The organism is Butyricimonas faecihominis (assembly GCF_033096445.1).
GTDB classification, from domain to species: domain Bacteria; phylum Bacteroidota; class Bacteroidia; order Bacteroidales; family Marinifilaceae; genus Butyricimonas; species Butyricimonas faecihominis.
The window spans coordinates 4,347,180-4,462,522 of the sequence record NZ_AP028155.1 but is presented as its reverse complement, the minus strand read 5'-3'; the positions used below and the strand labels follow the sequence as shown (position 1 = coordinate 4,462,522).

Annotated in this window: 90 protein-coding genes and 2 tRNA genes (2 of these 92 cut by a window edge); 38 read left to right on the top strand and 54 right to left on the bottom strand. The window is 42.7% G+C overall.

The annotated features are described in order from the left end of the window. From R8806_RS18505 to R8806_RS18485, 5 genes are all read right to left on the bottom strand, one after another. A protein-coding gene (locus R8806_RS18505; protein ID WP_164719570.1) for a PKD-like family lipoprotein crosses the window boundary here: on the bottom strand, positions 1 to 1,428 show its 5' portion. 282 nt of this gene lie to the left of the window's left edge; only the first 1,428 of its 1,710 coding nucleotides appear in the window; the start codon lies at positions 1,426 to 1,428; its stop codon lies beyond the left edge, outside the window. Positions 1,429 to 1,439: 11 nt separating this feature from the next. After that, entirely contained in the window at positions 1,440 to 2,126 is a 687-nt protein-coding gene (locus R8806_RS18500; protein ID WP_124316063.1) for a DUF4843 domain-containing protein, read from the bottom strand. Positions 2,127 to 2,137: 11 nt separating this feature from the next. After that, on the bottom strand, positions 2,138 to 3,640 hold the full coding sequence (locus R8806_RS18495) for a RagB/SusD family nutrient uptake outer membrane protein (RefSeq protein WP_124316062.1): 1,503 nt from the start codon (positions 3,638 to 3,640) through the stop codon (positions 2,138 to 2,140). 15 nt (positions 3,641 to 3,655) lie between these two features. Further along, positions 3,656 to 6,985, bottom strand: coding sequence for a SusC/RagA family TonB-linked outer membrane protein (locus R8806_RS18490; protein WP_229782963.1), 3,330 nt, complete (start codon positions 6,983 to 6,985; stop codon positions 3,656 to 3,658). Between the two features lie 170 nt (positions 6,986 to 7,155). Beyond that, positions 7,156 to 8,298, bottom strand: coding sequence for a FecR family protein (locus tag R8806_RS18485; protein ID WP_164719569.1), 1,143 nt, complete (start codon positions 8,296 to 8,298; stop codon positions 7,156 to 7,158). Between the two features lie 125 nt (positions 8,299 to 8,423). Here R8806_RS18485 and R8806_RS18480 point away from each other — a divergent pair, with 125 nt between their 5' ends. Continuing rightward, positions 8,424 to 9,020, top strand: coding sequence for an RNA polymerase sigma-70 factor (locus R8806_RS18480; protein ID WP_164719568.1), 597 nt, complete (start codon positions 8,424 to 8,426; stop codon positions 9,018 to 9,020). An 869-nt stretch (positions 9,021 to 9,889) separates the two neighbouring features. Here the strand turns inward: R8806_RS18480 and R8806_RS18475 are convergent. From R8806_RS18475 to R8806_RS18450, 6 genes are all read right to left on the bottom strand, one after another. After that, positions 9,890 to 11,497, bottom strand: coding sequence for a PKD-like family lipoprotein (locus R8806_RS18475; protein ID WP_164719721.1), 1,608 nt, complete (start codon positions 11,495 to 11,497; stop codon positions 9,890 to 9,892). Positions 11,498 to 11,523: 26 nt separating this feature from the next. Then, a complete protein-coding gene (locus R8806_RS18470) occupies positions 11,524 to 12,360 on the bottom strand; it encodes a DUF4843 domain-containing protein (protein ID WP_164719722.1) in 837 nt (278 codons plus the stop codon). Positions 12,361 to 12,373: 13 nt separating this feature from the next. Then, the gene (locus R8806_RS18465) at positions 12,374 to 13,864 is read right to left on the bottom strand and encodes a RagB/SusD family nutrient uptake outer membrane protein (protein ID WP_151411524.1); all 1,491 of its coding nucleotides are present in this window, start codon (positions 13,862 to 13,864) and stop codon (positions 12,374 to 12,376) included. Between the two features lie 12 nt (positions 13,865 to 13,876). Beyond that, positions 13,877 to 17,161, bottom strand: coding sequence for a SusC/RagA family TonB-linked outer membrane protein (locus R8806_RS18460; protein ID WP_124317419.1), 3,285 nt, complete (start codon positions 17,159 to 17,161; stop codon positions 13,877 to 13,879). 163 nt (positions 17,162 to 17,324) lie between these two features. Continuing rightward, positions 17,325 to 18,473 carry a FecR family protein gene (locus tag R8806_RS18455; RefSeq protein WP_164719726.1) on the bottom strand — a complete coding sequence of 383 codons (1,149 nt, stop codon included), beginning with the start codon at positions 18,471 to 18,473 and terminating at the stop codon, positions 17,325 to 17,327. A gap of 97 nt (positions 18,474 to 18,570) precedes the next feature. Beyond that, positions 18,571 to 19,134, bottom strand: coding sequence for an RNA polymerase sigma-70 factor (locus tag R8806_RS18450; RefSeq protein WP_151411525.1), 564 nt, complete (start codon positions 19,132 to 19,134; stop codon positions 18,571 to 18,573). Between the two features lie 211 nt (positions 19,135 to 19,345). Between R8806_RS18450 and R8806_RS18445 the strand changes: the two genes are divergently transcribed. The 4 genes from R8806_RS18445 (at position 19,346) to R8806_RS18430 (ending at position 22,828) form a co-directional block, all read left to right on the top strand. Further along, positions 19,346 to 19,945 carry a copper resistance protein NlpE N-terminal domain-containing protein gene (locus tag R8806_RS18445; RefSeq protein ID WP_241241718.1) on the top strand — a complete coding sequence of 200 codons (600 nt, stop codon included), beginning with the start codon at positions 19,346 to 19,348 and terminating at the stop codon, positions 19,943 to 19,945. An 11-nt stretch (positions 19,946 to 19,956) separates the two neighbouring features. Further along, the gene (locus R8806_RS18440) at positions 19,957 to 20,337 is read left to right on the top strand and encodes an MmcQ/YjbR family DNA-binding protein (RefSeq protein ID WP_124317885.1); all 381 of its coding nucleotides are present in this window, start codon (positions 19,957 to 19,959) and stop codon (positions 20,335 to 20,337) included. Between the two features lie 166 nt (positions 20,338 to 20,503). Continuing rightward, on the top strand, positions 20,504 to 21,043 hold the full coding sequence (locus tag R8806_RS18435) for a flavodoxin family protein (RefSeq protein WP_087421989.1): 540 nt from the start codon (positions 20,504 to 20,506) through the stop codon (positions 21,041 to 21,043). Positions 21,044 to 21,055: 12 nt separating this feature from the next. Continuing rightward, complete coding sequence (locus R8806_RS18430) at positions 21,056 to 22,828, top strand: 1-deoxy-D-xylulose-5-phosphate synthase (protein ID WP_124317884.1); 1,773 nt, start codon at positions 21,056 to 21,058, stop codon at positions 22,826 to 22,828. Positions 22,829 to 22,935: 107 nt separating this feature from the next. On the opposite strand, the gene R8806_RS18425 is transcribed toward R8806_RS18430, so the two are convergent. The 6 genes from R8806_RS18425 to R8806_RS18400 form a co-directional block, all read right to left on the bottom strand. Further along, complete coding sequence (locus tag R8806_RS18425; protein WP_124317883.1) at positions 22,936 to 23,709, bottom strand: Cof-type HAD-IIB family hydrolase; 774 nt, start codon at positions 23,707 to 23,709, stop codon at positions 22,936 to 22,938. A 301-nt stretch (positions 23,710 to 24,010) separates the two neighbouring features. Then, complete coding sequence (locus R8806_RS18420; RefSeq protein WP_124316700.1) at positions 24,011 to 24,427, bottom strand: DUF2721 domain-containing protein; 417 nt, start codon at positions 24,425 to 24,427, stop codon at positions 24,011 to 24,013. Between the two features lie 10 nt (positions 24,428 to 24,437). After that, entirely contained in the window at positions 24,438 to 25,274 is an 837-nt protein-coding gene (locus R8806_RS18415) for a patatin-like phospholipase family protein (protein WP_124316699.1), read from the bottom strand. Further along, a complete protein-coding gene (gene zwf, locus R8806_RS18410; RefSeq protein ID WP_124316698.1) occupies positions 25,271 to 26,773 on the bottom strand; it encodes a glucose-6-phosphate dehydrogenase in 1,503 nt (500 codons plus the stop codon). The genes R8806_RS18415 and zwf overlap by 4 nt, the downstream gene beginning before the upstream one ends. Before the next feature lie 2 nt (positions 26,774 to 26,775). Beyond that, a complete protein-coding gene (gene gnd, locus R8806_RS18405; RefSeq protein ID WP_124316703.1) occupies positions 26,776 to 28,251 on the bottom strand; it encodes a decarboxylating NADP(+)-dependent phosphogluconate dehydrogenase in 1,476 nt (491 codons plus the stop codon). A gap of 141 nt (positions 28,252 to 28,392) precedes the next feature. Then, entirely contained in the window at positions 28,393 to 29,301 is a 909-nt protein-coding gene (locus R8806_RS18400) for a PLP-dependent cysteine synthase family protein (protein WP_124316702.1), read from the bottom strand. Between the two features lie 372 nt (positions 29,302 to 29,673). On the opposite strand from R8806_RS18400, the gene R8806_RS18395 reads away from it, so the two are divergent. From R8806_RS18395 to R8806_RS18370, 6 genes are all read left to right on the top strand, one after another. Continuing rightward, positions 29,674 to 31,311, top strand: a complete 1,638-nt coding sequence (locus R8806_RS18395; protein WP_124316697.1) for an ABC-F family ATP-binding cassette domain-containing protein — start codon at positions 29,674 to 29,676, stop codon at positions 31,309 to 31,311. A gap of 100 nt (positions 31,312 to 31,411) precedes the next feature. Beyond that, a complete protein-coding gene (locus R8806_RS18390; protein ID WP_124316696.1) occupies positions 31,412 to 31,735 on the top strand; it encodes an ArsR/SmtB family transcription factor in 324 nt (107 codons plus the stop codon). A gap of 93 nt (positions 31,736 to 31,828) precedes the next feature. Beyond that, positions 31,829 to 32,260: a nitrophenyl compound nitroreductase subunit ArsF family protein gene (locus tag R8806_RS18385; RefSeq protein ID WP_221230327.1), complete on the top strand. Its 432-nt coding sequence runs from the start codon at positions 31,829 to 31,831 to the stop codon at positions 32,258 to 32,260. A gap of 6 nt (positions 32,261 to 32,266) precedes the next feature. Then, positions 32,267 to 32,974, top strand: a complete 708-nt coding sequence (locus tag R8806_RS18380) for an aromatic aminobenezylarsenical efflux permease ArsG family transporter (protein WP_124316695.1) — start codon at positions 32,267 to 32,269, stop codon at positions 32,972 to 32,974. A gap of 51 nt (positions 32,975 to 33,025) precedes the next feature. Beyond that, the gene (locus R8806_RS18375; protein ID WP_027202052.1) at positions 33,026 to 33,259 is read left to right on the top strand and encodes a thioredoxin family protein; all 234 of its coding nucleotides are present in this window, start codon (positions 33,026 to 33,028) and stop codon (positions 33,257 to 33,259) included. Positions 33,260 to 33,272: 13 nt separating this feature from the next. Then, positions 33,273 to 34,613 (top strand): permease, encoded by a 1,341-nt coding sequence (locus R8806_RS18370; RefSeq protein WP_124316694.1) that lies wholly within the window; start codon positions 33,273 to 33,275, stop codon positions 34,611 to 34,613. A gap of 91 nt (positions 34,614 to 34,704) precedes the next feature. Here the strand turns inward: R8806_RS18370 and nagB are convergent, their stop codons facing one another. Together nagB and R8806_RS18360 are read right to left on the bottom strand one after the other, a co-directional pair. Next, positions 34,705 to 36,627 carry a glucosamine-6-phosphate deaminase gene (gene nagB, locus R8806_RS18365; RefSeq protein ID WP_164719625.1) on the bottom strand — a complete coding sequence of 641 codons (1,923 nt, stop codon included), beginning with the start codon at positions 36,625 to 36,627 and terminating at the stop codon, positions 34,705 to 34,707. 28 nt (positions 36,628 to 36,655) lie between these two features. Then, the gene (locus R8806_RS18360; RefSeq protein WP_124316692.1) at positions 36,656 to 37,840 is read right to left on the bottom strand and encodes an ROK family transcriptional regulator; all 1,185 of its coding nucleotides are present in this window, start codon (positions 37,838 to 37,840) and stop codon (positions 36,656 to 36,658) included. Between the two features lie 204 nt (positions 37,841 to 38,044). On the opposite strand from R8806_RS18360, the gene R8806_RS18355 reads away from it, so the two are divergent. After that, the gene (locus tag R8806_RS18355) at positions 38,045 to 38,992 is read left to right on the top strand and encodes an NUDIX domain-containing protein (protein ID WP_124318182.1); all 948 of its coding nucleotides are present in this window, start codon (positions 38,045 to 38,047) and stop codon (positions 38,990 to 38,992) included. Here the strand turns inward: R8806_RS18355 and R8806_RS18350 are convergent. Continuing rightward, on the bottom strand, positions 38,971 to 39,876 hold the full coding sequence (locus R8806_RS18350; RefSeq protein WP_124318183.1) for a cation diffusion facilitator family transporter: 906 nt from the start codon (positions 39,874 to 39,876) through the stop codon (positions 38,971 to 38,973). The genes R8806_RS18355 and R8806_RS18350 overlap by 22 nt on opposite strands. Before the next feature lie 308 nt (positions 39,877 to 40,184). Here R8806_RS18350 and metK point away from each other — a divergent pair, with 308 nt between their 5' ends. Next, complete coding sequence (gene metK / locus R8806_RS18345) at positions 40,185 to 41,471, top strand: methionine adenosyltransferase (RefSeq protein WP_124318181.1); 1,287 nt, start codon at positions 40,185 to 40,187, stop codon at positions 41,469 to 41,471. A 116-nt stretch (positions 41,472 to 41,587) separates the two neighbouring features. Here the strand turns inward: metK and R8806_RS18340 are convergent, their stop codons facing one another. Both R8806_RS18340 and R8806_RS18335 read right to left on the bottom strand, forming a co-directional pair. Then, positions 41,588 to 42,568, bottom strand: a complete 981-nt coding sequence (locus R8806_RS18340; protein WP_221230326.1) for an Rpn family recombination-promoting nuclease/putative transposase — start codon at positions 42,566 to 42,568, stop codon at positions 41,588 to 41,590. Between the two features lie 479 nt (positions 42,569 to 43,047). Continuing rightward, the gene (locus R8806_RS18335) at positions 43,048 to 43,737 is read right to left on the bottom strand and encodes a zinc metallopeptidase (protein WP_087422001.1); all 690 of its coding nucleotides are present in this window, start codon (positions 43,735 to 43,737) and stop codon (positions 43,048 to 43,050) included. Positions 43,738 to 43,954: 217 nt separating this feature from the next. On the opposite strand from R8806_RS18335, the gene R8806_RS18330 reads away from it, so the two are divergent. Next, the gene (locus R8806_RS18330; protein ID WP_124317591.1) at positions 43,955 to 46,114 is read left to right on the top strand and encodes an elongation factor G; all 2,160 of its coding nucleotides are present in this window, start codon (positions 43,955 to 43,957) and stop codon (positions 46,112 to 46,114) included. Between the two features lie 113 nt (positions 46,115 to 46,227). Here the strand turns inward: R8806_RS18330 and R8806_RS18325 are convergent, their stop codons facing one another. From R8806_RS18325 to R8806_RS18315, 3 genes are read right to left on the bottom strand one after another with little or no spacing between them, the layout of a single operon-like run. Next, positions 46,228 to 47,355 (bottom strand): FimB/Mfa2 family fimbrial subunit, encoded by a 1,128-nt coding sequence (locus R8806_RS18325; protein ID WP_124317592.1) that lies wholly within the window; start codon positions 47,353 to 47,355, stop codon positions 46,228 to 46,230. A 37-nt stretch (positions 47,356 to 47,392) separates the two neighbouring features. Continuing rightward, positions 47,393 to 50,329: a FimB/Mfa2 family fimbrial subunit gene (locus R8806_RS18320; protein ID WP_124317593.1), complete on the bottom strand. Its 2,937-nt coding sequence runs from the start codon at positions 50,327 to 50,329 to the stop codon at positions 47,393 to 47,395. A 17-nt stretch (positions 50,330 to 50,346) separates the two neighbouring features. Then, entirely contained in the window at positions 50,347 to 51,156 is an 810-nt protein-coding gene (locus R8806_RS18315) for a hypothetical protein (protein ID WP_124317594.1), read from the bottom strand. Between the two features lie 322 nt (positions 51,157 to 51,478). Here R8806_RS18315 and R8806_RS18310 point away from each other — a divergent pair, with 322 nt between their 5' ends. The 4 genes from R8806_RS18310 to folK all read left to right on the top strand — a co-directional run bounded on the left by R8806_RS18310 (position 51,479) and on the right by folK (position 55,909). After that, positions 51,479 to 52,189, top strand: a complete 711-nt coding sequence (locus R8806_RS18310) for a 16S rRNA (uracil(1498)-N(3))-methyltransferase (protein WP_124318234.1) — start codon at positions 51,479 to 51,481, stop codon at positions 52,187 to 52,189. A 114-nt stretch (positions 52,190 to 52,303) separates the two neighbouring features. Continuing rightward, positions 52,304 to 54,574 carry an ATP-dependent helicase gene (locus tag R8806_RS18305; RefSeq protein ID WP_206513615.1) on the top strand — a complete coding sequence of 757 codons (2,271 nt, stop codon included), beginning with the start codon at positions 52,304 to 52,306 and terminating at the stop codon, positions 54,572 to 54,574. 143 nt (positions 54,575 to 54,717) lie between these two features. Continuing rightward, entirely contained in the window at positions 54,718 to 55,347 is a 630-nt protein-coding gene (locus R8806_RS18300; protein WP_087422611.1) for a DUF4290 domain-containing protein, read from the top strand. A gap of 82 nt (positions 55,348 to 55,429) precedes the next feature. Continuing rightward, positions 55,430 to 55,909, top strand: a complete 480-nt coding sequence (folK, locus tag R8806_RS18295; protein WP_151411526.1) for a 2-amino-4-hydroxy-6-hydroxymethyldihydropteridine diphosphokinase — start codon at positions 55,430 to 55,432, stop codon at positions 55,907 to 55,909. Positions 55,910 to 56,147: 238 nt separating this feature from the next. Here folK and murA read toward each other — a convergent pair whose 3' ends face one another. Continuing rightward, positions 56,148 to 57,455 (bottom strand): UDP-N-acetylglucosamine 1-carboxyvinyltransferase, encoded by a 1,308-nt coding sequence (murA, locus tag R8806_RS18290; protein ID WP_124317582.1) that lies wholly within the window; start codon positions 57,453 to 57,455, stop codon positions 56,148 to 56,150. Positions 57,456 to 57,747: 292 nt separating this feature from the next. Between murA and sppA the strand changes: the two genes are divergently transcribed. From sppA to R8806_RS18275, 3 genes are read left to right on the top strand one after another with little or no spacing between them, the layout of a single operon-like run. Further along, positions 57,748 to 59,541 carry a signal peptide peptidase SppA gene (gene sppA / locus R8806_RS18285; RefSeq protein ID WP_151411527.1) on the top strand — a complete coding sequence of 598 codons (1,794 nt, stop codon included), beginning with the start codon at positions 57,748 to 57,750 and terminating at the stop codon, positions 59,539 to 59,541. An 8-nt stretch (positions 59,542 to 59,549) separates the two neighbouring features. Further along, positions 59,550 to 60,602: a tetraacyldisaccharide 4'-kinase gene (gene lpxK, locus R8806_RS18280; protein WP_124317584.1), complete on the top strand. Its 1,053-nt coding sequence runs from the start codon at positions 59,550 to 59,552 to the stop codon at positions 60,600 to 60,602. Continuing rightward, on the top strand, positions 60,577 to 61,389 hold the full coding sequence (locus R8806_RS18275) for a purine-nucleoside phosphorylase (RefSeq protein ID WP_124317585.1): 813 nt from the start codon (positions 60,577 to 60,579) through the stop codon (positions 61,387 to 61,389). The genes lpxK and R8806_RS18275 overlap by 26 nt, the downstream gene beginning before the upstream one ends. A gap of 241 nt (positions 61,390 to 61,630) precedes the next feature. Here the strand turns inward: R8806_RS18275 and R8806_RS18270 are convergent, their stop codons facing one another. Genes R8806_RS18270 through pgeF form a run of 4 tightly spaced genes read right to left on the bottom strand, consistent with a single transcriptional unit; the run spans position 61,631 to position 64,026 of the window. Then, on the bottom strand, positions 61,631 to 62,137 hold the full coding sequence (locus tag R8806_RS18270) for a 3'-5' exonuclease (RefSeq protein WP_118305425.1): 507 nt from the start codon (positions 62,135 to 62,137) through the stop codon (positions 61,631 to 61,633). A 1-nt stretch (position 62,138) separates the two neighbouring features. Further along, positions 62,139 to 62,837: an LrgB family protein gene (locus tag R8806_RS18265; RefSeq protein ID WP_124317586.1), complete on the bottom strand. Its 699-nt coding sequence runs from the start codon at positions 62,835 to 62,837 to the stop codon at positions 62,139 to 62,141. A gap of 11 nt (positions 62,838 to 62,848) precedes the next feature. After that, positions 62,849 to 63,205 (bottom strand): CidA/LrgA family protein, encoded by a 357-nt coding sequence (locus tag R8806_RS18260; RefSeq protein WP_151411528.1) that lies wholly within the window; start codon positions 63,203 to 63,205, stop codon positions 62,849 to 62,851. Positions 63,206 to 63,210: 5 nt separating this feature from the next. Further along, positions 63,211 to 64,026 (bottom strand): peptidoglycan editing factor PgeF, encoded by an 816-nt coding sequence (gene pgeF / locus R8806_RS18255; protein WP_124317772.1) that lies wholly within the window; start codon positions 64,024 to 64,026, stop codon positions 63,211 to 63,213. 137 nt (positions 64,027 to 64,163) lie between these two features. Here pgeF and R8806_RS18250 point away from each other — a divergent pair, with 137 nt between their 5' ends. Together R8806_RS18250 and R8806_RS18245 are read left to right on the top strand one after the other, a co-directional pair. Continuing rightward, positions 64,164 to 64,919, top strand: a complete 756-nt coding sequence (locus R8806_RS18250) for a Fic family protein (protein ID WP_124317773.1) — start codon at positions 64,164 to 64,166, stop codon at positions 64,917 to 64,919. Positions 64,920 to 65,148: 229 nt separating this feature from the next. Next, on the top strand, positions 65,149 to 65,412 hold the full coding sequence (locus R8806_RS18245; RefSeq protein WP_027201758.1) for a type B 50S ribosomal protein L31: 264 nt from the start codon (positions 65,149 to 65,151) through the stop codon (positions 65,410 to 65,412). A 135-nt stretch (positions 65,413 to 65,547) separates the two neighbouring features. Here the strand turns inward: R8806_RS18245 and R8806_RS18240 are convergent, their stop codons facing one another. After that, positions 65,548 to 66,723, bottom strand: coding sequence for a GlmU family protein (locus tag R8806_RS18240; RefSeq protein ID WP_124317774.1), 1,176 nt, complete (start codon positions 66,721 to 66,723; stop codon positions 65,548 to 65,550). Between the two features lie 209 nt (positions 66,724 to 66,932). Here R8806_RS18240 and lon point away from each other — a divergent pair, with 209 nt between their 5' ends. The 4 genes from lon to ahpF all read left to right on the top strand — a co-directional run bounded on the left by lon (position 66,933) and on the right by ahpF (position 73,080). Beyond that, a complete protein-coding gene (lon, locus tag R8806_RS18235) occupies positions 66,933 to 69,347 on the top strand; it encodes an endopeptidase La (protein ID WP_124317775.1) in 2,415 nt (804 codons plus the stop codon). 178 nt (positions 69,348 to 69,525) lie between these two features. Further along, positions 69,526 to 70,662, top strand: coding sequence for an AAA family ATPase (locus tag R8806_RS18230; RefSeq protein ID WP_124318359.1), 1,137 nt, complete (start codon positions 69,526 to 69,528; stop codon positions 70,660 to 70,662). Positions 70,663 to 70,875: 213 nt separating this feature from the next. Further along, positions 70,876 to 71,442 (top strand): alkyl hydroperoxide reductase subunit C, encoded by a 567-nt coding sequence (ahpC, locus tag R8806_RS18225; RefSeq protein WP_124318360.1) that lies wholly within the window; start codon positions 70,876 to 70,878, stop codon positions 71,440 to 71,442. Positions 71,443 to 71,529: 87 nt separating this feature from the next. Further along, positions 71,530 to 73,080 (top strand): alkyl hydroperoxide reductase subunit F, encoded by a 1,551-nt coding sequence (gene ahpF / locus R8806_RS18220; RefSeq protein ID WP_124317408.1) that lies wholly within the window; start codon positions 71,530 to 71,532, stop codon positions 73,078 to 73,080. A 41-nt stretch (positions 73,081 to 73,121) separates the two neighbouring features. Here the strand turns inward: ahpF and R8806_RS18215 are convergent, their stop codons facing one another. Continuing rightward, on the bottom strand, positions 73,122 to 74,243 hold the full coding sequence (locus R8806_RS18215) for an AI-2E family transporter (RefSeq protein WP_124317407.1): 1,122 nt from the start codon (positions 74,241 to 74,243) through the stop codon (positions 73,122 to 73,124). A 206-nt stretch (positions 74,244 to 74,449) separates the two neighbouring features. On the opposite strand from R8806_RS18215, the gene R8806_RS18210 reads away from it, so the two are divergent. The 3 genes from R8806_RS18210 to cydB are packed head-to-tail and all read left to right on the top strand — an operon-like array spanning position 74,450 to position 77,362. Beyond that, the gene (locus R8806_RS18210) at positions 74,450 to 74,659 is read left to right on the top strand and encodes a DUF4492 domain-containing protein (RefSeq protein ID WP_027201765.1); all 210 of its coding nucleotides are present in this window, start codon (positions 74,450 to 74,452) and stop codon (positions 74,657 to 74,659) included. Between the two features lie 4 nt (positions 74,660 to 74,663). After that, entirely contained in the window at positions 74,664 to 76,214 is a 1,551-nt protein-coding gene (locus R8806_RS18205; RefSeq protein ID WP_124317406.1) for a cytochrome ubiquinol oxidase subunit I, read from the top strand. Positions 76,215 to 76,243: 29 nt separating this feature from the next. Continuing rightward, the gene (gene cydB / locus R8806_RS18200) at positions 76,244 to 77,362 is read left to right on the top strand and encodes a cytochrome d ubiquinol oxidase subunit II (RefSeq protein WP_124317405.1); all 1,119 of its coding nucleotides are present in this window, start codon (positions 76,244 to 76,246) and stop codon (positions 77,360 to 77,362) included. Positions 77,363 to 77,419: 57 nt separating this feature from the next. On the opposite strand, the gene R8806_RS18195 is transcribed toward cydB, so the two are convergent. From R8806_RS18195 to trxA, 3 genes are all read right to left on the bottom strand, one after another. After that, positions 77,420 to 78,835, bottom strand: a complete 1,416-nt coding sequence (locus R8806_RS18195) for an amidophosphoribosyltransferase (protein ID WP_124317404.1) — start codon at positions 78,833 to 78,835, stop codon at positions 77,420 to 77,422. Between the two features lie 20 nt (positions 78,836 to 78,855). Beyond that, positions 78,856 to 80,511, bottom strand: a complete 1,656-nt coding sequence (locus R8806_RS18190) for a SulP family inorganic anion transporter (RefSeq protein WP_124317403.1) — start codon at positions 80,509 to 80,511, stop codon at positions 78,856 to 78,858. A 132-nt stretch (positions 80,512 to 80,643) separates the two neighbouring features. Next, positions 80,644 to 81,003, bottom strand: a complete 360-nt coding sequence (trxA, locus tag R8806_RS18185) for a thioredoxin (RefSeq protein WP_229782956.1) — start codon at positions 81,001 to 81,003, stop codon at positions 80,644 to 80,646. Positions 81,004 to 81,136: 133 nt separating this feature from the next. Between trxA and R8806_RS18180 the strand changes: the two genes are divergently transcribed. Continuing rightward, the gene (locus R8806_RS18180; RefSeq protein ID WP_124318415.1) at positions 81,137 to 81,505 is read left to right on the top strand and encodes a YccF domain-containing protein; all 369 of its coding nucleotides are present in this window, start codon (positions 81,137 to 81,139) and stop codon (positions 81,503 to 81,505) included. A 172-nt stretch (positions 81,506 to 81,677) separates the two neighbouring features. Here R8806_RS18180 and R8806_RS18175 read toward each other — a convergent pair whose 3' ends face one another. The 4 genes from R8806_RS18175 to R8806_RS18160 all read right to left on the bottom strand — a co-directional run bounded on the left by R8806_RS18175 (position 81,678) and on the right by R8806_RS18160 (position 87,162). Continuing rightward, positions 81,678 to 82,181: a TlpA family protein disulfide reductase gene (locus R8806_RS18175; RefSeq protein WP_151411529.1), complete on the bottom strand. Its 504-nt coding sequence runs from the start codon at positions 82,179 to 82,181 to the stop codon at positions 81,678 to 81,680. Positions 82,182 to 82,282: 101 nt separating this feature from the next. Next, on the bottom strand, positions 82,283 to 84,400 hold the full coding sequence (locus R8806_RS18170; protein ID WP_124318084.1) for a type IA DNA topoisomerase: 2,118 nt from the start codon (positions 84,398 to 84,400) through the stop codon (positions 82,283 to 82,285). A gap of 194 nt (positions 84,401 to 84,594) precedes the next feature. Further along, positions 84,595 to 85,731, bottom strand: a complete 1,137-nt coding sequence (locus tag R8806_RS18165; protein WP_124318085.1) for an OprO/OprP family phosphate-selective porin — start codon at positions 85,729 to 85,731, stop codon at positions 84,595 to 84,597. A 123-nt stretch (positions 85,732 to 85,854) separates the two neighbouring features. Continuing rightward, positions 85,855 to 87,162 carry an ATP-binding protein gene (locus R8806_RS18160; protein ID WP_151411530.1) on the bottom strand — a complete coding sequence of 436 codons (1,308 nt, stop codon included), beginning with the start codon at positions 87,160 to 87,162 and terminating at the stop codon, positions 85,855 to 85,857. A gap of 206 nt (positions 87,163 to 87,368) precedes the next feature. Here R8806_RS18160 and R8806_RS18155 point away from each other — a divergent pair, with 206 nt between their 5' ends. Beyond that, complete coding sequence (locus R8806_RS18155; protein WP_124317285.1) at positions 87,369 to 88,004, top strand: lactate utilization protein; 636 nt, start codon at positions 87,369 to 87,371, stop codon at positions 88,002 to 88,004. A 147-nt stretch (positions 88,005 to 88,151) separates the two neighbouring features. Then, complete coding sequence (locus tag R8806_RS18150; RefSeq protein ID WP_124317284.1) at positions 88,152 to 88,568, top strand: acyl-CoA thioesterase; 417 nt, start codon at positions 88,152 to 88,154, stop codon at positions 88,566 to 88,568. 904 nt (positions 88,569 to 89,472) lie between these two features. On the opposite strand, the gene R8806_RS18145 is transcribed toward R8806_RS18150, so the two are convergent. The 5 genes from R8806_RS18145 to R8806_RS18125 all read right to left on the bottom strand — a co-directional run bounded on the left by R8806_RS18145 (position 89,473) and on the right by R8806_RS18125 (position 97,882). Next, positions 89,473 to 90,996 (bottom strand): PKD-like family lipoprotein, encoded by a 1,524-nt coding sequence (locus R8806_RS18145; protein ID WP_151411531.1) that lies wholly within the window; start codon positions 90,994 to 90,996, stop codon positions 89,473 to 89,475. Between the two features lie 21 nt (positions 90,997 to 91,017). Next, positions 91,018 to 91,830, bottom strand: coding sequence for a DUF4843 domain-containing protein (locus tag R8806_RS18140; protein WP_124317282.1), 813 nt, complete (start codon positions 91,828 to 91,830; stop codon positions 91,018 to 91,020). A gap of 20 nt (positions 91,831 to 91,850) precedes the next feature. Then, complete coding sequence (locus R8806_RS18135) at positions 91,851 to 93,353, bottom strand: RagB/SusD family nutrient uptake outer membrane protein (protein ID WP_124317281.1); 1,503 nt, start codon at positions 93,351 to 93,353, stop codon at positions 91,851 to 91,853. A gap of 11 nt (positions 93,354 to 93,364) precedes the next feature. Then, positions 93,365 to 96,694 carry a SusC/RagA family TonB-linked outer membrane protein gene (locus tag R8806_RS18130; RefSeq protein ID WP_229782955.1) on the bottom strand — a complete coding sequence of 1,110 codons (3,330 nt, stop codon included), beginning with the start codon at positions 96,692 to 96,694 and terminating at the stop codon, positions 93,365 to 93,367. A 690-nt stretch (positions 96,695 to 97,384) separates the two neighbouring features. After that, complete coding sequence (locus R8806_RS18125; RefSeq protein WP_124316418.1) at positions 97,385 to 97,882, bottom strand: hypothetical protein; 498 nt, start codon at positions 97,880 to 97,882, stop codon at positions 97,385 to 97,387. A 556-nt stretch (positions 97,883 to 98,438) separates the two neighbouring features. Between R8806_RS18125 and R8806_RS18120 the strand changes: the two genes are divergently transcribed. Then, positions 98,439 to 98,513 (top strand) — tRNA-Val (locus tag R8806_RS18120). 172 nt (positions 98,514 to 98,685) lie between these two features. Here the strand turns inward: R8806_RS18120 and R8806_RS18115 are convergent. The 7 genes from R8806_RS18115 to R8806_RS18085 form a co-directional block, all read right to left on the bottom strand. Continuing rightward, positions 98,686 to 99,585 (bottom strand): hypothetical protein, encoded by a 900-nt coding sequence (locus tag R8806_RS18115; RefSeq protein WP_124316419.1) that lies wholly within the window; start codon positions 99,583 to 99,585, stop codon positions 98,686 to 98,688. Positions 99,586 to 99,607: 22 nt separating this feature from the next. Next, positions 99,608 to 101,038: a RagB/SusD family nutrient uptake outer membrane protein gene (locus R8806_RS18110; protein ID WP_124316420.1), complete on the bottom strand. Its 1,431-nt coding sequence runs from the start codon at positions 101,036 to 101,038 to the stop codon at positions 99,608 to 99,610. Positions 101,039 to 101,049: 11 nt separating this feature from the next. Further along, positions 101,050 to 104,637, bottom strand: a complete 3,588-nt coding sequence (locus tag R8806_RS18105) for a TonB-dependent receptor (protein WP_124316421.1) — start codon at positions 104,635 to 104,637, stop codon at positions 101,050 to 101,052. Between the two features lie 77 nt (positions 104,638 to 104,714). Then, positions 104,715 to 105,869, bottom strand: a complete 1,155-nt coding sequence (locus R8806_RS18100; RefSeq protein ID WP_124316422.1) for a FecR family protein — start codon at positions 105,867 to 105,869, stop codon at positions 104,715 to 104,717. A gap of 76 nt (positions 105,870 to 105,945) precedes the next feature. Further along, complete coding sequence (locus tag R8806_RS18095; protein ID WP_124316423.1) at positions 105,946 to 106,497, bottom strand: RNA polymerase sigma-70 factor; 552 nt, start codon at positions 106,495 to 106,497, stop codon at positions 105,946 to 105,948. A 589-nt stretch (positions 106,498 to 107,086) separates the two neighbouring features. Then, complete coding sequence (locus R8806_RS18090; RefSeq protein WP_124316424.1) at positions 107,087 to 107,473, bottom strand: pyridoxamine 5'-phosphate oxidase family protein; 387 nt, start codon at positions 107,471 to 107,473, stop codon at positions 107,087 to 107,089. Between the two features lie 143 nt (positions 107,474 to 107,616). Continuing rightward, complete coding sequence (locus tag R8806_RS18085) at positions 107,617 to 107,841, bottom strand: hypothetical protein (RefSeq protein WP_087422657.1); 225 nt, start codon at positions 107,839 to 107,841, stop codon at positions 107,617 to 107,619. Positions 107,842 to 107,980: 139 nt separating this feature from the next. Here R8806_RS18085 and R8806_RS18080 point away from each other — a divergent pair, with 139 nt between their 5' ends. Then, complete coding sequence (locus R8806_RS18080) at positions 107,981 to 108,556, top strand: DUF4251 domain-containing protein (protein ID WP_124316425.1); 576 nt, start codon at positions 107,981 to 107,983, stop codon at positions 108,554 to 108,556. Positions 108,557 to 108,712: 156 nt separating this feature from the next. On the opposite strand, the gene R8806_RS18075 is transcribed toward R8806_RS18080, so the two are convergent. Together R8806_RS18075 and R8806_RS18070 are read right to left on the bottom strand one after the other, a co-directional pair. Then, positions 108,713 to 109,399, bottom strand: a complete 687-nt coding sequence (locus R8806_RS18075; protein ID WP_124316426.1) for a hypothetical protein — start codon at positions 109,397 to 109,399, stop codon at positions 108,713 to 108,715. 137 nt (positions 109,400 to 109,536) lie between these two features. After that, entirely contained in the window at positions 109,537 to 111,726 is a 2,190-nt protein-coding gene (locus R8806_RS18070) for a M18 family aminopeptidase (protein ID WP_124316427.1), read from the bottom strand. 424 nt (positions 111,727 to 112,150) lie between these two features. Here R8806_RS18070 and folB point away from each other — a divergent pair, with 424 nt between their 5' ends. Both folB and R8806_RS18060 read left to right on the top strand, forming a co-directional pair. Next, the gene (gene folB, locus R8806_RS18065; protein ID WP_124316428.1) at positions 112,151 to 112,504 is read left to right on the top strand and encodes a dihydroneopterin aldolase; all 354 of its coding nucleotides are present in this window, start codon (positions 112,151 to 112,153) and stop codon (positions 112,502 to 112,504) included. A 64-nt stretch (positions 112,505 to 112,568) separates the two neighbouring features. After that, a tRNA-Cys gene (locus R8806_RS18060) sits at positions 112,569 to 112,639 on the top strand. Positions 112,640 to 113,201: 562 nt separating this feature from the next. On the opposite strand, the gene R8806_RS18055 is transcribed toward R8806_RS18060, so the two are convergent. Continuing rightward, the gene (locus R8806_RS18055; protein ID WP_124318027.1) at positions 113,202 to 114,143 is read right to left on the bottom strand and encodes an ADP-ribosylglycohydrolase family protein; all 942 of its coding nucleotides are present in this window, start codon (positions 114,141 to 114,143) and stop codon (positions 113,202 to 113,204) included. A gap of 525 nt (positions 114,144 to 114,668) precedes the next feature. Between R8806_RS18055 and R8806_RS18050 the strand changes: the two genes are divergently transcribed. Next, positions 114,669 to 115,343, top strand: partial view of a hypothetical protein gene (locus R8806_RS18050; protein WP_124318028.1) — the 5' portion only. Its footprint extends 309 nt past the window's final position; 675 of the gene's 984 nt are visible here — the first part of the coding sequence; the start codon lies at positions 114,669 to 114,671; its stop codon lies beyond the right edge, outside the window.

Below are 115,343 nucleotides of genomic sequence, written 5' to 3'. Positions count from 1 at the left end.
TAACGAAATCTTCGGTATTGTACGGTTAAAATCTACTTTATAAATTTTATTGCCTCCGGCAAAGAACACGGTTTTCCCGTAAAGATAACAAGCTGTCACGCTCACCTCGTCCACACTCATCCCGCCGGGAAGATCAAATGTATGCTTAGCGGCACATATCGCCTCTTTAGCTTCTTCACCAAAACCGGCTGCATTCAAATCATACACGTGGATCTTCCGGTCGGAAGTGGAAAAACAAGTTGCCAATACCCCGTATTTTCCATCAGCATAATACATATTCATATTAATCATCTTCTTGTCATCCCCGATATTATCCGGATCGAACACATTTTCAACCCGGGGATTTTCTCCGATCTTTGCGAGTTTTTTCACCGTCTTATTCGGGTAAAAATAATCTTCCATTCCATATTTTCTATAGTACTGATTATAATAATACCCTTCCATAAAATCATCATAAATTCCGGTTTTTAAAAATCGGTGATTTTGCTCATCATAAAGAATAAAACCTATACCTTGTAGGGGGGCGACCTTCGTAATTTTGAATTCAGAGGCATCGGCATCATTTTCCCATACAAGCGGATAATACACAGAATAACCGTCAGCATTCGCCATGTACAACTTCCCGTTATCAGATAATATCTCCCCTAATACCGTGCTATAAGTTTGGGTTGCCAACCACTCCGGTACAAAATTTTCATCATGCAGAACCTCTTTGATATGCAACATATCACGATATTTCCATACCTGTTTAAACGAAACAGCATTCATCAAATACACATCCTGATCCGTTCCGACAAATATCACCGGTTGTTGCGCATTAATAATGGAACCCTGTGGGGATCCGTACATCCAATCCGTCAACAAATATTTCGGCGTACCGCCAATAGGCAAATCCTTCCCCATATCCAACTTGTAGGCATCGGGAATAACCACTCCGCCACTTCCTTCACCATCCACGGCACCCAACACACATTTACCCTCGTTATACTGAAGTACAAACCAACTACGGCTATAGGGAACGATCGGTTGCACGGTCAGTTGCTTATACCATTCACTCCCGTCTTCCCGGTGATCCTGCACCCGTAAACGGATAGCCAAAGGGTTCACATCTTCCGGATTAAACGACAATTCACATACTTTTTCCTCCCCGCAAGGAGTCCATTCGTTCAACCCCAGACTATTTTTCTTCTCTCTCTCCCACAGATATGTCAATTGAGCCTCACCCTCCTCCAGCGTCTGAGACAACTTGGGTTCAATCTTTACAGAGACAGCCTCTTTTTTATCCAACCGCACGCTCACGGTCGTGGGCAAATCAATAACCACCTCATTAACATCATGATAGTCATACGAACCTTTGTCATCATAACAACCGGACAATAAAAGTCCGCCTGTCAGGAAAAAAACTGCTATATTTATAAATCGTTTCATGGCAATCATTTTTAGTCTACTTTTTTAAATACGATCTCCTTTCCCTTGTCGTCCAACAAAGGCGGATTATTCTTTTTATATTCCTCATAAGCATCATATATCTCTTTTTGAGTATCCTCATTCTCCGGGATATCATCTATCGTGGCCTTAAAATGATCCATCATAAAAAAGTATTTCGCATCGGAATACTCACCCCATTGATAGTCATTCCAATTCGTTCTCTTGATCACGTAATGAACCTCTAACGGTAAAACCTCCTTGTCTTCCCGCCCCGGATCAAACTGATGCAAAGGATTGTCCAGATCAAAACAGATGTCTGCCTGGTAAGCTTTCGTTGTTGTCAAATTTTCCGGCCGAGCGACCTTTATCGTAAAGATCTGGTGTATAGAATCTTTTGGAAACATGTACTGCTCGGCAAAAGAGACATCCGCTTTCAACGTATAGGCGTCATTCGGCCTTACTTTCATACAAAAACTTTTATCCTCCGTGAGACGATACCCCTGCAAATCCACTCTCAACAACCACTCTTTCTCCGTATTTCCTTTCACGTAATCGGAATCCCTGAAATGAACGGCTAAATTTCTATAATACAGATTCAGACGAGGCGTCTCATCGTACACGTCAATATCATTCTCCTCGCATCCCATGTAAATGAAACCCAATACAAATAGCAATAAAAGAAATCTATATTTTTTCATCTTTGTCGAATTTAATTGTTATTGCCAAAAATTATTTCGTTGTCCGGTAACGGCCATTGGTAGAAACCTGCCATATTTTCCTTGACACAATAAGGAAATGTCCTATAATTATGACGTTTATAGAAGTAGAATAACTGTCCTTCAGAAAAGAATTCTTTCCGGTATTCCTTCATAAGTTCATTAACTCGTTTCGTGTGGGCCTGATCGTAATCGGGTCTCGTATCCAACCGATCGTATGCGTCATCCGCGACCACCCCATCCTCATAGGAAATTCCCCTTGCCCACATTACCGTATTCAACGCCTCCGCGCTCTTTTCCTTATCCGTCTCGCATTCCGCTATGATATAATACATTTCAGGCAGGCGGATCAAGGGCAACACATTTTTCCCACTATACTGAGAAGAATTGGAAGTATACTTAGACTGATCATATTTCAAACAAAGTTTATACCTTTTATCTCCATCCCCGGACACATTCTTAAAAGCGGCTGTATTTGCCCGAATATCGAAGGATCCCCTGCTTCCGGTTTCATATTGTTCATCAAAATTCTCTTTTGTCCGCAAGATATAATACGCCTCGGATAGTTGCCCCTCGGGGATTTGCGTCTTATATTTACCATCCTCTTCCAACAACTTGTCCAACTCGTAAACATTCAAGCCGAAAATATGCTCACCAAACAATACCGGATTGGAATTATCTTCATGCAAACCGAAATAATCGCTTTCCACCACCTCGCGGGCGTAAGTCAACGCCTTAGCCTTGCTGTCTGCATCCCCTTTATACAGATATACCCGTGCCAACATGGCCCTCACGGCATAGACATTCATCCGTAACTGGCGTGAACTCTCGAAAGCATTGTAATCCTTATCATACGTGTTGGGAATCTTAAAACTCTTGCTATCTGAAACTTCCAGCAAAGAATCAGCCTCGTGCAAATCCTTCAACACATACGTTATAACCTGATCGGCCGGTAACACAGGAGTTGCTTTCAGATCAAACGATACCCTGTAAGGGATAGCCTTCCCCGTCGGATTCTCGCTATACACGGGACCGAAGAGTCTCAATAAATCAAAATGCAAAAAAGCTCGCAATCCCAAGGCTTCTCCTTTCATCAACTCGTAATATTTCCCCGTTTTAATCACAGAACGATTCTTGTCGATATACTTCAAAAAATTATTAATATTAGCAATTATATTATACATCGACCCGTAAATATTATCCTTCTCGGATAACCATGTATTATCATAATCGTATATATCCTTCAATACCACATCGGGATAATAATCATAATTCCCCGACATCACTTCCAGATAACCGTAAGTTAAATTTTCGGCATACAAACTTGTTTGTCCCATTTTCAGATAAAAACCGGTCAATACATCCTTGAACCCCGCCTCACTCTCGAACAGGTCATCACCCGGGATAGATGTTTTGGGTTGTACATCCAGCCAATCGGAACAAGCCGTCAAGCCGGTCACAATTCCTAATAACAATATATATATTTTCTTTTTCATATCTCAAAATTTTAATTAGAATGCAACATTTAGAGAAAACGAAAACCGCCGGGCAAAGGGGTAATCAGTTCCCCGTTCCTGCTTCACGGAAGAAAGGTAAAACAGATCCTCCATGTTAAAAGCGAATTTCACGGAACTCAATCCCCAGCGTTCCAAGAATTTCGTGTTCGTCCGGTCCATACGATAACTTAAAGCAATAGAAGTCATCTGGAAAGTATTCTCATCCATGACGAAACGCGAAGTCGCTTTAGTCCCGGCTCCATTAATTCCCGTATTCATTCCTTTAAACTTCGCCGTATCACCCACTTTCATCCAACGCAAATCCAACACCCGTTTATCGGCATTACGCATTAAATCCGCATTCTCCACCTTATCTACCAAAGTTTGATTATAAACCTGTCCTCCGAATTTATACGCCATACTCACGTCGACTCCGAATCCCTTGTAAGCAAAAGAGGAATTGATATTTCCCTGCCATTTCGGCTCTGTCGTACCACAAGGAACCAAATCCACCACATCGTATTCCCCGGTCATCTTGCCATTTCTCTTCAACAATATCTCTTCACCTGTCATCGGATCAATACCTAACGATCTAACAGCCCAGATACGGTTGATAGACTCTCCCTCTTCGTAATGCGGAAGCGGACTATCCTCCTGTTTGTTGTAATTTTCCTCGTTCATATGGCGCAACGCCTCGGAAATTTTCTTCAACTTGTCCGTGTTATGAGAACCGTTGAGAGAAATTGTCCAATACGCCGATTTTGCCGTATTTTGATAAGGAATAAAAGCAAAATTCAACTCGACACCTTTATTTTCCAAGGTACCCATATTCTCCGGATAAGAATTAAAACCCAGTGAAGGAGCCAACGTTATCTGAGTCAGCGAATTTTTGGTCAATTTCTGGAAATACTCCGCACGGGCAGTAATCCGTCCGTTTAAAAGCCCCAATTCCAAACCGATATTCCAAGTATCAGTCTGTTGCCATTTCAATTTTTCATTCGGCATCGCAACAAGTTCCACCCCGGTTCCGTCAGAAGCGAGATAAGGATGAAGCAAAGCTCCATAACTATACAACTCCCTTGACTGGTAAGGCGCAAACCCCTGTGTACCGGTAACCCCGTAAGAAGCTCTCAATACAAATTCCGAAATAAAATCCACCCTCGACATGAAGTTCTCCTTTTTCACATCCCAACGAACCCCCGCAGCCCAGAAAGGTGCAAAACGATTATCTTTACCGAATTGGGAAGAACCATCCAAACGGATACTGAAATCAGCCGAGTACTTGTAAGCATAAGAATACCCGAAACTTCCGGCCCAACCAATCAAACGCGACGTGTTCTCGGAACCGGTCATCTTTTCATCATATTCCTTACCGAACAAAATTCCATCCATATTTTCATTCGGGAAACCCGTTACATGAGCCCCATAACTTTCATCTTTACTCTCCTGTACAGACATACGGGCATTGGCGGTAACATAATGTACTTCACCCAACAACTTATTATAACTCGCCGTCAAGTCTAGAGAGTACTGAAAATTCTCCTGTTGGGTACGCCGGAAATCTCCCCGTTTTGTAGGATCCGCAATTCCCTCGAAAGCAGTATGCTGGGCGGGTCTGAAAACGTCCGTTTTACCATTCCCCTTGGAAAGAGAAAAAGAACCGATCAAACGCAAATCACTGTTAGGATTGTATTCCACGCTAAACAAATTTCTCACGGAAAAACTTGTTGTTCTATTCTTTGTATTCAAAGTAGCATTATACATCGGGTTGGCATAATCCGTTGTACGGCCGGCCGCGTTGGCAAATATCACGAAATTATCCAAACGTTTTAAAATTTCCCCGTTTTCCCCGTAAGGCCGTAAATAAGGATTCAACTTGGTATATTCACTAAAACTTCCCCAAGGAGACTCGTCTCCCACGGTATTGTCAATCGTGATGCTATTCTTCAACAACACTTTATTAAAACGGTATTGTAAATCCAAAGATCCGGTCATCACATCCCTTTTGCTCCCTTTCATCACACCCGGTGTATGGTTATACCCAACATACAAACGATAACGCAATGCCCGGTCACCGCCCTCCAAAGTCACGGTATGACGTTGTTGAACGGAGGTACGCAACGGCTTATCCAACCAATAGGTATCCACGCCTCGCTTCACCTCTCTCAATTTGTCTTGATAATTTTGCAAGACCTCAATACTACCGTTACCCTCGTACATACCGGCCAAAACTTCCGCTCTCAATTTCTCTTCCGCATTCATCAAGTTGTAGTCTGACAGATCTGGGATTTCCACGCGAAGATTTCCCCCGTAAGTTACCCACAAACGCCCTTCCTTCGGAACTTTAGATTCAATGACTATCACCCCGTTTGCGGCACGAGAACCATAAATAGCCGTGGCGGCAGCATCCTTCAACAAGGTTATTGATTCCACCCGATCGGGATCCATATCGACCATCGTCTGCAAATCTATTTCAAAGCCGTCCATGATCAGCAACGGCTTATTAGGATAAGTGTCATATTCTCCTTGCAAAGTCACCATTTCGGCCGAAGTCCCGGCATTACTGCCACCGGGCAACGTGGCTTGTCCTCGCATACGCAAATCAGGCAAGCGATTGGGATTCGACCCGTTCAACACATCCTCCATAATCCTAAAAGAAGGATCTATCGCGGCCAAAGCCTTCGCAATATTCGTCGTGCTGATTTTCTTTAAATCCTCCCCTTTCACGGAAACAGCCGATCCTGTAAAACCTTCTTTTCTCCGGTTAAACATACCGGTTACCACGACTTCAGACAACTCCTCTTCAGCTTCTTCCATCACCACGGTCAACGGTTTCATCTCTTTCTCCAATTTTTTTATCGCGATCTCTTTATCTTTCATACCAACGAAAGAAAAAACCAACACGACACTATCCATTTGAGGCACTTCAAGGGAGAATTTTCCATCTTTATCCGTTGCCACCCCGATAGTCGTTCCCTTCAGTAAAACCGTAACACCGGGTAAAGCCTCTTTCTTTTTATCCTGTACCAAACCGGTTATTTTAAACGATTCCTTCTCCGCATCCCGTATAATCTGTTCCGCCCGTGTCTGTATCACCACGACATCACCTTGAATGTAATATCCCAAAGCCGTGTTCTTCAAACATTCGTCGAGTACTTGTTTCACATCACTCGTTGTAATGTCCAAAGTCACTTTTCCCACTTGATTTACATCATGTTCATTATAAACAAACGTATACCCCATCTTCTGTTTGACCTCCTTAAAAACAGACTTCAATGTCACATTCGTAACTTTTATTGTGGCCCGTTGTCCTAAAGTTGCCGCAGAAACGGATAAAAACGACATCAACAAAAAAACAGTTGTCAATTTCATAATCAATAAAATTTTAGGTCGGACCTGTCGAAACAGTCCCTCTTCATTGTTTTTTTTCATACCTTTGTTTCAATTTTAAATTATACCAATGTGCTGCCAGGCACTTTAACATGTCGAACGTTGCCAGACGTTCGACATATTTATTATTTCACAAAAACATTATTTCCTTCAATTTCAATTTGTATCGATCTCGTTTGTTCTATCAAACGAAGAACCTCTTCAAAACTTTCATGCCGAGGCATATCCACGGAGAAACGCTCCTCCCGTACAGACGAATTTTCAAAAAATATATTCACATCATACCAACGGGCCAACTCGTTCAAAATATCTTCCAAACGTTCATCCTCAAAAAGGAAATATCCCTGTTTCCAGGCAATATAAGGAGCGACATCCACCTCTCGTACCACCACTTCACCATGCTTCCCTTTTACAGCTTGTTCGCCTGGTTTCAATACGACTTTTGTCCCTTTATCCCGAATCAAAACACGCCCGTCCACCAATGTCGTTGCCGAAGGTAAATCAGAATAAGCCCGGACATTAAATTCCGTCCCAAGCACTTCAACCTCGTACAATCCCTCAACCTCAATCCGGAAAGGTGAAAGAGAATCCTTGGCAACTTGAAAATAAAGCTCGCCACTGGCAAACACTCTACGTTCTTTTCCAGAAAAAGTCAACGGGAAACGTAACTTCGAATCAGCATTCAACCAAACGATCGAATTATCCGGCAACACCACTTGATACTCCCCGCCCCTTGGTGTTCTGATCTCGCTATAGCCCACCTTTTGCAACTGGACCGAATCTTGTGTTAAAAATAACACGCCATTCTCATTCCTCAATACCTTACCACTCTCTCCCAAAAACAGATTGTTGCTATCCTTATTCAATTCTACAATTTTTCCATCGGGAAGAACTAACTCTGCAAATACCCCTCCCGGTTCAACACCTCGCATAACAACCACGGGAGATTTTTTTTCATTTTTTTCCATAAACACCCAAGTTCCAAGCAACACGATCCCTAACAATGACGCAACCATACCCCAATATTTCCACGAGAACTTTTTCCTTTCATGCAGCTTTTTTTCCATTACTTTCCAACTTTTTTCCCAATCATACTCATCCAAACGTTCCATCTTCACCAATATCCTCTGCTTATTCACTAACCTAGAAAAAAGTTTTTTATTCCTATCGTCCTTCAACCATTCATCCAATTGCCTTTTCTCCTCCTCTGCCAATTTTCCTTGAAGGTATTTCAATATCAGTGTTTCTATATCAATTTGATCAAACATATCATTATATTTTTGCATATAGAACGACTATATAGCCTCCAAGTGTGATTTAAAAATATTTAAAATATGACTTTTTTCTATAAAACAATCGTATTTTTGGGTTTTAACTCAACAAAATCATATTTTTGTTTTTTGTTAAGCGCACGGTTATTGAACACACACATTATTTTAATTTGTCAAATAATAATTTCATAATAAAGTTACACTCCGGTGATGAAAGGGTATTCAAGGAGATATTCAAAAAATATTATCTTCCTGTCAGATCATTTGCGTGGCGCTTTGTAAAGGACAACGATATTGCTGAAGATATCGTGCAGGATTGTTTTTTAAACGTATGGGAAAAAAGGCTTACATTCAATGTCATTACCGAGATAAGAAATTACCTGTACACGAGTACCCGCAACGCTTGTCTGGACCATCTAAAACATGAACAAATAAAACAAAAGCACGCTATCCAACTATTGACAACCGCATCACAAGAGGAAGAACAGGAATATATTCTGGAAGAAGAAGTCGATGCATTAATCCACCAAGCCATCGGGACACTTCCCAGACAAGCACAAAAGATGGTTATTATGACATTAAACGGAGACTCGAACCTCGAAATTGCTCAAAAATTAAATATTACCGTAAATACAGTCAAATCCACAAAATTAAAGGCGTATCAAATTTTACGCAAACGTCTTCGTAACGTACAATGGTTTCTCGCATTACTCACTTAAACGCAATATAAGAGGATGTAAATTAAACTGTGTCAGCAAAGAATAAAATATGGAACTTATATACGAGTTTACAGTAAACTCGTATATAAATTCCTAAACAAAAATTAGCAACAACAATAACGAACCACCGACTCATAATCAGGGGGTCCTTGGTTTAAGCCCAAGCGAAACCACTGAAAAAAAAGAGCGTTACAAAGTGACTCTCTTTTCTTTTTGTCTGTTTTGAGGGTGTTTGGACCAAATGTTTAAACCATGTTTAAACCAGAATTGATAGTGTCCCCCAAAAGTGTGTAAATAAAATAAATATTTAACGCAGGATTTATACACAAATATATTCCAAATAAAGAACAGATAAATTCCAAATAATACCCGTTACTTTATGCTCATTCGAAACTCAAACGTTGTTCATCCATAACGGGATGTTTAAGCTCTGAATGATCCACGAGAAAAAGGTAGTTTTTCCACTATATCTCCACCTTTCTTCTTCGAGTTCTCACTAGAAACGATCAGTAATGTAATAATTATTGTAACTGATTAACAAATAGATTCAACTTTCTCGTGAATATTAGAAATTCATTCACTTTATTCATTCATAACGTATTAACATTCATTTTATACACACTGGATACTCATTTCCATTATAATCTCTCCCAAGTTGAGTCTATATATCCAAATGTCGCAAAAAGGGATCATCGAGTTACAGTGGAGCCACACCGTACCTCCCGGTCGCTAAAAGATCTGTATTCGAGTATCCACGGTAATCGTGATATTAACAATTGAGCGGAAGGAACGAAATTCCTTCCGCTCTCAAAAATCGCCACAAACTAATACATCTAATTTGTACTTCCCACAAGTATAATTAAACTTATTTAACGTCTTTCCCTGTACCGGACGTCTTTTATCCGAGCGAAACCGGAATATTCCACTCGTTTTGTTATCGAATTATTAGCTCCATCCACTTTATAAAACCCTAACTTTCCACCATCCACACCGCTAACACGATTATCATAAGTACCCACCATCAACTCATACTGACGAGCCATAAATTCTTCAGTGGGTTCAGGCCACCAATAGTTATTATGATACAAATTAAACTTCAACATGGTCACTTCCTCATTGGCACTCAATCCGATATTTGTCATTTCATAAGTTATATTAGTACCCAAATTATGCAAGTACACCTTGTTTTCCACACCATAGAACATATAAGGGAACTGTGAATGGAATGCAAACACTGTCGCTTTATCAAAATCGGGAGCGTTCAAATTTTCGTATATACTCTCTTGCACGAAACCCGCTCCGCTCATGTTAATCCCATATATAACCCGTTTCCCGGAAGCGTTTTGCAATATGGCATATACCAAACCATTCGAGTAGCTAGTCCCCTCCATATAAACTAAATCCATTCCGGTTTTAAAATCAAACAATTTTCCGACTTCCGGATTAGGAACAGGTGTCAATATCTGGTTTATGTCATTGGTTGTAGGACTCTTGAAACTCCAACCCACAAAACGTTTATTATCTATATCATAGAACAGGGCCGCAGTACTGTTCCCCGGGTAGCGAACCATACTTATACCAACGTACGGGGCTACACGATATTCCGGGGACTTTCCACGAACAGAAGTATTAATTGGCATCTCAAAAGCCGCCCCCGCAGCCGTTACCAAAGCATAGACATTCCCTTTATTTGAAACGGCAAAAATAGCACGTGCCGTAGGAGGGCCCATGTTTGCCAAGGGCATGTATTCTATAATATTTTCATCCGGATCACTTGGTGCCACGATAAAATCTGTCGTGTAAATGTTATACATATCACTTGTCTCGAAAGTATTTTGGTCAAGTTTGTAAGTGCCTTCTTCCGACATTAGATAAATAACATCTCCCGTTTGAACAGGGGCCGGATAGAATCCAATCTTTGTGGCTTTCTTCAAATCGGGAAGTCCCAACAAAGACAACAAATCATAAGCGGGCTCAATCCGATCTGCCGAAATCACGGAAATCATATCCATCCGCACACGCTTTTCTTCACCCTCGTTACACAATACTAACCAACCTTCATACGTAGAGGAAGTCACTTTCACATCAAAAGTTGTAGAATACTCGATAGAAGAACGCTTATCTTTTACCGCAAACCACACGACATAATTTCCCGACGGGATTGAAATTAACGTATCCAATTTCAACGATTTAGATGGATTCAAATCTACCCATGCCTCATCATACAATTGACTTCCCCCCTTTTTCTCCAACTTATAAGAAAACTCAAAATTAGGATTTCCATCCTTAATCTCTCCTTCCAATGAAGAAGTCACCTTCGGTTGGGCAACAATATGCTCTATACCACCAAGAATTTCAAGTGTCTCAGGCAAATTCTCAATTTTAATCTCTGCCATCTCGCGATAATCATAATTCCCCTTGTCGTCATAACATGACATCAAAAAGAAAATGAACGAGAGTAATATTATATTTTTCATTTTCATATTGACAATTTTTTAAACAATTATTGATAATCAGAATAATCCACCTCATAATTCGGAGCCAATTGCATATACTTTTCATCCGAATCTTTTACAGGATTTCCCGCATCAGCCTGCTCCTGCAAATAAATTCGCACGGTTCGAGCGAAGAAGGGAAGTCGTGCTGACTGTACTTTATACCCGTACATGTTAGCATTTTGCCAATCCCTTGGGGTTAATCCACACACTTGATTCACCACCTGATACTTTTTGGGTGTCCATTCTCCAAAATAATCTTGTTCCGCATAATTTTTCCAAAAATTGGGCTGCGTGTACATTTCATTAAACGTGAAAACATAACGAATACCACTGATTTGTTCTCCCTTTGCCGTGTAAAGATTCGTGTTTTTATAGGTTTTCAGATAACATTTAAAATGTTCATTCTCTTGCAAACGAAGCACTATTTTCAACGATTTCTCCAGTAGAGTCTCCGTGCGTAGGAGACGAACCGGGACTACCGCATTACTGGTTCCAGCCTTGATAACCAGCGAGTCTAATTCTATCTCGAAATCTATCCCTTCAATAGCTGTCGATTCTTCCATATCAACGACAACCTTAAACGGCCGATCATAATCTACCACTTTCCCCATGGTCAAAACAGGAGCATTTAGTACATGGCTCGTGTAATAAGCATACATCCCGGCAAAAGAAAAATCGGTTGAATCACTATAATATTCCGTCGTACTGCCATAAACGGTACTCGTCAATCTCTGAAAATAAATTCCCGCATCATTACTCGCAAATACTGGAATCTCTTCTTTATCACAACTCCACAAAAAGGGAAATGACATTACCGCAAATAATAAAATTTTCAATTTCATAACTCTTTCTCTTTTAACGATTTTCAATCTCTCCCGTTGGTAACGGAATTGTATATTCAAGATAGTTTGCTCCATTATAATTATATCCCGCCTCATCAATCCACAAATAATCCGTGTTTAACCTCTTGTGCAAAAAGAAGGTTTGTCCTTCTCCCCAGAATTCACGAGCATACTCGTTATTCAATTTCATTCTCAAATCTCTTTCACTATTCACAGTCAAAGAAGGTAAACCGCGTTTAGCTCGTATTTGGCTTAACCATTCATATCCATCTGCCAATTCCGGCTCACATTCCGCCGCAATGTAGTACACCTCACTCAAACGAATCAATGGCATCAACACGGCGTGAAAATATTCTAAATTCTCGTCCGGTTTATCAGGATTTTTCTCATCCTTAGGCTTATCAATCTTTTTATACTTTATAAAGATATCTCCTTGTACACCCACACTAGTCGCTGCCCTCCAATGTGTTTGATAACGATAATCCTGACTCTCGTTTCCAAAAAGACTACTCAATACGAAATTGGCTTTAGGTTGCAAGAAATTGTTTCCGGCAGTTTCGTCATCAAAATAATACGTGTAAATATCAGCTCTAGCTTTATCATAGAATCCCATCAACACTTCAGTAGAGAAAACCCGATCCGGAGTTCTCTGGTTAGCCAACAATTTATTCGGATCTACCGCAGGAAAATGTTTCGCCACATTCTCATCTGTCAACAACTGGTGCGCAGCCTTTAATGCATTCACTTTATCCCCAGCGTATAAATACGCCCTAGCTTTTAACGCCAAAACAGCATAATAATTAAAACGCAATTGACGATAACGCAAATATACCTCTTGATCATCTTCTAAAGAAGCCATAGCTCCTTGTTCTATCACGGGATCATTTCCTTCAAGTAATTGTTCCGCAGCATGAATATCCCGCAACACACGTCCCATGACCGTATCGGCTGATAATATTGGCAACGCCGAAACTTTATCCGATTCATTATATGGAATTGCTTCTGCAGATGGTTCTTTCACATACACAGGTCCAAACAAACGTAACATATCCAAATGCAAGAAAGCACGCAAGGCCAAAGCCTCTCCTGTTAGTACTTTCTTCTCCTGCTCGTTTAACACACCGGTGCTAACCTCCAAGTTTTTAAGCAACACATTACAATTTAAGATTGTGGAATAAGCTGACGACCAAATATTCGATAAATTAGCCTCAACAGTCTCATCCGTGTACTCCGGCTTCACTAAGGCTGTATAATATTTATTCACGGATAACGGCGTATAACGAAAAGCGAGAATATCTATCATCTCGTAAGTAAGATTCTTGCCATACAGTGATGAAGAGGCTAATTTATTATAAATCCCGTTCACGGCAGTGTAGAAACCGCCACGTGTGGCAAAAAGTTGCTCCTCTGATTGTTTATCCTTAGGCTGCACGTCCAAAAAGTCAGAACACCCGCTCCCCAGAAACAACAATAGACTCAAATATATGATAACATGTAATTTCATACCACTTGTTTTTTAAAAATTAAACGATAATCCGGCTTCTAAACTCCGAGCAAAAGGATAGGAAATACCTCTCTCCGACTTAATAGAAGATGCTCTAAATACATCACGCATAGAAACCTGCACTTTCAGATTACTCAAACCTAACTTCTGAATCCAACCATCATAAAACTCGTAACCAAGATAGACAGACTCCAACGTCAACACGTTCTCCTCTTGCACAAATCGAGAAGACATGGGAGTGGATGCCGCATTAGCAATATCCTTAAAACGTACAAGATCACCCGGTTCTTTCCAACGCTCGTAAAGCGCTCGTTTATCTTGATTTTTAGTCAACCCTCCGGTAGAGATATTCTCTACTTTATTGAATAAAGCTTCATTAAACACATCCGCACCCAATTGATAACGAAAATTCAAACTAAATGACAATCCTTTCCAATTCAAAGAAGTCCCAAAAACCCCTTCTATTTTCGGACGAGTATTACCACAAATCACTTCATTATCATACGAAAAATCATACGTGTAATTCCCATTTTTATCGTAGTATAACTCTTTACCGTTAGCCGGATCTATTCCCTCGGATTTTACAGCCCAAATATCATCCGGATCTGCCCCGTCATAATATCGAACCGTGTTAGCTCCCTTGCCACTCGCGTTCAACAACGACAATTTGTCCCCAATCTTGTCAATTCGATTTTTCTGCGTACGTAAGTTAGCACGTACCATCCATGAAAAACGTTTATCGAAATTCTGAATGATATAATAAGAAGCTGTAGCCGTCACACCTTGAGAGGTCTGTTCTCCGGCATTCGTCATATAGGTTGGTGTTCCTGAAGATAGTGGCATCCCTATTCGTATCAGAAGCGGGTCCGTCACTTTATGAAAATAATCAACCGTAATATTTAAACGCTTATTCAACAAAGTAATGTCAATACCCATATTTTTATCTAACGTCGTTTGCCATTTCAAATCAGAATTACCAACTTGATCCAAAACAGCTCCTAAACCGAAATAATTCATTGAACCATATTGAAAAGCATAAGTCAACAACGTTTGAGCTGAATCGTAATTTTGATTTCCAGGATTACCAATAGAAACTCTCAATTTCAACAAATTAATCCAACTAAAGTTATTCTGGATAAATTTCTCTTTGTGCAAATTCCATCCTAAACCGACAGACCAAGTTGTGTTGTATTTTTTAGATGACCCAAACACGGAAGATCCACTACTACGCAAACTAAAATCCATCAAATAACGATCATTAAATGAATACCCCATGTTAAAATAACCATTCAAAGAGCGAGAGACACTCTCGTAAAACGTGGGAATTCCGTTTTCCGGATACCCGTTCGAAAAAGAAGGATAAGTAAAATCTCCATTAGGAAAACCTTGTGCCGAATATCCTTGCACCAAGGACTTACTCATATTGAAATTTCCCCCGGCAACCAAATTGATCCGATGTACTCCTAACATTTTAGCCCATGTTACACTAAGTTCCCCTTCTGTTTGGTTCAACCGGGTATTAGTTGAAGTATATTCACCCTTCTTCAATGCTTCCGTATCTTCGAAACGCGTATCCTCTGGGGAATAAAATACCTCCGCATCATTATTCCCGTAGGTTATACCCAAACGGGCACGTATACGCCATTCTACCGAGGGGAAATATTCTGCCACGAAATAATTGCTTAATGAAACGTTCTTCCCTTCATTGCGACTATTCAGATTAGCATTCCATAACGGATTAAATGCTTCGAAATAATCATTTTTCTCCAACCATTTTTCGACAATCCCGTCTTTATTCCGTTTCTTGAAATAAGGATTTGCTTCCGCATAAACTTGAAAAGGTACAACAGGATTCTCTATATCTGTCACGTTAATCGAAAACTTGTTAGAAAATTGAAACTTTTCCATCCGATAGATTAAATCGATATTGCCACTGATGATTTCACGCAAAGACTCTTTCATCACCCCTGAGATTCCGTTATACCCCACACCCAAGCCAAAAAGAAAACGCCCTTCACCACCTTGCACGTATAAAGAGTGTTTTTGATTTACTCCCGTACGTAATGGTTCTGCCAACCAATAAGTGTTTACCCCACTCTCCACAGCTTCTAATTTCCCGTTATACAATTCATTCAATTCAATCTCTTTTTCTGCACTCCAATTCGCCGGAGAATATCCTCCCGCCAATCTCTCGAATTCCAATTTTTCTCTCGCATTCATCAAATTATAACTACTCAAATCCGGCATTGAAAGATTGAGATTCCCGTTATAACTCACCTGAAGTTCTCCCGATTTAGGTTTCACGGTTTCTACCACCACAACCCCGTTAGCAGCTTTCGATCCATAGATAGCGGTTGAAGCCGCATCCTTTAATATCGTAATAGACTCTATACGATTAATATCCAAATCATTAATTACAGCTAATGACGATTCGAACCCGTCTAAAATAAACAAGGGTTGATTAGGGTCGGCATCCAACTCGTCACGCAGTCCTAACACGCTTGACTTCCCTCGAATCTCCATGTTCGGCAAGCGATTAGGATCCGAACCGAATTGATTATCTTCCAAGATCGCAAAAGCCGGATCAAGCGTTTTCAAACTCTGTAAAATATTTTGGGAACCCATCGTTTTCAACTCTGCAGCAGTATAAGTAGAAGCCGATCCCGTAAAACTTTCCTTTTTACGAGTAAAGATACCAGTGACCACAACATCTTCTAACGCCACTTTCTCTTCTTGCATCGTAATTTTTAACTCTTGATGATATTCACCAACTTTAAACTTAGGAATTGCTACATGTTGAGTTTCCATTCCGATAAAAGAAAATACTAAAACCACCGAATCCTTGGGAAGTACTAACGAAAACTCACCATTAGCATCCGTGGCCACTCCTATCGTCGTTCCCTTAATCAAGATAGCAACCCCCGGTAAAACTTCCCCACTTTGGTCTATCACTTTCCCCGTAATTTTAAATTCCTGCTTTTTATCCGGAGATTTACTTTGCACTTTTATCAAAATGATTCCTCCTTCAAGCAAATCCCATGAAAATCCTCTATCCAAAAGCAACTTATCCAACACCTTATCTACAGGTTCATCCTTCACGTTCACGCTCATTTTTCCCAGATCCCTACATTGTTCTTCATTATACACGAAATCATATTTCGTTTGACGTTTGATCTCCCGAAACACTTGTTCTGCAGATACATCCTTCAGGTTCAAGGATACCTTTTCCTGTGCCGCTACCCCAATGGCAGCCACTTGTAACACACTGACAAGAATCAATACGATATTCCATCTCATAACCCTCAAAATTTTTCTATTCCGATATTTCGGAAAAAGAAGTAAATACCACTTTTTTTTCATAACTTTGAATTACTTTAATTTATAAATTCTCTTCTATTGGCAATTCCCGTTGCATATGAAGAGTGTAAAAGCGGAAGGTGTTCCCGCACCTTCCGTTTATTTATTTCATATATAATATCAATTCTCGACCATTCAGCTTGTAATTTACATTTACAGACGAAGTTAACGCTTTCAATATAATAGAAAAATTCGCATGTCGTTTGATATCTCCAGTAAAATGAAGATTTCTTATAGACTCATCTTGAAATTCAACACTTACATCATACCAACGAGCCATGACATCCATTATTTTCTCCAAACTTTGATTTTTGAATAAGAAATGTCCCTCTTTCCAAGTCACGTAAGGCAAAATATCCACTTCTCTCACTTCTATCGTTTTATTTTTTCGATCATAACGAGCCAATTCATTCGGCTTAACTTCCCACTCTTGAGTATCACCCGCCATCTGGAGCCCAACACGCCCTTTCACAAGAACTGTTTCTATATAATCTTTGTCATAAGTACTTACATTAAAAGAAGTTCCCAGCACCCTTACTCGTACTTGTTCTGCATTCACAACAAACGGTCTTTGCGGATCTGTTATCACTTCAAAAAAAGCCTCTCCCCTTAACTCTACTTCTCGAGAAGTTGCACTGAAACTTACCGGATAACGAAGTTCACTATCAGAATTCAAATATACTACAGTTCCGTCTGAAAGTTTCAAACAATATTCTCCCCCTCTCGGAATCTTTAATACATGATAATATCCCGATGCTAATTCCTTTATCGAATCACCATACTTCAATTGATTATTTGAAACAATAATTCCCTGCTCAATAGACATTCGAACAGAATCTGAAAGTTCTATCTCCTTCCCATTTTCCATAAGTAGTGTTGCCTTATGACTTCCCGGTAATATTGTTTGAATCGCAATCGGAACAACTTCCTGTTCACCTTTCTTAATAAATAAAGAAACACAAATTACCAATAACAAAACAGCTGCCGCCCCCCAATGGAAAAATCTTATAAATCTTTTCTTCTTCCGAAGAATGCTGTTTTCACGAATGCGTCCCCATAAAACAGAATTTTTCTCTTCACCTTTAATAAAGACACCCAACTCTTCATCTATATATTCATCATTCTGTAGACGCATAAAAAGAGTTTCATGCATTGGAGAATCGGCTCGCCATTGATTTAGTTCTTGACGCTCAAAATCAGATAACTCACCTCGTATACTCTTGTACAAAAGTTCTGCAATATGATGTTCCAAATGAAAGTTCATACCTTATTTTTACAACTAAAACACTTGAATCATCATTTGGTGTATAATCAAATTCAAAAAAAAATATTACTTTTTCGAAATAATCTTATAAATAATTGTTATTCAGAAATAAAAGGAAAAGATTAAAATCTTTAATCCGGTTACGCATGTAATGATTAGCGTTATTCTTGTATTTTTTCACCGTATTAATAGATATATGAAGTTGTTTAGCTATTTCTTCGTGTTTTTTTCCCTCCAAACTGAGCTGGTACACTTCTTTACAAGCAGGAGGTAATTCATCGAAAATACGATGTAACATTTCGAACAGCTCTGCTTCAATTACATTTTCAAGAAAACTTTCCGAAGGTTCTTCCACAAACCCTTCTACATATTTCTGCTTAATTTTCTCATGACGAAGATTGTTCAAACAACGATTTTTAACACCTGTATATAGAAAGCTTTTTATCGCAAGTTCATTATTAAACTTTTTCCTATTTTCCCAAAGAGACACGAAAGTATCTTGAAGAATATCCTCGATCACCCGCTCTTCAGGTAAGAATTTATTTCCAAAATAACGCAAAGTAGAAACATACTTTTCATAGATTTCTTTAAAGGCAGACTCTTTCCCATCAATAAAATCCTGGATTATATTTTCTTTTGCTTGAAACATTATTCTTTGGTACTTTTCAACGTTTTAAATATAGATATAAAATTTTATAACCATCAAAAAAGAGAACAATTTTGTTTTTCATATTCTTCTATACTCCTATTTTTAAAAGTATTCTTATGATCCATATATCACCATGTGGTATAAAATTTGCTCGATTGAATCAAAAACAACATACATGAAAAATACATCCATCATTCTGGCAGCCCTGACAATGATCTGTTGCTCTCCTGCCTCAAAAGAACACCAGACAAAAGGCATCGTGTGTGATGCCACAATGAACACGATTTCCATCGTAACAGCAAACAAGGACACCTTATCTTTCAGCACACTAGATGCCGATAAGAGTCACGTCACCGGGTTGCTGTTAAACGACACCGCCGAGATTTTTTATAAAGGGAAATACACAGCAGGGATGTCCGCAACAAAGCTCATCGTGTACAAAAATCAAGCATTGGGAGCATTACAAACAAGAACTTACGAGGGGACCTTACCCGCAGCTTCTTGTTCTGGCATTCGTTATTCCTTAACGATACAAAATCAAGAACATAGTGGCAACGGGACATTCACGTTAACGATGACTTATATCGAAGCGGAAAACGGAAAAGATGCCATTTTTAATTACAAGGGAAAAAGATTCACACAACGCGGAGATGCTACCAATAATGATGCTATTGTATGGCAATTGGTTGCGGATAACGGAAAAGACATTTTCAACTTCTTGCGTGAAGACGAAAAGACCCTTACTCTATTAAATGACAAATTCGAAAAGAGTGAGACGGGATTGAATTATAGCTTGAAACTTGTAGAATAATCTTGTCAAATATGAATATCGAAGAATTCAGAGAATATTGCTTATCCTTAAAAGGGGTACACGAGAAGATGCCCTTCCCGAATGTTCCCGATAAATACAGCCAAGACGTCCTATGTTTTTACGTGGCAAGCAAATGGTTCTGCTTTGTAAATATCGAAGTATTTGATTTTTGCTGTATTAAATGCGCCCCGGACAAAAGAGAAGAGTTACAAGCCACATACTCGGGCATAAAACCCGGATGGCACATGAATAAAAAACACTGGATCAGCGTTTATTTTAACCAAGACGTGCCGGACAAGGAAATCAAAGAGCTGGTCAAAAAATCCTACGACATTGTAGCTAAAAGCCTGACAAAGAAAGAACAGGAGGCATTAGCAAATTCTGAGGAATAAAATCTTTCTATTCCTCCCCTCCTTCTCTACCGCAAATAACAAAATCTGTAATTTTGGTACGTATCCCCGTAATTTATATACAAACGGGATAGGGAATGCGATGTAATTTTGTAGCATAAAATTACGAGTACAACATACTAGAATAATCATTATAAAAAATCATATTATGGCAAAAAGAATTTTAATCCTTTCTTCCAGTCCTCGAAAAGGCGGAAACTCCGACACCTTGTGCGACGAATTTCTGCGGGGAGCTAAAGAAGCGGGAAATGACGTTGAAAAGATTTTCTTACGAGATAAAAAGATTAATTACTGCACGGGATGCAGCACGTGTAGCCTGCATCATAAACCTTGCCCGCAAAAGGATGATGCCGCGGAGATCATTGACAAGATGGTGGCTGCAGATGTTATTGTCATGGCGACACCCGTCTATTTCTACACGATGAGTGCCCAGATGAAAACCTTGATTGACCGATGCTGTGGTCTCTACACGGAAATGAACGACAAAGAGTTCTATTTTATCGTCACGGCGGCAGAAGATGATAAAGAAAAAATGATGCGCACCGTGGACACGTTCCAAGGATTTCTTGATTGTCTGGAGAATCCTACCATCAAAGGGGTGGTCTTCGGACTAGGCGTATGGCACGTCGGAGAAATCAAAGGGAACCCGGCCATGCAGGAGGCATACGAAACAGGAAAACGAGTATAAATTTATAAAACTATGTATCTAGAAAACATTAACTCCCCGGAAGACGTGAAACGTCTTTCCATCGAAAATTTAAATATACTGGCGAATGAAATTCGCCACGCTTTACTAACCAAACTAAGCGCTCATGGCGGACATATCAGTCCTAACCTAGGAATGGTGGAGGCCACGATAGCCCTACACTACGTGTTCAACTCGCCAGTGGACAAAATCGTGTATGACGTGTCGCACCAAAGTTACGCTCACAAGATGTTAACCGGACGTAAGGATGCCTTTCTTCACGCAGAAGAGTACGACGAGGTAACCGGTTATACCAACCCACGGGAAAGCAAGCACGATTTCTTCACGATCGGTCACACGTCAACTTCCGTGAGCCTTGCCTGCGGGTTAGCCAAAGCCAGAGACCTGAAGGGAGATCGTGAAAATATTATCGCCGTGATCGGTGACGGTTCTCTAAGTGGTGGAGAGGCCTATGAAGGATTAAGTAATGCGGGAGAAACAGGTACCAATTTGATCGTGGTAGTCAACGACAATGAAATGTCTATTGCCGAAAATCATGGTGGTTTGTACCAAAACTTGAAAGCCTTGAGAGACTCTGACGGGCAAGCGCCTTGCAATTTTTTCAAGTCTCTCGGGCTTGATTACATCTACGTGAAAGACGGTAACGACATTACCGCTTTGATACACGCCTTCACACGGGTAAAAGACGTTTCTCATCCCGTGGTCGTGCATATCCACACGCTAAAAGGGAAGGGATACACTCCTGCGGAAACCTACAAAGAAAGATACCACTGGGGTATGCCGTTCAACCTAGAGACCGGACAACCGTTATCTGACGGGGGAAACACGGAAGATTATTGCAATCTGACAGGAAAATTCCTGCTGGAACAAATGCAAAAAGACCCTACCGTGGTGGCTATTTCCTCGGGAACACCCGCGGTAATCGGTTTTAATCCCGAACGCAGACAACAAGCCGGAAAACAATTTGTAGATGTGGGGATCGCCGAGGAACATGCCATGGCTCTTGCATCCGGAATCGCAGCTAATGGCGGGAGACCCGTGTACGGTGTTTACAGCACGTTTATCCAGCGGTGCTATGACCAATTGTCACAAGATCTGTGTATCAACCGGAACTCGGCAGTCATTTCGGTATTTCTTGGAGGTTCTGCCGGAATGAATGATGAAACTCATCTCGGATTCTTTGATATTCCACTTATCAGCAATATACCGAATATCGTGTACTTGGCCCCGACTTGCAAAGAGGAATATTTCGCCATGCTGGAATGGGGCATCAAACAAACAACGCACCCTGTTGCCGTTCGTGTTCCGGGGCCGGTTGTCATCGAAAGAGGTGAGACCTTTGACACGGATTACAGCGAACTAAACCGTTATAAAATTACCTGTCAAGGAGAACGGGTGGCCATCATCGCACTTGGAAATTTCTACCCGCTGGGAGAGTCCGTGTGTCGAAAGTTACAAGAGGCAACCGGAGTCCAAGCCACACTGATCAATCCTCGTTATATCACGGGACTTGACAAACAGATGCTGGAAGATTTAAAGGCTAATCACCAGCTGGTGATCACGCTGGAAGACGGTGTGCTGGATGGCGGTTTCGGGGAAAAGATTGCCCGCTATTACGGGGATTCCGAGATGAAGGTCAAGAACTACGGTCTGAAGAAAGAATTTGCCGATCGCTTTGTTCTGGAAGAACTGTTAAAAGAAAATCATTTGACAGACACGCAGATCACGAATGAAATTCGGGAAATCATAGATAAAAAACAAGACTAAATCTATACTACCCCCTCCAACTCCCCCTTGCACAGGGGAAGAGCCGATTACCAAGCGATTTCTCCCCCTGTGCAAGGGGGAGTTAGTGGGGGTAGTTATTTAAACAACTAAATCACCCCAAAATGCCGTAAAGCCTTTTCAATTCCACCCTCATCCACGGAATCGGTAACATAATCCGCTGCCAGCTTTACTTCATCTTCCGCATTTCCCATAGCCACCCCGATCCCGACATGTTTCAACATGAGAACATCATTCCCTCCATCTCCGAAAGCCATTGATTCCTCCAACGATATTCCAAAATAATCCAACATTTTATCTACCCCCACTTGCTTACTACTTCCTTTCGGAATAACATCCGAAAACAATGGATTCCACCGGGTTGCCTCACAATGAGGCATGGCAGCCATAATCGCTTTCTCCTGTTCTTTCGTGAAAAATGCCACCAACTGGAAAACCTCTCCTTCGGCAGCCTCTCGTAAGGGCAGGACAGGCGGTTGCGGGAAGTTCAGTAAACGAAAAATCTCGTTCGTCCGTTCGTTCGTGTAATTGATATAAAATGCATTTTCATGAACAAAGATACAGGGAAAACTCTCTTGCTCTTCCATATATCGCACCAAAGAAACCATATCTTCCGATGGCATACTATGTTTATAAATCACTTGCTCCCCCACAATACAATACCCTCCGTTTAAAGTAACATAACCGTCAAATTGCAGGTCTTCTAAATTATTAATAGCCAACAATTGCCTCCCACTCGCGATTAATACCCGAATACCTTTGGCACGTAAAATAGCAATCGCTCTCTTCGTAGAATCCGGAACCCGATGGGTCTTAAAGCTAACCAACGTCCCGTCAATATCAAAAAATACAGCTTTTATCATATCATCCTAATTTCGATTCAAAAATACAGATTTACACAACAACCCCATTGACCTAAATCAAAATTTATAGAAAGAAGAAAACAGTCGGGAATGATATGGTATTAGAGAAGGCAGTGTTTCTATTTTGGTGTGATGATCTGCCGGACCGACTGTTTTCTGTATGTAGAATTCAAGTTCTTTCAGAATGCAAATATACAAATAATTTACAATATTGCATTATTTTAATCCAAAATTACAAGTCAAATACTACAACATCTCTTATCGATCCTACATCTGTTATCTATTCCTCCATCCCCGCAAACTACTTTTGTTTCTCGCTCTCCTTTTCCGCCTCCACGTTATCCAGCCTAAATTCCAACGCCTTCACCGAGATCAATATCTCTTTCACGGAAATTCCCAATGAAATCACTAACAGCAACAAAGCTACTCCGAACGTGTAAATCGCCAAAGTTTGTAACCCAATATAAATAAAGAAAGTACAAACCACGCAAAGCAACAAACTGATCACCCCGTAAATTTGCATCGACCGAGCCATATAAAGCCGCTTTCGTAAATTATCCAGTTGCAATTTGGTCATCGCACTCGGCCGATTCTCATGTTCACCCTTCAAATTCCGGATCACTTGGGCATACGCCAAAAAACGATTCGTATAAGCCAGCATGATCAACGATATCGCCGAGAATAAAATAGAAGGTGTTGTCAATGTAAGCTCTTCCATAACCGCAATATTAAATACTAAATACTTTACGGGCACATTCGTACCCTTGATTATACAAGTCCGTTAATTTCGTCACGTCTTGTTCGATCCGATCCACCTCCAACGGTTTCTCCGGACGAATCAAAATTACTTTTTTCTCCCGTTCCAACTGTTCCAAAAAATCAAGAGTCTCGTTATAACGTTTATTCTTTATCCTCAAGCTCTCCCGTAATGCCGGATATTTACGATACATGAACCAAGGCAATGATTTCTCTTTTTCATCTTTCCGGTAACCTTTATTACGAGTTAGGATCACCACGTTACGATCGAACCCGTCGGCTATTGCTTTCCGGATCGGAATGGCATCACAGATTCCCCCGTCCAGCATGGGTTCCCCGTCCACGTAAGAGACCGGACAAACAAAAGGCAGACTGCAAGAGGCCCGACAAATATTCAGCAAACGTACCGGATCATGCTTTTCCTCGAAATAATTCGCCTCTCCCGTCCTGCAATTACTCGTCACCATCACGAAACGCTCTGGGGAGGCAAAGTAAGTATCATAATCGTACGGGATAATCCGGGTCGGGAATTCATCAAAAATAAGGTCAAAATCCATGATACTCCGTTTCGTGAAAAAATAACGGAAACCGATATAATGGTACTTATCCAACAAATCAATATTACACGTCTTTGCCCGTCCCCGCTGACGGGAGGCATAGGAAAGCCCGTTACACGCCCCGGCAGAAACTCCGATCGTGTAAGGGAAATAAACCTTTTTATCCATCAAGAAATCTAACGCCCCGGCAGTAAATACGCCTCTCATTCCACCACCTTCAAGTACTAATCCCGCATGTGCATCTAATATCATAACCAACAAACATTTTTATCTTCTTTCGAAACAGGTGGAGCCACGTCCCACACATCACTCAAATCCGGCCCCTCACTTCCGGCGGTATACGTTCGCAAATGCTCTCCCGGATGTTCCCGCCAATAGTTCACGATCGGATCGATAAACTTCCAACTAGCTTCCAAGGCATCATCCCGCGTGTAAAGCATCGAATCTCCCTGCATGGCATCCAGCAACAAACGCTCGTAGGCTCCCGGCAGATAATTGTTACAAAGCGAGGCATACAGGAAATCCATCCCCACCTGTTTCACCGTAAAGCCGCCCCCCGGCATTTTCAACCCAAACTTCAACATCACCCCTTCATCTGGTGTCATACGAATAATCAACTGGTTACAAGACGAACCCTCGCATTGTCCCTGAAATAACTTGTGCGGCGTGGACTTGAAATGAATCACCACCCCGGAACGCTTGTCTTTCAAACGTTTACCCGTATATATATAAAACGGCACATGACTCCACCGCCAGTTGTCAATAAAAACTTTCAACGCCACGTAAGTCTCCATATCGGAATTCGGGGCAACATCTTTTTCCTGCAAATATCCAACCACAGGCTGCCCTTTCGATTCTCCGGCCACGTATTGCGCCCGGACAACATTGCGGGGAATATCCTCCCCTTTCCATTGGCGAAGTGAACGTAACACCTTTACTGTCTCGTCCCGAATCACCTCCGGTTCCATCGTCGCCGGGGATTCCATAGCCACGAAAGCCAACAACTGCATCAGATGGTTCTGCACCATATCCCGCAAAGCTCCCGTTGTCTCGTAATATTTCCCCCGGTTCTCGATTCCGAGCGATTCCAAAGCGTATATCTCCACGTAATCCACGTAGTTCCGGTTCCACAAGGACTCGAATATCTCGTTCGCAAAACGCAAAACCAATATATTCTGTACCGTCTCCTTCCCCAAAAAGTGGTCTATTCGATAAATCTCCTGTTCACAGAATACCTGCAACAAGGATTGATCCAATTCTTTCGCAGTCTCTAAACTCGTCCCAAAAGGTTTCTCCACCACAATCCTGTGCCACCCGCCCCGTTCCTTAACACCAAACAAGCAACTTCTCCCGATATATTTCGTGATTGCCTGTTGGGAATTCGGAGGGGTTGCCAGATAATATACCACCCGCATCGGGATGGCATTTTCCTCCATCAAAAACATCACCCGCTCTCCCAACTCGTCAGCACCTTCCACGGGATCAAAAGGTTGGTAGTACACTTTCTGCAAGAAACGATCCACCTCTTCCCCGTTCAATCCCTTCTCCCCTTTCAACTCCTGCAACATCAAACGGATAGACAAACGGAACTCGTCATCGCTCATGGATTTCCTCGAAGTTCCCAAAATAACAAAACGTTCCGGCAACATCTGCCGCACGTGTAACTCGTATAAAGAAGGCATCAACATTCGTTTGGTTAAATCACCCGATGCCCCGAATATGACTAATACCTGATCCTCCGGTCTATTCATAATTACACATTATAAGTTCCTGAAACCGTCTTTCCACCTTTTCCCGTCCAGTCGGTATGGAAAAACTTACCCCTCTCGGCATCCGTACGTTCGTAAGTATGCGCCCCGAAATAATCCCGTTGCGCCTGTATCAGATTCGCCGCGGAAGTAAAATTACGTAACCCGTCAAAATAACTCAATGCCGAGAAGAAACAAGGTGCCGCGATACCATTAAACACGCAGTCCACGACCATCCCCCGTAAAGCCGGCAAGGCATTTTCCATTCTCTCGTGGAAAAAAGCATCGAATAACAGATTCTGCAATCCCGGGCTCTTCGTGAATGCTTGAGTAATCCTCTCCAAGAATACAGAGCGAATGATACATCCCTTTCTCCATATTTTAGCGATAGTCCCGTAATCCAGATTCCAACCATTTCGCTCGGAGGCCCTGCGCATCAAGGAAAATCCCTGCGCGTAAGAGATCAGTTTCGCCGCGTACAAGGCATCCCTCACCGCCTCGATTCCGGAAGTGTTCAAGGTAATGCAAGCCTCCATATCCCCCACTTTACCCGAGGGGTACTGCACGGACGCTCTCTCTCTTTCGTTCACCAAAGACGACATGAAACGGGCAAACACTGCCTCCGACACCAGCGTCAACGGGTCCCCCTCATCCAAGGCCGCCATCACACTCCATTTTCCCGTTCCCTTCTGCCCGGCCACATCCAGTATGTGATCCAGCAAATAGTCACCGTTCTCTTCCTTGTAATGCAGAATATGTGAAGTAATCTCGATCAAAAAGCTATTCAGTTCTCCCCGGTTCCACAACTCAAAAATATCTCCCAACCCGTCGTTATCCAACCCGGTTCTTTTCTTCAACATGGAATACGCCTCCGCGATCAGTTCCATATCCCCATACTCGATCCCGTTATGTACCATCTTCACGTAATGCCCTGCCCCGCCGGGACCGATCCATTCGCAACAAGGAGAACCGTCTTCCAGTTTTGCCGCAATCGACTGTAATATATCTTTCACCAGTGGCCAAGCCGTCACGGAACCACCCGGCATGATAGAAGGCCCGTTCAACGCACCCTCCTCTCCTCCGGAAATTCCGGCTCCAATAAAATAGAGGCCTTTCTCTTCCAGCATTTTCACCCGACGTTCCGTATCATGGTAATCCGAATTTCCCCCGTCAATAATAACGTCCCCGGGAGAAAGCCACGGGAGTAATTGCCCGATCAACTCGTCAACCGGGTCCCCGGCCTTCACCATTAACATGATCTTCCGCGGCAGGCGTATGGACTCCACGAACTCTTCAATCGTGTAGGTCCCGTGGAAACGCTTTCCCTTTCCTCGCCCTTCCACGAAACGGGTTACCACGCTCTCCCGATCCGGGTGAACCCGGTTGTAAACAGAAACCGTGTACCCTTTACTTTCCAAGTTCAGAGCCAAATTCTCACCCATTACCGCCAATCCGATCAATCCTATATCTGATATTTCCATCATAACAATAATTTATTCGTAACTCTATTGTACGACTATTCCTTTTAATTTGTTCTTAAATATTATAACAAAATTTACACTCGCAGAACATCCTACAAAAAGAGAGCCAAAATTGATCGGTAAACAGAAAATCCCTGACGCTTAATAATCTACCAAATTCCCGAACATCGAGGTACTCAGATACTTTTCTGCCCTATCGGGGAAAATAACCACAATGTTACCCGTATCTATCTGTTCCGCAGTTTTCAGCGCAGCCACCATGGCAGCCCCGCTACTCATCCCGGCAAAAATACCTTCCCGGACAATAATCTCACGAGCCATGGCAATAGCCTCCTCGCTCTCCACCATTACCTGTATATCTATCCGGGAGGGATCGTAAATAGCCGGAACAATCGCCTCTTCCATATTCTTTAGACCTTGAATGTAATGCCCTTTCACGGGATGCGCGGACACGACTTTTATATCCGGCTTACATCTTTTCAAGAAACGGGATATTCCCATGATTGTCCCCGACGTTCCCAAGGCACTCACCAAGTAATCAACCTCCCCCTCCATCTGTTGCCAGATCTCGATGGCCGTGTTCTCGTAATGTGCCTGATAATTCCCGGCATTACTGAACTGGTCGGGCATAAAATATTTTCCGGGGTTTTCTTCCACAAGTTGATGCGCCTTCCGGATAGCCCCATCCGTCCCCTCCGCCGCTGGAGTCAGAATGACCTTGCCCCCGTACGAACGGATAATCTTTCTCCGCTCCACGGACACCGCCTCACTCATCACGATCTCCACGGGATAACCTTTCACGATACCGATAATAGCCAAACCAATCCCCGTGTTCCCGGAAGTCGGTTCGATAATGGTTTTACCGGGCATCAAACGCCCCTCCCGTTCTGCCTGTTCGATCATCTGCAAGGCGATACGATCTTTAATACTACCCGTGGGATTAAATCCCTCCAACTTGGCGTAAATATTCACGTTCGGATTCTGGCCCAAACGATTAATACGTACCATAGGTGTATGCCCTATGGTTTCAAGAATGTTCTTCTTTACCAACATGATTATTTTTGATTTATGATTCACGATTTTAAATTACACTCTCCACCCGCCAGTTTGAATACACCAAACCTACCGGAGAGACAATCACTGCCTATCGAAAAACGTTTATAGAAATATAAATGGCAGGATTAAAGACAACAACAGCAACAACAAGCACGGCCCATTCCTTTGAAAGATTCAAAGTTCGTTCCCCTCACTTGAAATTGACGATTAGAAATAAATGTTGTCTTCATAAACTTCAGATTTATAATTTATCAAACGACTTGTAATCGTTCATATCGCAAATATAAACAAATTATCTTATCTTCGCACCGCTATTTGAAAATGTAAATTCATTTTCAATTTTCAACTTTCAATTTTCAATTAAATATGATTTCAGTAGACGGATTAACAGTAGAATTTGGAGACAGAGCGCTTTTTAAAGATATTTCATTTGTTATTAACGACAAGGACCGGATTGCCCTCATGGGAAAGAACGGGGCAGGTAAATCCACGTTATTAAAAATTCTGGCGGGAGAACGCCAAGCCTCCCGGGGAAATATCTCTTACCCGAAGGAAACTGTTATTGCTTACCTACCGCAGCATTTAATGACCCATAACGAAAGAACCGTTTTCGATGAAACGGCACAGGCATTCGCCCACCTTTTCGAGATGGAGAAAGAGATTGAACGGTTGAATCAACAACTCACCGAAAGAACGGACTACGATTCTCCAGAGTATTACAAACTCATTGAAGACGTATCCGCCCTCAGCGAGAAATTTTATAGCATCGACTCCACGCATTACGAGGCGGATGTTGAAAAGGTATTGTTGGGTCTCGGATTCCAACGGGAAGATTTCAACCGCCCGACAGCCGATTTCAGTGGAGGTTGGCGCATGCGTATCGAGTTGGCTAAAATGTTGCTTAAAAACCCGGACGTGTTGCTACTTGACGAGCCTACCAACCACCTTGACATTGATTCGATTCAATGGCTGGAGGATTTTCTCGTGAATAACGGAAAAGCTGTCGTCGTGATCTCCCACGACCGGACATTTGTTGACAACATCACCACCCGAACGATCGAGGTCACCATGGGCCGTATTTACGACTACAAGGTAAATTACTCCCAATACCTCGTACTACGCCAAGAACGACGCGTACAGCAACAAAAGGCCTACGACGAACAGCAAAAGATGATCGCCGAGACGAAAGAATTTATCGAGCGTTTTAAGGGAACCTATTCCAAGACCTTACAGGTACAATCCCGCGTGAAAATGTTGGAGAAACTGGAAATATTGGAAGTTGACGAGGAAGACACTTCCGCACTGAGACTGAAATTCCCGCCCGCCCCGAACTCAGGTAAATACCCGGTGATCGCGGAAGAGCTTACGAAAGACTATGACGGACACATCGTGTTCCAAGATGCCCACTTCACGATTGAGAAGGGAGAGAAAGTCGCTTTCGTCGGTCGTAACGGGGAAGGAAAGTCCACGCTAGTAAAATGTATCATGGGTGAAATTCCCTATAACGGAAAACTGACATTAGGCTATAACGTGAAGATTGGCTATTTCGCCCAAAACCAAGCCTCTCTCATGGACGAAAGCCTTACCGTTTTCCAGACCATCGACGACGTAACTCCCATGGAGCTGAAACACAAAATCAAGGATATGCTGGGAGCTTTCATGTTCAGCGGTGACGACATCGACAAAAAGGTGAAAGTCCTGTCCGGTGGAGAGCGTACCCGATTGGCCATGATCAAGTTGTTGCTCTCTCCCGTGAACCTGTTGATTCTCGACGAGCCGACCAACCATCTCGACCTCCGTACCAAGGACATCCTGAAAAATGCCTTGAAAGAGTTCGATGGCACCTTGATCGTCGTGTCTCATGACCGTGATTTCCTCACCGGACTCGTCCACAAGGTCTACGAATTCGGTAACAAGAAAGTAAAAGAACACTTAGAAGACATCCAAGGTTTCTTGCGGAAAAAGAAAATGGAAAACCTCCGGGAGATCGAACGTAAAAGCTGATTAGCAAGTCCATTTATTGTAATAATAAAAAAATATTATCCATTCGTTTTGCTTGAATTAATATTATTCGTAATTTTACGAACAATAAATAAAGCTAAGAATGGAAACGAAAGAATACACCATAGATCAAGAGCAACTCGCCCGTTTCGCAAAAGCGATGGGGCATCCGGCACGAATCGCCATACTCAACTTTCTGGCCCAACAGAATTGTTGTTTTTTCGGTGACATCCATGAGGTCTTACCCATATCGAAGGCCACCGTTTCCCAGCATTTGAAAGAGTTAAAAGATTCTGGACTAATTCAAGGTTCCATCGAGCCTCCCAAAGTTCGATACTGCATTAATCGAGAGAACTGGGCCATCGCCAAGAATTTATTCGTACGCTTGTTTGATCATGACAACACGGAAAAAAGTAGTTGTTGTTAGTAACAACTATTTTATTAGCTATATTGTTCGTAGTTTGACGAAATACAAACACAATAAATTAATATCAATAACAATCAATTAAATTAAAACGTTATGAAAGTAATTCTACTGTTAACAATGTGTCTAAGCCTTTTCGCATGTGGCAACAAAAACACAAAAGGCAGCAAAGCCCAAGAACAACAACCACCAAAAGATCATGTGGAAGTTCTCTATTTCCATGGCAAGCAACGCTGTATAACCTGTGCGGCAATCGAAAAAAATACCAAAGAAACGGTGGAAACCCTATTTGCCGACGAACTGAAAGACGGCAGCCTAGTATTCAAATCCATTGACATCTCTCAATCTGAAAATGAAGAGATCATCAACAAATACGAGGTCACGTGGTCTTCACTCTTTATCACGAAATGGAAAAATGGCAAGGATTCCACCGAGAACCTAACCGAATATGCTTTTGCAAAGGCTCTTTCCGCTCCAGATACATTCAAGGCAAACGTGACCCAAAAGATTCGGCAACTACTAAAATAAACATCTATGGAATGGTTACAATCTTTATTGGATAGTAGCACCACCCCGGCTTTGACCGCCTTCTTGCTAGGACTACTGACGGCCATTTCCCCTTGTCCTCTGGCGACCAATATTGCCGCCATCGGCTTTATTGGAAAAGACATCGAGAACCGCCACAGGATATTTCGAAACGGCTTGCTCTACACGCTGGGACGTGTCATGGCCTACACGCTCCTAGGCATTATCCTCATCTTAATTTTGGAAGAAGGTTCAAGCCTGTTTGGTATCCAAAAATTTATCGGCAAATACGGAGAAATGCTACTCGGACCCGCACTATTATTCATCGGGTTATTCATGCTGTTCGGTCACAAATTCAACCTGCCGTCATTCGGTTTCAAAGGTAATGGAGAGGGATTAGCCCGTCGGGGCGGATGGGGAGCCTTGCTACTCGGGATATTATTCGCCATGGCGTTCTGCCCCACGAGCGGCGTTTTCTATTTCGGCATGTTGATCCCGATGTCCGCGACATCGGCAGGTGGTTACTTACTTCCCGTTCTCTTTGCCATAGCAACCGCATTACCCGTATTGGCCACAGCTTGGATTCTGGCTTTCAGCGTACAGCATATCGGCAATTTTTACGGTAAGATAAAAACCATACAAAAATGGTTGAATTGGATCGTAGGCGGGTTATTCACCGCCATCGGGTTATACTACTGTCTGGTTATAAATCTCTAAGTTTTTCACACGAACAACGTTCGTAACATAACGAATTAAATAAATTAAATCATGGAAATAAAAGTTTTGGGATCCGGTTGCGCCAAATGCAAGACAACCTATGAAATGATCGAAAAGATCGTGAAAGAGAATCAACTCGATGCAACACTTTCAAAAGTGGAAGACATTGTTGAATTACTGAATTATGGCATCATGACAACCCCTGCCATCGTCGTCGACGGAGAAGTCAAACTCAAAGGTCACGTTCCCACGGAGAGCGAAATCAAAAAGATTCTCGGTATTTAATAACCTTTTCGTCATGAACAACAAGAAAGAATTGACCATCCTGTTTTGGATGATTGCTATTTTCGCAATGGTCTTCTTCATGCCGCTCGGCAATGAGCGGTTCATGACCGCCATTGATGCCACGCTCGACCTTGCCAAATGGTACGCGCAAGAACACGTGGTGCTATGCCTGCTCCCCGCATTCCTCATCGCGGGAGTCATTGCCGTATTCGTCAGTCAGGGAGCGGTACTCAAATACTTCGGGGCAAACGCCAAGAAATGGTTATCCTACACGATAGCCGCCATCTCCGGTGGAATTCTGGCTGTTTGCTCTTGTACAATCCTACCGTTATTTACAAGCATATACAAACGCGGAGCCGGACTAGGCCCGGCCATTGCTTTCCTCTATTCCGGCCCGGCGATCAGTATTTTATCAATTATCCTAACGGCTCGCATCTTGGGCGTGGAGATGGGTATTGCCCGTATCGTCGGAGCCATCACATTTTCCATTATCATCGGTCTTCTCATGTCATTCATTTTCCGCAAGGAAGAAAAAGCCAAAAAAGAGGAACAAATGAACATCACCCCACCACCGGAGAAACGCCCGATGTGGCAAACTTCATTTCACTTTTTCACGATGGTACTCATCCTTGTCTTCGCCAATTGGGGAGCCCCTGCCGCATCTGACAAAGGATTATGGTTTTATGTATTTACCTATAAGTGGTACATCACGGGAATCCTCGCCTTATTCTTTTGCTGGTCACTCATCCGAATTCTAAAGTTACCTATCACATGGGTATTACTTAGTGCGATCGCAACGGCACTTTCCGCCTTTCTCGCCAACACGTTTATCACTGATGCCAAGCTGGTTCCTTTGCTCCCAATGATTATAGGAATCACGTCATTATCCGTGATACTACTTTTTGACAAACGGGATGATGAAAACCGGGAATGGGCCTTTTCCTCATGGGGATTTGCAAAACAAATCCTACCACTATTGGCAATTGGAGTTGTTTTCGCTGGATTCCTATTAGGTTCAACACATGATGACACGGCTATCGCCGGGATCATTCCCAATCATTGGATCGAGTGGGCTGTAGGCGGAAATTCACTGCTTTCGAACTTTTTCGCCAGTTTCACGGGTGCATTCATGTATTTCGCCACCCTGACCGAGGTGCCGATTATCCAAGGTCTGCTTGCCTCTGGCATGGGTAAAGGTCCCGCTCTAGCATTATTACTGGCCGGGCCATCCTTATCCTTACCGAATATGCTGGTTATTCGTGGCGTCATGGGAACCCAAAAGACAATCGTGTATGTTGCTCTCGTTATCATCATGGCAACCGTATCAGGTTACATCTTTGGCTCGTTCTTTTAAAACTTGAAACCCGCAACTCGCCATAGGCGAAAAAAGAAACGGGGTCTAAAAACAGACCCCGCTCCAGCAAAAAAAATATAAAACACAACATTTATTTCCTATGCTTATAGCGCACGAAGACCTCCATCGCCTCGTACTCCGCCATTCCCAACTTGTTATACAAGTCGGCCGTGTTACGGTTACGGTCTTCGGCTCGCTGCCAGAACTCGCGAGGATCATCTCCCGGGTATGCCGGTCCGTTATTCTGTGAACCGTGTCGGTAAATCGCTTGTCGTTTGATGGATAACTCCGACGGGCTTACCGGCACCGCCATATCCACCTTCTCGATCTCCCACTCCAACCAAGCCCCGCGGTACAACCACACGTAACAATCCTTGAACCAGTCATCCTCACATACGACGTCAAAAGCCTGCATGATCGCATCCAGACAAACACTATGCGTTCCGTGCGGATCGGCCAAGTCTCCGGCAGCATAAATCTGGTGAGGTTTCACCTCCCTCAACAGATTCACGATAATATCAATATCTTCTTTTCCCAACGGGTTCTTTTTCACGGAACCCGTTTCATAGAAAGGCAAATTCAAAAAATGTACTCTCTCCGAGGGGATACCCATAAACCGACAAGCGGCCAAAGCCTCTGCCGCCCGCAAGGCCGTCTTGAACTTCAACACCTCTTTAGGTTCACTTCCCTCCGGTTTCAGATTCCGAATTGTCTCTTTCACCTGCTTGTATCCCTCGCCGGACACTCCCATATTTTGGGCAAACAAATCGGCAATATCCATCATCTCGTACAGGTAATCATCAAACACGGCGATATTCCCGGACGTTTGGTAAACCGCATGCACCTCATGTCCCTGTTCCACCAAACGGGCCTCCGTACCTCCCATCGAGATCACGTCATCATCCGGATGCGGGCTGAAAATCAACACCCGTTTCGGGTAAGGATTCGCTCTCTCCGGACGGGTTGAATCATCCGCGTTAGGTTTCCCTCCCGGCCACCCGGAAATGGTGTGCTGCATATCATTAAACACGGCAATATTCACCTTGTTTGCAGAACCGAACTTCTCGATCAGATCGCTCAAACCGTTATCTTGATAATCTTTATCTTCGACTTTTAAAATGGGCTTTTTCAACTTCTGGCACAACCGGATCACCGCTTTACGAATCAGCTTATCATCCCAATCCACCTTGCTCACCAACCACGGGTAATCCGCCCGTGTCAATTCGCTAGCCGCACTCTCATCAATAATAAATTGCACGTTAGAATGCATCTGCAAGAAAGTTGCCGGAACCGAATCTGACACCCGTCCTTCCACGGTAGCCTTGATAATCGGAGCCTTTTTCTCTCCCCACGCCATCAGAATCACTCTCCGGGCCTGCATAATCGTCCCGACTCCCATCGTGATTGCTTTCGTGGGTACCAGATTCCTACTTCCGAAATCCTTTATCGCGTCTTTTATCGTCAAGTCATTCAAGAACACCTTCCGGGTCTGGGACGTGATAAAAGACCCCGGCTCGTTAAAACCGATATGTCCCGTACGTCCGATACCCAATATCTGGAGGTCAATTCCCCCGGCAGCATCGATCGCCTTCTCGTAATCCCGACAGAATTTATCTATCTCATCCCCTTCCAGCGTTCCGTCCGGGATATGAATATTCTTCGGGTCAATATCTATATGATCAAACAAATGGTGGTGCATGAAATAATGGTAGCTCTGCTCCGACTCTTTCGGCATCGGCAGATACTCGTCCAAATTGAACGTAACCACGTTACGGAAAGAAACGCCTTCTTCCCGGTGCAGCCTCACCAGCTCTTGATACAACTTGATCGGGGAAACCCCGGTCGCCAAACCTAAAACGCACTTTTCACTGCTAGCCGCTTTCGTTTGTACCAAATCCACAATCTCACGGGCAACGGCCTTCACAGCCTCGTCCGCTGTTTCATAAATCTGAACAGGAATCTTCTCGAACCTGTTGGCACCCTCACCCTTAGCGATGTAGTTTTTAGTAATCATCATATTTTTATCTTTAATTTTTTCCTTGTTAATAAAGCGAGTACCCGCATTCCGTGTCATCATACAAATGTTCCATGACCATCATCAACGTACCCAATATCGCCGAATAAACGCCCAGATTACTCATCTTCAACTCGCAATGTCCTCGCATACGAGCCAAAGCGTACTTATTTATTGCCTGTTGAACCGGGACCAGCATCAAATCGCCCGCTTGCACGATCTCCCCACCGATGACTACCATGTCCGGGTTAAACAAATGTACCATCGTGGCTATTCCCTCTCCCAGCTTCTCTCCCGCACGATGCAAGAGGTCGATAGCCGAAATATCATCTTTCCGAGCCGCCTCGATAATATCCTGTAACGGCTTGCCTGCCACCTTCTCGATAGCCCGTCCCGAAGACACGGTTTCCAAGCAACCGATCTTTCCGCAATGACATGGAGCCTCCAGCCCTGAAATACGGATATGCCCGAACTCTCCCGCCATACCAATTCCCCCGCGATATAATTTCGAATTCAGGATCATCCCCAAACCAATACACTCGTTCACGCTAATACACAAAACGTTATTCACGTCTTTGGCTACCCCAAACGTGTGTTCCGCCATGGCCATCACGTTAGAATCGTTATCAATAAATACCGGGATTTGCAGCATTTCCTCCAAAATACTCTTTATACCCGGTTGTTCATACGTCAAATAAGTATACGAAGTTCCCTCCCGATCGATCAATCCCGGAAGAGCGAAACCCGCCATCTTGATCTTTGCCCGATCTATATTCAAATGCCCGATCGTCTCGTCAATCTTCTCCCGCACGTAACGGAGAGTCGCCTCATCATCCTGCTCTTCCAAAATCGAGGGATATTCCAGAATACCCTCAATCGGCTCATTCTTCAAATTGAAGATAGCCACCCGCAGGTACTCCCTACCAATATCCACTCCTAATATATACGCGGCATCCGGATTTAATGAAAACACGTGAGGACGTTTACCCCCGATCGAATTTCCGCATCCCCGGTCAATCACCCATCCCTCTTCGATCAACTCTTCAATCATGCGACTAACCGTCGGCGTGGTCACGTTTGTCAGGCGACAAATCTCAGGCTTGGACAACTCTCCCATCCGGTAAAGAAACCCGATAATTGCTTTCTTCTGCAAGTACCGTTTCTCCTTCAATCCCGGTAGTGAACCTTTATTTATGGTATTCGAGTCATTCATAGCTCTCCGTTTTTCAAAAAGAATCGTGTTTATTTCATCACAAATATACGAATACTTTCTAAAATATTTACGTAAGTCATACTAAAAATGAAAAATATTTTCATTACAAACTCTATTTTATAAAATTACATTCCCCAAACGAGTACTTGAAAATAAAAAAAGTGTATTTTTACAAATCAACCATAAAAAGGGGATTTAGCGACTATGGTAACGAAATTAGAAATACAAAAACACTTGAAATACCTGAAAAACGGGGCAAGTAAAAAGTTCATCGAACTATTCAACAACTTCGACGAAGAAGATTTGTGTGACCGTAAAAATTTCACCGGACACATCACGGCAAGCGGAACGATCATCCACATTCCCACCCGTGAAGTCCTGTTACTACATCACAAGACCCTTGATAAATGGCATATTCCCGGTGGCCACGTAGACCTCGACGATGATTCTCTCTTCGAAGCTTCATTACGGGAAGTGGAAGAAGAAACCGGACTGACAGCCGAACAACTGATTCCCATCAACCTCATTAAAAATAAGCCCTATTGTGTCGAGATCAATTCCCACCCGATTCCACGTAACGAGAAGAAAAACGAAGATCAGCACTATCATCACGATTTTCGTTTCGTGTTCGCGTATACCGGGAATAAACGTATACACATAGACTTGAACGAAAGCCTAGATTACAAATGGCTTTCTATTGACGATCCCTACCTGCAAGAGATCATGACAACTCCCGAAACACTCGATTCTATTTTACTGGAAGGACTGGAAAGTTACGAACAATCCGTTAAACTGGTTCGCCATAACGATTACCTCGTAACACCCCTAGCCAGCTACTTGTTTCGATTAGGTCAACACCATTATGACCGGGGCAACTGGGAATCCGCGGAACAGATGTTCAGTCGCTCTGTTTCCGCTTACGAGGACACGTACGACGACGAGTACGAAACGCCGCCATCCATTCTGGCCGCTTGCTGGAACTTGGCTACCGTCTACGAAAAAACAAATCGTCATTCTCAGAAATTACAAGCACTTGAAAAAGGCCTAAACTTTGCCAAGGAATTCGCCCGTCTCGACGAGAACTTCCTTCCCGAAATCTCCGAGTTCACGGAACGGATTGATGCCTCCCGTCATTCCACGGGACAACTATAACATCCCTCCCCTTCGAACTCGATTTCCACGGTCAGGTGATCTATGCCCGCCTCCTTCAACCGATCCACGGCATCATGTTTCACCCGGATGGCATCCGTCCGGGAAATATCATCTGCCACAATCAGGTGAGCCGAAGCGATATTCCTTTCCCCGTCCAGCGTCCACACGTGCAGGTCATGCACGTTCTTCACGTTCGGCACCTCCAGTAAAATGGCCTTTATCTTATCCTCCGGCATATGCTCTGGTGTAGCTTGCAAAAGGATTCTGAAAATTGTGTACAAATTCCGACACACGTTCGTCAGAATAAACACCCCGATACAAACCGAAAGTAGCGGATCTATAAAATACCATCCCGTGTAACGAATAATCACGCTACCGATCAACACGGCCACCCATCCCAGCACGTCCTCCAGCAAATGCAACATCACGGCCCGCTGGCTGATCGAATTTCCTTTCATCAACCGCAAGGCAGCGAACCCGTTCACGACAAGTCCCGCCACCGCCAACCACATCATCCCGGAGTAATTCACCTCTGCGGGATGAAATAAACGGGGAATCGTCTCCATGAACACGAAGATCGACCCTACCAGCAACACGATCGAATTGATTAACGCCCCCAGCGTCGAAAATCGTTTATACCCGTAAGTAAATGTCACGGTCCTCTTCTTTCTCGAATAACGTTCCAGAAAATAAGAAACCCCGATAGAAAAAGCATCCCCGAAATCATGTACCGCATCGGAAATAATAGCCACCGAATTGGTCCATATTCCCCCGACAATCTCGATAACGGCAAATCCCAGATTCAGGAAAAAAGCGATACCCAAATTCTTTGTACTCTCTTCATGAGCGTGTTGATGCCCGGTATGTGAATGGTCGTGTCCCATAATTACATTCTTTAATAACAAAAATACTCATTTTACGAAAGAAAGTTTCATTCCTATCTAATAAAAATCTATCTTTGCCCCTCGAAAAAGTGGAAAGATTTGGCTGATTGCAACCACGGAAAAAAAGCGCTAAAATGCATATTTAATTCTGAATTCAACCATCCATGTACTTTCCTATAGTTTAATTTACGATAAAGAGATTGAGAGATTAAATGATTTTCGATTAAGTGATTCGTTTGTTACAACATCATTAAATCATCAAATCATTAAATCACCAAATCACTGAATCACTAAATCTAAAATGAATTATGGGATATTTATTTACATCTGAATCTGTATCGGAAGGTCACCCCGACAAAGTGGCTGACCAGATTTCCGATGCTGTACTTGACAAAATCATCGCCTTTGACCCGGATGCCAAAGTGGCTTGCGAGACATTGGTAACTACCGGGCAAACCATTGTTGCTGGGGAAATCAAAACTGAAGCGTATGTAGACGTACAACGTATCGCACGGGAAGTGATCAACCGTATCGGTTACACGAAAAGCGAATACATGTTCGACGGGAATAGCTGTGGCGTCCTGAGTGCCATTCACGAACAATCCCCCGACATCAACCGCGGCGTTGTTCGGGAAGACCCCATGGAACAAGGAGCCGGAGATCAAGGTATGATGTTCGGTTACGCTTGTAACGAAACGGACAATTACATGCCGTTATCTCTCGAGCTATCACATTTATTATTGTACGAACTGGCACAAATCCGCAAAGAAGGTCAGGAAATGACTTATTTGCGTCCGGACTCCAAATCACAGGTAACCATCGAATATGGGGACGACAATAAACCTGCCCGGATTCATACCATCGTGATCTCCACCCAACATGACGAGTTTGTCAAAGCCACGGCCTCCACTCCGGAAGCACAATTGGAAGCTGACGCTCAAATGGTGGATCAAATACGCTGGGACATCATTAATATTTTGTTACCGAGAGTGAAACGCCAATTGCCGGAACGGGTACAGGCCCTTTTCGATGAAGATTTGATTCTTCACGTGAACCCTACCGGAAAATTCGTGATCGGTGGTCCTCACGGGGACACGGGATTAACCGGAAGAAAAATTATCGTTGACACCTACGGGGGCAAGGGAGCCCACGGGGGAGGCGCTTTTTCCGGAAAAGATCCGTCTAAAGTGGACCGTTCTGCCGCTTACGCCGCACGCCATATCGCTAAAAACATGGTCGCAGCCGGGATTGCTGACGAAATATTGATACAGATTTCATACGCCATCGGAATTGCCCGCCCCGTTGGAGTTTTCGTGAACACTTACGGAACGGCCAAGGTGAACTTGAGTGATGCCGCCATTGCCGAAAAAATCACTTCAATCTTTGACCTACGCCCGAAAGCCATCGAGGAACGCCTGAAACTCCGTAACCCGATTTATCAGGAAACGGCAAGTTACGGCCACATGGGACGTACTCCTAGAATCGTGAAAAAAGTATTCTCCTCGAATTACTGGCCAACCATCGAAAAAGAAGTAGAACTCTTCACGTGGGAAAAGCTGGACTATATCGAGAAAATCAAAGAGGCGTTTAAATAAACCTCAATGTTATAGAAACATAAAAAGAGGAAAGGCTTACTCGCAAAACAAACCATCTGCAGGTAAACCTTTCCTCTTTAAATATTATAGAATAAAATCTATTCCAGTATCTTTTGCTATTCCAGATATTCAATATCATCAATAGACAATCCGGTGGCAACAGCAATACTCTCAACAGATAATCCCATCTGTTTCAAAGAACGGGCAACCTCTAATTTACCTTTCCTCTCCCCTTCCTTCATACCTTCTATTTTTCCTTCTTTTATCCCCTCTGCCTTCCCCTCTTTTATTCCCTCGGCTATTCCCTCAGCCCGTCCTTCGGCCTTCCCCTCTTTTATCCCTTCGGCTTTTCCTTCAGCTTTTCCCTCAATCCATCCTGTTTGAATAACACTACGCTGATAACGTAATGCTTCCATGTGGCGCTCGTATTCTTTCTGTTCCGCATCACTCAACTTATCTACCCGCAAACGTTCCCTTGCCTCCCGCAAACCACTGGCGGTAACATTCTCCGCAATCTCTCCTGTCTTCAAAAACAAAATCCATTCATCCAAAGGAGTTTTGGCTAACTTATCAAACTCGTCCACGCGTAACACGTAATACTCCGGGAATAAATCTCCGGCATCATGACAAACAAACTGTTCTTGTTGTTGAACGGATAATCGCAATACATCTTTTGTATGAATTCCCCGGAACTCCGTGTACCCGTGATACACGTAATCATCTCCCTGCCCCAAATCAAAATAAACAATATTAACAGAATACACCTTCTTCACCTTAGCATAGGGATCCCCTTGATTTATATATTCCGTGATCGCCTTGGAAGTCCCGTACAACATCCGGTGGAAATAATCCAGTTCCCGGTTATTTTGGACCTCTATAATAACCAACTCGCCTTTCGAATTTTCAGCAAGCATGTCAACCCGGTTAAATTTATCATCAAACTTCTGTTGGTTGCCTTCACTCTCCAATATCCGTTCAATGTGAATCTCATCCTCTAAAAGCACGGACAAAAACCCCTCTAATACCACGAAATTAGACTTGTTACGCAATAAACGTTTTGCAGCCCAATCAAAACGAACTAAATTAGATTTTCCCATGATGCAACTTATTGTTATACATCTACAAATGTACACAAAAACTTCGACTTACACGTCCTAACAATAAAATATATTCAAAGCGATCACCTCGATCCGACAAATATCCCTAAAGTCCCCCATCCAACCGGGTTGAACTAGAGGTAAGAATCTTGATTACCTCCCTGTTACTTCATGATTGCTTTACCAAACCGGAATCCGGTGTATGTTATTTTTCCTTATATCCTGTTAAAATGGCGGCAATGATCGGGCGATAATCGGGCGACAATCGGGCGATGGCGCCTAACAGTCACCCAATAATCACTCAACAGCCAAACCATTCCCATGCCCAACCCTTGATATACCCCTTTAAAGCCCAAGTAAAACCCTCTCCCCCTCCCAACAAAACGCAACATCATCCCGCACACAACGAAAAAAGGAGTGTTCCCACCCCTTTCCAATGAATTATTCCTAAAAATCTTCTTCTAAAACACGTCGGAAACTTAATCTCTTCTTCCCAAATAAATCATGATATAGTATAATAAGGTAGCCAAAGAAGAAAGAGCGGCAATCACGTAAGTATAAGCAGCCCATTTCAAAGCATCCTTAGCACTCTCCTGCGATTCGTAAGTCGTGATACCGGAGTTACGCAACCAAGCCAAAGCCCGGTGACTGGCATCAATCTCCACGGGCAGAGTGACAATACTGAACAAAGTCATCAAAGCAAACAAACAAATCCCAATCAGCATCAATTGTGGAAATTGCTGTAATAACAGGATCCCTGCCAACAAAATCCATTGCACCCAATGTGACGCGAAACTCACCACCGGAACCAGAGCCGAACGTAATTGCAACATACTATACGCTTGAGCATGCTGTAAAGCGTGTCCACATTCATGGGCAGCGACAGCGGCGGCTGCCACGTTGGCACCATAATATACTTCGTGACTTAAATTAATAGTCTTGTTCGTGGGGTTGTAGTGATCCGTTAATTGTCCTTCCACGCTACCGATTTTCACGCCCTGCACCCCGTTATCCCGCAACATTTTTTCCACCACGTCACGCCCCGTCATCCCGTTAGCGGTAGGTATCTTAGAGTATTTCTTAAAACGACTTTGTAATTGATGGCTCACCAGCCAGCTCAACAAAGTAAACCCGATAAATATAATCCAAATTAAAGGTAATCCTGCCATAAAATATTATAATTAAAATTCTTCTCAAAGATATACAAAAAGTACGCCATCGCCCTAGGGCTCGATATATAAAAAATACTAACACGGGCTTTCTGCATTTATTTTCGTCAAGAATGACATTCTCTATTGTTTTTTTAGAAAATCTTCACTAATTTGTAACCCTCGAATTATTCGAAGAGTTATATACGTTTACAATATTAATCTAAACCGTATTATAATGAAAACCTATAAACCTAACGAAATTAAAAACATCGCGCTCGTGGGTAGTGCCGGGTCCGGCAAAACCACGTTAGCGGAAGCTATGATGTATGAGGGCGGGGTCATCCCGCGCAGGGGTAGCATTAGTGCAAAAAACACTTCATCCGACTACCGTCCGGTAGAACAGGAATACGGATCATCAGTATTCCCGGCTGTATTGTATACAGAATGGAAGGAGCATAAGCTCAATTTCATTGACACGCCGGGAGCAGACGATTTCGTCGGAGGAGTTATCTCTGCGCTGAACGTTGTTGATACCGGAGTAATGGTTATTAACGCCGTCAGAGGTATTGAAGTCGGTACCGAAATCATCAGCCGCCATGCCAAAAGACTAAACAAACCGCTCATTTTCGTTATAAATCAGGTTGATCACGAGAAAGCAAACTTTGATCACGCGGTGGAACAGGCCAAGGCAGCTTTCGGCTCGAAAGTCGTGCTAGTTCAATACCCGGTGAACCCGGGAATCGGCTTTAACCGCGTCATAGACGTCTTGAAAATGGAGATGTATCAATGGAAACCGGAAGGTGGTAAACCCGACGTACTCCCCATTCCCAAGGAAGAAGAAGAAAAAGCTAACGAATTACATAACGCACTGATCGAGGCGGCCGCCGAAAACGACGAGGGATTGATGGAATTGTTCTTTGACAAAGGTAGTCTCACGGAAGATGAAATGCGTGCCGGAATCCGCAAAGGACTTATCGCACGGGATATGTTCCCCGTTTTCTGCGTGTCGGCAGAAAAAGATATGTGCGTGCGCCGTTTCATGGAGTTCGTGATCAACGTGGCTCCCAGTGCCAGCTCCATGCCACCTTCCATCACGGAAGACGGGGATGAAGTTCCGTATGACGAGAAAGGCCCGACTTCCTTATACATATTCAACACGACAGTTGAACCTCACTTGGGTGAAGTGATCTACTTCAAAGTGGCATCCGGGACTGTCCACGAGGGGGACGACTTGTACAATGCCACCAATGACGCAAAAGAGCGTATCTCGACACTATATGCCGTGGCCGGGAAGAACCGGACAAAAGTGACCGAAATGATGGCCGGAGACATCGGGGCTACCGTGAAATTGAAAAACACGAATAACGGCGATACCTTGAACGAGAAAGACATTCATTACAAGTTCGGCAAGATTCAATACCCGAATCCTCGTTTCAGAACAGCTGTCAAGGCCGTGAACACTAGCGACGAGGAAAAACTGGCGGAAGTCCTGCAACGGATTCACCAAGAAGACCCGACCTTCCTTGTGGAATATTCCAAGGAGTTGAAACAAATGATCATTTCCGGCCAAGGAGAATTCCACTTGAACACTATGAAATGGCGTATAGAGCATAACGATAAACTGGAAATCGAATTTTACCCGCCACGTATCCCGTACCGTGAAACCATCACGAAATACGCTTACGCGGACTATCGCCACAAGAAACAATCGGGTGGTGCCGGACAATTCGGTGAGGTTCATCTCGTGATCGAACCCTACACGGAAGGAATGCCCGCCCCAACCATGTACAAGATCAATGGTGTGGATAGTAAGATTTCCGTGAAAGACACCGAAGTCGTTGAACTTCCGTGGGGAGGGAAACTGGTATTCTACAACTGTATCGTGGGAGGTGTGATCGACGCCCGTTTCATGCCCGCTATCCTGAAAGGGATCATGGAAAAGATGGAAGAAGGACCGCTTACCGGGTCATACGCACGGGATATACGTGTCAGCGTATACGACGGAAAAATGCACCCCGTGGATTCAAACGAAATTTCGTTCAAACTTGCCGGACGTCACGCTTTCAGTACGGCGTTCAAACAAGCATCCCCGAAGATTTTGGAGCCGATCTATGACGTGGAAGTTCTCGTTCCGGATGAATACATGGGTGACGTCATGGGTGACCTGCAAACCCGTAGAGCAATCATCATGGGTATGGAAGCAGATTCCGGATTCCAGAAATTGATGGCTAAAGTACCGTTGAAAGAGATGCAACGCTACTCCACGGCATTGAGTTCCATCACGGGAGGACGAGCCTCTTTCACCATGAATTTCTCCGGATATGAAAAAGTACCGGCCGAAGTTCAAGACGAGTTGTTGAAAGCTTACCAAGAGGAGAAGGAAGAGGATGAATAAATAAAATGAGGGTTCACTTCATTTTGGGACAACCTCATTGTTCGTCATAAAAAAGCACCATTTTTACCTGAATCAGAGGTAAAAAATGGTGCTTTTATTCATGACCTCACTTTTTAATCTTTTACCACGACGTCTTCTACGTTACCTTTTTCCCAATCTTTTTCTGTCCCTTCCGGCTGAACCACACTCTCCGGTTTTCCAACCTCCACATCTTCCGTGTTTCCAATTTGCCAGTCTCCCGGCAACACATTCACATTCACGTCGTTTTTCTTAATATCAATTTTATCATCCGGTAAAACTTCCGTGTTTCCGGTTTCATCCGTCGTCTCCACTTTATTCACGGCAGATTCCAATTGTCCATCGCCCGCATCACTCTCGTTCACCTCCATATTCGTAACCACCTGCATATCCGGTTTCGTTTTCACGTCCAGAGTCAAGGCTTGAGTCAAAACAATCTCCCGAGTATCATCCCTTGCAATAATATTACACTCAATATTATTGCTCGCTCCAGTACTCGTACCTTCGTCAAGCACAACAATATTCATCGTGGCAGAATAATGGTTTTCTTCTTCCGCACGCGAGAATCCTCGTATATTTCCACCTTTAGTCATCGCCACGAATACAGTTCCTGGATTCTTCCATTCAGTCTCCCCGAAGGCAAGTGTCGTCCCCACGTTAGGCACGAGTATTCCCACTTCCGCAATCTTTCCCGAATAATCAGTCACTTGCATCTTTGTCGTCGCCAACGTTCGCTTCGCTGTCAGTTCCACGCTAGTATCATCATCTCCTACAGCTAGCGAACTTTTCGCAAAAAGCACATCCCCTAATGGCGTGAAATTTGCTGCACCTTCCTTCTTCGTCAACTGGATTTTCATATCAGAAAGAGCGGTTCCAACCACATCACCCGCAATATTGGCATCCTCCAACACGTTACCAACAAACACAATCGTGTAGTTTCCTTTGTTCAATTCCAATTTTTCAATTCCATCCACAGAGTTATATTTAAAACTCTCCTGAAGTTTTCCTGCCTGATCAAACACGTATAATCGCACGTGAGAAATGATCCCTTTCAACCCGGTATCGTCCAAACTGCTAACACCACTTTTCAATACGCATTCGACTTTAACAACTTTCTCTCCCGGAATAGGTTCCGGTTCATCCTCTCCGCCACCAGAACCTCCACAACCCCAAAATCCTACAATCAAGGAGAATGTCATCAATGTATAGATAATTCTTTTCATTTATTCCATTTTTAATGGTTATTATTTGTACATTCGGTTAATTTATTCTTGTCGAATCTCGCGGGATCTCTCCGGAATCCGGTTCCACGTTTACCGTGACTTCCGCTGATTTAAACTGGTTGTAATCAGTAATAATGATCTTATATACACTTGACTGATTAGCATGTACCGTACATTCCAGCCGTTGATTTCCTTCTCCATAGCACATGTTCATATCCATCCACCCGTCACCTGAAATTGTCATCACATCTACATTCCATCCCATATTGGAGGTTACGTCAAACACGATCGTATCTCCCGAACGGACAGTAAATACGCTCTGGGAAACATCGAGCACGGGATCCAGCATTTCCTTCTGCACCACGTTAATATATGCCACATGCCGCCCCGAATGAATCGTAATATCTCCATTTCTTTCTGGCCAATAATTATTCGGGTTATTCGGGTCCACGGTTACCCGCAATCTGGCATTTCCTCGCCCAGTCAACACGCCATTTCCCCCGACAATCGAATCTGTTACATTCTCGTTCCCATCAAGTAAAGCGACATGAACATACTCCGCCCATAAGACTTCACAAGTCCATTCTGCATTTGACCGGACTTCTACAAAATATATTCCACCTTCCGCAGGCGCCATTATTAAATTATTATCCACGCTCAACATGATCCCATCCGGACTAAAATTAGGAGAATCGGAAGCACTAACATACAAATTACCCGAATTATACACCTCCAGCAAACCTGCAGGTAATATACCTGTCAATTCCGGATTCCTCGGCAAATATAAATCCTCCAAATTATTTAAATTATTGAAAGATTCCGGGATTGAAGTAATTCCACAACTATCCAGTGTAATACTCTTCAACGAGTTCATTTGTCCCATCCAATCCGGCAATCCATTTTTCCCGAAAACAGGAGAATACAACCTTAAACGAGTCACTTGAAAACTCTTTATTCTCTCAATATCCGCTGGTAACATATTTTCATTAGCCACGGAAAATTCCCGAATAGACGAGAAATCAGCAGAAGAAGGAATTTGTAAATTACGAAATCCGGCAATTGCAAATTCAATCACGTTTCTCGTCACATTCCAAACCGAAGCAGGCAATTCGCAGGAAGGCGTCGCAACAAGATACAAATATTTCAAGTTCGTTAATCCTGAAAAATCCAAATCCGCAGAAGTAATTCGAGACTTCGAAAGCATCGGAAAATAATCACCGATTTCCTCATCATCATTCTCGTAAGGAACGCTGAATACCAAACCTTCCAATTTTGTCAAATTACCGATATGTGTCGGTATCGCAGTTAAAGTCAAGCTACTAACGTTCAAATAAATCAAATTAGCGGGTAATTCCGGAAGAGAAGTTGCATCCGTGTTCACACTCAATTCTTCCAGCGCGGTCATTTCTTTCATATAAGAGGGAATTTCCGCCAAACTACCATATGACTCTCCCATATTGAACCACTTCAAAGCAGTTAAATTTTTAAATGACTCCGGTAAACTCCAAACAGGATACTCCTCGCTACTTCGGGTCAATATATTCGCTTTCATGGATGCCTTCTTTGTCATGTCAACCTGGTCATAATCTTCCAAGAAGTCTTCCCATTCTTGATAGCCAATACCGATCACACGTCCATTTTCATCCAAATGGACATTATGCCACAAATTCAAATTATCTGATTCCCAATTATCTACCATACTGACGTTTGCCGCTCTCAAAGCTTCCCGAATTTCCAACATCGCCTGCAAGTCACCCGCTGCAATATCTTTCATTTTAGGTAGCACAATCACCACACTTCCGGTTGAATCAATAATTACATTTTCGACTTCAGACTGTAATACATACATATTCATTCCGGATGAATCCCTTAATGAAATTGCAACTAGGGAATAATTCCCTTGAAGCACCTGATTACAATGCGTCACGACAAGCGTATCTTCACTCCAAACCATTAAAGTTTCCGAATTCCAACTATCAACATTGATTGAAAATTCATGGGCTTCACCATCATTTTTCAAAAAATGCATATTCAAGGCTCTCACCTGTCGCAAATCCTCGGGAGAACCAGTCTCCATCAATAATTTAACGGTCAATGTATCCACGAATTTCCTTTGATCCACGGAAAGATCTTCCGACACCGTTTCTCCCCAAGGTTCCACATCCATCTCGATCGTTACGTTCACGAGTCCCCCTGAAACGTTTATTTTCGCATTAATCGTGTGAATTTTATTCGCCTCCACCCGATTCTTTAATCCAACCACGTAATTCTGCATTTCTCCGTTTACCTCTATCTGAAATTCTAAACGGGCAAGAGTATCCTGACACGTAGGGAAAGCTATCGCCTCACCCTCTAGTTGTTGCCCTTGTTCTTTCATCGGGACTTTCAACCGCACGGGATCACCCACGGCACTACCATCAAAACGAATTTTTTCCGGTGATCCCAATAAAGTTACACTTTTAACTTCCACACCACTTTTCATACCCTCTACGTTTATATCTAATTTCCCGACCAAACGACTCAACTCAGCATTACTTGTCTTGTCCTCCCCAACCACGACCTCGCTCTTACCGGCAAAGATGCTACCGGGCAACACATTCTCTCCATCAGTATCTTTTTCCAATGAAAGGGTCACATCCTCCAGCGTTTTTCCTTCCTCAATTCCACTAATTTGAGCCTCATCAATATTAGATAAATAAGCAAAAGTATATTTTCCTAAAACTAATTTAACCGGTTTAACATCCTTCAAACCAGCATATTGTTTATGTTGACTTAAAGTCCCATCCTCGTTAAAAATCAACAAATGCAAAGCATTCACCTCCTGGGATAAAGCTTCTAAAGACAAATTGGATGACCGACCGCTAAAAGTCAAGGGAATCTCCTGCCCCGGGATCTCCCCGTCAAGCTGGTCTTTCTGACAACCTGTAAACCAAACGGTTGACAATATAATAAATGTATATAGTATTCTTTTCATCTCACTATCTTATTAAATTATAATTCCGTTACTTTTTCCACACAAGTCACCGCTCCATTGACAACATTTGCGGAACGACCAAGAGAAGAAGCCTTGTTCAATGTTAAATTCAATTCTAATCTCTTATTTCGTTGAATACGATTCTTAGCGACAAAATCAAAATAATATATTCCGCTCTCATCCAAAGCGATAATAGTCCCTCTCAATGGTCCCTCCGTGGGAAAAAACGAAATATCTTTATCCACCATTAGATTTCCAAAACCGTAATCCGTGCGAATTCGAAGAACGTAATCCTCGATTTGAATCGTATCACTATATGTATCACACTGTAACGCCAATTCGACAGTCTGAAATTCAGATGAATTTGTCACATGAACGTTTACCTTACCAATCAGACGTTTCATTTCGATCGTCTTTGTCTCTTCTGAGCCATCCACATAGGCAATCCCCCCAAAAAGTTCAGGAATTGAATCCCACATCCAACGTAAATTCACATCTTTCATTTCCCGTCCCGTGAGATAGAGAGACGCCATCTCCTTAACCGGCACATTTCCTAAAACAAAAAACGTGTATTTCCCCGGTAATAAATCTTGATACGAAATTTTTTCTTCAGCCGTAAAATAGTCCGGCTCACAAACTTGATTCGAGGATAATCCATTAAAATTATACACGTTCACCGGCATCGTCACTAGTGTCATACCAGCAGAACCGGAGCGTACGGACAATTCCAAATAATTTTCAGAATTCCCCGTTTGATCTCTTCCATCTTTCTGGGTACAAGCTCCCAAAAAGATTAAACACAGAATTGCAACTAGGATTTTTTTCATAATTTTACAATTAAAATTTATTTTCACTCCACACTCTTATCAATTACTTATTATACAATTGAATAAAACAAATACACACCTAAAAATATCATGTCAAAAAACGATCGTTTAAAGACATTGATAATGTAAGAATAAAGTTTCGTTTTTTGACACTAGCTAACTATCTGTTTACGAGAAATGACAATAAATGACTAAATTTTTTACGATTACCGAATTTATTTATATATTGCAATGTTTTTAAACGATCATTAAATGATTCTCAAACCTATACTCAAATCCATTGTATTTTCTTACTTTTGTATCGAAATCAAAATACTTATTTATGCACCTGTTTTACACGCCTGACATCACAACAAACGAGTACACGCTACCCGAGGAAGAATCAAAACATTGTGTCAAAGTTCTTCGTCTCGAAATAGGCAACGAGATTTTCCTTGTTGACGGGAAAGGTGGCTTTTACCGTTGCGAGATTATTCAAGCGCACCCTAAACGCTGTGAAGTCAGATGCGTTGAAAAAACAGAAAATTACGGAAAACGGGATTACCATATTCACATTGCCATTGCCCCGACAAAAAATATTGAACGCATCGAATGGTTCTTGGAAAAATGCACGGAAATCGGGATTGACGAAATTACACCTCTACTTTGCGATCACTCGGAACGCAAAGTAATCAAAGAAGAACGGCTGGAAAAAGTGATTATTTCTGCCATGAAACAATCCTTGAAAGCCTACCTGCCACGACTCAATCCCATGATCGAATTTTCTCGTTTTGTAAAAAACAATCAAAACTCATTGAAGTGTATCGCCCATTGCGATGAAGGAAATAAAAAGTCACTCCAAGAGATTTATACCCCCGGTCAAAACGCCACGATTCTTATCGGCCCAGAGGGAGATTTCTCGGGAAACGAAATCACGTTAGCTTTAGCAAACAATTTCATTCCCGTCACCCTGGGCGAAAGTCGCCTGCGAACAGAGACCGCAGGAATCGTCGCTTGTCATAGTATCAATTTTATCAACGAGATAAATCACTAAAACATAAAACATTCATACCTGAGGTTATAAAACATAAACCTAAAATGTCACGATTCTGCCATATTATTTGTATTTTTGCGGTGAAAGGTTAAATGTTTTTCTGAATTATTTATCGTGGATTTTATTAACGAATTGAACGAGAACCAACGAGAGGCCGTCGTGAACACGGATGGGCCCACGCTTGTGATTGCCGGAGCAGGATCGGGTAAAACAAGGGTATTGACATATCGTATCGCGAACCTGTTGAGCAAGGGTGTACCCGCTTACCGTATTCTCGCACTGACGTTTACCAACAAAGCCGCACGGGAGATGCAGAAACGTATTGCCACCCTCGTGGGACAAGGTAACGCTGCCAACTTATGGATGGGAACCTTCCACTCCATTTTCTCCAAAATTCTACGGGTTGAGGCCGAGCATCTCGGGTACACGTCCAATTTCACGATATATGATTCACAGGATTCGAAAAACCTGATCAAGTCTATTGTCAAGGACCTGAAACTGGACGACAAGGTGTACAAACCCAACGACGTGCTGGGACGCATCTCCATGGCCAAGAACAACCTCGTCGTGGCACAGGCATACGCCCAATCGGCAAAGATCACTTCTGCCGACCAAGCGGCCAAGAAACCCATGATCTCGGAAATATACAAGTATTATCAAGCCCGTTGCAAGCAAAGCGACGTCATGGATTTCGACGACCTCCTATTGCAAACGAATATTCTCTTCCGGGATTTTCCGGAGATACTGGAAAAATACCAGAAGAAGTTCGACTACATACTCGTGGACGAGTATCAGGACACGAACTATTCGCAGTATCTTATCATCAAGAAACTGGCAGAACAGCATAAAAACATCTGCGTGGTAGGTGATGACGCGCAAAGTATTTATTCATTCCGGGGAGCCCGCATCGAAAATATCTTGAATTTCCGAAATGATTACCCGGGCTACAAGTTGTGCAAGTTGGAACAAAATTACCGTTCCACGACCACCATCGTTGACGCGGCCAATAGCATCATCAGCCGGAACAAGGAACAAATTCCGAAAAAAACATTCTCCCAGAACGAGGAAGGAGATAAAATCCGGGTAATGAAAGCCTTATCCGACAAGGAAGAAGGTTTCCAAGTGGCACAGGAGATATTCCGTATCTCTCAGAACGAACAAGCGGAGTTCAATAATTTCGCTATTCTGTACCGGACGAACGCCCAGTCCCGTATCATGGAAGAGGCCTTACGAAAAAGGAATATACCTTATAAAATATACGGTGGACTTTCATTCTACCAACGCAAGGAGATCAAAGACTTGATAGCTTACCTGCGACTGACGATCAACCAGAATGACGAGGAAGCCTTAAAACGAATCATCAACTATCCGCGGCGAGGCATCGGGGACACCACGATCGACAAGCTGAAAGAAGTGGCACAAAAATACAACGTGAGTATCTGGACACTACTTTGCAACTTGAACAAAGTTCCGGGTATGGTTTCTGCCATGACTGCAGCCAAACTAACTCATTTTAGGCAACTAATCGATGGATTCACCGAGATTGCCAAAGAAGAGAATGCATACGAAACAACTTATCGAGTGGCCAAAGCATCCGGTATCATAGAAGACCTTTCTTCCGATGACACGCCGGAAGGGGTGTCCCGCCGAGAAAACATACAGGAGTTACTGAATGCAGTCAAAGATTTCTGTGAAACCGCTTACAAGGAAGGGCGGGATGACAAACTCCCCGCATTTTTGGAAGGTGTTGCCCTGTTAACCGATCAGGATAGTGAGAAACCGGAAGACAATAATAAGGTGACCCTAATGACCATCCACTCCGCAAAGGGACTGGAGTTTGAAAACGTCTTTATCGTGGGCATGGAAGAAGAACTTTTCCCTGCCCAGCAAAGTGCCTATTCCCCTTCCGCTTTGGAAGAAGAGAGAAGGTTGTTTTACGTGGCACTGACCCGTGCAGAGAAAAGAGTGATCATGACCTATTCCTCTTCCCGGTACAAAAATGGTAACGTGGTCTATCCGCAACCCTCCCGGTTTATCGCAGAAATCGATCCGCACTACTTGGATGGATTTTTCACCCCGGCCCGTCCCTCCATGGGACGCTCGTTACACGGTCCCGGAATACAGGAAAAAGTGGCACGTCCTAAGATTACCCTTCAACCCAAGGTTGAAGTGCCGGACATTGACACCTCGAAATTGGTACCCATCAACGGGGAACAGATTATTCCCGACATGGTGATCTTTCACCCCAATTTTGGCCCGGGAAAGGTAATTTCCATAGATGGTTTGGGAGTAAATAAAAAGGCAAAAGTGATGTTCCCAAAGCACGGTCAAAAGGTTTTATTGTTAAAGTTTGCAAAACTTTACGTGCAAGGGCATACAAATTAATGACTTATAAACAAAAAATATTATATTTGCAGCATATTCTAATTTCTAATAGATGCGAGGGATAGATTATTCCGGTATTTTAATGTGATTTTCCGGCGTTTTCCCATAAAATAAAAAATTTTTAAGACCAAAATTATCCTGTAATGGACTATAATAGCCAAAGAAAAAAACTTATTCTTCCCGAATATGGAAGGAATATTCAAATGATGGTTGACCACCTAGCAACAATAACAGACAGAGACGAGCGTACCCGTGCTGCCAAAACAGTAATCAGCGTGATGGGAAATCTTTACCCGCACCTTCGGGACGTTCCGGATTTCCGTCATAAATTGTGGGATCACCTGATGATCATGTCAAATTTCACGCTGGACATTGATTCTCCCTACCCACTCCCGGAAAAAGATATTCTGGAAGAAAAACCGGAAAAGTTACCGTATAACAATCACCGGATCAAATACAAACACTATGGTCTTCTCACCGAGAAATTAATCGAGAAAATCAAAGAAACAGAAGACCCCGAAATCAAAAGAGTACTCACGGTGTTAACCGCCAACCACATGAAAAAATCATTCCTTACGTGGAATAAAGACTCCGTGGAAGACGATCAAATCTACAACGACATCAATACATTATACGGTGGCAATATCGAAATGCCGGAAGGAATGATCCTTTCTCACTCGAAAGACTTGTTGCAGAAGAAAAATACCAAACCCACGAATAACAACAAGCAACAGAAAAACAATAAGAAACAATTTTACAAAAAACACAACTAATAGTAGATTTTAGATTGCAAATTTTAAATTGAATGTTCTTTCAATCTAAAATCTAAAATCATCAAATCTAAAATTACTTGGGATGTTGGTAACTTTAATCTTCGGGGGAAATCAAGGGGACCGGAAAGCCTTGATCGGTGAGGCCATAACGGAAATGTCAAGCATAGGGAAGATCGAACGCTGTTCTTCCCTTTACGAAACCGCCCCGTGGGGATTCGAATCATCTGATTCTTTTTATAATCAAATTGTTACTTACGAAACAAATCTACACCCGGAAGAAGTTTTGGATAAATGTCAGGCCACAGAACAAAAACTCGGACGAGTTCGCTCCGGTACTCAGTTCTGTTCCCGAACCATGGATATAGACATTCTTTTCTGTGATTCCCAAATCATCAACACGCCTCGCCTGACAGTTCCTCATCCCAGACTAGCACAACGTAATTTCGTACTTGCCCCCCTGAACGAAATCATGCCGGCCTTCATTCATCCGGTCAGTCACAAAACCATTGCCACTCTTCTCTCAGAATGCACGGACACGCTTAAAGCGGAGAAGAAATTTTAGAGTAATGTAGAATTTAAAATTTAGAATGAAAGAAAGCTACTCCCACTGGCCCCCTTTCCACTGGGAGGGGAGAGACGGATGCGAGAATACGCTTCAATGTAACAGTGCAGCGTGTTCTCCCCCTGTGTAAGGGGGAGTTAGAGGGGGTAGTTGGAAAGGTAAAAGATAAAAGTAGGAAATCAAGAAACGTTGGCCCCGTGCGGTTGGAATCTAAAATCTAAAATTATTACGTTCTTCCTCAGTCAACCCGTCTGATCTCCGCACCAATCGCATTCAACTTTTCATCAATATGCTCGTAACCGCGGTCAATCTGGTCGATGTTATCAATGACACTTGTCCCTTGCGCAGACAACGCCGCGATCAACAAGGCGATTCCCGCACGTATATCCGGCGACGTCATCTTGGTGGCCCGTAGCTGAGATTCATGATTTTGCCCGATAACCGTGGCCCGATGCGGATCACAAAGAATAATCTTCGCCCCCATGTCGATTAATTTGTCCACGAAGAACAAACGGCTCTCGAACATCTTCTGATGAATCAGCACACTCCCTTTTGCCTGAGTAGCAACAACAAGGAATACACTCAATAAGTCGGGCGTCAACCCCGGCCAAGGAGCATCGGCAATTGTCAAAATTGAACCATCAATAAAATCTTCTATCATGTAATGTTCCTGACGAGGAATATATAAATCATCCCCACGTTCCTCTACCCGGATTCCCAACTTACGGAACGCATCCGGAATAATACCTAACTGGGGAATAGCGACATTCTTAATCGTGATCTCCGAGCGGGTCAATGCTGCAAGTCCTATGTAACTACCCACCTCGATCATGTCGGGTAAACAACGATGCTGACACCCCCCAAGACTTTCAACCCCTTCAATCGTCAACAAATTGGAAGCAATCCCCGAAATCCGGGCTCCCATGGCATTTAACATCCTGCATAACTGTTGCACGTAAGGCTCGCAAGCAGCGTTATAGATCGTGGTCACCCCTTCCGCCAACACGGCAGCCATGATAATATTCGCCGTTCCGGTCACCGATGCCTCATCAAGTAACATATAAGTCCCCCGTAATTTCTGGGCAGAGGCCTTGTAACATCCCGAAATCGCATCATATTCGAACGTGGCTCCCAATTTCTCGAAACCAAGAAAATGGGTATCTAACCGACGACGCCCGATTTTATCCCCTCCCGGCTTGGGAACCAAACCGCAACCATGCATGGCCAACAACGGTCCCAGAATCATGATCGACCCGCGCAAACTAGCCGCTTTACTGTAAAAATCTTCTGTTTCCAAGTAATCGAAATTTATGTCGTTCGCCCGGAAAGAAAACTCACCTTTTTGAAGTCTCTCCACCTTCACTCCCATACCCCGAAGTAGATCAATCAATTTTATCACATCCAATATCTCCGGGATATTACTGATAACCACTTCTTCCCTAGTCAACAAACAAGCACAGATCACCTGTAATGCCTCATTCTTTGCTCCCTGGGGAACCAACTCGCCTTTCAATCGTCTCCCACCAATAACTTCAAATTTGCTCATGTCGTATAATTAAAGAGTTACAGTTTTCGCTACAAACATTTTAGCCACGCATCGTAAGGGTAATATCTATCTCCCGAAACGCAACCGAATTCTGCACGTAAAACTATCAAAAAAACAAATGTCAACAAAATAAGTTTACAAAGTTTGTAAAATAGTGAATCGACAAAATCAATTAAAATTTTGTATGACCGGAATTATATCCATACATTTGTAAACAAGATTTACAATATAAGCCATATTTTGTATCTCTAAATTTTACCCGAGATTATTAATAATTTTAAAACAACACATAATGAAAAGCTTTCTGAAATACTTGTTAGCGACTATTGTCGGTATTATTATCGTACATGTTATCCTGTTTTTCGTGTTTATCGGGCTCGTCGGGGCCATAGCCAGTTTCTCCAGTCCCACGATCGAGATCAAGGACAACACGATACTAAAACTATCACTGAAGACAGCGATCCCGGACAGGGCATCGGAGAACCCATTTCAGAACTTTAACTTGATGACCATGAACCCAGAGAAACAAATCGGGCTAAATAAAATACTTGAATACATTGACAACGCCAGCAAGGATTCCCGCATCAAGGGGATTTACCTGGATCTGACCGAGATCAACTCTAACTTCGGGGCTCTCGCCACGATCGACGAGATCCGGAATGCCCTGTTGAGATTCAAGAAAAGTGGCAAATTCATTTACAGCTACACCAATCTGGGGTACTCCCAAAAGAGCTACTACTTAGCGACAGTTGCCGATAGTGTTTTCGTTAATCCCGAAACTCCGCTACTATTAACCGGAATGAGCGCAAACATATCGTTCTACAAAGACCTTTTGAAAAAAATCGGGGTACAACCGGAAGTCATTCGTGTCGGTAAATTCAAATCAGCCGTGGAACCCTACATCGAAACACACATGAGTGATGCCAACCGGGAACAGGTACAGACCTATTTAAGTTCTCTTTGGGGTAACATCGTGAAAGGAATTTCCGCCAGCAGAAATATCCCGGTAGAAAAGATCAATCAAATCACCGATGATTTCAAAATCTACCCGACAGAAGAATTCGTGAAAGAAGGATTTTTTGATGGAACCCTTTACGAAAACGCCATGCTCGACAAACTGCGAGAAGCATGTGGATTAACAGATGATGAAAAACTATCCCTGACAAGTTTCGAAGATTACACGAAAGCCACTTTCCCAAGCGTGAACTTTGCCGCCGACAAAATCGCGGTGATCTATGCGCAAGGGAATATCGAATTCCAACAGGGACCGGAAAGTATAGGACCGGAACTGGCCACGACCATCCGGGAAGCACGTGAAGATAAAAACATCAAAGCTATCGTGTTACGTGTAAACTCCCCGGGAGGTAGCGCACTGACTTCCGATATTATCTGGAAAGAGGTACAACTGGCCGCCCAGACTAAACCGTTCATCGCCTCCATGGGTAACGTGGCCGCATCCGGAGGGTACTACATATCCTGTGCGGCAGACACTATCGTGGCAGACCCGACAACCCTCACAGGTTCCATCGGTATATTCGGTTTACTATTCAGCGGGGAGAAACTGATCAAAGATAAACTAGGAATCTCTTCCGACGTGGTGAAGACCAACGAACACAGTGATTTCGGTGGCGGCTACCCGTTACCCATCCCTATCAGTGATCGTCCCTTAACAGACTACGAGCGCAACGTGATGCAGACCTACATCAACCGGGGATATGACACCTTCCTCGATCGGGTAAGCCAAGGACGCCACATGACCAAAGAGGCGGTAAACGAAATCGCACAAGGACGGGTGTGGACAGGAGAGGATGCGCTGAAACTCGGATTAGTTGACGTGTTAGGCGGACTCGAAGATGCCATTGCCATCGCCGCCAACAAAGCAGGTCTGAACAATTACCAGATCACCGAACTACCGGTTGAACGCAGTCCTTTCGAAGATATTCTGATAAATTTCTCGCAAAGCATCAGAACCAGCATATTAAAATCAGAACTGGGCGATTTCTATGATACTTACCGGGAACAGAAAGAATTATTAAAAATAAAAGGCATGGTAGCCAGAATTCCTTACGATCTCACGTTTAATTAAAGCGAAATATTGTGTTGAAAAATCTCATTTTATGGCCTTTAAGCGTACTGTACGGCATCGGGGTCAGTATTCGTAACCGTTTGTTCAACTTGGGCATACTAAAGATACGGGAGTTTGACGTTCCCATTATTTGCGTGGGAAATATCACCGTGGGCGGAACGGGAAAAACCCCTCACACGGAATCCCTGATCAACGAGTTGAAAAATGATTACCGTGTAGCCTGTCTCAGCCGGGGGTATAAACGAAAGACATCTGGTTTCGTGCTGGCAACGGAAAACTCCACGGCAAACGACATCGGGGACGAACCCATGCAAATAAAGAACAAATTCCCGGAAATCACGGTAGCCGTGGATGCGGATCGAGTGCGTGGCATCAAGAAACTCATGCAACTCCCGGAAAAACCGGAAGTAATCATCTTGGATGACGGTTTTCAACACCGCTACGTGAAAGCGGACATAAACATCATGCTGATCGACTATAATCGTCCTATCTACGAGGACCATTTACTTCCCCTTGGACGTCTCCGGGAAAGTATTCACGCCAAAGACAGGGCCAATTATGTCATCGTGACCAAATGTCCTGCGAACATCTCTCCCATAGAGAAACGGATCATCCTGAAACACTTGAATTTAAAAGCCTACCAACAGCTTTTGTTCACTTCCATGAGATACGGGGAGCCTCGTTCGCTGGACGGGAACAGTCATCACGCGGTAACGCCGAAAACGGCCATACTCTGTGTCACCGGGATTGCCCAACCGGCTCCCTACGTGGAACATTTAAAACAGATGACAGACCAGATCGATCACATCACATTCCCGGACCATCACAATTACAGTGACACGGACATAAAACATATTCTCCAAGAGTACGATAAAATCAGCTCCACGGACAAATGCATCTTCACCACGGAAAAAGATGCCGTCCGCCTCACGTTATGCGATATACCGGAAGAGATCAAGCGACAGATTTTCTATATCCCGATCGAACCGGAATTCCTGACTCCAAGAGATCAACTCATAAAAAATATATACGACTATGTTAGACAAGATACGAGAAAGTAGCAAATACTTGGCCCCCTTCGTGAAAGGAGAACACACAATTGGTATTATTCTGGGAACAGGGTTGGGAGAACTGGGAAAATCAATCGAGATCGAACACGCAATCCCGTACATGGCGATTCCTAATTTCCCCGTTTCCACAGTACAAGGACATCGGGGAGAATTGCTTATCGGGTCCTTCGGGGGTAAAAAAGTCATTGCTATGCAGGGACGTTTTCACTATTACGAGGGTTATTCAATGAAAGAAGTGACCTTCCCCGTGAGAGTGATGCACGCTCTCGGGGTAAAAACTCTTTTCGTTTCCAACGCGGCCGGGGGCGTGAACACGAATTACTTGGTTGGTGACCTGATGATCATTCGGGATCATATCAACCTATTCCCGGAACACCCGCTACGGGGTAAAAATATCGACGAACTCGGTCCCCGTTTTCCCGGAATGGCCGAGGCATATAGCAAACGCTTAATTCAACTGGCAGAAGAGGCCGGGAATAAATTAAACATTCCATTGCAAAAAGGCGTGTACGCCGGACTGCAAGGGCCATCCTTCGAAACTCCGGCAGAGTATAACTGGATTCGGGTTATCGGAGGAGACGCCGTGGGAATGTCCACCGTGCCGGAAGTCATCGTTGCCCGTCACATGAACATGGAATGTTTCGGGATGTCGGTTATCACGAACAGCACGGCCAGCGAGGAACTCATAAAAACGAACCATGCAGAAGTACAGGACGTGGGCAACCACGCTCAACCTCGAATGGGAGCTATATTCAAAGAGATTATCAGTAAACTATAAATTTTCCCCCTCACGTACAGTGAGGGGGACTCGTATATATCCCTCTATACACTCTTAGGAGTCTCGTTAATATGTAAATTCTACTTCAAGATTTTATCCACCACAAAAGAACCACTTTCCCCCATTGACTTCCCGTTGACTTTCCGTTAACTTCCCGTTGACTTACTAACGAGACACCAGTGAGACACCAATGCAATACACTTGAGATACCCTTCTTTAGCCTAGAAAACACAAGACACATTTAAAAAAGACTCAACTTCGACAATTCAATCATGATTTTCGCCGCACCCCGGGCATCACTTAACGCCTCGTGGTGATTTAATGCGATCCCGAAATGATCACACAAAGTATTCAATTTATAATTCGGCAAGCCTTTCACCAACTTCCGGGACAACCGGCAAGTACAAAAAGATTCAGGTAAACGGGCATACAGATCCGCCCGTTCCAAACAAGCTTTCAACACGCTCATATCAAACCCCGCATTGTGGGCAACCAAAGCCTCCGTATCAAAGTAACGCCCGATCACGCCCCACAAATCATAAAACGAAGGTGCATCCTTCACCATCACGGGAGTAATCCCATGTATCTCGATAAACTTCTTGTTAAAATAGTAAGGTTCCGGCTTAATCAAGTGCGAAAACTCTTCCGTGATCTCCCCGTCCTGCACGACAACAATCCCGATAGAGCAAGCACTCGTCGGGTAACGGTTAGCCGTCTCGAAATCTATGGCCGTGAAATCCCGTAACATACTAAAATAATGACATTACCCACTCGACGACAGGCACCAGTATCGCCGTTGTCACTCCCATCAAACCAATTGCCAAACCACTAATAGCTCCTTCCAACGCGCCCAACTCCATTGCCCTAGCAGTACCCAACCCGTGAGCCGCGGCACCAAGAGATAATCCCCGGGCAATCTTACTATCAATGTTCAACTTGTTCAACACGAAAGGCCCCACGATTCCCCCGAATATCCCCACCACGATAACAATTACCGCCGCGATGGCAGGAATGCCACCCGCTTTCTCGGCCACCCCCATTGCTATCGGGGTCGTCACGGACTTCGGCTCCAATGTCGCTATCAACACGTGGTCCGCCCCCATCCAACGAGCAATACAAATCACACTCACGATTCCCACCAAACTCCCGACAAAGATAGAAGTCATGATCGACACCGCATTACTCTTCATGTATTCCACCTGTTCCCACAACACGTAGCCCAAGGCCACGACAGAAGGTCCCAGCAGGAAATTAATCATCCGGCTCCCTTGCTGGAAAGATTCATACGGCATCCCGATCACACTCATCACCGCCACTAACGCCGGAATAGAAACTAACAAAGGATGTAACAGCGCCAACTTCGTTTTCCGGTATAGCCAAAGCGCAGCCAAGTATACCCCGGCTGCCAACGTTATTACAAATATCTCTGACGAAATAATAGACTGCATTTTCCTACAAATTAATTCGTTTTACCATGTGCCCGATGATCCTCTTGCCATTGCTGCAAAACCGCCACCACGATCAAAACCAACAAAGTCGTCACCGTCCCCACCACCAACACGATGTCCCAGTAACGGGACAATACATCCATGGACGTGATAATCCCCACTCCCGCCGGGAGAAAGAAAAACGCCATATTATCACAAAGAAAACGAGCCACCGGACGCACTCTCTCCGGTCGGACCCAACGCATGGATAATGCCAAAAACAAAAACATCATCCCCAACACGCTCCCCGGCACAAAACCGTTCACCAACCAAGCGCAACATTCACCCAGTAAATAAAAAGCCATAATAATAAAAATTCCTCCTAACATTCCATCTATATATTTAACATGATTCCCGCCCCGAATCGTCCCGTGTTTCCCCGGTCCCCTCGATAAGAAAAAAAACGATCATGATGACAGACGGTACAAATTCCCGCCACTTCAATACGAATATCCTCCACCCCCACTTGCCGTAATTGACGACGATTAGCCTCCCACAAATTCAACAGATACTTCCCGGCCTGTTTCCCCGGTTCGATCAATCCCGTCAGGTCTCCCAACCCCTCACGTGCCGCCTCCACGACTTCTTCCCCGACCTCAAAACAACAGGGTCCGATAGAAGGTCCTATCCCGACAATCACATCCCGGGGTTCACATCCAAACTCCTCCCGCATCCGCTCTACGGTCTTCGCTGTAATTCCTCCCACCGTACCTCGCCATCCCGCATGAACAGCAGTAATAACCTGTACCCGGGGATCGTACATCAAAACAGGAACACAATCGGCAGCAAGCACCATCAGACAAACACCCGTTTCTCTCGTAATCAAAGCATCTGTCGAAGATAAGCGAGTCGCTTTCTCCCGTCCTCCCCGACCACGTTGCGACCGGGTCACGACTTCTACGTGAGTGGTATGTTTTTGTTCTCCCAAAATAAAATCATCCACACCACAACCAACAGCCTCCGCCAGCAACATCCGGTTAGTCAACACCCGTTCATCCCGGTCCTCATCCATGAATCCCAAGTTCAACGCGGCTTGCCCGCCGACACTAACGCCACCTTCCCTTCCCGACACGAAATGAATTAATCCCGGAAAATCCCGTAATCCCAAGAACTGGTAGAACGTAACTTTATCTCTCTCAACCCTAATCATATTTATTCGTTCTTTTGAGCGCACAAAGATACAACATTCCAAACAAAATTGTCAACATAAATCGTCTTGTCACAAATAACCATAAAAAAATAAACCCCCGTTTTGTTTACACGTATCATCGATAAAAAAGAACGATTATGTGGCAAGAACTATGTAAAACCCGCGAAGAATACCTCGAAAGAGCGAAACTGGACACGAAAGGCTATTCGCCCCGACGGTCGGAAACGTTACTCTACGAGATTGCCCGCCTAGACGGCATGGACATTAAAAAACAGGACTTTTTCAATATCCTGAACGATATTGAGATCTCACCCAAAGTAACACGAGAAGACACGCACCGGATAAAAGACCTGAGCAACGCATTCCTTTACCTTGTTAAATGTGCGCAACAACGCAAAAGGTTCTCACTCGACTTCATTCGGGATGTCAGCGCAAAAGTGATGCAACACACGGGCAAAGAGGTGTACACGACGATCGGCGGTTACGATACCTCGCTGGGCGATTTCCGGCTGGGAGAAGAGTACTATGAAGAGGGTATCCTCGCTAATTATGCCCAGATCCCGGATATGCTGGAACAACTGTGTAAAGAGACAAATGAAAAGTTGGGGAACGTTCACGACATACTGACCGTGAAACTTGCCGCAGACTTTCACTATCGTTTCATGCACATAAAACCTTTCGGAGCCGGGAATATTACCGTCGGCCTCCTGATGATGAACTATATCCAGATGATGTTCAGGGAACCGCTCATCCTCATCCCGGGAGAAGACAAGGCAAAATATCTCGCTGCCATAAAAATGCAGAAGGACACCCCAACGCCCGAAACATTCGAACGTTTCGTGGGTGAGGAATTACTTTCCCAGCTTCGCAAAGAAGTCACCCCGCGGAAATAATATTATCCATTTCCCAATGCCGGAAGTATGTTCTGACAAGCATAAACTCCGGCATCACTTTTTAATCCAGAAACCTCCCTCCCTACTATAACTCGTGAATTTCAATCCTTTTCGCCAGACTTTTCTCGCTCTCAATTAAAAAAGTCTCTGAAATTCTTTGTGATTTATAATGAATCAACTATCTTTGCTGCCCGTTAAACTAAGGAACAATTTTAAAATTATATACGAAATGAAAAAGGGCATACATCCTGAAAATTACAGATTAGTAGCGTTTAAAGATATGTCTAATGGAACGACTACAATCACCAAGTCTACTGCTGCAACGAAGGAGACTATCGAGATCGACGGAGTTGAATATCCATTAGTAAAGATGGAAATCTCCAACTCTTCACACCCGTTCTATACCGGTAAAATTAAACTGATCGACACTGCAGGACGTGTTGACAAGTTCATGAACCGTTACAAGAACCACATGGAAAACAGAAAGAAATAATTTTTCTGATATAATACAAAAAGAGGAGATTCTAAGAATCTCCTCTTTTTGTATGGTCACAAGTTGCAGGTTGAACCTTCGGTTATGCAAGTTACAGGTTAAAAATGTAATCCTTAACCTATAACTTACCTATTTTTATCGTTCGGGATCAGCAAAAACATGCTCTATAATCCGGCGATCAACATCATGAAACGTCTTGTTCCGGCGTTTCATGACAGCCTCAGCCGTGGAAACGAACTGATTCATTTTATGCTCCGTAAACCCACTGGCTCCACCCCATGAGAAAGAAGGAACAAAATTCCGAGGAAAATCCGAACCGAAAATATTGGTCCCCACACCGATCACTGTTCCGGTGTTAATCATGGTGGAAATACCCAGTTTTGCATGGTCACCCATGATCAGACCGCAGAATTGAAGTCCGGTCCGACGGAAATGCTTGGTCTCGTAATCCCATAACTTCACCTCCACGTAAGTGTTCTTCAGATTAGAATTATTCGTTCCGGCACCAATGTTACACCATTCGCCCAGCACGGAATTCCCGAGAAAACCGTCATGCGCCTTATTCGAATAGCCAATCATCACGACGTTATTGACCTCTCCCCCACATTTGCAATACGGCCCGAGAGTCGTTGCCCCGTACACCTTGGCCCCCATCGTCAGTACCGAATGCTCACACATGGCCAATGGGCCCCGCACCAAAACACCTTCCATAATCTCGGCATCTTTACCGATATACACCGGACCACCCTCCGTGTTAATTACCGCACAACGTACAACAGCCCCCTCTTCGACGAAAACGGGATGTTCTCCATACACCTGCACGCAACTATTCAACGGGACACTCTCACGTCCTTCCGTGATCAACCGGAAATCAACCTCCAGTTCTCGGGCATTCAGAGAAAACAAATGATAAGGATAAACAACACGGGTAAACACTCCCATGTATTCTTTACGTGTAAAATCGGGTATCGTCACTGGATCAAAGGTTGCAACGTCCTGTTTACCCATTCGCACGGCGATCAGACAATCACCCTGTAATAACATCTCTCCAGCCTGCAAAGACTTGATTTCCTGAATCAATTCATCATTCGGGCATACCGAACTATTGATAAGCAAATTATCGTCTTCCACAGACAACGGGAACTTTTCCTGAAGGTAATCTTTGGTCAGATATGCAACCTTATCCCCAAACCGCTTTTCCCACTTTTCCCGGATCGTGAGAATTCCAACCCTCAATTCAGAAATCGGACGAGTAAAAGTCAAGGGCCTTAAAGTACCCCAACTTTTATCATCAAACAAAATTATTTTCATTGTGTGTTTTATATTTGCACACAAAAGTAACAAATGCATCATATTTCACAAAAAAAATCTTTGGCATAGGAATTGTCCTATTATGTAGTGGTTTATTTTTCAGCGCCTTTTTGTCAAAATGTCAGTTTTTGGAACAAGGCTAACCACGGGAAAACCGGAAATAAACCAAATGTGGAAAAGTTTAAAACAATAGAGATAAGGAGATCATAATGAATAAAATAGATTTAAAAGATATTTTACAAGAAAACTTGGCGGACGATAATCAAGATTATTTATCCATCCTTGGAGACGAGAAGGAGATGCTCAACGACCACACGGATATTCCTGACACTCTGCCAATTTTACCGCTACGGAACACAGTTCTGTTCCCCGGTGTCATAATTCCTATAAATATTGGTAGGGAAAAGTCACTGAAACTCATCCGGTACGTGTATAAAAGCAGCGTACCCTTCGGTGTTATTGCCCAGAGAGACACCAACACGGAAAATCCCAAACTGGAAGACCTATACACGATAGGTACAGTTGCCACCGTCTTGAAGATATTGGAAATGCCGGATGGAACAACGACGGCTATCATACAAGGCAAAAAGAGATTCGAACTTGATGATATCCTGTACGATGAACCCTATCACGTGGGAAAAATCATTGTTAAACAAGAGGACACGATCACGGAAGAAGATCAAGAGTACAATGCTATCGGAGAGGCTTTAAAAGACATGGCCTTGAAGATTGTAAAATATTCCAGCAACATCCCGAACGAGGCAGGATTCGCTTTGAAAAACATCGAGAGCATGTTATTCCTGATCAATTTCATTTCTTCGAACACGGATATTGACTACCGGAATAAACAGGAATTACTGGAAATTGACATCCTGAAAGAACGGGCAACTAAATTACTGGAACTTTTGGGCAAACAGGTCAAAATACTGGAACTCAAAGAGGACATCCAGAAAAAAGTGAAAGTCGATCTGGATAAACAGCAACGGGAATACCTACTCCACCAGCAGATGAAGACTATTCAGAACGAACTGGGAACTAACCCGGTGGATGAAGATCTTCAAGAACTGGAAGAGGCAGCCAAAAAGAAGAAGTGGGGAAAGAACGTACAGGAAATTTTTGAAAAGGAACTTCAAAAACTAAAACGCCAAAATCCCTCCACCCCGGACTATTCCGTGCAATTCAATTACGTGAAAGAATTGACAGAGTTACCTTGGGAACATTATTCCGAAGACAATTTCGACTTGAAGAAAGCCTCCGAGATTCTGGATGCCGATCATTACGGACTGGATAAAGTGAAAGAGCGAATTCTCGAATACCTCGCCGTACTGAAACTGAAAGGAGATATGAAATCTCCAATTCTATGCCTGTACGGCCCTCCGGGAGTCGGTAAAACCTCTTTGGGAAAATCTGTCGCACGGGCCCTTAACCGAGAGTTCGTACGTATGTCATTGGGAGGCTTACACGATGAATCCGAAATCCGGGGACACCGTCGTACCTATATTGGAGCCATGCCCGGACGAATCATCCAAAGTATCAAGAAAGCCGGCACGTCAAACCCCGTGTTCATACTGGACGAGATTGACAAAGTAGGTCAGGATTTCCGGGGTGACCCGCAGTCCGCCCTGTTGGAGGTTCTTGATCCGGAACAGAACACGACCTTCCATGATAACTACCTTGATATTGACTATGATTTATCGAAAGTCATGTTTATCGCTACGGCAAACGATATTTCAACGATTGCCCCCCCACTAAGGGATCGCATGGAAATGATCGAAGTAAGCGGTTATCTCATGGAAGAAAAAATAGAGATTGCCAAACGGCATTTGATACCCAGACAATTGGTGAATCACGGGTTAAAAACAGAACAAATCGAGTTCACGGATGATATATTAAATTTCATCATCGACAAATACACCCGAGAATCGGGAGTACGGGGATTGGATAAGACTTTGGCAAAGATCATGCGTCAAGTGGCAAAGCACGTGGCTCTGGACTCGTCTTTCACGATTAAACCGACAAAAACAACCGTGGAAGAATACCTAGGTACCCCTATCTTTACCCGGGAAGAATACCAAGGTAACGAATTACCCGGAGTGGTTACCGGCTTGGCATGGACAGCCGTGGGCGGTGAAATTCTTTACGTGGAATCGAGTATCAGCAAGGGCAAAGGCGCCCTAACCATGACAGGGAGCCTCGGTGATGTGATGAAAGAATCTGCCACCTTGGCATTAGAATACATTAAATCGCACGCCGAAGAACTAGGCATCCAGCCCTCAGCCGTGGAAGAACACAATATCCACATTCACGTGCCGGCAGGTGCCGTACCGAAGGATGGTCCCTCGGCGGGTATCACCATGGTCACCTCGTTAGCCTCATCGCTAACCGGAAGAAAGGTAAAGAAAGCCCTCGCCATGACCGGAGAAATCACGTTGAGAGGTAAAGTTCTCCCCGTGGGAGGCATCCGGGAGAAGATCCTAGCTGCCAAACGTGCCGGAATCAAAGAAATCATCCTTTGCAGGGAAAACAAAAAAGACATTGACGAGATTAAAAAAGAATATGTCAAAGGCATTAAATTCCACTTCGTTGACCACATTCGGGAAGTATTGGACATTGCCTTGATCTAAAAGGAATCTACCCATTTTGAAGTGCATCTTAAAAAACAAGTTTCATTTTTAAGATGCACTTCGTTTTTTACCCCCCTCTCACATGATAATACTATCTATTTTAGACTATCTAAAACAGATAGTCTAAAATAGATAGTATTAGAATTAATTCGTATCTTTGTAGGAAATAATAGAAGTCATGGAAAAAATTATAAATCCCTTTTTAATAAAAGGATATGCAGGCAAAGAGCTGTTTTGCGACCGGGAACAAGAACTTGACATTTTATACAAAAACGTATGTAATGGAGTTGATACAACACTTATATCCCCTCGAAGAATAGGTAAAACCGGCTTGATTCTACGTTTTTTCGATTATTTGAAGGAGAAAGCATGGGGAGAATGCGTGTACGTGGATATTTATGCATCCCGCAACCTAGAAGATCTTGTCCGCTTATTGGCAGAAGCCATATTGCTAAAATTTCCGGAGAAAACAAACATCGGAAAACGTTTCATGACTTTTTTGAAAGGATTACGCCCACTGATCGGCTACGACGCATTGACAGGGGAACCACAAGTACAAATCGTGTATCAAATGGCACAGGAAAAAGAGAACACGTTAAAAGGTGTTCTTGATTTCTTAGACAGCCAAAATGTGAATATCGTGTTGGCAATTGACGAGTTCCAACAGATAACGGAATACCCCGAACAAAACATGGAAGCTTTATTGCGAACATATATACAACAACTTAAAAATATACGATTCATTTTTAGCGGAAGCCAGCGGGCAATGATGTTGGAAATATTCTCGAATGCCAACCGACCTTTCTTTGCCAGTACACAATACCTCGCTATAGAAAAAATCCAGCAGGACGTGTATGCTACGTTCATTACTGATTTATTTGAACGTTACGGAAAACAAATAGACCCGAATTGTGTTGCAGAAATTCTCAACTGGAGCAGAAGGCATACATTTTACACGCAAAGTTTATGTAACCGAATTTTTGCCATGGGTACATCCCACGTGACAACAGAACAAGTAAAATGGGCTTGCTCTGATCTATTGGAACGTAATGAACCTGTTTTCTTGCAATATCGTCAACTATTGACTCCAATTCAGTGGAATTTTTTAATTGCCATTGCCAAAGAACACGAAGTCAAACAAATCTCAGCACAACATTTTATCAGTAAATATGGAATCGGTTCACCCGCCAATGCAAGACGATTGGCAAAAGCAATGATCGAAAAAGAGTTAGTTCTCGAAACCGTGGATAAAACTGGGGTGACGTACCAAGTCTATGATGTATTTTTTTCAAGATGGTTAGAACGTGAATATTAATTGTTGTGACCGAACAGCCCTAGTGAATTATAAATAAAATAGTAGTGAGCAAAAGATAATGCATACTAATAATCAAGTAATTACTTTTGCTTATTAGTTTTACCTATCCATATATAGAATAATTCAATTAAATTTTTTGTTTCAATAAAAATAAATGATATATTTTTGTATCGAGAAAATAAAAACAAGAATCAATTATAAAAATAAAAAACAATGGAACCAATTATCAATTCACAACTTCCTGAGTTCAAAGTTCAGGCATTTCACAACGGAGAGTTCAAAACAGTAAGTAACGAAGACGTAAAAGGCAAGTGGGCAATTTTCTTTTTCTATCCTGCAGACTTTACCTTCGTTTGCCCGACCGAATTGGTTGACGTGGCAGAGAAATACGAACAATTCAAAGCCATGGGAGTAGAAGTTTACTCTGTAAGCACGGATTCTCATTTTGTACACAAAGCATGGCATGATGCCTCTGAAAGCATTCGCAAAATCAAATACCCGATGTTGGCTGACCCGACCGGAGTATTGAGCCGTGCCTTCGGGGTGATGATCGAGGAAGACGGGATGGCTTATCGCGGAACATTCGTGGTAAACCCGGAAGGAAAGATTAAAATTGCAGAAATCCACGACAACAACATCGGACGTAACGCTGACGAATTACTTCGAAAAGTTGAGGCCGCTCAATTCGTGGCAGAACATCCGAACGAAGTTTGCCCAGCAAAATGGAAAAAAGGTGCAAACACACTGAAACCGAGCATTGATTTGGTTGGTAAAATTTAAATAGTTCAAAGTTTAGAGTTTAGAATTTAAAGTGAAAAACATTCTAAACTCTAATTTTTTACCCTTTAACCTCTAAACTTCATTTATATGCTAGATACCTCTTTAAAAGACCAACTTAAAAATATTTTCGCCGTTTTAGAGGCTCAATACACGTTGGACATCGCCGTGGCTCCTCAACACGAAAGTCGTCAGGAATTAACGGAAATGTTGGCTGACGTGGCAGAATGTTCAGATAAAATATCTTGCCGGATTAAAGAGGGAAAAGAACTGGAATTCTCTTTACTGAAAAACGGAGAACCCACAGGCATCAAATTCCGGGGAGTCCCCAACGGACACGAGTTCACCTCCCTCCTACTTGCCATCATGAATGCAGACGGGAAAGGGAAGAATTTTCCGGATGAGACCATCTGCAACCGGGTGAAAGCATTGAAAGGTCCCATACACCTGACAACTTACGTATCTTTAACTTGTACCAACTGTCCGGATGTCGTACAAGCGCTGAATGCCATGGCTACTTTAAACCCGCAAATCCATCACGAAATGGTCGATGGGGCAATCTACCAAGATGAAGTAGAAAAATTAAAGATACAAGGAGTACCTTCCGTGTTCGCGGATGGAAAACTCATCCATGTCGGAAGAGGGGAATTCGGTGAATTATTAAACAAACTTGAGGCTCAATACGGAATAGAAGAAAACACGTTAGAGGTAAAAGAAAAAAGTTATGATGTCATCGTTCTAGGAGGAGGACCGGCAGGATCGGCAGCCGCCATTTACTCCGCACGCAAGGGTTTGAACGTGGCCGTCATAGCGGAACGTATCGGGGGACAAGTCAAAGAAACCGTGGGGATTGAAAACCTGATTTCCGTACCGGAAACAACAGGTAATCAATTGGCAGACAATTTACGGACACATTTACAATGTTACCCGATTGACCTGCTGGAACATCGGCAGATTGAAAAAATAGCATTAGAGGATAAACAAAAAATACTTTCCACGGCTACCGGGGAGAAATTCTCCGCACCGGCTGTTATCGTAGCTACCGGAGCCAGTTGGAGAAAACTGAACGTATCAGGTGAGGCCGAGTATATCGGTAGAGGCGTCGCGTTCTGCCCGCATTGTGACGGGCCATTCTACAAAGGCAAACACGTTGCAGTTGTAGGAGGGGGCAATTCAGGGATAGAAGCTGCCATTGATTTGGCAGGAATATGTTCAAAAGTTACCGTATTGGAATTTTTGGACAATTTAAAGGCCGATCAAGTGTTACAGGAAAAACTAAAAAGCTTACCCAACGTGGAAGTCTTTGTCAATTCGCAAACACTTGAAGTTATCGGCAACGGGGATAAGGTAACAGGCATCCGGGTAAAAGACCAGACCACCGAAGAGGTTCGTACCATTGAATTGGACGGAATTTTCGTTCAGATCGGTTTAATGCCTAATAGCGGCGTTTTCCGGGAAGTCGTCGACACGAATCGAATGGGAGAAATCGCCATCGACACGTATTGCCGCACAAATATTCCGGGAATCTATGCCGCGGGAGATGTCTCCACCGTTCCCTACAAACAAATCATCATCGCCATGGGAGAAGGAGCAAAAGCCGCACTTTCTGCTTTTGAGGATCGGATGCGAGGGGTGATTTGAACTAAAAGATAAAAGTTAAAAACTAGAAGTTAACCACACTTCTAGTTTTTTTTATTTTCATCTTCCAAGCCTTTGGTCAATGACTTGACCAGTTTATACTTATTAAAGAATTCCCTCAATATTACCCGCAAAACCGTATACCCCGGTATCGCCAAGATCATTCCCGGTATACCTGCCAGATTTCCCGCAATCAGTATCACCAAAAAGATCTCCATCGGGTGAGCGTGAACACTATTCCCGTAAATTAAAGGCTGTAACACCACGTTATCAATCAACTGGGTAATAATGAAAACGATACTCATGTATATCAACAAGGGAAATACCACCGTGTAGAAATCGACATCCACATTCGTCGCAATCCCGACAGACAATCCGAAAGCCGCCCCGATCAGAGGCCCGATATAAGGAATTACATTCGTAATTCCCGTGATCAAACCAATCAGCACCGCATTATTAAACGGTAGCCCCACGATCGTCAATCCCAGTATATTCAAACCCATCACGATCAGCACCTCGAAGGTAATCCCGATAAAATAACGCATCAGTAATTTTTGAATCGAATCCAGCGCATTCCCCACGCCTTCCCCGTAACGTGTCGGCACGATGGTCAACAACATCCGGTAAAATAACTTGCTATCCTTCAGGAAAAAGAATGCCATAAACGTCACGGAAAACAAGGCTATAAAAATACTACTGATCGTACCTGCCAAAGAACCGAATATATTTTGAATCTGCGTGACATCCACCACCGACTTCAAGTTCGTCACGATATATTCCTTCACGTCCTGATTCGATTCAAGAATGCCAAACCGCTTCAACCCCTGCTCCAAATCGGCCAAAGGATCTTCCAGCTTGTTCACGATATTCGTGATACTAATATCACTCAACGACTGAAATTCTTGGCTCACTAACGGGATCACCGTATAAAAGAAAAGGATAAATACTACCCAAATACAAATCAGAGCTATCGCGGCTCGCAAACCTCCCGGTATATGATACCCCTTAATTTCCAAGCGCTCCAAACAATTCATCACCGGTCGCCCTAAAAAAGAGATGATCACGGCAATCAAGATATAAGCTATTATAGAAGAAAAATACCAACACAAAAATCCCACGACCGCCAAAGCGAACCCTCCCAGACAATATTTTCCTATATTATTCATAATTCAATCTTTACAAAGTAACAAACAACTCTCCGTTTACGACAAAAGCAACTTGACGTTACACATTTCTTACTTCAAAAATAGATAAATAAATTTATTCTATTAACACATAGGTATTATTTATGCAAAAAAAACATGGAAATCAAGAAAACATTTTTATCTTTGATTACGTTCTTTAATGGATAAATAACAAAATAAAGTCGTGTATGCTAAGAAAAGCTTGGGATCTATATTACGACGGATTCAGGAATATGCCCCGGTGGGGAAGAACTCTTTGGCTTATTATCATTATTAAGCTATGTATCATGTTTTTAGTCTTTAAACTTTGGTTAATGCCCAATTACTTGAACTCCCACTACGACAGTGCCGAGGAGAAAAGTAATCATGTTTTTGAAGAATTAACAACAAAACCTTAATATTATGCTTCTTGATCTGACAACAACCACTCTGGTGGAGTGGTCACGATGGCAATTCGCCATGACAGCAATCTACCATTACATGTTTGTACCCCTGACCTTGGGATTGGCCCTGATGCTCGCCATCATGGAAACCATGTGGGTAAAAACGGGTGATCAAAGTTGGCTGAATGCCACTAAATTCTGGATGAAACTGTTCGGTATTAATTTTGCCATCGGCGTGGCTACCGGATTAATTCTGGAATTCCAGTTCGGTACAAACTGGTCAAACTACTCTTGGTTCGTGGGGGATATTTTCGGCGCCCCGCTGGCCATTGAAGGAATTATAGCGTTCTTCTTAGAATCCACCTTCGTGGCTGTCATGTTCTTTGGCTGGAATAAAGTAAGCAAACGCTTCCATCTGGTTTCAACTTGGATGGTATTTGTCGGGGCAAACATTTCAGCTCTATGGATTCTGGTTGCCAACGCTTGGATGCAAAATCCTGTCGGCATGGAATTTAACCCACTGACGGCCAGAAATGAAATGGATGATTTTTGGGCAATTCTCTTCTCTCCCACAGCGATCAGTAAATTTACCCACACGGTAACTTCGGCCTACACGCTGTCGGCCTGTTTCGTGGTAGGAGTGAGTTCATGGTTCATCCTGAAGAAAAGGAATCTTGAATTCGCTCGTAAGAGTATCATGCTTGCCTCCGTGTTCGGGTTAATCAGTATTCTGCTCACCATGTACACGGGAGACTCCAGCGCACAGGATGTAACCAAGACGCAACCCATGAAATTCGCCGCCATGGAAGGCCTGAACGAGGGGGGTAACGGAGTAGAATTCACCGTAATCGGTATTCCGACAAACGATCCGTCATTACCGACACCCAAGATGAAAAAAATGGAATACGCGATCCATGTTCCTAAAATGCTTTCCTTCTTGGGGTATCATGATTTCAACGCCTATATTCCCGGTATTCAAAATATTTTAGATGGTTACACCTCACAAGAAGGTATTACCTATCCCTCTTTGGAACAACGTATGGCTAACGGCCGCACCGCCATCGATGCCTTGAAAACATATAAGCAAGCCGTCAAGGACGAAAACCATCCCCTTGCCGACAGCACGTTACAAGTCTTTAAAGCCAACTATTCCGACTTCGGGTACGGCTACTTGTCATCCCCGTATGACGTCATACCTCACGTGCCACTCGTATTCTTCAGTTTCCGAATCATGGTCGGCTTGGGTATGTTATTCACACTTCTATTCATTCTTTCCCTGTGGTATGCAAAGAAGAGAAAATTCGAGAAATTCAAACTCATTCCTTACTTGGCTCTTGTCTGCGTTCCCTTGGCTTACGTCGCTTCCCAATGCGGTTGGATCGTGGCAGAAGTTGGTCGCCAACCTTGGGTCGTACAGGATCTGATGCCCACGAATGTTGCCGTTACCAAAATAGCGTCCGACTGGGTAATCACCACTTTCTGGATGTTTGCCATACTTTTCACCATCCTGCTAATTGCAGAACTGAAAATTATGTTCCACCAGATAAAAAAGGGACCGGAAAATCATTAAAATCTAAAATCATAAATCACAAATCGCAAATGAATATGGAATTTCTTCAACATTATTGGTGGATTTTAATATCATTACTTGGCGGATTGCTCGTATTCCTGCTGTTCGTGCAAGGAGGACAAACACTATTATATACCATTGCCAAGACTGACGATGAACGCAATCTGTTGGTCAATAGTTTAGGACGTAAGTGGGAATTCACGTTCACGACATTAGTCGTGTTCGGGGGAGCATTTTTTGCCAGTTTCCCGCTATTCTATTCAACCAGTTTCGGGGGAGCTTACCTCGCTTGGATGGTCGTATTGTTCTGTTTCGTGATGCAGGCCGTTTCCTACGAGTATCGCCGGAAAGCCGGAAACCTGCTCGGGGAAAAGACCTACAATATATTCCTGATCATTAACGGGGTCATCGGCACCATCTGTATCGGTGCCGTTGTCGGCTCTTTCTTCACGGGTAACCCGTTTAAACTAGGAGAAATGAATGATGTTACATGGATGAGTCCATGGAGAGGTATCGAGGTGCTGTTCAATGTCGCAAACCTCTGTCTGGGTCTAGCCATTTTCTTCTTGGCCCGTACATTAGCCTCCCTCTATTTTATGAATAACATCAAACACGACGTGATCTACGAGAGAAGTAAAAAACAAGTATTATACAACTCCATCCCGTTCGTGATACTCCTACTTGCCTTCCTAGCCATCATCTTACTGGGTAAAGGCTATGCGATCATGGAAGATAAGAGCATCCAACTCGTCCCGTACAAATATTTCCACAACCTGCTGGAAATGCCTTTGAACACGCTTATTTTATTGATCGGTGTTATCGGAGTTTTATTCGGAATCATCCAATCCATCTTGAAACCCCATTGGAGAAAAGGGATTTGGTTTTCCGGAATCGGAATCGTCTTGGCTGTAATCGCCTTGTTTATCGTGGCAGGATTCAATAACACGGCATTCTATCCGTCATACACGAATCTCAATTCGTCATTGACCATTTACAATGCCTCATCCTCCCTCTACACGTTGAAAACCATGGCATACGTGTCTCTGGCCTCCCCGATCGTGCTGGCCTATATATTCTACGCTTGGCGAGCTCTCAACAAAAAACAGATTGATATACAGGATGTGAAAGATGACCACCATGCATATTAAGATAAAAACTTTTATCTTTCTTCTTATATGTAAAAAAGGGCTGTTTCCAGCCCTTTTTTACATATAAGAAGAATTGTCCCAACAATGGGTACAAAGCTCCTCCTTCGGCAATCCGATTGCCTTCACAATATCTTCCAGACGTTGAAACTTCAATGAATCCAACTGTAAATGTTGAGCCATCACGTCCAGCATCTTCTTGTACTTCTCCGAATCGGGATCGGTATATGGTTTCAATATCTCTTCCGTCAAATCGGAGGTACCTTCCAAATCCCGGATCACCCGACGGGTAAACAAGTCAAAATTAGAACGGGAAGAGGAAAAATTCAAGAACGCACAAGGATAAACCAGAGGCGGACAGGCAATCCGCATATGCACCTCTTTTACCCCGCATTCCTTCAATTTCACCACGTTATCCTTCAACTGGGTTCCCCGCACGATCGAATCATCTAGAAATAGAATCCGGGCATCCCGTGTAAATGCCTCGTTAGGCAACAATTTCATCTTGGCCACCAAATCCCGCATCGCCTGATTCTGTGGCATAAAACTACGGGGCCATGTCGGCGTGTACTTCACGAACGGACGCTTGTACGGCAGGCAACGGGCATTCGAGTAACCAATCGCGTGACCGACTCCCGAATCGGGTATTCCCGCCACGTAATCCACCTTCACATCATCCCGTTCGGCAATAGCCGCTCCACAACGATAACGGGCATCTTCCACGTTAATCCCCTCGTAATAAGAAGAAGGGTAACCGTAATATACCCACAAGAAAGAACAAATCTGTTTCTTGCATCCCGGAGTCGTCACTTGCGTGATCCCATCCCGGGTAATCTGCAAAGCCTCCCCCGGCTGAATATCCCGCACAATCGTGTATCCCAGATTCGTGAACGAAGAACTCTCGCTGGCCACCACGTATCCATGCTCGTTTTTCCCCAAGATAATCGGCGTACGACCATATTTATCCCGAGCCGCATAAATCCCCGTCTCCGTTAGGATCAAAAAGGAGCAAGACCCCTTGACCTTGTTATACACGTTCTCGATTCCCTCCTTAAACGTATTCCCGGCATTAATCAACATGGCCACCGCCTCTGTCGGGTTCACCGTCGAACTCGACAATTCGGCAAAATGCTTTCGTTCCTTCAGAAACTCATCCACAATCTCGTTCAAATTAGCCAAACGCCCTACCACCACGACAGCGAACCGTCCTAAATGCGAGGTCACCGTGATGGGCTGTGATTCCATATCACTGATCACCCCGATTCCCAAGTTAGACCCGGCGAAACGATCCAATTCCGGTTCAAACTTATTCCGGAAATAGGCACTCTCCAAGCTATGGATGGAGCGATTAAAATCCGTCCCGTTATAAAAAGCCAGTCCCGCACGTTTCGTTCCCAGATGAGAATGGTAATCCGTGCCATAAAACACGTCAGCAACACAATCTTTACGAGATACACAGCCAAAAAATCCGCTCATACTTCAATATCTTTTTGTAATTATTTCTCTTCAATCTTCTCTTTCGCAGCCTGTAAAGCCAAATCGAATTTCGGGTAAATATTCTCAACCCCGACAAGCTCACCTATTCCCCCCTTCAATAAATCCTTTTTCACCGATTCATTCACTCCCGACAAAACGATGTACGTACCTTCGTTCTTTAATTGAAGTATTGTCTCTCTCAAGTTCTTCAACCCGGTAGAATCCACGAAAGGCACATGACGCATACGAATAATCAGTACTTCGTAATTCACGCCTAAGTTACGAATTGTTTCGCAATATGTTTTTGCCGACCCGAAGAAAAATGGCCCGCTAATCTCGTATATCCCCAAACCTTTCGGTAGGTTCTTGTAATTTTCAAGCACATCGCTATCCATATTCGTGGCTCCGATAATCTCTTTCGGGGCGTTATCCGCCATACGTTTCATAAACAACAGGGCAGCCAACACAACCCCGATTTCAATCGCCACGGTCAAATCGACCAGCACGGTCAAAAAGAATGTCACCAGCAAAATCACCACGTCAGACATCGATGCCCGCAAAATGGAACGGAATGACCGCCATTCACTCATGTTATAAGACACCACGATCAAGATCCCTGCCAGACATGACATCGGAATCAAAGACGCCCACTTCCCGAAGAACAACATGATCAGCAACAACACCACGGCATGCGTGATACCGGCAATCGGGGTACGCCCCCCGTTCTTCACGTTAGTTGCCGTACGGGCAATGGCTCCCGTGGCAGGAATACCACCAAACAAAGGAGAGGCAATATTAGCAATACCCTGAGCTATCAACTCTGTATTCGAACGGTGATGCCCACTGATCATACCATCGGCAACTACCGCGGACAGCAAGGACTCAATAGCACCCAAAATGGCAATCGTCATGGCTGGCTGCAAGTAATGAGACAACTGTCCCCACTCGATTGACGGGAACACCGGGGTCAAATTACATTTAATCTCCCCGAACTCGGAACCGATCGTCGTCACCGCACCTTCCGGCAAGAGGAATGCCACGATAGGCGTCACCACCAATATGGCAACAAACGAACCCGGCACCTTACTTGTAATCTTCGGCATATACACCGCGATCAACACGGTCACGATCGTGATTCCCACGGCATACCAGTTCACGGTATCTATTCCCCCGAAATAAGCACCCCATTTACCAATAAAACTCCCCGGCACGTCTGCCAGTGTCAGTCCCAGAGCATTCGATATTTGCGTGGAGAAAATCGTCAAGGCGATACCGGAAGTAAAACCGACAATCAACGGGTGAGGAATAAACTTCAGTAACGTCCCCAACCGTAACATACCGAACCCGATCATGATCACCCCGGCAAATATCGTTGAAATAATCATCCCGTCCAGACCATAATCATTCACAATCCCGTAGACAATAACGATAAAAGCTCCCGTGGGGCCACCGATCTGTACCCGGCTACCACCAAAGAATGAAATGAGAAATCCGGCCACGATAGCCGTTATAATTCCCTTTTCAGGAGAAACACCCGAGGCCACGGCAAAAGCGATTGCCAACGGTAAGGCCACGATTCCTACCACGATTCCGGCAAGAACATCTTTCGATAAATTCTTCTTTACCGAACCGTCTTTAATTAATCCGAATAATTTCGGACTAAACACCTTTTCCATATTATTATACCCTTAATTTTAAAACGCACAAAGGTATATATTAATTTCAAATTCAAGGCTCCGAAATTAATAGAAATTAATAATCCCGCCATTCACAAGATTATCTCCTACAAATCAACAAATTACCCCATATCAAATATGAAATACCTGATTAAAGAAATGTTTCAATTCCCCTTTGGACACGGCCCCGCATCCCACTTGTGGCTGGCCTTCCACCGGAACAAACATCAAGGTCGGGATGCTCCGCACGTTGAAGGCCTTCACCAACTCCTTCTCCATATCGCTATCCACCTTGTAAATATCAACTTTCCCCTCGTACTCCCGCTGCAATTCTTCCAAGATCGGGGCTATGGTCTTACACGGGACACACCAATTCGTGTAGAAATCTATCACGACCGGACGCTCCCCCTCAAATCTATACACCCTCTCATTCTGATAGTCAAACACCTTCCGCTTAAAACTATCCTTTGTCAAATGCTCGATCATAGTCATATTCATTACAAGTTAATAAGTACATGAATCATACGCACAATTCTCACAACAAGTTACAAGTTCCTTTCTCCCCTGTTCCTAAATTGCATTCTTTATCGTATCTTTGGAAAATCATTATAAAACACGATAACACATGAAAATTCTTGGAAATATCATCTGGGTCCTGTTCGGCGGTTTTTTCATCGCGCTAGAATATTTTGTCTCTAGCATCGGTCTGTTCATCACGATCATCGGAATACCTTTCGGGATACAAACCCTAAAACTCGGAGTGCTGGCCCTCTGGCCTTTCGGTAGCCAAGTGGTAGACCTCCCGCAAAGTAGCGGTTGTCTTTCCTTCCTCATGAATGTCATCTGGTTTTTTATCGGGGGAATATGGATATTTCTATCCCATCTCCTTTTCGGGCTGATCTTCTGCATCACCGTCATCGGCATCCCCTTCGGCGTGCAACATTTCAAACTGGCCCGTCTGGCCATCACCCCCTTCGGTCACGACGTTGTATAGAAAAACGGGCCCCATCCCTAAGGCCCGTTCACCTGATAAAAAGCTCTAAACAATTGTCCAAAGCCAAACTAAAAATTCAGTGATCTTATTAATTTTAAATTTTAGATTGTAAATTTTAAATTCCAGTTACTTCAATCCCTCCCTCAATCCAAAATCATTAAATCTAAAATTCCTAAATTCCCTTCAACGCCTTCAGCGTTTTCTCGGTTTCAGCATTTGAAGGACGAGTCATATTCGCGTTCACCACCTTACCCTCTTTGTCCAAAAGAATAAAGCGAGGAATACCTCTGATCCCGAAAGCGGTCATAAATTCACGATCTCCGCCATTGTGTAATTGAACTCCGCCCAAACCTTGTTCCTTCACCATCTTCTCCCAAGCAGCTTTATCTTTATCGCAAGAAATACTCACGAACACGATTTTCTTCCCATGCATCTTTTTCTCCAACTCTTTCAAATGAGGAAGTTCATACTGGCAGGGTCCACACCATGTAGCCCATACATCAATATAGACATATTTACCCTTCAAGTCACTCAAGGATACTTCCTTGCCGTTAATATCCAAATACTTGAACGTGGGAGCTTGATCTCCTTCTTTTAACTCTTTTTTCTCTTGTGCATTCACCGTAACAAATGACAACAAGATCAACATGCAGGATAAATAATGTTTTAATCTCATAGCTTTTCTTTGTTTATTTTTTATTGTAACACAAAGCTAAGGATTAAAACTCAGACCTATATCACGTAAAAAAGGTTTTAAGATAGATTTAATACAACCCCTTACTTTTTATCCACGACCACCCGGAAACCATCATCCAAACGCAGAAGGCCGCTAAACGTACTACCGTCCTCATTTTTAAAGCCATTCAACGCTCCCGTTTTCCCTTTCAACACCAAAGTCTCGACTTGCTTCTGTGTTAATTTTTTCCCAAAAAATTCCATGGGGATAATAAAATCACAAGATTTCCGATACAGGCTACACCCCCAAGCCGCCCGTCCCTTGATAATCTCGCCGTTCCCGCATTTCGGACATTTCAACACGACGGGTTCTGCGGGAGCTTTCTCCTTCTTCGAGGCTTTCTTCTCTTTCGGGGTAGATTCTTTTTCCGCCTCTTCTGCCACCTCCACGGTGATCGCTTTCCGGGGAGAACACTTCACCACGTGTACCAACTCGTTCACCATCACCTTCAACTCCTCCATAAAATCCGACACGTTGTAAGTCCCCTCCTCGATCATCCGCAACTTTTTCTCCCATTGTCCGGTCAACTCGGCCGACTTCAACAAGTCATTCTGGATCGTATCAATCAGTTCAACGCCCGTGGCTGTTGCCACCAACCGCTTTTTATCCTTCCGGATATACCCTCTTTTCAATAACGTCTCGATAATCCCCGCCCGGGTAGACGGACGTCCTATCCCGTTCTCCTTCATCAAATCCCGGAGTTCCTCGTCTTCCACCTGTTTTCCGGCAGTCTCCATCGCCCGCAGCAAATCCGCCTCCGTGTAATACTTCGGCGGCTGCGTCTCCTTCTCCTGCAATTCGGGCGTGTGCGGCCCCTTTTCCCCGACCTCGTACACAGGCAACACGTTCTCATCACTCTGTTTGTTCGATGCCGCGGGAAAAACTACCCGCCAAGCCGGGTCAATAATCTGTTTTCCGGTTGCCTTGAACTCGTTCACCCCCACCTGAGCCATAACCGTCGTGTTCGCAATCTCGCAATCCGGATAGAACACCGCGATAAACCGTCGGGCCACCAAATCATACACCCGCTTTTCATCCGGGGTCATATCATAACTAAAAACTCCTGTCGGAATAATGGCATGGTGATCCGTGATTTTCTTGTCATTGAACACCTTCGGAGACTTTCGTATCTTACTCCCGTTAATAATCGGGTCGATCAACGTGACGTATGGTTTCAGCCCCTTCAAAATCCCGGGAACTTTGGGATATATATCATTCGGTAAGAAATTCGTATCTACACGGGGATAAGTTGTCAACTTTTTCTCGTACAACGACTGGATGATTTTCAAAGTCGTGTCCGCCGAGAAAGCAAACTTCCGGTTACACTCCACCTGCAACAACGTCAGGTCGAACAGTTTCGGAGGGTGTTCCATGGCCTTTTTGCGTTCCACGCTCTTGATTTCCAACTCTAAAGGTAGAATCTCCTGCATGAAAGCCTCAGCCTCCTCCTTTACCGTGAAACGTCCTTTCGTGTAAGAGAACCAGCCTCCCCGGTAATCCGTCCGTACTTCCCAGTAAGTTTCCGGTTTGAATTGCTCGATTGCTTTCTGCCGATCGACAATCAGAGCCAACGTCGGGGTCTGCACCCGCCCGATCGACAACACGTTCTTCCCGTTCCCGTAGCGCAACGTGTAAGCCCTCGTGGCATTCATCCCCAACAGCCAGTCCCCGATCGCCCGGGCTGCCCCGGCAGCGTATAGCGTGTCAAAATCCTTCGACGACATCAACTTGGCAAACCCGTCCCGGATCGCCTCTTCCGTCAACGAAGAAATCCACAACCGCATCACCGGAGCCTTGCACTTCGCCTTCGTAAGCACCCAGCGCTGGATCAACTCCCCTTCCTGCCCCGCATCACCACAATTAATCACCATCTCCGCCCGATTGAACAACTCCTCTATAATGGCAAACTGCCGTTTGATTCCCTCGTCATCAATCAACTTGATACGGAACGAGGACGGAATCATCGGCAACATACTCAAATTCCACTGCCTCCACTTCTCCGTGTACTCGTGCGGTTCCTGCAACGAACAAAGATGCCCGAATGTCCACGTCACACAATAGTCATTCCCCTCGAAATAACCATTCCGACGTACTTTGGCTCCCAGAACCTCCGCGATCTCCTTCGCCACACTCGGCTTTTCCGCTATACAAACACGCATCGATTAATTTTAGATTTAATGATTTTAGACCAAACTCCCTCCCCCTTCGGGTACTCCCTCTATAAACAGAGGGAGAGTTGAATTACTCACCGTCTTCGGGAAGAGTCACCAGCTCCTCCTCTGTTTATAGAGGAGGTGTCAGCAAGCTGACGGAGGAATTCATTTTCAATTCTCCATTTTCAATTTTCAATTATTTAAAAGCTCAACTGAATCCTCCCCTGTATCATACTAAACGTCTGCTTCCCATCTATCGGTGCATGTTTATCCAAGCACACCAAGCTATAACTCATTTTCGCTGCCACATACTTGTTGAAATAATAGATACCCCCAATCGAGAAATCATTCTGTTTTCCTCCCATAATTCCGGCATCCTTATCGTTCATGTCGGTGATATTATAGCGACACAGAATTTCCAAGCTCTTCGCCCCCGGAGCCGTGGCCATACCACTCGTTTTATTATAACCATAACGGCCATTCAGTAAGGCATACCCCACTTGCGCGTACCAACCGTCACCGTTATAATTCTCAACCGACGCTTTACGATTCACGTGAGCCATCAGGTATTCACTCTGGAAATACCACCTGTCAAGCACCATCACCACCTCGGCCCCGAATTTCCATTCATTAATTGCCTCGGTCACCTCTGCCTTCAAAAACTTCTCGGGAATCAAATTCGAAGGAGCCCCGGCCGAATAAGTCAACGTGTTCTCTTCTGCCTCTCCCTGCACTCCAAACCGAGAAGAAACCCCGACATGAATCACGTCCTTCTCCTTTGAATAAGGACGGTACAACACTCTCCCCGACAACGCGTACCCTTCATCCCCTTTCTCCGTGTTGTCAATATCTTTATCGCTGAACACGCCTCCCGACACGTTCAACACGTCGCAATTATACGTGTAACTGATTCCCAGCCGCCGACGATCCCCGAAAGCAATCCCGGTCACGGCTGCCCCGTTAAACTTCATATCAGACGTCCCGATCCGGTACTCCAAACTGAACGGTTCGAAATAATGGCCCACCCGGAACAGATTCTTCCCGTCATTATACTCGATATAAATATCTTTCATCGACACCTTACTCTTGGCAAACCCCATCTCGATCTTCCCGGTCCACCTTTCTAGGAAACGAATCACCGTCCCCATGCGGACATCATATACCTCAACCGCATTTCCCAAAGACGTTTTATCACTAAAAAACACCCCTCCGTCAAATAACGCCCGACCAATCAAACGAGCCTCAAAATCTCCCTTCTCCGACTTCAACGTCAACTGCGCCGAAGCACTCATTCCACAAACCAATAGCATCAAAATCAATAGCGTATGCCTCATCATCAATAGTTTAAGGATTAATTTAATTGTATAGAATTAGAATACCCTGCAAAAATACAAAAAAATCAACAATTCATAGATTTCTTCCTCACAAGAGATTTAATCACATCATCCAGTAATCAAACTCTACATATCTTCTAAAGATAAGCCTTTGTACTCTACCGTAAACTTAGAAAATTTTTTCACGATGTTTTTTGATTTCTCTTCAAGGATGGGTAAGCTAATTCGCTTAGGATTTCTCTTGATCTCACAAAAAACAATACGTTTTTCAAACTCATTCACAGCAACAATGTCTATTTCATCTTCTCCTTTATTATTCCAATAGCCTTGAATATCCGAGTACTCCATAGAGTCAATCATTTTTGCCCGGAAATATTTTTCTAATATAATCCCGCTGAATGTATCATAATCCCTTTCCATTATGTTACGCACATAGTCCAAGTTGCCAATCTCAATGGCACTACGATATTTATAAATAAAACGGAACCAAAGATTTAAGAAATTATCTTCAATCAGATATTTATTGTTACGGCTACCCTCTTTAGCACCGAAGGGGCGTACCCTCTTGATAATATTATACTCCTTTTCAAGTTTATCTAAATAACCACCAACAGGCATTTCTAAAATGCTCTCCATTTCGCCACGTTCTGTTTTGGAAGAAGCTATTAAAGAAAGGATAGAAAAATAATTACCATAATCTTTGCCAAACTCATCTATTAAAACATCTTTACCCTCATTCAGAAAATAAGAATTTTCCTTGAATATGGCGTCCAGAATCCTAGTTTTGGTTAAGGCCTGAAATTGAACCAGTTGTTCTATGTATTTAGCCACACCACCTGTAGCCATATAAAAAGCAAGTAAATCATCGGGCTTATAATCGGGGTTGTGATCTGCCAATATCTCTTTGATAGTTGCGATGTCAAACGGCTTAATGGTCATTTTTGATGTGGCTCTACCAAACAATGGCTCTTTTGAATTCTCAAAAATTCTTTTCATCATTGAATATATCGAACCACAGAGGACCAAGTTCATATGGCCTTGATCCTTGTAAGTGTCCCAAATATTCTGCATATCACTGAATACGGACTTATTTAGACTGGTAAACTCTTGAAATTCGTCAATAATCAACGTGAAATTTCTTTCACTTGATAGCACCATAATTGCCTTGAATAGAGATGCAAAATTCTGGAAACGTCCCAAAGCCACTCCTAACTTATCTTCAACTTCACGAGTAAATTCTTCACATAACAGCACCTCATTTTTCTTTGCTACAAAGAAATACAATACCGACTTTTTCTCAAATGCACGTTTAAGAAGAGTTGTTTTGCCAACACGTCTTCTACCTACCATTATAGTCATCTGAGATGACTTGGAAGAGTTCTGCTCTATTTCTTTTAAGGTAGCTATTTCTTTCTGTCTATTATAAAATTTCATAAGCTGTTAAATTTGTGTTATCGCAACCGCTGTTACAGTAACAGCGGTTGCGATAACACAAATTTAACAGCTTTCATTAAAACAACCAAACAATTATAAGAATATCTATTGTTTCAACCATCACATACTTGTAGCTTTCGGAACCACCCGACTCGTTCTCTCATTTTTTATCTTTATCTTTACCCCTCGAACCAAAATAATGAAATATGGAACAAGCAATTATCGATCAAACCATAAAAGCCTTGGAAAGAAACCATTTCGAAGTTTACTTCGCCAACAACCGGCAAGAGGCTAGAGACATTTTCTTTCAAGAAATTTTTGACAAGATAAAACCGACCACTATTTCATGGGGAGACTCCGAAACGATGAAAGCCACGGGAATTCTTTCCGAGATCGAGCAACGACCGGAATGCATTCTCATCCGGACTTTTCAAGACGGTTACAGCCGGGCCCAGAAAACATACTGGCGCCGCCAAGCCCTCCTCGCCGATTTATTCGTCACGGGTACTAATGCCCTCACCCGCCAAGGGCAACTTGTCAACGTGGACATGGTAGGTAACCGGGTAGCAGGCATCACCTTCGGGCCGGAACACGTCATTCTGTTCATCGGTACCAACAAAATCACGGATGACATCGAGCAAGCCATGGAGCGTATTCGCACGATAGCTGCCCCACTCAACGCCATTCGCCACCCTCACTTGCATACCCCTTGCCAAACGACAAGAACCTGCATGAATTGTCAAAGTGCCGACCGCCTGTGCAACACGTGGACCATCACGGAAAAATCACTCCCCCAAAAACGAATCAAAATTATCCTTATCAACGAATCATTAGGCTTATAAATGCTGAAAAAAACAAATTTCCAAATCACGAATCATAATTCGACTAAATCCCGTTTTTCTCTAATTATATTTCGTAACATCAAAAAAAAACATAACGAGTATCACAGATTTTACTAAGTTTGTACCCGAATTTATAGGCTTATAATCATGAAAGATTACGCATTTGAAATAGAGATGAAAGTACGGGACTACGAATGTGACCTGCAAGGCGTGGTCAATAATTCCAACTATCAACACTACATGGAACACGCCCGTCACGAATTTTTGGAAACCACCGGAACCAGTTTTTCCGCCCTGCACGACCAAGGCATCGACGTAATGGTCTCCCGCATCGACATTTCCTACAAACACTCCCTTCGCGGCAGCGACCGCTTTGTCGTCCAAGTTGCCTACCAAAGAGAAGGTATCAAGCTGGTATTCTTCGAGGACATCTACAAACTCCCCGAAAACATTCTATGCGCCAAAGGACGAATCGAGGCCATTTGCCTGCAAAACGGTAAACTTACCCGAGGCGAACTGTTCGAAACCATCTTCATTAACAAAATTGAAAAGAAACAAGAATAGTGCCGACGGGACAACGTTTTTGTCAGCAACTTGAAACGTCCGAGAGGTATCATACCCCTAGGAAAAGGCTGGCATTTCCCTATCTAACCCCTATCCTCGATTCTAACTTGTTAATCATTCTATTTATAGTTCATTTAGACCACGAAGCATTCATCCTGCATTCATAGAGCATTCACCTTCGATAAACATGGATGGTAACTGCCCCCTGCATATATCCGACTTATAAAATCGTATGAATTAAAAGACACGTAACTTATTATACAGTAATCACCAAAGATAGCGTAAATAGAGAGGAAGTATATCATACCCCGAGCGAAGTCCCCGATGAAGTAGAGAATAAACCCAAATAAAGAAGTAATCTAACCCAAATAATACCCCTTCCCCAGAGCTTATTCAGAGCTTACTCGTGGCTCACACAACACGCTATGCAGCAGCTCTGAATAAATTTCGAGGGATCATCGAAAGAGTGGGATTATTACCTTCCTATTTCCCTTACTTCTCTTTTGGTTCTCCCCGATACCCCAAAATCACACAATCCATTCACACACATCAGCCCTAGTTTTCATCCCCTTTAACTAGGGTAATAATCTCCCCCGTCCCTTTCACTACCCTTTCATCGCCCTTTCGCGATAGACAAACAAGGACCGGGAAAGAGGTTTGCAAGCAGTATTGGAGATTATTACCCATAAAAAACGGTTACATTACCCGGGCAGAACGGTAACCGATTAAAGTCATTGTCACAAATAAAAAGGGAGGGTGTGTCAAAAGTCCTGCTTGTATTTACCAACTACCCCCACCAGCCCCCCCTTACACAGGGGGAGTTAGAGGGGGTAGTTGTGTAAATTGACTTTCTAGACAACACCTGTTTCAGCAGAATCCGCCTACTAAACACCCACACGTTCCATCATCTAGGTTTATACGCAATACTCTTCACCTTGCACAACCCCTCCCACTTCGAGCCTTTCTCCTCCTTGATCACAATATCATCCACATCATCCACAATCGCATATTTCCTGATCTCACCGCCAGTCGATGCCGGTTTCGCCGGATTATACAACGCTATATAGAAATAATCCTTTGAAGTCTCTACCAAGATGTCCGATAAAAACAAGGTAATCTCGTAACCATCAAACGTTTTCAACAGTTCACACTTCCTCCTCGCGAAATCGTAACCATACAGTTTATTCCCCATGGTATAGTAAATCACGGATAACATATTACTTGTCCCGAAAAACTCCGCCTTATCCAAGTCGATCACGTTATCCATTTTTACCATTAATTGTTTTATTATACCGAAACTATAGGAAATCCGGTAACTATACAAATAAAAATCACTTCCATCCCTTAATATCGTGTAAGTCGAACCCGAACCTTTATGACAATTCAGTGTTGTCACGTACTCGTATTCCGGTTTCCAAGAGAAAGGATCCCCCACCCGATCAGACATATCCGCACAGTAGCCAACAGGAGTACCGTAACCACTTTCTTGATACACGAAACGCCCATCCCGCTTATTATACAACACGGTAGCATATCCCCGTTCTTTCACGCTATATCCGATTTTATCCCCCACCGGGAAGAGATCATAATTACCCTTGTAATGATTACTTGGGGATCCAAAGAAACAAGCCTGTTGGCCACCCAATTCCGTATAATACAAATTACCATCCACAAGGGCAGCACGGTAATATCCCATAATCTGTACAGCCTCGGTCATCACGCACTCTCCGGCAGCCGATACATCATAAAAAGACCATTTCAAATGTGCCCCCTCAATGGGCAACAGGGTTGAAGTACTAAGCCTGTAAGTACCTTTATCCGTCCCGACATGAATATAATTCAATGCAGCGGCAGGGCGATAGGGAGGAACAAAAATGCAAGTCGGCTTACCCCATTCCTGCAAATCAACCTCTTGTAAAATATTTTTCAACAAAGTCGTGTCCTCTCCTCCCGTTGATACCATATCAAGCTGGGTTCGCCCGTCATCTCCTTCCCCCAGCACAAGCCATCCTCGCGAAAACAAGGTTGACAATTGCAAACTTAAACTTGAAATCGTGGTTAATCCCGTGGACTTATCCTGAATTTTAAAATAAACACTATAGCTCTGGGAAGGCAAAGTAATCGGATAAACCAAATCCTTCTCTTTTCCCAGCGTATATTGTCCCCCGATCGTCGGATCGCCGCCCACGGCCACCCATTCATACTCATAATTATCGGGATCATGGTTAACGGTTGTTGAAATTTCAGGAAAAACTCGCAACGTATCCACGAAAGAATACATACGTAACACCGTGTCTCCAAAAAAGTCATGTTTCACGGTGATCTCGTTAATCGCACGATAGGAATAATTTCCCTTGTCATCATAGCAACTTTCAAACAGAAAAATTCCCAGTAATCCGATCAGAAAAATCTTATATATCATTCTCATAACATTTCATTTAAAAATAAATCATATCAGAGGCCCCATCGTCATCTCAAACTCGTTACCCGCGGCATCTTTATCCATCACCGTACGTCCTGCCGCTTTTTCCTCTTTCAGATAGCGATCAAAATTCTGGGCCAATGTTTGCGACCTGTTCAAGTTCATAGTCTTGTAATCTTCAAAATCCTGCATCGTTAGACCAAGCACCACGCATACCAGCTTGAATTTCGTGGGAGAAAACGTTCCCCAATAATTCGCAGCCCATTGCTTGGGTACAACCACTTGATCATTTATCCCGATCACATGAACGAGCGGATTAACAACTTTATCCGTTGAACCATATATGCTTCCGAAAGGAATCCACCTTTTCAACGGCAATTTAAAATCCACACTCTCCTCCAGCCGCACGGTCAAGTAAATCATCGTGTCAGGATTTTGCATTAATTTTTCCGTCCACACGATCCGACAAGGGACTTCCGCCTGTCTCTCCCCGGCTTTTACCACTTGGCTATTCTCGAACGGCTCGTAATCTTCCCCCGCCTTTGCCGTCGTGAGAGTATCTACCACCCGAATCGTGAAATAACGGTCGTGATCAACCACGTCTCCGGTAATCCTCACTCGGATCGGTAACACGGTATCCTTGGCCGTGAACATCGCGAAAGGGATCAAAGTGGTATCCACGTATTCATACTGTTCCGGATCACCATACCCGGAAGCCGGAGGTTTCTGCATCATAAAATAAATACCGCTCTCCCCCTCGTATCCCATCATCTCTGTCTCGCAAGCGCACAACCACGTTGCCAGACCAATGATCAATATGGCTATATATCTTCGTTTCATAATCTCATTCGTTTAATTCTTTATTCCACACCTCGTTTATCTTTCTCGTCTTGAGGCAAATCAAACAAATAAAAACTCTTTTCCATCGTGATCATGTTATTGAGATCTTTACTTGAAGGTATTTGCGCCCTATTCTGTCGTTTGTAAAACCAGAACAATTGTCCCTCTCCAATGAACTCCCTCCGAAATTCTGCTTCGACCAGATCCATCAGCCCGAGCGTTTGATTTACCTTGGCAACACCCCGTGCCGCCCGTAATCGATTCAGATGGTCAAATGCTTCCACCTCGTTGTTGGAACATTCCGCCACGATCAGATACATCTCGGAAATCCGCATGACAGGCATGAGATACGTGTATCCCTGACTAACTTTATTATCATCAGGCCCCTCCGTATCATCCACGGCCATATACTTCACGAAATGTTTCTTTTCATTCCCATCCGGATCTTTCAAGGTCATCCATTGTTCCGTATAACGCCAATCATTCATCCTCGTGTTCTCCTCGTACAAATTCTCGATATTAGCATCTGTCGGACGTAGAATCACCTTCTCTCCCAACTTGTTAGAAAATGTGGATTCGTACACGTCCGCCCGCTTCAAATTATACAACCCGAACAAGATTTCCGTTTTATACACCCGGTCCCATTTCGAGAGAGTCGTGGCCGCTGCACGAGTGACAAAAGGGAACCAGTTATTATCCTCCTGCGTTTCCTTGATCACTTGCCGGGCATAGGTCAACGCGGTTTCCTTGTCCCCCGTGTACAATGCCAACCGGGCGATATAGGCCTTTACCGCGTAATAATTCAAGCGCAGGGAGCGATACACCATATCATTGGGTAACCCCGGACCTTCATCCCCCCAAAGCGCTCCTTTTTCAATCACCGGATCATAATCCTTCAGCAACTCCTCTGCCGCCTTGAAATCATCCATAATCAACTTTGCCACTTCCGATGCTTTCAGTAAAGGTCTTACTTTCAAATCAGAAGATTCTGAATAAGGCATACACTCCGTTTCCGGATCAAGGGAATAGATCGGTCCAAACACCCTGAAAACTTCAAAATGCAACAATCCACGCAACGCCAAAGCTTCCCCTTTGAGGACATGATAATATTCGCTATTCAGCACATCCTTTCTCTCGTCACACGCCTCTATAATCGTGTTCACGTTGACAAGCAACGTGTAAGCCTTCGACCATAACCCGGCCACTTGTCCTTTTTTAGCCGTTTGGTCAAAAGTAGATAACTTTTGCCACGTCTGTTCATCTTTATCACAATCATAGTATTGCGCAAGAATATCAAACGTCTTGTAAGACAACGTACCTCCATACAAGTTGGAATTTAGTAATTCAATATACACCCCGTTCAGAGCGGTCATAAACCCGGCTTGAGAAGAGAAAAGCGTGTTTTCCATGATCCGGTCTTCCGATCCCAAATCCAACCAACTGTCACAAGACACCACGGTGGTGACCAACACGATCATCGTGAGGCATTTCAACTTGTTCAATAATTTACTCGCAAATTTCATAATTTCGTCTTTTAGAATCGTAAACTCAATGAAAATGAAACAGTGCGGGCAAAAGGATAATCCGTTCCCCGTTCTTCCTTGAAAGAAGACACCCGGAAAATATCATTCATATATGCCCTGAAAGTAATTCCTTCCGCCCCGATTTTCTTTATCCACGCGGCAGAAGATTCGTATCCCATGGAAATGGATTCACCGGAGAACGTGTTTTCCGTCCGCACGAAACGGGAAGACATCGGTGTCGGAGAAGTATCTTTTATCGACTTGAACTTTGCCTTATCTCCCGGTTTCTGCCAACGATCATGTAACGCCCGCTTATCCTGATTATAATAAATTTGCTCTTCCGATATATTCTCCACTTTCGAGTACAGGGCCGAGGCCATCACCTCTCCCCCCAAACGATACCGGAAATTTACCGAAGCGGAAAAACCTTTGTAGTAGAAGGAAGAACCGATAACTCCCTCCACGTCCGGACGGGAACACCCCACAACCACCTCGTCGGCTGTCGAATAGATAAAGGTCTGGGAACCATCTTTCTTTCTAAACATTTCCGCCCCGGTTGCCGGGTCAATTCCCAACGAGGGCACAGCCCACATATCATCGGGACTGGCTCCTTCATAATAACGAACCAAGCTCTGCGCGCTTCCCAATTCATTAAATTCGTTCAATTTATCACCAATATCCCGATACTCGGACTTGGACGTTCTAAAATTCATGTTCAACGTCCAACTCATATCCTGTTTCTGGATCACCGTCCCGAAAATACTCCCGTTCCATCCCCAAGAAAGCTGCCGCCCGGCATTCGCATTAATGGAACCCACGCCCACGGACGGAGGCATCGGAACACTGATCAAAAGAGGATCGGTATCCTTGTAATAATAATCCAGCGTCACCCGGATTCGATTCCGCAACATGGATATATCCACCCCGATATTCTTATCCAACGTACGTTGCCAATCCAAATCCTTGTTACCAAACTGGTCAATTATCGCGCTTGAACCAAACATATTTTGCAGTTCCACGTTATACTTGTAAATCTTCATCGCCTGATATGCGTCAAAATTCTGATTCCCGGGGTTACCCACGGATGCCCTGATCTTGAAATTCGTGAAAAGCCCCAACGACTTCATAAACTCCTCGTTATGAATATTCCAAGCCAAACCCACAGACCAAGTTGTCGAGAAACGTTTATTCGCCCCGAATTTAGACGTACCGTCCGAACGCACGTTGAAATCCATCAGGTAGCGATTCATAAAAGAATAGTTGACATTCATGAAAAAGCTGGTCGAACGGCTACGCTCCAAAGAGTAATTAGGCTTCTGTCCATCTGTAAAACCCGTGGAAAAAGCCGGATTCATATGCAGATCATCGTTAAAACCGACAACACTATAACCATCCCGCTTATTTTTATTCTCACTAAAAGACCATCCTCCCACCACGTTCACTTGATGTTTTTCCACGAACAACTTACCGAAAGCAATATTCAAATCCCCGTTATAAGAGAATGCCTCCGAGGTTGAAGCCGAAAATGAACCCTGTTTCAACTTATCCGTTTCCAGATAATCAGGATGTTTGGGGGATTTGAATTGCTCATCCCGGCTCACGTTCTTGGTAAGCCCGACTCTCGCCGTCGCCCTCAAAAAAGGATACATCCTCCACTCGATCGAGAAATTATCACGCAAGGCGATCGAATTCCCAATATTCGTATTTTTTATTCCCCACGCGTATAACGGATTCTTTAATGATCCTTTGTTTTGTTCCGTCCCGGTATCCTCCAACCACATGGGAACATATCCGTTTTCCAATCTCTTCCGATAATACGGGTTCGCTTTCGAAAATTCGGAAAAAGCCACGGGTTCCCGCTCCGTATGAGTAACATCCATGCTAAACTTATTGGCAAACAACAACTTTTCCCGACGATAAGTCAAATCAATGTTGGCACTGATGACATTCCGATCAGACCCTTGCATCACGCCATTGGAATTATTGTAACCGAATCCCAACCCGTAACGCATGGCATCATCACCCCCGTCAATATAAACGTTGTGACTATGATTGAATACGGTACGGAGCGGTTCGTTCATCCAATAAGTATCAACACCCCGCTTCACCTCGGCTAGCCGCCGATTATATTTTTCAATATTACTTATATTCGTGTTACTCTCCAAATCCCCGTAAAGCCCGGTTAGGCGTTCAAACTCCAACTTCTCGGATGCATTCATCAAATTATAGGCAGAAAGATCCGCAAATTGAATCCCGTAATTACCGTTATAAGAAAGACGTAACTTCCCCGCTTCCGGTTGAACCGTCTCAACGACAATCACGCCGTTGGCCGCTTTTGACCCGTAAATGGCCGTGGAGGCAGCATCTTTCAAAATCGTCACGCTAGCCACCCGGTCCATGTTCAAATTAACAATCGTCTCCAGCGTCGTTTCGATACCGTCCAAAATAAACAAAGGCTGATTCGGGTCATTATCAAATTCCGTCTTTAAACCAACCACACTCGTCTTTCCCCGGATTTCAATGTCCGGCATCCGGTTCGGGTCCGATCCCCATTGTTTACTCTCCAGTACCAGCATGGAAGGATCCAAACTTTTCAGACTCTGGATAACATTCTGGCTCCCGATCATTTTCAAATCTTCCTTCGAGTAGGTAGCGAATGATCCCGTGAAACTTTCTTTATTACGGGAATAGATTCCGGTCACCACCACTTCTTGAATCGTCTCGGAATCCTCCTCCAAGGTAACGTTCAACGTCTTCGCATCCTTCACGGCTATTTCCCGTGTCTTCATCCCGATACACGTGAATGTCAGCACCACGCCATCCAGCGAAGGCAAGGCAAGCGCAAACTTCCCGTCCGCATCCGACGCAGTACCCAGCGTGGTTCCCTTCAACACAACAGATACCCCCGGAATCGTGTTCCCGTCTTGATCCGACACGACTCCCCGGATAACCACTTCGCCCGGTTTCTGGGGAACAGTAGCCCGTTTTTTTATCACGACAGTTGAATTTTCATAAATGTACTCGAATGGACTCCCCTGAAACACTCGTTTCAAGACAGCATCCACCGTCACCCCTTGCATGGTCAGCGTCACGGGCGGCAAGGTGGCCACCTGCGCCTTGTCGTAAACAAAATTCAAACCCGCCTGTTCTTTAATCTGCCGAAAAACTTCCTGTACCCCCGCTTTATTCACCCGAACAGACACTTTTTGTTGCTGGGCTCGACCAACAAAGGGCAACATCAGCAAAATCACGCACATCAGGCAAACGTGCCTCCATTGCAATTTTGTTTTTCCACGGGTACAATGGTCCCCAAAAACAAAATACTTCTTGCTTTTTTTCATAAATTTGTATTTTAAAATTAAACATTTACTAGATGCTTCCAACATCTAGTCCGAACCGGGAGTTGTTAGCGCAACACCCGGTTTTTCATCGTGTTACATCCACGTATATTCTCTTGAATCTTGTTTGCAATCTGTCTATCGAACGACAATTTAGGCGTAAAACTTTCCACTCATAAGTTTTTTTCATAACTTTGATCGTTGATTAATTTGTAAAATTGATTAACAGGAGGAGTGAGTATTCTGTGTTTTCTAGGCTCGGGATACACTCCTTTTTTTCATGAATCAATGTGGCGGCTCATCCATAGATTTTCGCTATTTCAATTTTGCCCGATCCCCCAAGCAAAAATTATACAATAAAAAAAGCGAGGATCGTACATTCTATCCTATCTAGGGCATCGCCAAACGCCTCGGAGCAAATAGACAACAATCCACGCTAGCCAGCGTGAATTTACTGCCTAATCTTGCTCCTTAAATTGGCGATTTCTAGATAGCAATTAGAACAAATTCACAATATTTTAATGCGGACTCTTCCGCACTTTATTTTTCAACTCCTGCAAATATATGATATTATTTCATAAAATCAAACACTTTATTCCTTCGTAGCTATATTTACACCTATTTTTTATTCAACCGAGACAACTACCTGGATCTCATCCAATTTCCCTTGAAACTCCAAGTCCTCCGGAATATTCACAATTTCAAGTCTGTATCAGTTTTCGATTTCATTTCTTCGATCTTCTCTTGATATAAATTCATTCGATTTACTTCATTCACCAACTCTTCGCAAGCTTTATCCGGCGTATATTCCTTTCCCGTTAAATCACAATAAATAGGTTCTCCGTCTCGATAAAAAAGGAAATAAGTCATGGCATAAAGCGTAAACATTTTATAATCTTTCGTATCCGCATTCAATAATTTCCCCGGAAGCCAAGAAACCACTTTCTCCCAATCCTCAATCATGGACTCCATTTTCCACACGCCACCTTCTTTTATTGTCATCAGTAAAAAAGTTGTTCCATCCGTCCGCTTCCCCAATAGACACGCTTTATCTTGAGGTAGTGATAAACATTCCAAGATTTGTGCAGGAGATGGAGCGGCATAAAACTTCTGAACATCAGAATGACTATTTTTATTCTTATCCATGCAACTACATACCAAGAATAATATTATAACTAGATATTTACTCATATTTTTCGAAAACTTTGATTGTTGATTAACTTATAAAATTGCTTAACAGGAGAAATGAGTCTTCTGTGTTTTCTAGGCTCGGAATACACTCCTTTTCTCTTTACACATCAGTATGGCGGCTCATCCATAAATTATTGTATTTCAATTTTGCCCAATCCTCCAAGCAAAAATTATACAATAAAAAGCGAGGATTATCAACGTCTATCTTATCTAAGGCATCACCCAAAAATAAATAACAATCCACACTAGTTACCGAGCATCTGATGTCTTAGCAATTTTCAGATAAAGATGAGAGCTGACTCATTATATTTCCATACAAACTCTTCCGCATCTTATCTTTCTATCTCTACAAATATATGATATTATTTCACAGAATCAAACACTTCAATCCTTTGTAGCTATAATTTCGAAGATTCTATTTTACACGAATCCACTCCAAGAAACAGAACCTTTCTCAAAACACGCCCATATTTTATATTTTTCTTGAAAAATTCGGCATACATTTTTTGCAGAATTCAAAAAATGCACTACATTTGCATCCGCAATCAAGCAACACGGGCGCTTAGCTCAGCTGGTTCAGAGCATCTGGTTTACACCCAGAGGGTCGGGGGTTCGAATCCCTCAGCGCCCACAAGAGTCTCATAATGAGACTCTTTTTTGTTTTGAGGTTACTTTTACCCTACAAAAATTCAAGTTGAAATAGGAACGGCGCATAGTAAAAAAGCTGTGTTTAGGCATAAAGGGATAGTGTCTCAAAAAGTGTGTAAATCCCAATTTTTTGAGACACTACCATATAACCAATCTTAATTCAACTTAGTAATATCAAAACCGTCATATTTTTTCATGGTCTCTTGCAATATTTCATATTTCTTTTTCATGAGAGGATAAGTTTCCAATAACATTTCTCGTTCTTGTATTGTCGTACTAAATATAAACTCCAACCACTGCATGATATCAATACTCTTGTTCGGAGCTTGTATCCACCAACCTCCCCAGTCCGGATCATCATCATAACTTGTATTTCCCGGGTCATAGGAAATAAAGCCCATCTCGTGCCAATCTATATCATCCGGAGTTTCAATATCCCATCCCCAATCTGTTTCTCCATAAAACTCTTCACTCACCTCATAAAATTCATCCGGAACTGTAAAGACATTTTTAATTGCAGACAAATAATCATTCCAAAACTTCGCATTAACTTCTCCCCGAATATCACGAATATCACGATCTGTATATTCATTCATTTTCGAACGGATTCCAGCTATTGCGACAAAATTTGAACTTGCATAACTATGATAAGAAGGGATTTGGTCTTCCATGCCCAAAAAAAGGATCGAATCTGCCATAATAATAGAATACGGGAAATATTTCTTTTTAAAACTTTCCGGATAAACTTCTATAAAAATATCTTTCACCATATCCAATCCCTTTGTCAGCAATGCAGCTTCTTGAACGGGAGCAACCACCTTAATATTATTCTTCCTTTTAAAATTATATCGATAATCCTCCACTTCCGGATCCTTTATAATAATAGTTTGGTAATCCTTGTAAAATTGATAGATATAATGTTGAACCGGATCTGAGGGATCATCCTCCAGATTATACCAACTATCTTCCACGTTGACATGGATATCATCTTCATCCGAGCATGCGTTGAACCCCAACAGTAACACGCATATAATCATTAATCTTATTCCTTTCATAATCTTCTGTTTTTTAATTCATCTACTTCTCCCGTTGTGGACGGTTTATATTCTCTATCGATAAATTCATCTCCCGTTCTTTCTGTGGTATCGGTAAAGTATAGGCAGGATCGTCTTGTTGCAAGACATATTCTATATAATTACTCGGGTTTTCGGCTGAAGAAAAACGATGTACTATCTTCGGACGATCCCAACGCCGCAAATCAAACCAGCGGAAAGCCTCGAAACAAAATTCCATCCGCCGTTCATCCTTCACCAAGACAAAGGCATCTGCTGCTGTTGCTGCCGTAACTTCATAATTCTCGGGTATCCGTTTTTCCCGTAGGGCATTCACCTCTCGCAACGCCTCGGCTGTCATTCCCTTTGCCGCATAAGCCTCTGCCCGGTTCAAGTAAACCTCTGCCAAACGAAAAGCATGAGGATACATATTATCGGATGTAGATCCATAGTATTTCATCGGCTTTTTCCCTTCCGTGGCAAAAAATAACTTAGACGCCTTTCGTTGATCATTCTCCACATACAATTTCATCAATCCCGTAGAAGGAATAAAAGCTGCACGCCTTGAAGATGCGTACTGAAAAGCGGCTAAACCTCCCGATGGTGCTTCTCCATAAGAGAACAAGATTTCGCAATTTCCACTATTCAAAAAACGAGGTATCGTATAGTCTTCCGTCATATCAAATAAAGTTGCCTTTGTCGAAAGCAAAACGGAGTCTGCATAAGCGATCGCATCATCATAACTTTTCCGGAAAAGAGCAATTCGTGAAGCCAGCAGGTAAGATGTCGGTAAATTAGGACGGAAAATGGTTTTCTCGACCATTGCAGATTTGAAAGATGCAATAGAAGACTTTATATCCGCTTCCATCAAATCATATACTTCTTTGATAGAAGAACGAGATAATGGTTTTTCCTCTATATCAATAGCTCTATTGATCGGAACACAAAAATCCTTGGCCGCTTGAGCCTCGTCAATATACGGTTTCCCGTATAAATTAGCCAGCATAAAATAAGACCAAGCCCGCAAGAAGTAGGCCTCTCCCGCTAAATCCATTTTTTCGGCATACGTTCCAGCCATATCATTCAAATGATCCAAAACAATATTGGCAATCAATATCCTATGATAATATTCTCCCCATGCATTGTCTTCCAATAAAGAATTATCCATCTGCATTTCAGGATATTCCTGCCATGTGTAATAGGACCAGAATTTCCGAGTATCCGTACTTGTCGCAGCAGGTCGGTTCGTATTAATAATCTCTTCCGCATCATCCGTCATGACATCTAAATATTCACAAAGAACGACTTTATTATTCAACCCTTCACCATACAGAAACTCCTTGTAATTCTTCACACTCTTGGGAATCATCAAATCTTGGGAATTTTCCTCCAAGAAATCACTACATGCACCTAGCAATATTCCCACCACTATAATATATAAATATTGTATCTTCATTGTGAATAATTTTAGAATGAAACATTTAACCTCAACGAATATCCCCGCTGCGGAGGAACGGTACCCGATCCCATCGTCACTTGTTCTGGATCGCGTCCTTTCAAATCCTTACTCTTGATAACAAAAGGATTGCTCACGTCGAAACTTAGACTTGCTGCCGTAATATAAAATTTACGCAACCATTCCGGAGCAATGTCATAGCGAAGACTTAAAGAACGACAACGAAGGAAATCACCCGATACGACTCGTAAGTCACTCTTATTATACATATCCCACCTATTATTGGCGATCGGATATTTCCTATCATAAGGTCCAAATGTCATGGCATCATCCGAAAGAGCGGGAATGACAGTATCATCTCCCGGTTCACGCCAGCGATCAACAAACTCGCTGGACATATTTTGTTGTGGGAATGGCAATGCCTGACCCGATTCATAATAAAGATTGTTCAACCGAATCTTATTCCCCAAAGCAAAAGAAAAATTTGCATTCATTGTCAAACGTTTAAATCGCACGTTAGTAGAGAAACCTCCCGACAATGTCGGTTCACGCCGCCCCGCATACACGAATGCCGCATCAAAAGCTTCCTCTTGAGTCGTAATAATGGCCACTCCATCCTCATCCTTTTCCGATTCCCCGTAGAACGTGGGCAGCCCCTCATCATTCAACCCTTTGAAACGATAAGCATAAAAACTGTTTATAGATCGCCCGTTACGCACTAACGTTCCGTTCACGTAATCACTCCAAGTCACGGACAACTCTTCTCCCGCATTCTTCACTTTATTGTAGTTCTTTGCCGTATTAAATGAAATCCCCCAATTCCAATCTTTTCCACGAATAGGGTTCACGTTCACACTCAATTCCCATCCGCTATTATTCACATCACCGTCATTTATCGCCACATAATTGGCACCTGTCGATGGCGCCAACGTTTTTTGAATCACCTGGTCCTCTCCCACTTTCTTGTATATTTCCAATGTACCGGACAACCAAGATTGGAAGAAAGAAAAATCAATACCCAAATTATACGATTTGGTCTTTTCCCATTTCAAATCATTATTAGGCAACTTATACAACGTAGATTCATATTCTTTAGATATATTATCCATGGACCCCATCTGCACAATCAAATTGGGCGTTTGATCCGGGTGTACATTCCCCTGTATACCATAAGACATACGAATTGCAAACTCGTCCATCCATTCCACAGGCTTCATAAATACTTCTTTGTGCAAATTCCACTTGGCAGAAGCAGACCAAACCGGTAAAAAACGAACGCTTTTATCTTGCCCGAATTTGTTAGAACCATCCGTCCGAATATTGAAATTCGCAATATACCGATCGGCATAGGAATAAGTGAATGTACCATACCAAGATACGATATTCGTTAAATTATCCGTAATTACATCCGGTGTCATGCTCACCATCTCCGCATAGCCCTTCCAAGTTTCCAGATCAATGTTCACAAACTTTTTCCCTCGATCCGGAAGGTATCCCCATTGTGTCGATTTCAAAGCATCATATTTCGAGGAAGATATCTCACTTCCCACCATGGCTGCAAGTTGGTGATGTCCCCAAACCTTCTGATAAGCAAAACTATTACGTATCGTGTAACGCATATTCCGGGTATCCTCTTTTACTAATTCTCCTCCCATAGGAATTTTGCTCTTTGTTGCCAACTCGTCATCTACAACCGTGGGCAGAGGAGTTCCATAAGGGGTCCCCCGTTGCTGGGAAATATAGTAAGACTTCTCGCTCGCCCAATACGTCTGGTAATTGTTATTCGTTGTCAAACCAATAATAGAACTAAACTTCAGGCTAGGAAGAATATCCCAATCCAACGAAATATCAAATCTCAAAGCCTGATTCTTCACCGTTGAACCACTCTCTTTCAATTCGTTTAAAATATTGAAAGGAAGATTTTCTGTAATCCCGAATGCATTGTCATAATAGAATAACTCTCCCTCCTCGTCATACACGGGAATTGCCCTTGACGTCTGAGCAGCATATTGATAAACATCAATGGAGTTATGCGGTCGTTTCGTGTCTGTCAAAGCTCCACTCATATTCATTCCTATTTTTAAATTAGGAGTAAAACGGGTATTAACCTTAATCAATGCATTAAAGCGATCCAAATCCTCCTTTTTATTCACACCTTGATCATTAGCATACCCGACAGAAAAATAATAATCAGTATTATCTGATGCTCCAGATACTGCTATACTATGTTGGTGACTGACAGATGCCCGGAACAATAAATCATACCAATCCGTATTCATTTCTTTCAAATCTTTTACCTTCTGACGAAACTCATCATACGACAGCTCTTTATTCCACAAATCCATCAAAGCTCCCTCGTATCCCATACTTGTCGGTTGATACGTGTAAAACTGTAATCCTTTTTTATGCATTTCTTCTGATAATTCCACCCGCTCCGCTGAATTCATCAGACGCATCACTTCATATGAAGGAGGTGTCATTACCGAAATACTTCCGGCATAATTAATACGAGGTTTCCCCGTTCTTCCTTTCTTCGTGGTTACCACAATCACACCATTCGCCGCTTTCACACCATAAATAGCAGTAGCACTTGCATCTTTCAAAATATCAATCCGTTCTATATCATTCGGATTTAAACTGGAAATCGCATTTCCAATTAAATTCACCCGGTCCATACTATTTAATTCCTCCGTGGAAAGTTGTACCGGCTCATCCAGCACAATACCATCTACCACCCATACCGGCTCCCGATTTCCCGTGATAGAAGATGATCCCCTGATCCGGATTTTTGGAGCTGCACCCGGTGTTGAGGTTTGGTTTAAAACAGCCACCCCCGCCAAACGGCCTTGTAACATCTGGTCAACGGAAATAGCATTTCCACCAATTAAATCTTCACCCTTTATAGAGGCAACAGAACTGGATAATACCCGTTTATCAATCTTCTGGTAACCGGTCACCACCACCTCGTCCACTTGTTCTACCGATTCCTTCAAAACAACTTTCATAAATGAAGTATCCGCTTTTATCTCTTTTGTCTCCATCCCGATAAAAGAAAATACCAACATGATTCCCCCTTCAGCAGGGACCTCCAATTTAAAAGCGCCCTCTATATCTGTTACCGTACCCATTCCGGTTCCTTTAATCAAAATACTGACTCCCGGTAATTTAATGCCCTTTTCGTCTGTGACTAGTCCCCGGACCTCCTTTTTCTTTGCTTTCGTATCCGTTACTGTTTTCGGACGAGCCACAATCAACACATATCCTTCCGTCACCTCAAAGCCGTAAGGTAAATGTTCAAATATTCTTTCCAATGCAGTCTCCAGAGACACCTTATCCAGTTCGAGATTCACCCTCTGTCGAACATCGACCTCCCGGCTATTGTACATGAAATAAAAACCGGTTTGCGTTTTGATTTCACGAAACACCTCTTTCAGTGTTTGGTCCGAAAACTTAGCACTCACCATCTTTTGTGCCACACTCTCTGCCGAAAGATGCAAAGCAAATACAAGCATTAACAAGCAAGTTAATTTCATAATTCTCATGAACTTATTTGCACATTTTTCTCGTGCGAATTCATACCATTTACTCCTTTTTTTCATAATTTTGTTGTTTACATTTAAGTCAATTCCTATTTAGCCGATAGGATTTTTTGTAAAGGAGTGTTAGCCGCACTCCTTTACTTTTTATAAATCGTAATCACGTCATTTTTCACCTCAAAGCGTACTCCTGAAAGTTTTTCTATCATTTTCAAAACGACATCCAACGGGCGATGACGCTCTGCAGCTCCCGTAAAAGTAATTTCCCGTAACAACGGATCGTCATAAACAAATGTCATATCATACCAACGCCCCAATTGTTCTGTAATTTGCCCTAAGGACATTTCTTCAAACTCAAACACACCTAATGTCCAAGCGATATAAAAACTCACATCTACTTTCTTTACATCGATACCATCCGTCCCGGATACAGCCTGTTCTCCCGGAGTTAACATTAAAGAATCCCTACCCGTGGCAACTCGCACTCTTCCATCCACCAAAGTAGTCACCACATTTCCCTGTCCCTTATAAGCCATAACATTAAATTTCGTCCCTAATACCGTAATCTTGGAATCCTCACATTCTACCCGAAAAGGGTGTTTTTCATCTCTCGCAACCTCGAAATAAGCCTCGCCTTTCAAATACACATTTCTAGCATTTTCTAGCGAGGAAACAGGATAAGTCAATTCCGACTCAGAATTCAACCAAACCTTCGTCCCATCCGATAAACACAAATAGTATTCCCCTCCCCGGGGCACCCGTATTGTATTAAACACTGTTTCATTTTTCCCCTCTCCTGCCAAATAACGAATCCCACCTTCCTCATCTTGCATTATAACCACCCCGTTAATCTCTGCCAATGATAATACCGAATCGTTAGATAGAGGCACAATGCGTCCGTCCGATAATTGTAACATAGCTTTGGCAGAACCGGAAGGAATATCACGTAAAGAATTTTCGGTTGTAACCGATCCATTTTTTATATACAAGAATAATGAAAACGACACAAATAATAAAAGAGAGGCCGCATACAAAGAATACTGTACAAAACGATTCTTTTTGCTTATACTAGCACGCTTTATTTTTCGAGCCAACTGATTCCAAGCCCGTTGTTCATCCACGGTATCATAAAATGCAATCTGTCTAGCTTTTCTATACCTTTTCAAATAATCGCAAAAAATCCCCCGATTTTGTTCATTCACTTTCAGCCAAATTTCCAACTTCGAAGCTTCTGAAGTTGTCAATTCATCTTTACTATACAAAATAACTAATTCGATAATTCTCTTTTCATCCATGAATACTTACTTTATAACCTAAAGCCTAAAGCAATAAAAATGGGTGAACGAAAAAGCAAAAAAATAACATCTTTTTTTATCGTACCACAACTAAAACAATGATACCTAAAGAACTACGCAATTGTTTCATTGCCCGAGCAAGGTGCGTTTTCACGGTATTTACAGAAAGATCAAGTTGCACCGCAGCCTCTTTATACCTCATATCCTTCAAGACAACTGCTTCAAACACTTTTCGACATTGCTCCGGCAATTTCTCTATTTCCGCATACAACCTCTCTCGTTCTTCCTCCATCCCGTTGGAAGTATATTTATCTTCAAGGAAATCCTCGTAATTTTCAATTTCATCAAAATGATACTTCCTTTTACTTTTCAATATCTTTATACAATTATGCTGTACGGAAGAAAACAAATAAGCACGCAAAGCCCCTTGAAACACTGTATTTCCTCGTCGTTCCCAAAATTTCACGAAGAGATCTTGTATCACATCTTCAGCTTCTTCATAAGAATCTAAAAAATTCAAGGCAAATACACACAAAGGCTTATAATATAAGTCGAATAATCCTTGCAATCCGGATTCATCACCCCGATTGATCTTCTCCAGTATTTCCTTTTCATCAGGAATAATCATGCATAAATATAATCTAAACAACCGATAGGAAACAAATATAGAAAAATAGTTTTACCAGACAAAAAGAATAGCAAGATTTTCCCCCGGTAAAACGGCTCACATGAAAAAATAGTTAACTGTTTTTTCTCATTCGTTAAGCAAAATGGTTTTCCTTCAAGTCAAAAGATTTTCTTTTCTCTATTATTTCATAAAAAGAGTTCGAGTAGCTGTTTCTTTTTCATAGGCTTTGTCAAAAAGGCATTACACCCGACTCCCATAGCGTTCACCCTATCTGAATCGAAAGCATTGGTCGTAAACACGATAATCCCAATTTCCGTTACGACCCGCATCAACAGCCTCCACACCATTCTTTGTCCGTGTAAAATCATAATCCTTAAGCACATGAAGGAACAATACATAATTACTATCATTGCCTTCAGCCACCAAGATCTTTTTTCCTAGTTTTTAATTCACCGGACCTAGCACACGGAGGCATAGAAGGCAAGTCCGGAGATGACAGAACTCCGCACGCAGATATCTCGCAACGGATGTTGACCGCATGATGTTACAATTTCCTACCATGAAATAAAAACTATTCATAATTTCACGTTTATAGCATCTGCGTCGCTTTATCCACGGTAACTTCAAATACCCTAGTAAGGAATGGGAATTTCTTTTTCATATATTCATATTCATCACCAGAACTGATATATCGAGCCGTTCCCGTGACAATAAAACCCGTTCCTTGATAATCCTTATAGCCTAAAACTTCTCTACTACCTAATGCCAGTTTTATTTTGTTGTTCACATTAACATTCTTTTCAGTCTTCCTAAAACCGTAGGCCGGGATGAGAAGGCGTCCGTCGTCTGTAACCACGATATAAGAATTCCATGTATTAACAATATGAGGTTCAACACCCCATGACATAACAGTTACAACACCTTCATGTTTTAATACATCGAAGAATTTTTCGGGTAATCTTTTGTTTTCGTTCATATTCTTTTCAACTTAATTATTTTGTCTGGATATATTTACTTATTCTAATATGTACGTATCAAAAGGCTTTTTGTTACTTTGCCCATGTAAAATTTAACTTCGTTGTTCAAGATGGGATTCCTCCTATTCTCCCCAAGTCAACATCAATCCGGTATCTTCACTTTCTTTGGTTCTTCGTGCTGAAACCGCTCAAATTCCCGCAATACTAATACCATATCATTAACGAATTCATCACTACATCCCTTTTCAATCGCAGTCTGCAAGTACGTCTTTAATGTCGCTATCGCACACACGTCTTTTCCCGTCAAAACAAATGCCGGAACATCCTCCGTTAAGCATTTATGCAGAACTTGATGTTGATCTTTCATTTTATTTCAATTTATTATTTACTATATGCGAAGATACGACATCTTTAAGTTGTTATCGCCATCCGACACCATAAAAACAGTATTTTATAAAACATCATTATTCTTTTCCCCGTAAAAAAGTAATAAAACATAAAGCATCATGAAACATATAACTACACTCATCGCATTAGCCCTAGTGCTAGGCTCTCTAGCCCCTCTTGCCGCTCAAACTAAAATGACGGCAAAGGAAAAACGTACACAAACCAGACAAGAGCGTAAAATCGCTCAACAGAAAGTAAAAGAACAATTGTACCAAGACGCCGTTCGTGCTTTAGAAAACAACACGTTCGTACTGGAGGCCAATCGACTGATCTTTAAACGAGGTCGATCAGCAAACGTCAGTTCCATCAAGAATTTCATTTCCATGGAAAACAAAAAAGCCACCGTACAAGTGAGTTTTGATACCCCTCGCCCACTTCAAAACGGATTGGGAGGTTTTACCGTTGAAGGCAACGTTTCAGACATCCGGATGAAAAAGGATAAAAAAGGAAGTATCATTTATAGCTTTCTCGTCCAAGGTGTCAGCATTTCCGCACAAGTGAGCCTCACCCTTCACCGGGGTTCAAATAATGTTTCGGCAAATATCTCGCCTTCATTCCATTCCAACACGCTCACCATGATCGGAGAACTATTAACGCAAGAAAAAGCCCGTGTCTTTGAAGGATTTAAACGCTAACTCTTTGGAGGGAATTAAGGAGTAGAAAAGTCATAATACCTGTAAATGAATTTACGACACGGGGCCAATAGTGGAGTACCTTTCAAAAGTCAGGTGAAAACTTTTAAAAGGTACTTTAACTATCCGCAAAGACTTTTTCACATTGGAAGTATCCAATCACTTTACTTGTTTTACAAAAGGCATACTACCCCATTCTTCATATCTCTGTGCCAAATTTCCTCTTAACATCACGGCATATAGCAAATATACCTCCAATTTTCCTTTAGGGGTAAAAGAAAATGTATTTGAAGCTGGAATTGCTTTTAAATGTTCGAACTCCACGCCAGTACATTTTAATTCTTCAAACAACATTTTGCAGATTTCGACTTTTCCCCCGGCATTGGCAAACCTAATTTTAAAATCATCCTTTAAAATGGTTCCATAGCGCAAGAACACCCCGGCCAGATAAGAATATCTTTGTTTATCTGTCTTAAAAACATCTTTATTCAATTTTGCACCAGTAAACGAATCTTTTTCAGCCTTTTCCCCTTCAATCCCAAAATATTCATTCACCTTATATGCCAATTCCTTGGAATACAAATTCATGTGCCCAGACGGCTCCACATTACATTTTAAATCCGGATACTCAGTCTTGAAAAGAGAATCAAGTACCCTCACCACAAACCCCTCGTGAGGATAATACGCATCCACGAAAACATCTTTCGGCTCCCGTATTCGACGCCCCAGATATTCATCAAGCGTACCCAACAAGAAAAAATCTTTATCTAAGTCAATTTTACTAATTTGTGTCGAATCAGAAAACATCCCCGAGACAAATAACATAACAAACAAAAATAGTTTCATAACTTCAAAATTAATAGTGAATAATTTATCTATAGATGCACTCGTCATCTAATTTCCATAAATATTCCTATCCTTTTAGGGTACTAAAAAAGCCGGACTGAATACCAGTCCGACTTTTCTTTCAAATAACAACAATTTTAAATATTATAAAACGTGGTGAAAGCTTTTATCACGTAAGCATGATCCAATACCCCGCCCGTTTCCCGAACGGAATGCATTGCCCACATGGGATTACCGATATCCACTCCACGCATTTCCATTTGCGATAATAATATATTTCCCAAGGTTGAACCTCCGGCCATGTCTGAATGGTTTACAAATTCCTGACAAGGTACCCCCGCCATCTTGCAGATCGTTTTAAACACGGCGGCAGAATCCCCGTCCGTGATGTATTTCTGATTCGCATTGATCTTGATCACGGGCCCACCGTTTATTACCGGATGATTTGTGGGATCATGTTTCTCCACGTAGTTCGGGTGAAGAGCATGGGCCATATCCGCGGAAATCATGAACGAATTATGAATTGCTCGATACAAATCTTCCGGTTTACCTCCCAATCCGAAAACGATACGTTCAATAATTGTTCTCAAAATTGGAGAACCGGCACCCTGTTTCGTTCCACTTCCCACTTCTTCATTATCAAAAATAGCAAGAATTTTTGTCTTACGACATTTCTCGGAAGCCACGAAAGCTTTTAACCCGGCATGAGCCATGGCTAAATCATCCAGTTTGCCACTTGAAATGAACTCCTCGTTCGCCCCGAACAAACAGCCTTTCTCGTATTCATATAGAGTCAGGTCAAAATCAAGTATGTCTTCCTGACTTACTCCCATCTCTTCCGCGATAAGTTTAACCAAATAATTATCTTTTTCGAAAGTCTCATTAATCATGGCAATCACGGGAAGCATATCTTTCTGTTTGCTCAACGGGTTTCCCTGATCGTTCACGGCGCGGTTAAAATGGATGGCAATATGAGGAATAACCATCAACGGTCGCTTGAAATTCACGAACTGGGTAGCGGGCTTCAACGGGTTCAAACTACGCAACATAACCCGTCCGGCCATGGACAATGGTCTATCGAACCACGTGTACATAATGGGTCCTCCATACACTTCCGTGTTCAACTTCAAATACTTTCCTGCAACAGGCATCGCAGCATTCGGTTTGATTTTAAACGTCGGAGAATCACTATGGGCACAAATAATCTTGAACCCTTCTTCAGCAATCTCTCCGCTACCAATCTCGAAAGCAAAAAGTGAAGAGTGATTTTTCGTCACGAAATATTTACCTCCTTTTTCTATTTGCCATGCTTCACCGGAGAAAAGTTGCTTATAACCATTACCAAGTAATTCTTTTTTGGCATTTGCCACGGCATGAAAGTTTGTCGGACTCTCATGTATAAACTCTACTAATTCTTTCGCGTATTGTTTTTCCATTATATCTTGTTTTTTTATTTCATTTCTTCGAGCCCCAAGGTAATCATTTTTTACTACACTTTTTGCCTTGAAATCTAAAAAAGTCTTGTTTCCTTCTTTAATTTCGTCGTAAACACGTTTACCAAACATAACAAAGGGAGGGCTTATCATATTCTCTTTATTATACCGAACCTCCCCTCCAGTCTCCGCATTCACCACATAACCACCAGTTGCTTCGACAAGCACTTGTCCTGCCGCTACATCCCATTCCGAGCATTTCCCGAATTTGGGACATATATCCACCTCTCCTTTAGCAAGGAGGCAATGTTTTGACGATGCCCCCAACGGGACAAGTTCAACCTCATGGCCCAGAGATTTCAAATAATCAACATACCGTAGTTCCCATTCCGTTACATGAAAACGACTGACGGCCACTCTCAACTTTGATTGTTTTCCCCCGATTCCCGACAAAGCTTCTTCCTTTCCCTTTTTCACCATTCCCTTCTCCCCGCTCGCAAAAGCCCATAAAATCTCACCATCACACACGCTATTAATCATCCCGAATATGGGTTTTCCCTTTTCGACAAGAGCAATATTAATACAAAAACGCCCATTCCGATATATAAATTCCTTTGTACCATCCAGTGGATCAATAATCCAAGCGTACGCCCATTTCTCTCTTTCTTCATAAGCCGGTAATGATGCCTCTTCGCTAATCACCGGAATCTCCGGGTATAACTTTTTCAAGGCACTTGTGATATACTCACTCGAGATTTTATCCGCTTCTGTCACGGGTGTATTATCTCTCTTTAGCTCTACATTAAAGTTTCTCTTATTATACACCTCTTTTATCAACTCTCCCGCTCGTTCAATAATACACTGAATATCTGTTACTTTTATCCAACTTACCATATTAATTAATTCATCTTAAACGATTTGTTAAACTTACAAATAAAATTCATTTTATAGGCCATGCACTAACAAGAAATTAACAAAAATACATCTGCATTCACACGACAAAAATACCATCATCACTATGAATTAATTAGTTACAATGAAATACTGCTATAATCATTCAAAATATAGCTTTAAAGGCACAAGAAGATTAACTAACATTAACCCAATCAATAGCTTTTATTAACAATAAAAATTGGTCTAGATACAACAGACGCTTTATCTTTGCACCGTCTTTAAGAGATTGAAGATTTTTCATAAGTTTGTATGGTTTAGGTTAGTAGTTAGTAATGTAATCTTAAGAGTCGACATTCCCCGTCGGCTCTTTTGTATTTAAAGACGAAAGATACTATTATTTTTACAGAAACAAAAGTTAACAATTATGAATGGAATCATCGAAATTGAAGGAATGGAATTTTTCGCCTTCCACGGATGTTATGAAACAGAACGTGTCGTGGGAAATAAATTCATGGTTTACGCCCGTATCGAAACAGATTGCGACAAAGCAGCCCAAACAGATAACATCGCAGATGCTTTAAGTTATCTCACCGCATACGAGATTATCGCCAAAGAAATGATGATTACCTCACACTTGTTGGAACACGTGGCAAAAAGAATGATCGACGCACTATATAATGCCTTCCCGCAAATTTCTCATGTAACTATCAAGGTTTCAAAACTAAACCCGCCACTAGGAGGGAAGATCGCAGCCACGAGTGTTACTTTGTCAAAATAAATTACAGCAAGATATTGCAAAATTCAAAATATCGCATTATCTTTGCCACGCAAAATCGCAACAGGGTCGGTTGGCCGAGCGGTTAGGCAGCGGTCTGCAAAACCGTGTACAGCAGTTCAAATCTGCTACCGACCTCAGGGAATCAGCCACTTACAAAGTGGCTGATTTTTATTTATAGGGGTGTTTTTAGGCGTTTTTACCCCTCTCACCGCTACCAAAACCGCTACCATTTTCAGGTATCTGTCATTAATCAATAATTCATTAAACTCTCTTTATCAAAGCATTACTCTTAATGCTTACCATTTTCCAAATCCCTAATACTTATTTGGGTATAAAATTTACAACAATCATACTCTTATCAACATTAACGTAACAATATCAATTAACTTTAAACACGAATTTAAATATAAACAACATATAGCTTATACACAAGTAACTTACCACTGAATTAGGGTGGTATTGATATGATTTTTATATACATACTTTCTGTTATTAATTGGTTACACATTAAATTTTAATTTTATCTATCTCTCTACTTTCAATATACTAGTTGGTGACTTTTCCTTAGAACTGGTATATAAAGCTTAATACCTTACAATTTCTCACCTATTGGAATTTTGCATTCTAAACTCACTTGAAATAAAAAAAGGGTTTACCTCTGATGAAGCAAACCCTCTATAATAGCATAATTGAATTGTTATCCTTTTACTGAATCTAATCTATTAGCTAATTCTATAATATCATCTTTTCTTGCTAATACATCAAGCCACTCATTAGGAATAGAATCACTACCGTATATGATACCTGCCAACGCTCCTGTAATAGCTCCAACCGTATCAGTATCATCGCCCAAATTTACAGCTTTTAATACCGCATCTTTGAAACTGGAAGTATTAAAGATACACCATAAACTAGCTTCCAGTGTATCAATTACATATCCAGTAGAACGTATGTCCTTTAATTCAATTGCCTTAAATTCGTTATAAGACAGTTCTATCAACCTTTTAAAAGGAACATTTTCTTCAATAAACATTTCCCTTTTTAAAAGTTGTAATAGTATTTGTTGCATTGTCTGGTAAGCCTTCTCGCACGATTTTTGATTAATGTATTCTATCGCAAACTCGCATAATGCAATACAAGCCAGAATACTTCTTGGATGTCTATGTGTCAATGATGATACTTCACCTATGATCTTGTACCTCTCTTCTGGCTCCACGTTTAGGATATAAGGCACCAATGGTAATATTCTCATAAGTGATCCGTTACCGTTATCTCTTTCTCTATCCATTCCTGCCAGTTCTGGTTTACATCCACTTTGCAAATAGGATATTGCTCTTGCCGTGGTAACACCAACATCAAACACTTTTCCGTGAGGTGTCCAGTAACCTTCATAATACCATTTTACAAAGTTGTTTCCCACATCACTTAGATCATATCCATTACACAGTGATTCCGCCAAACAAAGGGCTAAAGAAGTATCGTCAGACCATGTACCTTTAGGTTGATTATGCGTACCGTACTCTCTCATTCCAACAACAGGATTCTTCCCTAACTCTTGTCTATGTTCAAATTCAACAGGAACACCTAAAGCATCGCCTATTGCTGTTCCTAATAATATATCTTTATTCAAGTTTACCATACCTGTTTATATAGTCTATTTAATGTTCTAAATATACATAAATCTCCTTACCAATAGAAACTTTTAATACAATATATTATTCTAAACTTCATAATCCATAAGTGGTGAGTTTTCTTCAGAATAGGTATATAATAGCTAAAATGGAGAGAATTACTCACTACTTGAATTGCATTGCGCATTATCTAACTAAACAGTTTCTATCAATATAACAAATGGAGAAGGAACCACAAGATTATTCAGATGGATTGCAATAGGACCTGCATAAAGATACTTAATTATAGATTACATACAAGAAGTAAATGAAATGTACTAACTTCTTTATAAAGATACTCACTGCACATAGTGGGTTAAGTAGTAAGAGATTATGTGGATTTGCTGGTTGGGTAGTATGTCTATTTATATGTATATGGTGTACTATACTTGTTATACCTGCACCAGAGATAGTAGACTTACTATTTATATGTAGTACATCTTTATTAGGAATAGATTCAGTAACTGGTATATGGAAAAAGAATATAAACAAGAATGAAGATAATACCGAAACAAGTAAAGAGGGATAATACCAGAATGAGTAATGTCCCTCTTCCTATATTAAAGAAAAAACTGCCAACTCAAAATATAGATAATCAAACTTTTCTTTCTCCTATGCCTAGTAGAAGTGCTGCGTTGGAAGAACAAGCTAAAGTAAATGCAATAAAAAATGAGGCATATAATAACTTAGAGAAAACTAAATATGCTAATTTTTGGACAGCTCCTTATGCAAACTTCAATGGAAAGACAGCATATGATCTTGGCACTAACTTGGTAAAAGAGAGTATATATACAGGTACAGGAGAGGCAATGGGAGCATTGTTAGGTAGTGCAATTAATAAAGGAATAAGTAAGATTGCAACTAAAAAGAGATTTGGAAGTAAACCTATTACAGAAGCTGAAAGAGCAGGAATACCTAAAGGAGAAAGAAAATCTCCTAGTCCATATAAGCAAATAGGTACTGCAACAGAACCTAAATCTAGAAAGGAAACTCTAACTGTAGATAGTCCCATATTTGGAAATTTTGTAGATAATGGCTCTCAGCAAACAGTATTCCAGAATACATTAGATCCTTCTAAAGTGTTAAAAGTTTATACAGAGAGAAAGTTTACATCAGCACCAGAGATTAAAGAATTTCACAAACAATGGATGAAACGTAATAGATTACCT

Excerpts from the sequence above, each read along its gene's own strand:
- R8806_RS18500 (WP_124316063.1), bottom strand. The coding sequence starts at position 2,126 with ATGAAAAAATATAGATTTCTTTTATTGCTATTTGTATTGGGTTTCATT.
- R8806_RS18495 (WP_124316062.1), bottom strand. The coding sequence starts at position 3,640 with ATGAAAAAGAAAATATATATATTGTTATTAGGAATTGTGACCGGCTTG.
- R8806_RS18490 (WP_229782963.1), bottom strand. The coding sequence starts at position 6,985 with ATGTCGTTTTTATCCGTTTCTGCGGCAACTTTAGGACAACGGGCCACA.
- R8806_RS18485 (WP_164719569.1), bottom strand. The coding sequence starts at position 8,298 with ATGTTTGATCAAATTGATATAGAAACACTGATATTGAAATACCTTCAA.
- R8806_RS18475 (WP_164719721.1), bottom strand. The coding sequence starts at position 11,497 with ATGAAAAATATAATATTACTCTCGTTCATTTTCTTTTTGATGTCATGT.
- R8806_RS18470 (WP_164719722.1), bottom strand. The coding sequence starts at position 12,360 with ATGAAATTGAAAATTTTATTATTTGCGGTAATGTCATTTCCCTTTTTG.
- R8806_RS18465 (WP_151411524.1), bottom strand. The coding sequence starts at position 13,864 with ATGAAATTACATGTTATCATATATTTGAGTCTATTGTTGTTTCTGGGG.
- R8806_RS18460 (WP_124317419.1), bottom strand. The coding sequence starts at position 17,161 with ATGAGATGGAATATCGTATTGATTCTTGTCAGTGTGTTACAAGTGGCT.
- R8806_RS18450 (WP_151411525.1), bottom strand. The coding sequence starts at position 19,134 with ATGTTTCAAGCAAAAGAAAATATAATCCAGGATTTTATTGATGGGAAA.
- R8806_RS18445 (WP_241241718.1), top strand. The coding sequence starts at position 19,346 with ATGATCTGTTGCTCTCCTGCCTCAAAAGAACACCAGACAAAAGGCATC.
- R8806_RS18440 (WP_124317885.1), top strand. The coding sequence starts at position 19,957 with ATGAATATCGAAGAATTCAGAGAATATTGCTTATCCTTAAAAGGGGTA.
- R8806_RS18435 (WP_087421989.1), top strand. The coding sequence starts at position 20,504 with ATGGCAAAAAGAATTTTAATCCTTTCTTCCAGTCCTCGAAAAGGCGGA.
- R8806_RS18430 (WP_124317884.1), top strand. The coding sequence starts at position 21,056 with ATGTATCTAGAAAACATTAACTCCCCGGAAGACGTGAAACGTCTTTCC.
- R8806_RS18425 (WP_124317883.1), bottom strand. The coding sequence starts at position 23,709 with ATGATAAAAGCTGTATTTTTTGATATTGACGGGACGTTGGTTAGCTTT.
- R8806_RS18420 (WP_124316700.1), bottom strand. The coding sequence starts at position 24,427 with ATGGAAGAGCTTACATTGACAACACCTTCTATTTTATTCTCGGCGATA.
- R8806_RS18415 (WP_124316699.1), bottom strand. The coding sequence starts at position 25,274 with ATGATATTAGATGCACATGCGGGATTAGTACTTGAAGGTGGTGGAATG.
- zwf (WP_124316698.1), bottom strand. The coding sequence starts at position 26,773 with ATGAATAGACCGGAGGATCAGGTATTAGTCATATTCGGGGCATCGGGT.
- gnd (WP_124316703.1), bottom strand. The coding sequence starts at position 28,251 with ATGGAAATATCAGATATAGGATTGATCGGATTGGCGGTAATGGGTGAG.
- R8806_RS18395 (WP_124316697.1), top strand. The coding sequence starts at position 29,674 with ATGATTTCAGTAGACGGATTAACAGTAGAATTTGGAGACAGAGCGCTT.
- R8806_RS18390 (WP_124316696.1), top strand. The coding sequence starts at position 31,412 with ATGGAAACGAAAGAATACACCATAGATCAAGAGCAACTCGCCCGTTTC.
- R8806_RS18385 (WP_221230327.1), top strand. The coding sequence starts at position 31,829 with ATGAAAGTAATTCTACTGTTAACAATGTGTCTAAGCCTTTTCGCATGT.
- R8806_RS18380 (WP_124316695.1), top strand. The coding sequence starts at position 32,267 with ATGGAATGGTTACAATCTTTATTGGATAGTAGCACCACCCCGGCTTTG.
- R8806_RS18375 (WP_027202052.1), top strand. The coding sequence starts at position 33,026 with ATGGAAATAAAAGTTTTGGGATCCGGTTGCGCCAAATGCAAGACAACC.
- R8806_RS18370 (WP_124316694.1), top strand. The coding sequence starts at position 33,273 with ATGAACAACAAGAAAGAATTGACCATCCTGTTTTGGATGATTGCTATT.
- nagB (WP_164719625.1), bottom strand. The coding sequence starts at position 36,627 with ATGATTACTAAAAACTACATCGCTAAGGGTGAGGGTGCCAACAGGTTC.
- R8806_RS18360 (WP_124316692.1), bottom strand. The coding sequence starts at position 37,840 with ATGAATGACTCGAATACCATAAATAAAGGTTCACTACCGGGATTGAAG.
- R8806_RS18355 (WP_124318182.1), top strand. The coding sequence starts at position 38,045 with ATGGTAACGAAATTAGAAATACAAAAACACTTGAAATACCTGAAAAAC.
- R8806_RS18350 (WP_124318183.1), bottom strand. The coding sequence starts at position 39,876 with ATGGGACACGACCATTCACATACCGGGCATCAACACGCTCATGAAGAG.
- metK (WP_124318181.1), top strand. The coding sequence starts at position 40,185 with ATGGGATATTTATTTACATCTGAATCTGTATCGGAAGGTCACCCCGAC.
- R8806_RS18340 (WP_221230326.1), bottom strand. The coding sequence starts at position 42,568 with ATGGGAAAATCTAATTTAGTTCGTTTTGATTGGGCTGCAAAACGTTTA.
- R8806_RS18335 (WP_087422001.1), bottom strand. The coding sequence starts at position 43,737 with ATGGCAGGATTACCTTTAATTTGGATTATATTTATCGGGTTTACTTTG.
- R8806_RS18330 (WP_124317591.1), top strand. The coding sequence starts at position 43,955 with ATGAAAACCTATAAACCTAACGAAATTAAAAACATCGCGCTCGTGGGT.
- R8806_RS18325 (WP_124317592.1), bottom strand. The coding sequence starts at position 47,355 with ATGAAAAGAATTATCTATACATTGATGACATTCTCCTTGATTGTAGGA.
- R8806_RS18320 (WP_124317593.1), bottom strand. The coding sequence starts at position 50,329 with ATGAAAAGAATACTATATACATTTATTATATTGTCAACCGTTTGGTTT.
- R8806_RS18315 (WP_124317594.1), bottom strand. The coding sequence starts at position 51,156 with ATGAAAAAAATCCTAGTTGCAATTCTGTGTTTAATCTTTTTGGGAGCT.
- R8806_RS18310 (WP_124318234.1), top strand. The coding sequence starts at position 51,479 with ATGCACCTGTTTTACACGCCTGACATCACAACAAACGAGTACACGCTA.
- R8806_RS18300 (WP_087422611.1), top strand. The coding sequence starts at position 54,718 with ATGGACTATAATAGCCAAAGAAAAAAACTTATTCTTCCCGAATATGGA.
- folK (WP_151411526.1), top strand. The coding sequence starts at position 55,430 with ATGTTGGTAACTTTAATCTTCGGGGGAAATCAAGGGGACCGGAAAGCC.
- murA (WP_124317582.1), bottom strand. The coding sequence starts at position 57,455 with ATGAGCAAATTTGAAGTTATTGGTGGGAGACGATTGAAAGGCGAGTTG.
- sppA (WP_151411527.1), top strand. The coding sequence starts at position 57,748 with ATGAAAAGCTTTCTGAAATACTTGTTAGCGACTATTGTCGGTATTATT.
- R8806_RS18275 (WP_124317585.1), top strand. The coding sequence starts at position 60,577 with ATGTTAGACAAGATACGAGAAAGTAGCAAATACTTGGCCCCCTTCGTG.
- R8806_RS18270 (WP_118305425.1), bottom strand. The coding sequence starts at position 62,137 with ATGTTACGGGATTTCACGGCCATAGATTTCGAGACGGCTAACCGTTAC.
- R8806_RS18265 (WP_124317586.1), bottom strand. The coding sequence starts at position 62,837 with ATGCAGTCTATTATTTCGTCAGAGATATTTGTAATAACGTTGGCAGCC.
- R8806_RS18260 (WP_151411528.1), bottom strand. The coding sequence starts at position 63,205 with ATGTTAGGAGGAATTTTTATTATTATGGCTTTTTATTTACTGGGTGAA.
- pgeF (WP_124317772.1), bottom strand. The coding sequence starts at position 64,026 with ATGATTAGGGTTGAGAGAGATAAAGTTACGTTCTACCAGTTCTTGGGA.
- R8806_RS18250 (WP_124317773.1), top strand. The coding sequence starts at position 64,164 with ATGTGGCAAGAACTATGTAAAACCCGCGAAGAATACCTCGAAAGAGCG.
- R8806_RS18245 (WP_027201758.1), top strand. The coding sequence starts at position 65,149 with ATGAAAAAGGGCATACATCCTGAAAATTACAGATTAGTAGCGTTTAAA.
- R8806_RS18240 (WP_124317774.1), bottom strand. The coding sequence starts at position 66,723 with ATGAAAATAATTTTGTTTGATGATAAAAGTTGGGGTACTTTAAGGCCC.
- lon (WP_124317775.1), top strand. The coding sequence starts at position 66,933 with ATGAATAAAATAGATTTAAAAGATATTTTACAAGAAAACTTGGCGGAC.
- R8806_RS18230 (WP_124318359.1), top strand. The coding sequence starts at position 69,526 with ATGGAAAAAATTATAAATCCCTTTTTAATAAAAGGATATGCAGGCAAA.
- ahpC (WP_124318360.1), top strand. The coding sequence starts at position 70,876 with ATGGAACCAATTATCAATTCACAACTTCCTGAGTTCAAAGTTCAGGCA.
- ahpF (WP_124317408.1), top strand. The coding sequence starts at position 71,530 with ATGCTAGATACCTCTTTAAAAGACCAACTTAAAAATATTTTCGCCGTT.
- R8806_RS18215 (WP_124317407.1), bottom strand. The coding sequence starts at position 74,243 with ATGAATAATATAGGAAAATATTGTCTGGGAGGGTTCGCTTTGGCGGTC.
- R8806_RS18210 (WP_027201765.1), top strand. The coding sequence starts at position 74,450 with ATGCTAAGAAAAGCTTGGGATCTATATTACGACGGATTCAGGAATATG.
- R8806_RS18205 (WP_124317406.1), top strand. The coding sequence starts at position 74,664 with ATGCTTCTTGATCTGACAACAACCACTCTGGTGGAGTGGTCACGATGG.
- cydB (WP_124317405.1), top strand. The coding sequence starts at position 76,244 with ATGAATATGGAATTTCTTCAACATTATTGGTGGATTTTAATATCATTA.
- R8806_RS18195 (WP_124317404.1), bottom strand. The coding sequence starts at position 78,835 with ATGAGCGGATTTTTTGGCTGTGTATCTCGTAAAGATTGTGTTGCTGAC.
- R8806_RS18190 (WP_124317403.1), bottom strand. The coding sequence starts at position 80,511 with ATGGAAAAGGTGTTTAGTCCGAAATTATTCGGATTAATTAAAGACGGT.
- trxA (WP_229782956.1), bottom strand. The coding sequence starts at position 81,003 with ATGACTATGATCGAGCATTTGACAAAGGATAGTTTTAAGCGGAAGGTG.
- R8806_RS18180 (WP_124318415.1), top strand. The coding sequence starts at position 81,137 with ATGAAAATTCTTGGAAATATCATCTGGGTCCTGTTCGGCGGTTTTTTC.
- R8806_RS18175 (WP_151411529.1), bottom strand. The coding sequence starts at position 82,181 with ATGAGATTAAAACATTATTTATCCTGCATGTTGATCTTGTTGTCATTT.
- R8806_RS18170 (WP_124318084.1), bottom strand. The coding sequence starts at position 84,400 with ATGCGTGTTTGTATAGCGGAAAAGCCGAGTGTGGCGAAGGAGATCGCG.
- R8806_RS18165 (WP_124318085.1), bottom strand. The coding sequence starts at position 85,731 with ATGATGAGGCATACGCTATTGATTTTGATGCTATTGGTTTGTGGAATG.
- R8806_RS18160 (WP_151411530.1), bottom strand. The coding sequence starts at position 87,162 with ATGAAATTTTATAATAGACAGAAAGAAATAGCTACCTTAAAAGAAATA.
- R8806_RS18155 (WP_124317285.1), top strand. The coding sequence starts at position 87,369 with ATGGAACAAGCAATTATCGATCAAACCATAAAAGCCTTGGAAAGAAAC.
- R8806_RS18150 (WP_124317284.1), top strand. The coding sequence starts at position 88,152 with ATGAAAGATTACGCATTTGAAATAGAGATGAAAGTACGGGACTACGAA.
- R8806_RS18145 (WP_151411531.1), bottom strand. The coding sequence starts at position 90,996 with ATGAGAATGATATATAAGATTTTTCTGATCGGATTACTGGGAATTTTT.
- R8806_RS18140 (WP_124317282.1), bottom strand. The coding sequence starts at position 91,830 with ATGAAACGAAGATATATAGCCATATTGATCATTGGTCTGGCAACGTGG.
- R8806_RS18135 (WP_124317281.1), bottom strand. The coding sequence starts at position 93,353 with ATGAAATTTGCGAGTAAATTATTGAACAAGTTGAAATGCCTCACGATG.
- R8806_RS18130 (WP_229782955.1), bottom strand. The coding sequence starts at position 96,694 with ATGAAAAAAAGCAAGAAGTATTTTGTTTTTGGGGACCATTGTACCCGT.
- R8806_RS18125 (WP_124316418.1), bottom strand. The coding sequence starts at position 97,882 with ATGAGTAAATATCTAGTTATAATATTATTCTTGGTATGTAGTTGCATG.
- R8806_RS18115 (WP_124316419.1), bottom strand. The coding sequence starts at position 99,585 with ATGAAAGGAATAAGATTAATGATTATATGCGTGTTACTGTTGGGGTTC.
- R8806_RS18110 (WP_124316420.1), bottom strand. The coding sequence starts at position 101,038 with ATGAAGATACAATATTTATATATTATAGTGGTGGGAATATTGCTAGGT.
- R8806_RS18105 (WP_124316421.1), bottom strand. The coding sequence starts at position 104,637 with ATGAAAAAAAGGAGTAAATGGTATGAATTCGCACGAGAAAAATGTGCA.
- R8806_RS18100 (WP_124316422.1), bottom strand. The coding sequence starts at position 105,869 with ATGGATGAAAAGAGAATTATCGAATTAGTTATTTTGTATAGTAAAGAT.
- R8806_RS18095 (WP_124316423.1), bottom strand. The coding sequence starts at position 106,497 with ATGATTATTCCTGATGAAAAGGAAATACTGGAGAAGATCAATCGGGGT.
- R8806_RS18090 (WP_124316424.1), bottom strand. The coding sequence starts at position 107,473 with ATGAACGAAAACAAAAGATTACCCGAAAAATTCTTCGATGTATTAAAA.
- R8806_RS18085 (WP_087422657.1), bottom strand. The coding sequence starts at position 107,841 with ATGAAAGATCAACATCAAGTTCTGCATAAATGCTTAACGGAGGATGTT.
- R8806_RS18080 (WP_124316425.1), top strand. The coding sequence starts at position 107,981 with ATGAAACATATAACTACACTCATCGCATTAGCCCTAGTGCTAGGCTCT.
- R8806_RS18075 (WP_124316426.1), bottom strand. The coding sequence starts at position 109,399 with ATGAAACTATTTTTGTTTGTTATGTTATTTGTCTCGGGGATGTTTTCT.
- R8806_RS18070 (WP_124316427.1), bottom strand. The coding sequence starts at position 111,726 with ATGGTAAGTTGGATAAAAGTAACAGATATTCAGTGTATTATTGAACGA.
- folB (WP_124316428.1), top strand. The coding sequence starts at position 112,151 with ATGAATGGAATCATCGAAATTGAAGGAATGGAATTTTTCGCCTTCCAC.
- R8806_RS18055 (WP_124318027.1), bottom strand. The coding sequence starts at position 114,143 with ATGGTAAACTTGAATAAAGATATATTATTAGGAACAGCAATAGGCGAT.